105 protein-coding genes and 3 pseudogenes (2 of these 108 only partly in view) are annotated in these 115,343 nt (G+C 34.6%); 68 read left to right on the forward strand and 40 right to left on the reverse strand.

Features of this window, described 5'->3' with window-relative positions; genetic code table 11:
- The 9 genes and pseudogenes from OF897_RS16575 to OF897_RS16615 all read left to right on the forward strand — a co-directional run.
- Positions 1-128 (forward strand): annotated as a pseudogene (locus OF897_RS16575) (peptidoglycan-binding protein LysM); the annotation flags it as partial.
- Between the two features lie 131 nt (positions 129-259).
- On the forward strand, positions 260-589 hold the full coding sequence (locus OF897_RS16580) for a hypothetical protein (RefSeq protein ID WP_267266787.1): 330 nt from the start codon (positions 260-262) through the stop codon (positions 587-589).
- A gap of 257 nt (positions 590-846) precedes the next feature.
- On the forward strand, positions 847-1,392 hold the full coding sequence (locus tag OF897_RS16585) for a peptidoglycan-binding protein LysM (protein WP_267266788.1): 546 nt from the start codon (positions 847-849) through the stop codon (positions 1,390-1,392).
- Positions 1,393-1,471: 79 nt separating this feature from the next.
- Complete coding sequence (locus tag OF897_RS16590) at positions 1,472-2,272, forward strand: fimbrial biogenesis chaperone (RefSeq protein WP_267266789.1); 801 nt, start codon at positions 1,472-1,474, stop codon at positions 2,270-2,272.
- Between the two features lie 9 nt (positions 2,273-2,281).
- Positions 2,282-5,089, forward strand: a complete 2,808-nt coding sequence (locus tag OF897_RS16595; protein WP_267266790.1) for a hypothetical protein — start codon at positions 2,282-2,284, stop codon at positions 5,087-5,089.
- A 10-nt stretch (positions 5,090-5,099) separates the two neighbouring features.
- Positions 5,100-6,536: a hypothetical protein gene (locus OF897_RS16600; RefSeq protein ID WP_267266791.1), complete on the forward strand. Its 1,437-nt coding sequence runs from the start codon at positions 5,100-5,102 to the stop codon at positions 6,534-6,536.
- A 25-nt stretch (positions 6,537-6,561) separates the two neighbouring features.
- Positions 6,562-9,309, forward strand: coding sequence for a PAS domain-containing hybrid sensor histidine kinase/response regulator (locus OF897_RS16605; RefSeq protein WP_267266792.1), 2,748 nt, complete (start codon positions 6,562-6,564; stop codon positions 9,307-9,309).
- Between the two features lie 61 nt (positions 9,310-9,370).
- On the forward strand, positions 9,371-10,105 hold the full coding sequence (locus tag OF897_RS16610; protein WP_267266793.1) for a sensor histidine kinase: 735 nt from the start codon (positions 9,371-9,373) through the stop codon (positions 10,103-10,105).
- On the forward strand, positions 10,105-10,749 hold the full coding sequence (locus tag OF897_RS16615; protein ID WP_267266794.1) for a response regulator: 645 nt from the start codon (positions 10,105-10,107) through the stop codon (positions 10,747-10,749). Before OF897_RS16610 ends, OF897_RS16615 begins: the two co-directional genes overlap by 1 nt.
- Before the next feature lie 783 nt (positions 10,750-11,532).
- On the opposite strand, the gene OF897_RS16620 is transcribed toward OF897_RS16615, so the two are convergent.
- The 3 genes from OF897_RS16620 to OF897_RS16630 all read right to left on the reverse strand — a co-directional run bounded on the left by OF897_RS16620 (position 11,533) and on the right by OF897_RS16630 (position 13,374).
- On the reverse strand, positions 11,533-11,910 hold the full coding sequence (locus OF897_RS16620; RefSeq protein WP_267266795.1) for an RNA polymerase sigma factor: 378 nt from the start codon (positions 11,908-11,910) through the stop codon (positions 11,533-11,535).
- Positions 11,911-12,182: 272 nt separating this feature from the next.
- Entirely contained in the window at positions 12,183-12,467 is a 285-nt protein-coding gene (locus OF897_RS16625) for a hypothetical protein (protein WP_267266796.1), read from the reverse strand.
- A 364-nt stretch (positions 12,468-12,831) separates the two neighbouring features.
- Entirely contained in the window at positions 12,832-13,374 is a 543-nt protein-coding gene (locus OF897_RS16630; protein WP_267266797.1) for a hypothetical protein, read from the reverse strand.
- 500 nt (positions 13,375-13,874) lie between these two features.
- Between OF897_RS16630 and OF897_RS16635 the strand changes: the two are divergent.
- Positions 13,875-14,144: pseudogene (locus tag OF897_RS16635) on the forward strand (thiamine pyrophosphate-dependent enzyme); the annotation flags it as partial.
- A gap of 53 nt (positions 14,145-14,197) precedes the next feature.
- On the opposite strand, the gene OF897_RS16640 reads toward OF897_RS16635, so the two are convergent.
- From OF897_RS16640 to OF897_RS16665, 6 genes are all read right to left on the reverse strand, one after another.
- Positions 14,198-15,085: an AraC family transcriptional regulator gene (locus OF897_RS16640; RefSeq protein ID WP_267266799.1), complete on the reverse strand. Its 888-nt coding sequence runs from the start codon at positions 15,083-15,085 to the stop codon at positions 14,198-14,200.
- An 84-nt stretch (positions 15,086-15,169) separates the two neighbouring features.
- The gene (locus tag OF897_RS16645; protein WP_267266800.1) at positions 15,170-16,285 is read right to left on the reverse strand and encodes an alanine/ornithine racemase family PLP-dependent enzyme; all 1,116 of its coding nucleotides are present in this window, start codon (positions 16,283-16,285) and stop codon (positions 15,170-15,172) included.
- Position 16,286: 1 nt separating this feature from the next.
- Positions 16,287-16,733, reverse strand: a complete 447-nt coding sequence (locus OF897_RS16650) for a GNAT family N-acetyltransferase (RefSeq protein WP_267266801.1) — start codon at positions 16,731-16,733, stop codon at positions 16,287-16,289.
- Between the two features lie 9 nt (positions 16,734-16,742).
- Entirely contained in the window at positions 16,743-17,651 is a 909-nt protein-coding gene (locus OF897_RS16655) for a universal stress protein (protein WP_267266802.1), read from the reverse strand.
- A gap of 521 nt (positions 17,652-18,172) precedes the next feature.
- Positions 18,173-18,547, reverse strand: coding sequence for a response regulator (locus tag OF897_RS16660; RefSeq protein WP_267266803.1), 375 nt, complete (start codon positions 18,545-18,547; stop codon positions 18,173-18,175).
- 5 nt (positions 18,548-18,552) lie between these two features.
- Positions 18,553-20,079, reverse strand: coding sequence for a PAS domain-containing protein (locus tag OF897_RS16665; RefSeq protein ID WP_267266804.1), 1,527 nt, complete (start codon positions 20,077-20,079; stop codon positions 18,553-18,555).
- Positions 20,080-20,646: 567 nt separating this feature from the next.
- Between OF897_RS16665 and OF897_RS16670 the strand changes: the two genes are divergently transcribed.
- The 3 genes from OF897_RS16670 to OF897_RS16680 all read left to right on the forward strand — a co-directional run bounded on the left by OF897_RS16670 (position 20,647) and on the right by OF897_RS16680 (position 22,133).
- Positions 20,647-21,186, forward strand: a complete 540-nt coding sequence (locus tag OF897_RS16670; RefSeq protein WP_267266805.1) for a Crp/Fnr family transcriptional regulator — start codon at positions 20,647-20,649, stop codon at positions 21,184-21,186.
- A gap of 82 nt (positions 21,187-21,268) precedes the next feature.
- On the forward strand, positions 21,269-21,592 hold the full coding sequence (locus OF897_RS16675; protein ID WP_267266806.1) for a bleomycin resistance protein: 324 nt from the start codon (positions 21,269-21,271) through the stop codon (positions 21,590-21,592).
- Between the two features lie 19 nt (positions 21,593-21,611).
- Complete coding sequence (locus OF897_RS16680; protein ID WP_267266807.1) at positions 21,612-22,133, forward strand: AAA family ATPase; 522 nt, start codon at positions 21,612-21,614, stop codon at positions 22,131-22,133.
- A 788-nt stretch (positions 22,134-22,921) separates the two neighbouring features.
- Here OF897_RS16680 and OF897_RS16685 read toward each other — a convergent pair.
- The 5 genes from OF897_RS16685 to OF897_RS16705 all read right to left on the reverse strand — a co-directional run bounded on the left by OF897_RS16685 (position 22,922) and on the right by OF897_RS16705 (position 27,233).
- Complete coding sequence (locus OF897_RS16685) at positions 22,922-23,920, reverse strand: NADP-dependent oxidoreductase (RefSeq protein WP_267266808.1); 999 nt, start codon at positions 23,918-23,920, stop codon at positions 22,922-22,924.
- A 3-nt stretch (positions 23,921-23,923) separates the two neighbouring features.
- On the reverse strand, positions 23,924-24,691 hold the full coding sequence (locus OF897_RS16690) for an SDR family oxidoreductase (RefSeq protein ID WP_267266809.1): 768 nt from the start codon (positions 24,689-24,691) through the stop codon (positions 23,924-23,926).
- Between the two features lie 16 nt (positions 24,692-24,707).
- Positions 24,708-25,436: an SDR family oxidoreductase gene (locus OF897_RS16695; protein WP_267266810.1), complete on the reverse strand. Its 729-nt coding sequence runs from the start codon at positions 25,434-25,436 to the stop codon at positions 24,708-24,710.
- Between the two features lie 28 nt (positions 25,437-25,464).
- A complete protein-coding gene (locus OF897_RS16700; RefSeq protein ID WP_267266811.1) occupies positions 25,465-26,562 on the reverse strand; it encodes an alkene reductase in 1,098 nt (365 codons plus the stop codon).
- A gap of 80 nt (positions 26,563-26,642) precedes the next feature.
- The gene (locus OF897_RS16705) at positions 26,643-27,233 is read right to left on the reverse strand and encodes a TetR/AcrR family transcriptional regulator (protein ID WP_407648339.1); all 591 of its coding nucleotides are present in this window, start codon (positions 27,231-27,233) and stop codon (positions 26,643-26,645) included.
- 145 nt (positions 27,234-27,378) lie between these two features.
- On the opposite strand from OF897_RS16705, the gene OF897_RS16710 reads away from it, so the two are divergent.
- From OF897_RS16710 to OF897_RS16725, 4 genes are all read left to right on the forward strand, one after another.
- Entirely contained in the window at positions 27,379-27,843 is a 465-nt protein-coding gene (locus OF897_RS16710) for a DUF1905 domain-containing protein (RefSeq protein ID WP_267266813.1), read from the forward strand.
- Between the two features lie 80 nt (positions 27,844-27,923).
- Positions 27,924-28,736, forward strand: coding sequence for a hypothetical protein (locus OF897_RS16715; protein ID WP_267266814.1), 813 nt, complete (start codon positions 27,924-27,926; stop codon positions 28,734-28,736).
- Positions 28,737-28,792: 56 nt separating this feature from the next.
- Positions 28,793-29,464 (forward strand): DUF2461 domain-containing protein, encoded by a 672-nt coding sequence (locus tag OF897_RS16720; RefSeq protein WP_267266815.1) that lies wholly within the window; start codon positions 28,793-28,795, stop codon positions 29,462-29,464.
- Positions 29,461-30,174 carry a DUF429 domain-containing protein gene (locus OF897_RS16725; protein WP_267266816.1) on the forward strand — a complete coding sequence of 238 codons (714 nt, stop codon included), beginning with the start codon at positions 29,461-29,463 and terminating at the stop codon, positions 30,172-30,174. The genes OF897_RS16720 and OF897_RS16725 overlap by 4 nt, the downstream gene beginning before the upstream one ends.
- Before the next feature lie 580 nt (positions 30,175-30,754).
- Here OF897_RS16725 and OF897_RS16730 read toward each other — a convergent pair.
- The gene (locus OF897_RS16730) at positions 30,755-31,105 is read right to left on the reverse strand and encodes a winged helix-turn-helix transcriptional regulator (RefSeq protein WP_267266817.1); all 351 of its coding nucleotides are present in this window, start codon (positions 31,103-31,105) and stop codon (positions 30,755-30,757) included.
- 36 nt (positions 31,106-31,141) lie between these two features.
- Here OF897_RS16730 and OF897_RS16735 point away from each other — a divergent pair, with 36 nt between their 5' ends.
- From OF897_RS16735 to OF897_RS16770, 8 genes are all read left to right on the forward strand, one after another.
- Positions 31,142-32,098: an NmrA family NAD(P)-binding protein gene (locus OF897_RS16735; protein WP_267266818.1), complete on the forward strand. Its 957-nt coding sequence runs from the start codon at positions 31,142-31,144 to the stop codon at positions 32,096-32,098.
- A 438-nt stretch (positions 32,099-32,536) separates the two neighbouring features.
- Positions 32,537-33,436: a helix-turn-helix domain-containing protein gene (locus tag OF897_RS16740; RefSeq protein ID WP_267266819.1), complete on the forward strand. Its 900-nt coding sequence runs from the start codon at positions 32,537-32,539 to the stop codon at positions 33,434-33,436.
- Positions 33,437-33,579: 143 nt separating this feature from the next.
- Entirely contained in the window at positions 33,580-34,755 is a 1,176-nt protein-coding gene (locus OF897_RS16745; protein ID WP_267266820.1) for an efflux RND transporter periplasmic adaptor subunit, read from the forward strand.
- Between the two features lie 37 nt (positions 34,756-34,792).
- Complete coding sequence (locus tag OF897_RS16750) at positions 34,793-37,972, forward strand: efflux RND transporter permease subunit (protein ID WP_267266821.1); 3,180 nt, start codon at positions 34,793-34,795, stop codon at positions 37,970-37,972.
- 85 nt (positions 37,973-38,057) lie between these two features.
- Entirely contained in the window at positions 38,058-39,497 is a 1,440-nt protein-coding gene (locus tag OF897_RS16755) for a TolC family protein (protein ID WP_267266822.1), read from the forward strand.
- A gap of 100 nt (positions 39,498-39,597) precedes the next feature.
- Positions 39,598-40,188, forward strand: a complete 591-nt coding sequence (locus OF897_RS16760) for a TetR/AcrR family transcriptional regulator (RefSeq protein WP_267266823.1) — start codon at positions 39,598-39,600, stop codon at positions 40,186-40,188.
- A 290-nt stretch (positions 40,189-40,478) separates the two neighbouring features.
- The gene (locus OF897_RS16765; RefSeq protein WP_267266824.1) at positions 40,479-41,405 is read left to right on the forward strand and encodes a helix-turn-helix domain-containing protein; all 927 of its coding nucleotides are present in this window, start codon (positions 40,479-40,481) and stop codon (positions 41,403-41,405) included.
- Positions 41,406-41,506: 101 nt separating this feature from the next.
- Positions 41,507-42,634, forward strand: coding sequence for an NADH-dependent flavin oxidoreductase (locus OF897_RS16770; RefSeq protein ID WP_267266825.1), 1,128 nt, complete (start codon positions 41,507-41,509; stop codon positions 42,632-42,634).
- Between the two features lie 681 nt (positions 42,635-43,315).
- Here the strand turns inward: OF897_RS16770 and OF897_RS16775 are convergent.
- The 12 genes from OF897_RS16775 to OF897_RS16830 all read right to left on the reverse strand — a co-directional run bounded on the left by OF897_RS16775 (position 43,316) and on the right by OF897_RS16830 (position 56,959).
- Positions 43,316-43,552 (reverse strand): DUF2798 domain-containing protein, encoded by a 237-nt coding sequence (locus OF897_RS16775; RefSeq protein ID WP_267266826.1) that lies wholly within the window; start codon positions 43,550-43,552, stop codon positions 43,316-43,318.
- Positions 43,553-43,582: 30 nt separating this feature from the next.
- Positions 43,583-44,356: an SDR family NAD(P)-dependent oxidoreductase gene (locus OF897_RS16780; protein WP_267266827.1), complete on the reverse strand. Its 774-nt coding sequence runs from the start codon at positions 44,354-44,356 to the stop codon at positions 43,583-43,585.
- 30 nt (positions 44,357-44,386) lie between these two features.
- The gene (locus tag OF897_RS16785; RefSeq protein WP_267266828.1) at positions 44,387-47,440 is read right to left on the reverse strand and encodes an efflux RND transporter permease subunit; all 3,054 of its coding nucleotides are present in this window, start codon (positions 47,438-47,440) and stop codon (positions 44,387-44,389) included.
- A 2-nt stretch (positions 47,441-47,442) separates the two neighbouring features.
- A complete protein-coding gene (locus OF897_RS16790) occupies positions 47,443-48,489 on the reverse strand; it encodes an efflux RND transporter periplasmic adaptor subunit (RefSeq protein WP_267266829.1) in 1,047 nt (348 codons plus the stop codon).
- Positions 48,490-48,495: 6 nt separating this feature from the next.
- Positions 48,496-49,791 (reverse strand): TolC family protein, encoded by a 1,296-nt coding sequence (locus OF897_RS16795; protein ID WP_267266830.1) that lies wholly within the window; start codon positions 49,789-49,791, stop codon positions 48,496-48,498.
- A gap of 117 nt (positions 49,792-49,908) precedes the next feature.
- On the reverse strand, positions 49,909-50,520 hold the full coding sequence (locus tag OF897_RS16800; RefSeq protein ID WP_267266831.1) for a TetR/AcrR family transcriptional regulator: 612 nt from the start codon (positions 50,518-50,520) through the stop codon (positions 49,909-49,911).
- Between the two features lie 213 nt (positions 50,521-50,733).
- On the reverse strand, positions 50,734-52,002 hold the full coding sequence (locus OF897_RS16805; RefSeq protein WP_267266950.1) for an acetyl-CoA C-acetyltransferase: 1,269 nt from the start codon (positions 52,000-52,002) through the stop codon (positions 50,734-50,736).
- A gap of 19 nt (positions 52,003-52,021) precedes the next feature.
- A complete protein-coding gene (gene lpdA / locus OF897_RS16810; protein WP_267266832.1) occupies positions 52,022-53,425 on the reverse strand; it encodes a dihydrolipoyl dehydrogenase in 1,404 nt (467 codons plus the stop codon).
- A 13-nt stretch (positions 53,426-53,438) separates the two neighbouring features.
- The gene (locus tag OF897_RS16815) at positions 53,439-54,617 is read right to left on the reverse strand and encodes an acetyl-CoA C-acyltransferase (RefSeq protein WP_267266833.1); all 1,179 of its coding nucleotides are present in this window, start codon (positions 54,615-54,617) and stop codon (positions 53,439-53,441) included.
- 16 nt (positions 54,618-54,633) lie between these two features.
- Positions 54,634-55,872 (reverse strand): beta-ketoacyl-ACP synthase II, encoded by a 1,239-nt coding sequence (gene fabF / locus OF897_RS16820; protein WP_267266834.1) that lies wholly within the window; start codon positions 55,870-55,872, stop codon positions 54,634-54,636.
- Positions 55,869-56,306: a PaaI family thioesterase gene (locus OF897_RS16825; protein ID WP_267266835.1), complete on the reverse strand. Its 438-nt coding sequence runs from the start codon at positions 56,304-56,306 to the stop codon at positions 55,869-55,871. Before OF897_RS16825 ends, fabF begins: the two co-directional genes overlap by 4 nt.
- Before the next feature lie 59 nt (positions 56,307-56,365).
- On the reverse strand, positions 56,366-56,959 hold the full coding sequence (locus OF897_RS16830) for a TetR/AcrR family transcriptional regulator (protein ID WP_267266836.1): 594 nt from the start codon (positions 56,957-56,959) through the stop codon (positions 56,366-56,368).
- Between the two features lie 868 nt (positions 56,960-57,827).
- On the opposite strand from OF897_RS16830, the gene OF897_RS16835 reads away from it, so the two are divergent.
- The 8 genes from OF897_RS16835 to OF897_RS16870 all read left to right on the forward strand — a co-directional run bounded on the left by OF897_RS16835 (position 57,828) and on the right by OF897_RS16870 (position 65,338).
- On the forward strand, positions 57,828-58,766 hold the full coding sequence (locus OF897_RS16835) for an SDR family oxidoreductase (RefSeq protein WP_267266837.1): 939 nt from the start codon (positions 57,828-57,830) through the stop codon (positions 58,764-58,766).
- Between the two features lie 49 nt (positions 58,767-58,815).
- Positions 58,816-59,172 (forward strand): hypothetical protein, encoded by a 357-nt coding sequence (locus OF897_RS16840; protein ID WP_267266838.1) that lies wholly within the window; start codon positions 58,816-58,818, stop codon positions 59,170-59,172.
- A gap of 13 nt (positions 59,173-59,185) precedes the next feature.
- On the forward strand, positions 59,186-60,088 hold the full coding sequence (locus tag OF897_RS16845; RefSeq protein ID WP_267266839.1) for a helix-turn-helix domain-containing protein: 903 nt from the start codon (positions 59,186-59,188) through the stop codon (positions 60,086-60,088).
- Between the two features lie 124 nt (positions 60,089-60,212).
- Complete coding sequence (locus tag OF897_RS16850) at positions 60,213-60,971, forward strand: SDR family oxidoreductase (protein ID WP_267266840.1); 759 nt, start codon at positions 60,213-60,215, stop codon at positions 60,969-60,971.
- Between the two features lie 20 nt (positions 60,972-60,991).
- Positions 60,992-61,909, forward strand: a complete 918-nt coding sequence (locus OF897_RS16855) for a helix-turn-helix domain-containing protein (protein ID WP_267266841.1) — start codon at positions 60,992-60,994, stop codon at positions 61,907-61,909.
- 118 nt (positions 61,910-62,027) lie between these two features.
- The gene (locus OF897_RS16860; RefSeq protein WP_267266842.1) at positions 62,028-62,597 is read left to right on the forward strand and encodes a Crp/Fnr family transcriptional regulator; all 570 of its coding nucleotides are present in this window, start codon (positions 62,028-62,030) and stop codon (positions 62,595-62,597) included.
- 79 nt (positions 62,598-62,676) lie between these two features.
- Positions 62,677-63,540, forward strand: a complete 864-nt coding sequence (locus tag OF897_RS16865; protein WP_267266843.1) for an SDR family oxidoreductase — start codon at positions 62,677-62,679, stop codon at positions 63,538-63,540.
- Positions 63,541-63,760: 220 nt separating this feature from the next.
- Entirely contained in the window at positions 63,761-65,338 is a 1,578-nt protein-coding gene (locus OF897_RS16870; RefSeq protein ID WP_267266844.1) for a Na+/H+ antiporter, read from the forward strand.
- A gap of 491 nt (positions 65,339-65,829) precedes the next feature.
- Here the strand turns inward: OF897_RS16870 and OF897_RS16875 are convergent, their stop codons facing one another.
- Positions 65,830-67,815 carry a PAS domain-containing sensor histidine kinase gene (locus tag OF897_RS16875; protein ID WP_267266845.1) on the reverse strand — a complete coding sequence of 662 codons (1,986 nt, stop codon included), beginning with the start codon at positions 67,813-67,815 and terminating at the stop codon, positions 65,830-65,832.
- 302 nt (positions 67,816-68,117) lie between these two features.
- On the opposite strand from OF897_RS16875, the gene OF897_RS16880 reads away from it, so the two are divergent.
- The 27 genes from OF897_RS16880 to OF897_RS17005 all read left to right on the forward strand — a co-directional run bounded on the left by OF897_RS16880 (position 68,118) and on the right by OF897_RS17005 (position 91,013).
- Positions 68,118-69,101 carry an L-histidine N(alpha)-methyltransferase gene (locus OF897_RS16880; RefSeq protein ID WP_267266846.1) on the forward strand — a complete coding sequence of 328 codons (984 nt, stop codon included), beginning with the start codon at positions 68,118-68,120 and terminating at the stop codon, positions 69,099-69,101.
- 18 nt (positions 69,102-69,119) lie between these two features.
- On the forward strand, positions 69,120-70,313 hold the full coding sequence (egtB, locus tag OF897_RS16885) for an ergothioneine biosynthesis protein EgtB (RefSeq protein ID WP_267266847.1): 1,194 nt from the start codon (positions 69,120-69,122) through the stop codon (positions 70,311-70,313).
- Between the two features lie 6 nt (positions 70,314-70,319).
- On the forward strand, positions 70,320-71,228 hold the full coding sequence (locus tag OF897_RS16890; protein WP_267266848.1) for an ABC transporter ATP-binding protein: 909 nt from the start codon (positions 70,320-70,322) through the stop codon (positions 71,226-71,228).
- A complete protein-coding gene (locus OF897_RS16895) occupies positions 71,225-72,790 on the forward strand; it encodes an ABC transporter permease/substrate-binding protein (protein WP_267266849.1) in 1,566 nt (521 codons plus the stop codon). The genes OF897_RS16890 and OF897_RS16895 overlap by 4 nt, the downstream gene beginning before the upstream one ends.
- 192 nt (positions 72,791-72,982) lie before the next feature.
- Positions 72,983-74,722, forward strand: a complete 1,740-nt coding sequence (locus OF897_RS16900) for a thiamine pyrophosphate-dependent enzyme (RefSeq protein ID WP_267266850.1) — start codon at positions 72,983-72,985, stop codon at positions 74,720-74,722.
- A 651-nt stretch (positions 74,723-75,373) separates the two neighbouring features.
- Positions 75,374-75,490 carry a hypothetical protein gene (locus tag OF897_RS21610; protein ID WP_323809073.1) on the forward strand — a complete coding sequence of 39 codons (117 nt, stop codon included), beginning with the start codon at positions 75,374-75,376 and terminating at the stop codon, positions 75,488-75,490.
- Positions 75,491-75,868: 378 nt separating this feature from the next.
- Positions 75,869-76,588 (forward strand): hypothetical protein, encoded by a 720-nt coding sequence (locus OF897_RS16905; protein WP_267266851.1) that lies wholly within the window; start codon positions 75,869-75,871, stop codon positions 76,586-76,588.
- 149 nt (positions 76,589-76,737) lie between these two features.
- The gene (locus OF897_RS16910) at positions 76,738-76,965 is read left to right on the forward strand and encodes a hypothetical protein (protein ID WP_267266852.1); all 228 of its coding nucleotides are present in this window, start codon (positions 76,738-76,740) and stop codon (positions 76,963-76,965) included.
- A 3-nt stretch (positions 76,966-76,968) separates the two neighbouring features.
- Positions 76,969-78,267, forward strand: coding sequence for a hypothetical protein (locus OF897_RS16915; protein ID WP_267266853.1), 1,299 nt, complete (start codon positions 76,969-76,971; stop codon positions 78,265-78,267).
- 82 nt (positions 78,268-78,349) lie between these two features.
- Positions 78,350-78,658 (forward strand): hypothetical protein, encoded by a 309-nt coding sequence (locus OF897_RS16920; protein ID WP_267266854.1) that lies wholly within the window; start codon positions 78,350-78,352, stop codon positions 78,656-78,658.
- A gap of 12 nt (positions 78,659-78,670) precedes the next feature.
- The gene (locus OF897_RS16925) at positions 78,671-79,174 is read left to right on the forward strand and encodes a hypothetical protein (RefSeq protein WP_267266855.1); all 504 of its coding nucleotides are present in this window, start codon (positions 78,671-78,673) and stop codon (positions 79,172-79,174) included.
- 21 nt (positions 79,175-79,195) lie between these two features.
- Positions 79,196-80,692 carry a hypothetical protein gene (locus OF897_RS16930; protein ID WP_267266856.1) on the forward strand — a complete coding sequence of 499 codons (1,497 nt, stop codon included), beginning with the start codon at positions 79,196-79,198 and terminating at the stop codon, positions 80,690-80,692.
- A 78-nt stretch (positions 80,693-80,770) separates the two neighbouring features.
- Complete coding sequence (locus tag OF897_RS16935) at positions 80,771-81,355, forward strand: hypothetical protein (RefSeq protein WP_267266857.1); 585 nt, start codon at positions 80,771-80,773, stop codon at positions 81,353-81,355.
- An 11-nt stretch (positions 81,356-81,366) separates the two neighbouring features.
- The gene (locus OF897_RS16940; RefSeq protein ID WP_267266858.1) at positions 81,367-81,876 is read left to right on the forward strand and encodes an imm11 family protein; all 510 of its coding nucleotides are present in this window, start codon (positions 81,367-81,369) and stop codon (positions 81,874-81,876) included.
- A gap of 3 nt (positions 81,877-81,879) precedes the next feature.
- The gene (locus OF897_RS16945) at positions 81,880-82,428 is read left to right on the forward strand and encodes a hypothetical protein (protein ID WP_267266859.1); all 549 of its coding nucleotides are present in this window, start codon (positions 81,880-81,882) and stop codon (positions 82,426-82,428) included.
- 39 nt (positions 82,429-82,467) lie between these two features.
- Complete coding sequence (locus tag OF897_RS16950) at positions 82,468-83,250, forward strand: DUF4261 domain-containing protein (protein WP_267266860.1); 783 nt, start codon at positions 82,468-82,470, stop codon at positions 83,248-83,250.
- A 290-nt stretch (positions 83,251-83,540) separates the two neighbouring features.
- Positions 83,541-83,981, forward strand: coding sequence for a hypothetical protein (locus tag OF897_RS16955; RefSeq protein WP_267266861.1), 441 nt, complete (start codon positions 83,541-83,543; stop codon positions 83,979-83,981).
- 9 nt (positions 83,982-83,990) lie between these two features.
- Positions 83,991-84,554 carry a hypothetical protein gene (locus OF897_RS16960; RefSeq protein WP_267266862.1) on the forward strand — a complete coding sequence of 188 codons (564 nt, stop codon included), beginning with the start codon at positions 83,991-83,993 and terminating at the stop codon, positions 84,552-84,554.
- A 144-nt stretch (positions 84,555-84,698) separates the two neighbouring features.
- Positions 84,699-85,295 (forward strand): hypothetical protein, encoded by a 597-nt coding sequence (locus OF897_RS16965; protein ID WP_267266863.1) that lies wholly within the window; start codon positions 84,699-84,701, stop codon positions 85,293-85,295.
- A 16-nt stretch (positions 85,296-85,311) separates the two neighbouring features.
- Positions 85,312-86,322, forward strand: a complete 1,011-nt coding sequence (locus OF897_RS16970) for a hypothetical protein (protein WP_267266864.1) — start codon at positions 85,312-85,314, stop codon at positions 86,320-86,322.
- A gap of 242 nt (positions 86,323-86,564) precedes the next feature.
- The gene (locus OF897_RS16975) at positions 86,565-87,245 is read left to right on the forward strand and encodes a hypothetical protein (RefSeq protein ID WP_267266865.1); all 681 of its coding nucleotides are present in this window, start codon (positions 86,565-86,567) and stop codon (positions 87,243-87,245) included.
- 370 nt (positions 87,246-87,615) lie between these two features.
- Positions 87,616-88,254 (forward strand): hypothetical protein, encoded by a 639-nt coding sequence (locus OF897_RS16980; RefSeq protein WP_267266866.1) that lies wholly within the window; start codon positions 87,616-87,618, stop codon positions 88,252-88,254.
- A 21-nt stretch (positions 88,255-88,275) separates the two neighbouring features.
- The gene (locus tag OF897_RS16985; RefSeq protein WP_267266867.1) at positions 88,276-88,848 is read left to right on the forward strand and encodes a hypothetical protein; all 573 of its coding nucleotides are present in this window, start codon (positions 88,276-88,278) and stop codon (positions 88,846-88,848) included.
- Between the two features lie 49 nt (positions 88,849-88,897).
- A complete protein-coding gene (locus tag OF897_RS16990; RefSeq protein ID WP_267266868.1) occupies positions 88,898-89,410 on the forward strand; it encodes a hypothetical protein in 513 nt (170 codons plus the stop codon).
- A 7-nt stretch (positions 89,411-89,417) separates the two neighbouring features.
- Entirely contained in the window at positions 89,418-89,954 is a 537-nt protein-coding gene (locus OF897_RS16995) for a hypothetical protein (protein WP_267266869.1), read from the forward strand.
- A gap of 35 nt (positions 89,955-89,989) precedes the next feature.
- The gene (locus tag OF897_RS17000) at positions 89,990-90,457 is read left to right on the forward strand and encodes a hypothetical protein (RefSeq protein ID WP_267266870.1); all 468 of its coding nucleotides are present in this window, start codon (positions 89,990-89,992) and stop codon (positions 90,455-90,457) included.
- On the forward strand, positions 90,447-91,013 hold the full coding sequence (locus tag OF897_RS17005; protein ID WP_267266871.1) for an alpha-ketoglutarate-dependent dioxygenase AlkB: 567 nt from the start codon (positions 90,447-90,449) through the stop codon (positions 91,011-91,013). Before OF897_RS17000 ends, OF897_RS17005 begins: the two co-directional genes overlap by 11 nt.
- Positions 91,014-91,160: 147 nt before the next feature.
- Here OF897_RS17005 and OF897_RS17010 read toward each other — a convergent pair whose 3' ends face one another.
- From OF897_RS17010 to OF897_RS17035, 6 genes are all read right to left on the reverse strand, one after another.
- Positions 91,161-92,456, reverse strand: a complete 1,296-nt coding sequence (locus OF897_RS17010) for a TolC family protein (RefSeq protein WP_267266872.1) — start codon at positions 92,454-92,456, stop codon at positions 91,161-91,163.
- Between the two features lie 82 nt (positions 92,457-92,538).
- Positions 92,539-94,968: an ABC transporter permease gene (locus tag OF897_RS17015; protein ID WP_267266873.1), complete on the reverse strand. Its 2,430-nt coding sequence runs from the start codon at positions 94,966-94,968 to the stop codon at positions 92,539-92,541.
- Between the two features lie 171 nt (positions 94,969-95,139).
- On the reverse strand, positions 95,140-97,557 hold the full coding sequence (locus OF897_RS17020) for an ABC transporter permease (RefSeq protein WP_267266874.1): 2,418 nt from the start codon (positions 97,555-97,557) through the stop codon (positions 95,140-95,142).
- Between the two features lie 105 nt (positions 97,558-97,662).
- On the reverse strand, positions 97,663-98,385 hold the full coding sequence (locus OF897_RS17025; RefSeq protein ID WP_267266875.1) for an ABC transporter ATP-binding protein: 723 nt from the start codon (positions 98,383-98,385) through the stop codon (positions 97,663-97,665).
- Positions 98,386-98,429: 44 nt separating this feature from the next.
- A complete protein-coding gene (locus tag OF897_RS17030; RefSeq protein WP_267266876.1) occupies positions 98,430-99,203 on the reverse strand; it encodes a GIN domain-containing protein in 774 nt (257 codons plus the stop codon).
- A 50-nt stretch (positions 99,204-99,253) separates the two neighbouring features.
- Positions 99,254-100,495 (reverse strand): efflux RND transporter periplasmic adaptor subunit, encoded by a 1,242-nt coding sequence (locus OF897_RS17035; protein WP_267266877.1) that lies wholly within the window; start codon positions 100,493-100,495, stop codon positions 99,254-99,256.
- Positions 100,496-100,753: 258 nt separating this feature from the next.
- On the opposite strand from OF897_RS17035, the gene OF897_RS17040 reads away from it, so the two are divergent.
- Both OF897_RS17040 and OF897_RS17045 read left to right on the forward strand, forming a co-directional pair.
- Positions 100,754-102,097 carry a sigma-54-dependent transcriptional regulator gene (locus OF897_RS17040; protein WP_267266878.1) on the forward strand — a complete coding sequence of 448 codons (1,344 nt, stop codon included), beginning with the start codon at positions 100,754-100,756 and terminating at the stop codon, positions 102,095-102,097.
- 107 nt (positions 102,098-102,204) lie between these two features.
- Positions 102,205-103,521, forward strand: coding sequence for a sensor histidine kinase (locus tag OF897_RS17045; RefSeq protein WP_267266879.1), 1,317 nt, complete (start codon positions 102,205-102,207; stop codon positions 103,519-103,521).
- Positions 103,522-103,623: 102 nt separating this feature from the next.
- Here the strand turns inward: OF897_RS17045 and OF897_RS17050 are convergent, their stop codons facing one another.
- Positions 103,624-104,022, reverse strand: a complete 399-nt coding sequence (locus tag OF897_RS17050) for a hypothetical protein (protein ID WP_267266880.1) — start codon at positions 104,020-104,022, stop codon at positions 103,624-103,626.
- 361 nt (positions 104,023-104,383) lie between these two features.
- Here OF897_RS17050 and OF897_RS17055 point away from each other — a divergent pair, with 361 nt between their 5' ends.
- The 6 genes from OF897_RS17055 to OF897_RS17080 are packed head-to-tail and all read left to right on the forward strand — an operon-like array spanning position 104,384 to position 111,667.
- Entirely contained in the window at positions 104,384-105,859 is a 1,476-nt protein-coding gene (locus OF897_RS17055) for a hybrid sensor histidine kinase/response regulator (RefSeq protein ID WP_267266881.1), read from the forward strand.
- Between the two features lie 4 nt (positions 105,860-105,863).
- A complete protein-coding gene (locus OF897_RS17060; RefSeq protein WP_267266882.1) occupies positions 105,864-109,475 on the forward strand; it encodes a response regulator in 3,612 nt (1,203 codons plus the stop codon).
- Positions 109,476-109,490: 15 nt separating this feature from the next.
- Positions 109,491-109,856 carry a response regulator gene (locus OF897_RS17065; protein ID WP_267266883.1) on the forward strand — a complete coding sequence of 122 codons (366 nt, stop codon included), beginning with the start codon at positions 109,491-109,493 and terminating at the stop codon, positions 109,854-109,856.
- Positions 109,857-110,687 (forward strand): CheR family methyltransferase, encoded by an 831-nt coding sequence (locus OF897_RS17070; RefSeq protein WP_267266884.1) that lies wholly within the window; start codon positions 109,857-109,859, stop codon positions 110,685-110,687.
- 12 nt (positions 110,688-110,699) lie between these two features.
- On the forward strand, positions 110,700-111,272 hold the full coding sequence (locus OF897_RS17075) for a chemotaxis protein CheB (protein WP_267266885.1): 573 nt from the start codon (positions 110,700-110,702) through the stop codon (positions 111,270-111,272).
- Positions 111,273-111,301: 29 nt separating this feature from the next.
- Positions 111,302-111,667, forward strand: a complete 366-nt coding sequence (locus tag OF897_RS17080; RefSeq protein WP_267266886.1) for a response regulator — start codon at positions 111,302-111,304, stop codon at positions 111,665-111,667.
- Positions 111,668-111,722: 55 nt separating this feature from the next.
- Here OF897_RS17080 and OF897_RS17085 read toward each other — a convergent pair whose 3' ends face one another.
- Positions 111,723-112,001 (reverse strand): hypothetical protein, encoded by a 279-nt coding sequence (locus OF897_RS17085; RefSeq protein ID WP_267266887.1) that lies wholly within the window; start codon positions 111,999-112,001, stop codon positions 111,723-111,725.
- A gap of 146 nt (positions 112,002-112,147) precedes the next feature.
- Positions 112,148-114,301 carry an outer membrane beta-barrel protein gene (locus tag OF897_RS17090; protein WP_267266888.1) on the reverse strand — a complete coding sequence of 718 codons (2,154 nt, stop codon included), beginning with the start codon at positions 114,299-114,301 and terminating at the stop codon, positions 112,148-112,150.
- Between the two features lie 170 nt (positions 114,302-114,471).
- A pseudogene (locus OF897_RS17095) lies at positions 114,472-114,750 on the reverse strand (DUF4249 domain-containing protein); the annotation flags it as partial.
- A protein-coding gene (locus OF897_RS17100) for a DUF4249 family protein (RefSeq protein ID WP_407648342.1) crosses the window boundary here: on the reverse strand, positions 114,747-115,343 show its 3' portion. Its footprint extends 57 nt past the window's final position; 597 of the gene's 654 nt are visible here — the last part of the coding sequence; its start codon lies beyond the right edge, outside the window; it ends in the stop codon at positions 114,747-114,749. The pseudogene OF897_RS17095 and the gene OF897_RS17100, both read right to left, overlap by 4 nt.
- Positions 115,288-115,343 carry the final stretch of a TonB-dependent receptor gene (locus OF897_RS17105; protein WP_267266891.1) on the reverse strand. The gene runs 2,281 nt beyond the window's last position, so 56 of the gene's 2,337 nt are visible here — the last part of the coding sequence; the start codon falls outside the window, past its right edge; it ends in the stop codon at positions 115,288-115,290. Before OF897_RS17105 ends, OF897_RS17100 begins: the two co-directional genes overlap by 113 nt.

Here is a 115,343-nt window from a genome sequence, read left to right on the forward strand (position 1 = left end):
TGGGAAGTGCATTAACCCTGAATTTGGATTACATGATTCCTGCAGCGAAATCATCATCTTCAGATATCTTAGGTAAACCGGCGGGAACTTATACTCAAACCGTTACGTATACTGCGACTGCTTTATAATCAAATATTATTTTATATCATTAAAAAATTCGTTTGTACAAGTCTGAAATATCTTATCAACTAATGTTAAAATGGTCTGTGTTACTATGATAAGTTAATTTCAGGTAATAACTAAATAATTACAAGATAATATGCCGAATCTAATAAAAAAGCTATTGTTTTTACTTGAAATTGGTAATCATCAATTTGATAGCATCCTTTGGAAAACCCGTCCAGAAAAAAGAAAAACTCTTGTTAATGATATTTTCAAATTTAATGTTCCCATTGGAAAAAGCAAAAAAGAAATACTTGAACTTTTTGGATATGCGCCACATATTCATACTTCAATGACATGGTCTTATCCCGTAGAATCAGATAAATTTGGAAATACCCTTATGTTATTATCGTTATACTTTAAAGACGAAATTGTAACAAGTATTAAGATTGAAAACAAGGGGGGTATATTTAATTATTTGAATTAAATATAAGAGCCTAAAAAGTCAACAAACAGTAACTTATACTGCGACTGCTCTATAATAAAAAACACAGCAATTATAAACTGCCCTCAACACTTTCATAGTGTTGAGGTTTTTTCTTTTTAAACCAAATAATTAATCTGTGTAGTTATTTTACTACATCAACTTCCATTTTCCACTACAAAGAAACTTTTATGGCCGCTGTAAATTTGCAGTATACAAAAGAGAACAATTAAACAAAATTAAAATCAAATATTACTGCCATGAAAAAATTAATCGCAATCGCAGCCTTAACTATCGGAGCCATCATATTAGGAACTAATAATGTTCAAGCTCAAAATACAACCGCAACAACAACCGTAAACATTACCCTGAACGATGTGATCTCCATCGACGCAGGAAGTACCGCAATCGGTAATACGGTTGACTTTAACTATGCGACTGCAGCAGACTATAACTCTGATCAAACGATTACCAAAGCCAATTCTTTGAAAGTAACTTCAACAAAAAACTTTAATGTTAAAGTAAAAGCAGGGGGTGCTAATTTCATGAATGGAACCAACGTAATCCCTGTAAATGTTTTAACGATTAAAGCAGCTTCAGCTTCCGGAACAATGGGTGGAACAAAAAATGCTGTTGTTTTATCTGCAACGGATCAAAATTTAGTGACAAATGCTCCATTGGGAAGCGCATTAACCTTGAATTTGGATTACATGATTCCTGCAGTGAAATCATCATCTTCAGATATCTTAGGTAAACCAGCGGGAACGTATACTCAAACAGTTACGTATACTGCGACTGCTTTATAATAAATTTTTTAATCTATAAAGCTTTCTTTGTTACGTTTTCAGTAGTTTTGGGAATCTTTATTTTTAAACAATTTACACCATGCGCAAGTTTATTCATCTTTTCATTTTCTTTATTCTTACAGCGTCTTCATCAGTTCTGGCACAAAGTATTTCGATGTCGCCTACGCGCCTTTTTTTTACCGGTAATCCAGGAGAAAAAGTGACAAAAACGGTCACGCTGCAGAACAGCTCGGATAAGGATTATATTTTTAATCTCAACTATAAAGATTGGGCTAGGGAAGAAGACGGAAATAAAGTTTATCTTGAAGCAGGCAGTTCAAAAACATCTAATGCCGCTTGGGTGTCCACCTTAGAAAACGCAGTAACAGTTCCTGCGAGAAGTACTAAAGAGATTGTAGTAACCATGCAGATTCCGGCAAACGCATCAAAGTTTGCTGTTACAAACAGTATGTTATTTTTTACCCAACTTCCGCAGCAGGCAGATCAGGCTCGTATTCAGAACGGGATTGGTATTATTACCTTATTTGAAGTTGGACTTCACATCTTTTATACACCATCTGGAAACCAGACAAAAAGTTTGGATATTACCAATATATCAGAGGTGAATAATGAGAATGCAGTAAACAGAAAAGTCGCAGTAAGCATCCATAACGATGGAAATACCATCAATGATGCCACTGTTGAGTTTGAATTGACCAATACAGACAGTGGTAAGGAAATAAAACTATCTGCAATTGCAATTTCCATGCTTCCCAATACTGATCAGGTCGTTCAGTTTTCTTTACCAGAAAATATTTCAGGAAACTTTCTTGGTGTAGCTATTATTAAAATGGCCGGATCCAATGATTTACGCGTAGGCGAAAAAAACTTTAAATTTTAAAATTAAGTCTTGAAACCACAAAATGGAATGCCGACATCAATCCTAAGAAGATCAATATTATTTTTTGCATTTCTTCTTCTGCATTGTTCGTTTGCCTTTGCGCAGGAAAATAAGGATGTAGAGATCCATTTTGAAAATAACAGTGTAGCTGTTGAGAAAGGTTCTACTTTTACTAATTTCCTGGTCATTGAGAATAAAAGTTCTGAAGAAATTACCATTCAGAATGTCACACCTTATGAAAAGTATCCGGGTTTACTTTTCTATCCCAAAAATGAATTTACCTTAGGTGCCGGTCAGTCTAAAAATTTTCCTGTGAAATTGATCGCCAATGTGGATTTTATGAAACTGAAATCCAATGAGATTAAATTCCTGGTTTCGTACACGACATCGACGGTTAACAAAACTGAAAATGCCTCGTTCTTTGTTGAAAAAGAGGAGAACAAAAACATTGCAATTTATACGGCATCGTATGAAAATTTCATTAATCCCGCTTCTCCCGCTTCATCAATCCTTCTGATTGTAGAAAATCAGGGTTACGGTAAACGAACCGTTAAGATTGATTTGCAATCTATTCCTGATGGTTTGGAAATGATACCAAAACAGCAAACCGTATCGCTGGAAGGTTTAGAAAAGCAAACGGTTGAGATCAAAATTACAGTCAGAAAACAGAATACGATTTTCCCAGAATTTAATATTAATGCAACCGCCACTGACGTTCTTAATAATGAAATTGTGGGAAGCAATACGCTATACTTAATTATTTTATCAAACAACAGACAAATTGCCAGAGGAAACGAAGGGGTGAGCGGAAGTAATTATGCAGAAATTGCCTATAACGAAAACAGCTCAGGTTTCAATTTTCTTCAATTGAGAGGAAACACCATGTTTCGAGTGACTGAAAATTTGAAATCTCGTTTCAATATAGGTGCGGATTACTATCATGAAGACGGCCGTTATAACCTATATGATACTTGGCTGGAGCTGGAGAGAAAAAATACGGTATTACGGGTTGGGAATGTTAATAGTAACGATTATGATTATCCGGTTTTTGGAAGAGGTGGGAAAATGTCTACTCAATTCGATAAAAATAATCAGATTGAAGTTCTAGCGTTGGAAAATAATTACAACCTTTATGGTACCTATTTCCAGCAAACACAAGGATCTACCATAGTGGGTGGAAAATATGGTTTTGGGAATGCTAAATCTTTTACTGGGAAAGTGTCCTACATATTTGACCATGATCCGCGCTTTAACGTAGATACACAGGTGGCGAACGCAACAACATCATTGTTAATTAACGATAAACATACAATACGCACCGAGGTGGGATTCAGCCACGAAAAAGGTCTTTTGAACAAAGATGAAAACGCAGGCGCTTCAATGGGAGCGAATTATGAAGGGAAAATAGGGAAATGGGATATACAATCTGTGAATTCTCTTGCCACCAAAAGTTATGCAGGGATCAAAAGAGGATCTTTTTTCTCAAATCAACGGATCAGCCGCCAATTTTCTGCTACTCAGCGTGCCTTTATTCAATATCAGAATTCACAGGTAGACCCTGAGTTCCTAAGTTTCCAGAGCACGCCAATCCAGACTGTGAATACGGCTAATTTGCGTTATTACTTCAACAGCACAGAAGCTTTTGGATCAGGATATCAGTTTTCTGCAAAAAATTGGAATTTTCTGTTGTCTCCAAAAATTGAAAGGCAGAAAACAGCCAGTTTTTACACATCGCAGGAACTTTTCTCCTACCGAATGGAAGCCAACATAAGCACAACATTCGGCGCTCACGGATTGAACTGGACAGGGGAATATTCTTATTCAAAAGCAGACAATAATCCAGATTGGTTTAACAGTTTTAAAACATCTTTATCGTACAGATATAAATCATTCTCTCTTAACGGAACAGCCCAATGGAACGCAACTAATGTTTTTGATTTAAATTCTTATTACAACAACGTAGACCGCAATTTTGCCAATTACAATGTATACGCCTCGTATAATTTCCAGATGTTCAGTAGTAATCTGATCGGGTCTTTTTCAGCAGGAACTTTCTATTCGGAACTTTATAAAAATTTAAACAGCAATATCACCGGGAATCTGGAATATAAGATTTCGCCTTCTTGGTCCAGCACAGGTTATTTTAATCTTTCAGGATATAAATCTACGGCTGAGTATGCAAGCAGTGGTAGTTATTACCAGTTTAGAGTTGGAATTAAAAAATATTTTACCACAGCCACTGCTTTGGGAAATCATAAAGTGACGTTCCAGTTCTTTGAAGATAAAAATTTCAATGGACTTTTAGATTCAGGCGAAACAGTATTCGCTGATGAAATTGTAAAACTGCACAATTATGTCGCAATGACGGATAAGAATGGAAAGGTAATTTTTCAAAATGTGCCCGAAGGTATTTACACACTGAAAGTAAATGAAAGTGCGGGTGCACGATTGATGATGGATCCCGTTATGATGGTCAATAAAAATATCAACCGCAAAGTAGGCTTGGTGAAAAACATAAAGATTAGTGGAAAATTAACAGAAATCAAGCAAGCCTACGATGTTTTGGAGACTGATGTAACCGGTATTGTAGTGTATGCAAAAGGTGAAGATGGCGAGATCTATACCGCCATAGTCAACCAGAAAAATGAATTTGAGTTTTTCCTGAAAGATGGAAAATATGAACTCTATATTGAAAATGATAAATACATCTACACACAACCCACAAAAACGATTCAGGTGACAAAAGAAGGTTATCAGGAAATCGTGATTTTTGAATATAAGAAGAAAGACACCAACATTAAGGTGAAAAAGTTTTAAATTTAAAGGTATGAAGACGAAGAGTTTTTTTTTAGTGGGAATTTTTACTGTGTGCTTAGGGTCAACAGTTACAAAGGCTCAGGACGTATACCTGACTATCCCGGAAAATAATATTTTTAACAGGACTGAATTTACCTCAGTACCTACAAGAGTAATGACGAATACCAACAGAACAAACTGGGATTATGGCTTTTTGGGATTTGGGGCGATTGCTCCAACTTTTACTTCTACGTCCGGACCCACTTTTACTCAATCTTCTTCTTCACTATCCACTTTACCCAATTCTGTTCTTCTATGGCAGTTGGAAAGTATGGGAGGTCAGTTGCCATCTGTAGGACTTTCGGGTTCTTTACCAGGTTTTCAGGTTTTCAGTGCAAGTGCTGTAAAATGGTTTGAGCCGCCAACAACTGCATTTGGGGGAGGATTCAACCGGGGAAATATTAATTTTACATTTAAAATTCCTGCTGCACAATTTACGGCCAATACCTTCCGAGCCGGAAATTATTCTATGGATATCACTCAGAATTACAACGATTTCACACCACGTAATTTTAAAACAATTTTAGTCATCCCTTCATCGATACGATGGATTACAAACTCCTTAACAAAATATGTTGAAATATCTTCTTTGAATGACTATCGCAGTACCAGCACGAAAGTGTGGGATTTGGGGAATACGGAAATCGCACATACGGTCGATTTTAGTTTTTGGGCAAAAGCTGCTGCTACAAGTGTTCAGTTCATGTCATCTAAAGGTGTTTCAGGAACAAGAACTATAGCCAGTATTAAATTGGGGAGTAACGGATCTGCTCTCACGACCAAAGCTTTATCGGGCACTTTTCAGAATTTTTCTGCTGCTAATATTAGTGTTGGAGCGGGAAACAGAAACAGCTTCACCCCAGAGTTGTATGTCTCTGCAGACGATTTTAAGAATAATTTTTTCGAAGCTGGAACGTATACTTTTGAATTGAACCTTAATGCAAGAAGTACTGATAATTCAATTAACAGTTTGCAAAATACAGCTGTTCAGTTAAAGGTGCTTCCTCGGTCGGAGATCACCATCCCCAGCTCGGGACGAAATGTAAACTTCAATTTTAATACCGCTGCTCAATATACAAATGGTCAGTCACAAATGATTCCGAACCAAATTATATTATCCAATAATGAAAGTTTTGAACTGTATGTAAAATCGGACGAAAATTATTTCAAAAAAGGCGGTGTCCAGACAAATATCAATTCCAATATCTTACAAATTGGTGTGGAGGGAAGTTCTATAGATGCTCCTTTATCCAAAACACCACAAAAAATACTTTTTAACGGAACACCGGTTTTGGACCAGCAACTAGACGTAAGATATACTATACCACCTGCGGGTGCCCAAAGTTTGGTAGGGAAAGAAAATACTACGTACTCTATTAATGTCTATTATAGCTTTACGGCAATTTAACAATACTTTCTATAAAACTCTTTTTATGGACCATTTTAATAACAATAATAAATTGCCGAATCAGCACGATATTGATCAATTAAATGCATTCGAAAAAAAATATGACGATGTTTTTGATTTGTTAGTGTTTGCAGCTGCTAAAATGGCCAACATAGAGCTGTGTACCATCAGTATTACCTTGAAAGGGAAAGTATATGTTCTCGCCTCCAGTGATGGGTCCGTTAATCAAATCTATCCTCAGAATCCTCACTTTCTTTTGGATAATCACACTTCGATTTATGAGTTTAAGAACTTGGAATTTAAATTTCATAGAAGTTATCCCATCCCTGCTCTTGAGGACACTCTCATTGCTCATTTAAATTTATTTGGCAGGGAGGAGAAAAATTTAGGTAAACCAGAGGAAGAGCTAATCCATAAGATTCTGAACCAAGCGTCAAAATGGTTTTTGGTTAAAGAAAAAGAACAGCTATTACTTACTTATGATGCACTTTTTGAAACATCCACTGATTTGTTAGGCGTCTTGTCTTTAGAAGGGAAATTCGTAAAACTAAATCCAGCATTTACGAAAATATTTGGGTGGGACGATGAACAGTTCATTAGTAAAAGTTTTATTGAATATGTTCTTCCGGAAGACAAGCAATCAACTTTTCAGGCATTAGAAGCATCTGTGCTGGGGGAAACTTTATCTCATTTTACTAACAGATACATCATAAAATCCGGAGAGGTTAAATGGATTCAGTGGACCTTCACACCTGAACTTGAATCTGGAGTAGTATATGCCATCGGAAGAGATATTACAGAATTTACTACAAAAAAAAAATCACTCAAAAGAAGTGAGCAGAAGTATCGTGGTCTTTTTGAAAAAAATCAGGGAATAATAAGTATTCATGATACCGAAGGCAATTTTCTGGATGTCAATGAGGCCGGTTTAAAGGCTTCGGGTTTTTCCAGAGAAGAATTACTGAGCCTTAGTCTTTTTGATCTCATCATCCCGGAAAAGCATGAAAATGTAAAAGTGTACCTGAGCCAAATCAAAATAGCAAATCATGCTTCTGGTGAAATGACCATCCGCAAGAAAAATGGAGAAAAAGCAGTCTGGCATTTTATGAGTGCTATAGACGAAGATATCGATGGCAATTTGCAGGTAATGGCTAATGCAGTGGACATCACCGAAAGGATAAAGATGGAAAAGAAGATCTTGATAGCAAAAGAGCTGGCAGAAAAAGCCAATGTTTTAAAATCTGAGTTTGTAGCCAATATGAGCCATGAGATTAGAACCCCTTTGAATGGTATTATCGGTTTTACAGAGCTCCTTTTAGATACCAATCTGGACGAAACACAGAGGCAGTATTTAGAAATTATCAATCAATCCGGAGTTACCTTATACAGCATCATCAATGATATTTTAGACTTCTCAAAATTGGAAAAGCAAAAACTTAAGCTTAACCTTGACAAAGTAGAGATCGAAGAGATGATTTCAGAAGCCTTCAATATTGTTGCGTACAGTAGTACTACCAATAATCAGGTAGAAATGCTTTTTGATGTTGATGACACCATACCTAAATATATATGGACTGATGAGATGCGCTTAAAACAGGTTTTCGTCAATCTTTTGAGCAATGCTATAAAATTTACTGAAAAAGGTGAGATTGTTCTATATGTAAAAGTTTTAGATGATTTAGGAGAAGGAAAAAAACGAATCCGGTTTGGAGTTCGCGATACAGGAATTGGAATTAACAGCGAAAACCAGGCAGAAATTTTCAACGCATTTTCACAGGAAGATGGCGGTATTAGTAAAAGATATAGCGGGACTGGCCTTGGACTCACCATTTCAAACCAAATCTTGAACCTTGCCGGCAGTGCTTTACAGGTTGAAAGCGATCAGGGTAGGGGCAGTGACTTTTTCTTTGATATTCTGTTTGATACAGAGGAAGAGGAGTACGATTTAAGCTTAACTGATATTAAGAGAGTTTTGGTTGTGGATGATAATGAATACAATCGCAAAATCCTGAAAAGGATGTTGGAACGGAAAAATATTGAAGTTATTGAGTGTGATAGCGGGTTGAAAGCTTTGCTTTTAATCATGGATAAGTCCGATTTTGATGTAATTATTATGGATTATCATATGCCCGTTATGGATGGTATTGAAACCATCAGGAAAATAAAAAATATTATTACCGATACCACCAGTGTAGCACCGTATGTTGTTTTGTACAGCTCGTCAGATGACACAGATTTAAAAGATGCATGCGACGAATTAGAAATAGAAAATCGACTCGTAAAACCGATTCGCATGAAACAGATGTACCAGATTTTATCCAATTTAAAGAGTTCTGAAAAGAAAAAACCGGATCAAATAAAAACTGGTGGAAGTGAGACGAGCAGGGGCGAGATAAAAATTTTAATTGCTGAGGATAATGTCGTTAATTTGCTACTCACGAAAACTTATATAAAGGATATTATTCCTCAAGCTCTGATCATCGAGGCAAAAGATGGCACTGAAGCGGTTGAAAAATACGAAAAAGAAAATCCTGATCTTATTTTAATGGATATTCAGATGCCCCATCTTAATGGCATTGAAGCGACAAAAAAAATAAGGGTGTTGGAAAAAAACATAGAAATCCCTATTATTGCATTAACGGCGGGGAGTCTTCCTGGTGAGAAAGAAAAGTGTATGCAAGCAGGAATGTCAGACTTTTTAACCAAACCTTTATTAAAACAAACCCTGTCTGATATGATTAAAAAATGGTTTGGCAAAGAGATCGAAAAGTAAACCGCAAAATCAGCTTTAAAAGATATTGAAATGGCAATTTCTTTACATTGATACTTATATTATGGAGGAATTTATCAAGGAACTGCAGATAAAAATCGAAAAACTGGAAAACGAAATCAATTTCAAGAACGGACTGATCTCGTTATTGTCTCATGATTCAAAAGAACTGTTTGGAAATTTTCTATGGCTTCTGGAAGCAATGGAACAAAAGACCATAAGTGAGGAAGATTTTTTTAAGTTGTTACCGGAGATAAAAAGAGATGCTCAAAAGAATCTGCAAACCGCTCAGGACAGCACCGCCTGGCTAAAAACACAATATGGTGAATATAAGATTAAACCTGTGAAAATCATGGTGATGGATCTTTTTTACCATTTGGAAGAAAAATACGCTGCTGGATTAAAAGAAAAAAATATTAAATTTTATTTTAAAGGCGATCCCGAAGCATTTCTTACAACCGATTATTTGTTGCTCAAATATATTTTAGACAAGATTTTTAATAATGCGGTAAAATACTCTTTTCCGGGAAAAGATATTTATTTACAGGAAGTTACAGTAGATGATCAGATCATACTTTCTGTGATCGACTTCGGAACTGGAATAGATGAAAAGTATTTATCTGCCATCTACACCTATGAGAACCCCATATTCAAGGGAACTGCCGGCGAAAAAGGAGTTGGATTAAGTTTGAAAATTGTTAAAAATTTTATATCCTTGATGCATGGAAAAATCAACATCTTTTCGTCTGAAAATAATGGTACTACGGTTTCCCTTTTTTTACGTAAATTTATAGAATAATGGGTTTAAAAGTAAACGTGCATATTATCGTTGCAGACGATCATGGTATTGTCCGCATGGGTTTAATACAAACCATCAAACGGCTTCTACCTGATGCTGTAATCTCTGAAGTAGAGGATTTTAAAGCACTGTACAAAGTAATTTTGAATGAAAAACTTGATCTGGCCATTATGGATGTCAATATGCCTAATGGTTCTGTTCAGGAAGCGATTGATTATATAAAAATACATCAACCAGACTTAAAAGTTCTGATATTCTCTTCTCAAGATGAAGAATTGTACGCAATGCGTTATTTAAAGATGGGTGCAGGTGGTTATCTCAGCAAGCAAAGCTCCAATTCAGTAATTGAAACCGCTTTGACGGCGATGCTTAGTACTGGCCGATATGCAAGTGAAGAAGTAAAAGAAGCGATGTTTTTAGAATCATTAAATGGTCCAACAAAAAAAACGACTCTTGAATCTCTCTCAGACCGCGAATTGCAAATTGCTAATAAGCTTGCAGAAGGTATTCCCCTCAAAGAACTTTCAAATCAATTAAACCTCCACTCATCTACGGTTAGTACCTATAAGAACCGGCTGTTTGAAAAACTGAAAATACGATCGATCCCTGAATTGGTGGAAATACTAAGGTTGTATAATCATTAAACATGTTTATTGTTGGAGTTGCTGACTTTGTTGTGGCACAATTCTTATCCCGTACAACTTTTATATCAGTTTGTCAGCATAATGTAGATCTTTGATTGCTTGTATAAGCCGAAACACAGGAATGGATTTATTTTCCGATTTATTCCTTCAGTCATTTTTTCTTACTAAGAATTCAAATCTTTTCCATAAGATAATGGTATCTGCTTTACAATAAATCGTAGCAGTTATTTTGTGTGATGAATCATCATTACGCATGACCTCAATTATTTATGCTGTCTCGCTTTTTTTGTCATTATTACTAAATTTTAAGATTAAAACATTGCAAGTACTTCCTTAAATGGTTAGTGATTTTTAGCCTGTAAATCTTCCAAACCAATGCTAAATTTCAAAGCTTCAAGATAATTTTGAATAGTATTAAAAATATGGAAGCATTATGAGTTGATAAAAATTTTCCGAATTTAACCTTATTGTGGTTGAAATTTTACTTCAAACAAAAATTTAATATATGGTATGTTATTTGTAAAGTGATGTTTTGTTAAAATTAATCTTAATGAGATATATAAAAATTAAATATTTAGCCTTTAAAAAGTATATGAAGAGAAAAATTTTTATTGAGGATGTTGTATAGATTACTACTTACTGAAAATTGTATCATTGAATTATAATTTTTCTGGGGAATGTTGAAGGGATAATTTTTCTCAGTGACGAAGTTTTTTGAATTTCTTCTTTTGCTGTAGTTTTATTTTATACTGTCGGTCAGATTTTCTTATTAATTGGGTTATTTTACGCAATGGATTGATTAGTTAGAGCCGGTTCAATAACATCTGTAAATTTTATTGAAATTGCTGCACAATTTTTAACTTCAATCGTAAACTTTCTATGATTATTTTGTAAATAATCTCTGATGTTTTCAGTTGTGATTTGTAACATCCATATCAGGAAATTATTATGAGTAGGTAATTGTGAGGATTTATTCCAGATTTTAATGAAAACTTCTTGCAAAATGTCTGATGAATATTTTTCTGACAGACCTGAATTCAATAAAAAACCATATAAAATAGGACTGTAAAAATCATAGATATAAGTAAATTCTTTTATTTTTCTTGTTTTGAGTAACAGAAATAGTTCGGTATCGGAATATTGTAATTGTTTGATTTTCATGACTCAAAGAAGAATATTTTAAACTTATTAATTTTTTACAGACCCTTCTTCACAATCACTAAATTCTTTCTGTTATGTTTAACATATCAAATGTTGTGCTAAAATTTATTTAGCTAAATTTAAAACTCTGATAAATTTTGAAATTCTATGTACTGGAAAAGAGTCTATTGCTTTTATCATAAAATTTTTTACTCTCCTCAAATAGTAATTGGAAAATATTTCAGTTTTAGAAATTGGAATAAATATTACTGTATTTTTTGTTAAGGATGACTCTAAAAATTTAATATCTTATATTCCGAACTTTGATGTTCGAAATAGTAAATGCTTTTGACTTTAAACCAAAGAAAATATATAACCAATGCAATATCTACTACTTTATCTTCTTCAAAATTAAAGATGATTTCCTCATGAAAAATATTTAATTTATACATACGGAAAAACCAAATATAGTCATCAGATTTTCTTGAAGGTTGACCAAAAAATGAACTGATTTCATCTTTTGAATGATGAAGATGTTTCTCAACCATCTTTTTCAGTTTTACAATATTTTTATCCACAAATATTAATAATTTAATTTAATGAATCTTGTAGTTGTGCACAAGTAGGTAAAGGTACAAAATTGTGAATTTATTTTGCTTTTCTACTGAAGAAAATGGCGTTAAAAAATATTATCTAGAGATATTTGCCTGTAAGGTTTTAATTCTTTTTCTTAATTTTATATTTGGTGTAGTAAAAGGATTTTTTATAAATGAAATCTGTATTATGTTTTATTAATTAAGGAATTATACATACTATCACGAATTCCTTTATTTTTCATAAAAATTTAGCACTTCTCAATTATAGAAGAGTTATAAGAATTTGTACAAAGAGGTGTGTAATAGCCAAATTAAAAACTAAAATAGGGGATTATTGCATGAAAACTTATTGCGCATCATATTCTATATGAATTCCGGGATGATAGGCAGAAGCTTTTTCCATTAGATGTCTTCTTTGAATTGGGTTATTTTCAATTGCAAAAAAAAATGAACTGCCTTTTATTGTTTTGAAACTTACGATTTTATTTTGTCTTCCTCTTGCAAATACACTTGCTTTAATTTTGATCTCTTTAAGTTCAGTAAAGTGAAAATCGGGTTGTCTAAACCATGTAAATACTCTAATTTGACCTGAATAGATAATAAAAGACGGAAGAAACTTTTCCAGCCAAAATCGGGATTCATTAATTTGTTTTAAGGTTTTCAAATCATCATTACTCATCAAGATTAATACTTCTCTGTAACTTCTAAGAAAACGAATACTGAGAATAAGCACAATGATGAGTAATATTAATAGGATTGTAAATAAGGTTGAAACAAAACTCTCAGTAGGTAAATTCAATTGTTTATTGAAAAGTGTATAGATGACAACACCAGCCGCTGTAATAGTTATAAAGATTGCTAGGATAACAATGATAATTATTTTACTCATAAAGATCTTGCTAAGAAGCAGCTTTCGGTACTCGTCATTTTGCATAGGATTATATAAAACAATTATTAAATTCTATAATTGCAAGTTAAAAGCCAAAAAACAAGAGAAACGATATTTTTATCTTAAATAATTTGTAAGATTCAATACATTATTACTTCTTTAGTTATGAGACTTGCGAAATGTTAAGCAAATATTCTAATAAATAGAGCTTAATGTTGTATCGGATTCAGATACTACACGACTATTGTGAATAAATTACAAAGTTTAGGTATGTTAATTCTGATTTATCAAATAATCTCTATTCAATACTTATTGGTTAAGCTTTTGCCAATCAATCGGTAATATAAATGAGAAGGTAGTATCTTCGTTTTGAAACTTTCGACCTGTATCGTACTATGGTGAAGTTCAATAATTTCTTTAGAGAGATAAATTCGGGTTCCAAATGCTGATATAGTTTTACTATTAATATCTTTAGATATCATTCAAATATTCGATGCTGATCTTTGCCAATGGCAATAGGAGCTGTCGCCGCATCTCTAAATAGACAAGTTATTACGATGAGTGGGTGATGGAGGTTATCTATGCTTTTAGGGGATTTGGCGGTTGTTATGCAATACCAGTTTCCGATTAAGATTTTTATTTTTAATAATCATTCGTTAGGAATGGTTAAGCTTGAAATGGAAGTTGCAGGTTACGTTGACTGGAAGACTGACATGATAAATCCGCCTTTTGATAAAATTGCAGAATTAATGAATATAAAAGGCCTAGAATAAAAAGATCCAGAAAAAGCTGAATCTTTTTATTCTATAAATTAAAATTAATTTTATATTTCACTTTTAGTTTTCAACAATCGATATTGATTAGGAGAATATTTCATTGCAGACTTAAAATATTTTCCAAAATGAGAATTGTCATTAAATCCAAGCTCAGAAGAAATCTGTGTAACAGAAAGGGTAGTATGAAGAAGTAATCGCTCAGCCTCAAGAATAACTCTGTTTTTTATCAATTGACCTGCAGAAATATCCAGACTTTCTTTAATGAGCGCATTGAGATAGTTGGCTGTAAGATTTAGTTTTGAAGCATATTGTGAGGTCGTTTTTAAATCTTTAAAATGTTGGTTAACCAAATTGCTGAACTCATTTATGATTTGTTTTTTATGATCAACCGATCTATTAATATGATTTTTTTTATTTGAATTTCGAATATATTTTAATACAAAAACTTTAAGCAGGAGGCAGATAATTTCTTTTCGTAATAATCTACTTTTAAAGTATTCATTTTGAAGTTCATCATAGGTTTGTGCCAGGTCAGCTAAGTTTTCATCAGATAATTTTATAAAAGGTGCCACATCATTCAAAGCAGTATCACTCTTAATCATTTTATTTCCGGTGTAAACATAATTATAAAACGACTTTGTAAACATCAGTACGTTTCCATCGTTACACTGAATGTCTTTGAAATGATATACCTGATTGTAATTAATGAAAAAAAACTTTCCGGGTTTTACATTGAATTCCCGATCATCAATGACGATTGATCCTTCCGCATCTTTTAAAATTAAAACGGCGTAGAATTTATTTTTAAAATGAAAGCCGGAATCAGCCTGTATCTTCTCAGCCAACTCATGAAACGGCATCATCACAAACTCATTTCGTAAGAAAGAATGTTTATTTACTTGGCTTAAGGTGAGAGATTGAATTGTATGATTCAAGATTTTTAATTTTTCTACTCAAATATAAACATAAAAAATACCACAATTTTGGCGTGGTATTTTTTTGATATAATTATATCAATGTTAATTACTGTGTTCTAAAATTTTAAAGTGCTGCGGATTTAACTTGTTATCAATTACCTTATCCACATATTCAGAATTCATAGCACGTAAAACAGCCATGTAGTCCATGCTGAAATCAATCGTATCTCCCACGTGATAATCTTTGCTGTTATCTACAAGATCCAGGATCATCATATCGGAGCTGGCCCCGATAATTGCAATCCCTGAAGAAATAGGTTGTAAATGCTTTGGGTCAATATCTAAAATTCCAACATCGAGGATTGCTCGTACAGAAGTTTTACCTTTGTTTATATCATCATGAATGGGGGTTTCACCTGTAAGATTGGTTCCGGCATTTCCAGCCGGGATCATCGGCTTCTGTACAATCTCAATGATTTCAGCAGTCAGCTGAAAAACATCATGGTGCATACCTTTAATCATTGAATCGTTGTAAACATCAGTACCAAAAAACAAAGTTTCACCCACTCTGAAATGATTAATTCCTTCCGGTATTTTGTTTTTAAACAGTAAAGGGATGGTCACTGATGATCCTGCCGAAATAAAGGGAATCTTAGTCTGATGAATTTCTTCAATAATCTCTTTAAAGCGATGAAGTTTAATCAGCTTTTTCTCGTCAGGAAGTATTCCGTTGAGGCAGTTGAGATTAGTTCCTATTCCTACAATCTCTATGTTTGGTATCTGTGCAGCTTCACCATAAAACTGCGACAGGTTCTTCACCATAATGCCTTCTCTGAGTTCTCCCATTTCCACCATAATCACAATTTTGTGGGTTTTATTTTGTTGAATGGCTTCATCAGAAAGAGCTTTAATCGTATCCAGCTCTGTATTAAAGCTGACGTCTGCATATTTTACAATGCTTCGGGCTAATCGTTTCGCAGGTGGCTTTATGTAGACTGTCTTTGTTGTTGGAGATAGCTTTTTAATATGCTTTAAGTTGCTTAAACGGGAATCGCAGACTTCTTTGTCAGAGATTTCCAAAAGACATTTGAGAAACTTTTCATTTCCGCAAAGCAGTTTCGATACTACAGCCCATTCGATATGGTTTTCTTCGAAAAGTTGATCTAGATAATGATAGTTGTGAAGTAATTTATTTGTGTTTAAAGTAATATATGACATTTTATTTTTTTAATCGCATTTCAAGATATTTACTGGAAAATCCCAGTTTCCTGTATAGATGTATTGCCGGATTTTCCGGTTCACAGTGGAGTGCGATGTCCCCCTGTGAAGAATCAATAGCGTACTGCATGAGTTTTTTCCCAATTCCCTTACCACGTACATTTTTATCAGTAGCAATGTAGACGAGAATATTTTCAGGTATATAACCGCTCATTCCGGTTTTATTGACGACTACTGCACCAACTAACTGATCTGTGCTTTCATCTCGCGCCGTAATGATCAGTCCTCCCGTTTTATTTTCTAATCCTAGCGAATAGCTGACAGCGTCAGAAATATCTGCTTTCGGATCACCGTATTGTTCAAGATGTTCAAAAAGAAACTGAATGATTTCCTGTTGTTGGTTGGCGTTGGTTCTGTTTTCATCTGAATATTTTTGTAGTGTAATCATATCGTTGTGTTATCCCGGATGTGGCAATGTAATGTCAAAACCAACATTATCTTCCGAATAGTTTTTGGTCTTGACGCTTTTGTTTTTTAAAAAAAGCAAAGGCACATCCGTATAATTAATAATCTGTTTAAAGAAATTTTCAGAAAAAAATGATTTCCAACTGTCTTCATCCTGATAATTAAGAATAATGATATCAGCATCGTCCTCTTCTGAAAATTTTGAAATTTGCGTTGCCTTGTCGCGGGTCAGTAAAAACTGCGAATGATATTCCTGCGACTTTATGGCGATTGTCGTTCTGGCTCTTTGATAAGCATCTTTGATTTTTATCAAATCCTCATCTGTACTAATTCCCAGTAGGCTTATGACGCCGTTGTTTCTTTTAGCAATGGCAACCGAAAGATCAATTTTATTGGTTAGATCTTCCAAAACACGAATCGGAACGAGTATTTTGTCGAATGAATATTTTTTACAATCTTCGGGTACCAATAAGACAGAGCAGTTCGCCTCAGTTAATATCTGATAAGATAATGATCCTAAAATCAGTTGTGAAAAGTTTTGATGGCCAGAGCTCCCGCAGATTACGAGATCAACTGTCTCGAAATCAATAACCTCGTTAATTCCATGTATTAAACGATCATTTTTGATGACCGATTGTATTTCCAAAACAGGATATTGAGCTTTTAAAGAAATTTCAAGTTCCTTTAATGCACGTTGTGTCTTTAGAAAATTCTCATTGATTGTTTCTGCACCGATGATTTGCTTTCCTGTTCTGTCGATGATCGCATGATTGGTGATGTTGTGAAGTAAAATGATTTTTGCTTTATGACGTGCAGCAATGTGCACCGCCATTTTGACTGCATTATTTGATTTGTCTGAGAAATCGACTGCTACTAAGATTTTCCTGATTAAATTTTGCATTTTGGTTTGTGAATATTAATTCAAATTGAGAATACAAAACTAAGGTGCATAACTTTTAAATCATGTTAAGAATGAATACAGTTATGGTATATTTTATCTTTTTTAATTAAAAATAAAGAATGACTGATCGATCGAACAAGATTCTTCATCTAAGATAGATGCAAAATGAATGATGAATAATGTCTTAAAAGGTAATTAAAAAAAATATACACGAACTATCCGATATCAAAAGTGAAGATTTTAATGTACTATTTGATCAGGGGGAACACAGAATCCAGTGAAAGATATGGCTTCGCAGCAGCTTATTCTTGATTTTTATACGAATGAAGAACCGACAACATTGGTGTTTCACGCACAATTTTTTTTGAAAAATGTTAAAATAAACTGAGGAGCTATTTAAGTTAAGTAAAGATCCTATAAATATAAAATGCGGCACTAAGCCGCTCTTAATATTATAGCGTTATTAACTTTTCATAAAAATTGTTTTATGCTAAGCTAATTAAGATCAATGATCAGGTGTTTTACATTTGATATTGTGTCAATACCTTTCGTATCGTGTTTGCAACATTATCCATATCAAATGGTTTAGCGATGAAATCATCGGCACCAGCATCTTTTGCAATATGCTTTCCATCTACACTTACAGAAAATATGATTACCGGAAGTTTCTGAAATTCAGGAGTTATCCGTATCGTTTTCAATAACTGATCCCCGGATAACACAGGCATCCAAAGATCCATCAATAATAAATCGGGTCTTACATTAGCGACCTCTTTAAGTAGATTTGTGCTGTTATTTTCTGTAAAAACAGAAAAGCCTTCCATTTCAAGCATCATTTCCAAAACCTCCAAGATTCCGGCATCATCATCACAGATCATTATTTTTTGATTGTTCATTTAAATTAGTTTTTCATAATGGGTAAAGTGAAGTTAAACGTTGATCCTGAACCAATCTCACTTTCCACCCAAAGTGTTCCCTCATGACCTGCGATGATTTCGTGGCAGATGTACAGACCTATTCCCATACCCGGGAATTTTTTCTGAATATCTCTTGCCCTGAAAAATCTTTCGAATATCTTCAATTGATCCTGCTGGCTAACGCCCATTCCATAGTCGGTAACAGATATCTTAACAAAATTTCCTACACGAGTACAGTGAACATCGATTTTATTCTGTCCGGGAGAATATTTGATCGCATTGGATACCAAATTGCTAATTACCTGAGAAATCTGTAATTCATCACCAAGTACGGTTGAATTTGTATCAGCGCTGATCGATATAATATAAGATGGACTTGCAAACGTTAAATTTTCAACGGTATCTCTTACCAATCGGTCAATTTCAAATGGATCCTTATGAATTTCAATGTTTCCGGACTGTATCTTTGAGGTGTCAAGAAGCTCGGATATCAAGTTATTGAGACGATCGACATTGATCGATACCTTTTCCAATGTTGATATAAATTTCTCTGAAGATCCTTCTGGAATCATTCTCTCAAGAATCTGCACAAAACCTTTTATGGTTGTGAGCGGTGTCTTGAGCTCATGACTTGCAATTGACAGAAAATCATCTTTCCGCCTGTCAATCTCCTTTTTTTCTGTGATATCTTCAATGGCGATCAGGATCCGATCCTTATATTGACCTTCAAATTCTATCCTGTATGCATTTACCAACATAATCTTTCTTCCGATGTAAGGAAAATCGTGTTCAACCTCAAAATCAATAACCGGATTATTAGTGGGTAATATTTTGGTCAAAAGGTTCTTCAAAGCTTCGATATCCCATTGGTGGTTTCCCAATTCGAACAGTATTTTGCCTACCGTATCTTCCTGTGTTACTTTGAATGAGTTTAAAAAATGGTTGTTTGCACTGAGCACCTTATATTCTGCATCTAATACTAGAAGACTTTCCCTTACCGTCTGTATAATACTCGAAAGAAATGCCTGATTATCGTGCAGTTCCTGAGTGCGTTCAAGGATCTTCTTTTCCACGGAAGCTTTTTCTTCACGCAGCTCGATCTGTGACTTTTTGCGTTCCGTAATATCATTTTGTACCCCTATGAAATGAGTGACCTGTCCCTCATCATTTTTAACAGGAGAAATAATCAATTCATTCCAGAACAAGGTGCCATTCTTTCTATAGTTCCGAATCTCAACAGTACATTCTTTACCATTTTTCACTGCATCTTTAATAATCCTCCTTTCCTCTTGTGTTCGATCCTGAGCCTGCAAAAATCTACAATTATGACCAATGATCTCATTGTGTGTATAACCCGTAATGTTTTCAAAAGCCTTGTTGCAATAGATTATGGGATTGTCATGCTGTGTATTATCTGTAATGATAATTCCTGATTTCGCTGAATTTAGGGCCTGTAGATAAATATTATTAAGATAATCATTTTCAGTTCCCTGATTTGTATGTGGTCTCAATATTTTTTGATTTAAAATTAACTAAATAGATGTAACGCTTTCATCTATAATGTTATGTTTTATATTTGCTATTCAAAAGCCTTGTTGCAATAGATTATGGGATTGTCATGCTGTGTATTATCTGTAATGATAATTCCTGATTTCGCTGAATTTAGGGCCTGTAGATAAATATTATTAAGATAATCATTTTCAGTTCCCTGATTTGTATGTGGTCTCAATATTTTTTGATTTAAAATTAACTAAATAGATGTAACGCTTTCATCTATAATGTTATGTTTTATATTTGCTATTAAAATTTTGCCTGTAAATTTAATGATTAAAATTAAATTTCAACATGCTCATCTAGTGATTTCTTAGGTTGGTAAAAAAAAAGAAATAGGAGGTAATTAAATTTGCTCAAACCAAAATATATCAAGAATTTCAAAAAAATTCGGTAAATAAGTTTGTTCTTTTTCTATTATTTAATCTTTGATACTTGCAGATTTATTGTTGCACATCTTTCATAATATTACTGTAATATGTAAATTTGATAGTTAATCGTCAAGGTATCAGAAAAATTATTAGAGCATGTTAAATAGCTTGGGCTTTTTTTCAGATTTTGAGGTTCAATTATTCAATCAAAATACTGAAACTAAAACCGTTGAGAAAAATGAAGTTCTTCTTTCTGAAGGTGAAATTTCAAAATCGATTTTCTTTATTAAAACCGGTGCTCTTTTTCAACTTCAAAAGATTGATGATGAAGAGAAAATTATTGATTTGAATATTCAGAATGATTGGGTTTTCAATTTTGATAGTTTGACGAATCAAGTTCCTTCCAATACAATTATAAAGGCATTTGCTAAATCAGAAGTTGTGGAATTAAAACTTGAAAGTTTACACAAATTGATTTCAATTTCACAAAATTTCTTGCAACTCAACAAGATTTTTAATTCGCTGTCTATTAAAATTCATATTTATAATAATAATTTAAACCCAACTGAAAAATATGATTATCTTATTAAAAACAGACCTCAAATTATTAAAACTTTTCCTTTAAATATGATTGCCTCATATTTGAAAATACGCCAAGAAACTTTGAGTCGAGTAAGAGCTAATGTGATTTTTTGATTTCAATCAAGTGTTGTTTCAAACTTAATTATAGAAATTTGAAAGAAAAAAAACGATTACTGATATTATTGCAAAATTGCCAATGAGGCACAAACAACTTACTTTGGATTTTTATAAAAAATTAGGTTTTACAGTTTTTGGAAATGAGTTTGATAATTATTTAATGTTGGAAAGAGATAATCTGCAGTTGCACTTTTTTGAATTTAAAAACCTTGTTCCAGACGAAAATTACGGACAGATTTATATTCGTACAACATCCATTGAGGATTTGTATAATAAATTCATCGAAAATAAAGTTCCAATACATTCCAATGGACATTTAGAAGAAAAAATTTGGGGACAAAAAGAATTTTCTATTCTTGACCCAGATAGTAATTTGATAACTTTTGGAGAAACATTAAATTAAAAAATTCTAAAACATAATTATGCGAATAGCTTTTACAGGTTCACATAGAGTCGGAAAAACAACTTTGGCAGAAGAGATTGCTGAAAGTTTACCTGATTATGAATTTATAAATGAGCCTTACTTACAACTTGAGGAAGAAGGATATTTGTTTTCGGAAATACCGACATTGGAAGATTATATTGAACAATTCAATTTTTCAGCAAAACACCTACAAAATAGTGATGATAATGTGATTTTTGACCGTTGTCCATTAGACCTATTGGCATATATTTATGCAATAAGCAAAAGGAAAAATATATCCTCTCTCTACGAAGAGATGACCACGGCAATTGCTGAAATTGACCTTTTAGTTTTTGTTCCCATAGAAAAAGTAGATGTTATATCCTGTCAGGAATCAGATTTGCCCAATCTAAGACATGAAGTGAATGATATTCTAGAAGACTGGATTGGAGATTTTAGCAATGAAATTCTAGAAGTAAGTGGAACTTTAGAGAACAGGAAAAAGCAAGTATTGGATAAGATAGCTAATATGGAAAAATAAAATCTTTTTTTTCATTTTTTATTCTTTATTCATAACGGTTTTCTCTATAAATTATTGAATTTTGCCAAGAATTCCTTTGCAGTAATTATTTTTTTTATATTAATAATTTTCTTTCGGTTTCCGCATATGCGAAAAGATTTTCGATGACAAAATATCAGGTATTGCGAGAGAGAGGATTTTGTAACCTCCCTTAATCTCTTTATTGATAAACGTTTCGCTGTAGCATATTCTAATTGTCCCTAAATAGGTCACCTGCAAAAAAGCGGTATTACTTAGTAAAACTAAGAATTTTCGCTCGAATTTGCAATCTTTTTGACTGAAATTTAAACTGGTTTTTGAACTGCTCGGTTGTTGATTTGGATTTTATTTCCCTTTTTCGAATTAGGAAAAGATTTTACTAAATTATTATATTGAATTCTTATCTGGGAACAACACTAAGTCACACTTCTAGTGAATATTTATTATCATCAAAAATATCAAACTAGCAATTCTTGTTTTAAACTCTTTGGGATTCAGTTTTTGAAATTTAACAAATTCCAAAAGTTATTCAGTATATCAAGGCATCCTGTCACGTGAACTTAACAGGACTCTGCCAAAATCATTTATTTGAGGATATAGATAATATTTTCAAGATATTAAGTATAAATGATTTAATCAAATAAATTCAAAAATAATTCTAATTGTTGAATGTTTTAGATGATACGATTAATAAAATTTAGCTCAATTTTTTTTTATAAAAACATTTGAGCTAAATAAGATCTTTTGTTTTAAAGAAAATAAATCTGAGTTTACTTAATTTTTATAACAATTTTTCCTTTCGCATGTCCGCTTTCAACATATTCCAACGCTTCATTGGTTTGTTCAAAAGGGAAAATTTTGTCAATTACAGGTTTGATGATGTCCGCTTCAATGAGTTTTGTGATTTTCTCCAATTGATTTCCACTCGCTTTCATAAAGAGAAAAGAGTAGTCGATATTTCGTTTTTTGGCTTTTCCTCTAATGCTAAAACTTAACAATGACATCACAATCTTTAAATACCAAGGCAATCCAATTTCTTTGGCAAAATCCGGAGTTGGCGGACCTGAAATAGAAATCACCTGACCGTTTGGTTTGAGAATGTTGATTGATTTTTGTAATGTCTTATTGTCCTGACTGTTGAGTACAACATCATAATCTTTAAGCATCGTTTCGAAATCCTGCGTTTTGTAATCAATCAAAATATCTGCTCCCAGATTCTTCAAAAGTTTAAAACTTTTTTCACTCGCAGTTGTTGCAACAGTTGCTCCCAAATGTTTTGCAAACTGAATCGCTACAGTTCCCACGCCACCTGAACCGGCCTGGATAAAGACTTTTTGTCCCTTTTTCAAATTCGCTTTTTCAACCAATGCTTGCCACGCAGTCAATGCTACCAAAGGAATAGAAGCGGATTCTTCCATCGTTAGGTTTTTTGGTTTAAGGGCGACATCTTTTTCATTAATGGAAATAAATTCCGCAAAAGTTCCGATGTGAAAATCTGAAACCCTTGAATAAATCTCATCACCGATTTTGAATTTCTTGACATTCTTTCCAACTTGCGTGATGATTCCTGCAACATCGTGTCCTAATATCAATGGAAATTGGTAAGGTAAAAATAATTTGAATTCGCCCTTCTTGATTTTCGAATCTAAAAGATTGATGCTGGCGGAATTAACTTCTACCAAAACGTCATTGTCACCGACTTTTGGCGCAGGAACATCTGCAAGTTGAAGTCCATCTTTCGTGTAATTGTTGATGAGGAATGCTTTCATTTCTTAATTTTTTAAAAGTTGATGACTCTGTTTCGGATTGATGATGTTAAAGCCCATTTTCGGAAAGAATCTATTGATAAAGCTAAAGATTTTTGCGTCACCTACTCGGATGGTGTAATGGTCTTTTGACAAACCATTGATGAGACCTTCGATCATTTTTTCAGGCGTTATTTTTTTATCTTTTCTTTCTGCGGTCATTTCTGTTGCAACAAGTGGTGGAACCAATTCAAATATTTTCACTTTGCTTCCAATGATCTTTAAATGTTCCCGAAGCGAAATGGTGTAAAATGCCAATGCGGTTTTTGAGGAGGAGTAGGTCGCCTCGATCAAGGATGGTGTAATGCTTAAAATCGAAGTCGTATTGATGATTGCAGATTCATTTCTGGAATTTAGCATATCCAAAAAAAGATTATTCAGACGGATGACACCCAAATAATTAACTTCCATTTCGTACGTTGCACCTTCAAGATGTTTATCATTTGGAATACCGAGATTTGCAGGCGGCACAAGGACGCCTGCATTATTGTATAAAATATCAATTCCTCCTAATGCTTTTACTTGTTCAAAAAGAGATTGAGCATCAGCTTCTTTTCCGGCATCACTTTGTATAGTGATAATGGAGGGAAATGCTTTTTTCACCGCATCCAGTTTCGATTGGGTTCTTCCTGTAATGATCACCTTGGCGCCAATTGCTAAAAATTGCTTCGCCGCTTCGAGTCCAATTCCTGACGCGCCACCTGTGATCAAAATGGTTTTTCCTTTTAATTTCATAATAGAAAATTTAAAATTAATGAGGAATCTGCTCTGTGATCGGATTTACCAAATTATGGATTTTTTTCGTATCACCAACCGGAACTTCGAACTGATCTTTTTCTAAAGCTAAAAACAATTCATCTGCAACTTCAGAAGCAGGAATTCCATTAGCACCACCAATTTCTGCTGAAAATTCTGTATTGACCAATGGCGGATAAACTTCATAAACATTCAATTTATCATTGTCTGCAAAAGTATCCCGCAATCCTTGGGTGTAACTGTGGAGCGCGGCTTTGCTGGCAGAGTATGTGGGCAAAAATTTGTTTGATCTGAAAACAGCAATCGAAGAAATGTTGACGATTGCCGAATCTTCTTGTTCTAATAATTGTGGCAAGACCAACGAAGTGAAATGAATCACGCTGATGTAATTGGTGTTGATTTCCTGATATGCTTTTTCAGCAGCGTTGTTTTCGCTGTTGCTGAGGTCATTCATAAAAGCAGAACCGGCATTGTTGATGATGATATTCAGATTCGGATGATTGGTTTTGAGTTCGTCTGCTATTCGGATTCGGTCTGCTTCCAAAGATAGATCACCAGCGATTGAAACGGCATTATCCAATTCTTTTAAGGCATTTTGAAGACGCGCTTCATTTCTTCCATTAATGATGATTTGATTGCCGGCATCACTTAGTTTTTTGGCAATTGCCAATCCAATTCCGGCACTTCCGCCACTGATGAATATGGTGTTTCCTGTTGTTTTCATTTTAATATTTTTAAAATTTGGTTGAAAATTATTCTGACAAAAATGGATAATCTGTGTAGCCTTTTTCGCCAGGTGTGTAAAAGGTGCTTTGGTCGGGAGCATTGAGAGGAGCATCAGTTTTGAATCGCTCTACCAGATCCGGATTTGCCAGGAAAGGAACACCAAACGATACAAGGTCGGCATCGCCCTCATTCAGTACTTTGGTAGCTGTTTCTTTGTTGAATCCTCTGTTGATGATGATGGTGCCGTTGTAGATTTTGCGGAAATGTTTTGCAACTTCCTGTATCGCATTCGGATTTTTTGAAACATCCGTAAAAGGTTCGATGAGGTGGATGTAGGCTAAACCGTATTCATTCAATCTGCTGACAATGTAATTATAGAATTCAATGGTTTCGTCATCTACGGAGATTCCCATAATACCGTTTAAAGAAGGATTCAGGCGGATTCCTACACGGCTAAGATTTACCACATTTTTCAGTTCATCCAAAATCTCGAATAGGATTCTTGCACGATTTTCTATCGAACCACCATATTCATCCTCACGCAGATTGCTGTTCTTGCTGAAGAATTGCTGTAGCAGATAGCCATTCGCACCGTGTAATTCCACACCATCAAAACCAGCTTCGAAAGCATTGATTGCACCTTGTTTGAAATCTGACAACGTTTGTTTGATGTCATCAATGCTCATCGCTCTTGAACTTTCACTTTTTTTGAATCCGGTAGGAGTGAAGACTTCCACATTCGGGTTGTACGCAGATGGTGCTAAAGGAGCGTTGCCATTGTGATGGTCGGGATGTGAATTGGCGCCCGTATGCCAAAGTTGAGCAAAGATTTTACCTCCTTTCTCGTGAACAGCTGAGGTGGTGAGTTTCCAGCCTTCTGTTTGTGCTTGGCTGTAAATGCCCGGAACATTGATAACACCAACTGCTTCTTCACTGATGACAGTTCCTTCTGTAATAATAAGACCTGCTGATGCACGTTGGCTGTAATATTTTGCATTCAATTCTGTGGCGGTATGTTCTGGATTGTCGGAACGGCTACGGGTTAATGGCGCCATTACCATTCTGTTTTTTAGTTGTAAATCGTTGAGTTGAAAAGGCTCAAATAAGGATGTTGTATGACTCATAATTTTGTTGTTTTTAAATATGATATATAATAGAATATATTTTAAAATATACTTTTTAGTTTATTTTTAATTAAAAAAAATTAGATTGCGTATTGTTCTAATTCTGCTTTTAGATTTTTGATGAGTGATTGCATCGGTTTCATCGTGTCCATCGTTCGGCACATTACAATACCGCCTTCTACAGAAGCCACCAGTTTGAATGCAAAAACAACAGGATCGAGTTTGGTAGAATATTCGCCGTTCGCAATGCCTTCCCGCAAAATAGAGCTAAGTCCTTCTTGTCCGGCTCTGAACAATGTTGCAACCTTTTGCTTGATGACCGGGAAATTGTCATCTACTTCCACGGCTGTGTTGAAAATTGGACAACCTCCTGAAATGTAAGTGTTTATTGGGTCTTTGTAGAAATCCAAGAAGGCTGATATTTTCGCTTTGGTTGTTTTAGCATTTGAAACTGCCAAATGCATTTTGTCAGACACTTTCTTTAGCATCAATTCAATCACTTGCTCGGTAAGGTCATCTTTATTTTCGAAGTGGCCGTAGAGACAACCTTTGGTCAGTTTTGTTTCATCCAAAACGTTGTCAATGTTCACGCCAGAGATACCCTTCTTGTTATAGAGAGGTACAGCGGTTTCCAGAATAAATTGTTTTGTTTTTTCTGCTTTGGTCAACATTGGTCTTAAATTATGATGCAAATATACTAAAAAGTATATTATGTTGTAATTTTTTTTTATCTTTGAATGATTTTATTTTTAATCATTGTTTTTAACACGGATAAGGTGAAAAAAAACATTGACTTTATTATTCTATAAAAAATCTATGGATTATATCATAAAAAATGAAAAACTCAAGCTAATCTATGAGTCAGGCAAAGGCGCCTGGACTTATCACTTGCGTATTCCAAATTCAGAACATATCGAGGGAAAGTGGGGTGAGATAAAAGTGTCAGGTTCAATTGATGATTATAAATTAGAATCGAGAAATCTTGCGCCGACTAAAGAAGGAGACAAAATTCTTTCTATAAATAATGAGATAAGAACTGCCATCAATAAAGAAGGTGGAGATACAGTTAACGTTTCACTTTACCTCATTTCCAAAAAAGAGGAAATTACAGAAAAAGAAATTTTAGATACTTTTAAAGAATCAAATGTGCTAGATGTTTTCAAGAAACTCAGCGTATTGGAAAAAAAGGAGATTTTAGATAACATTATCTCACAAAAAATGGAAGAGAAACAAATCACGATAATTATCAAATATATAGACCACTTAAGTAAGACCGTTTAAAAAGAAAGAATTTTACAATTGCAAATGTAAGTGAACTTACTAAAAATGTTGGTTGCAAATCCTAAAGTAAATTATCAAAAATGAAAACATTATTATATTTAACAGACCTTTATTATGAAGCAAAGGGTAGAAAATATTATGAGGAAGATCTGTACATCACCTCAAAGCTAAAAGATCACTTTAATATTCTTATCGGTCATCCGCATCAGGCTATTTCAAATCTTGGAAATGCAGATCTGGTCATCTTCAGAAATACAGGTTCAGTTCTTGGTTATCAGGACTATTTTCAAAAGTTTTTGACAGCGGTCGAGCAGAAAAATATTTTGACATTCAATTCTTTCGACGGGAAAGCTGACATTTTAGGGAAACAATATTTGATAGACCTTACAGATCAGGATTATCCTGTAATTCCAACCATCGAAAACTTGACAGAAATAGATAAAATAGGTGTTCACGAAAAATATATCGTCAAATTAAAAAATGGTGCGGATTCCATCGGAATGGAAATGCTGAGCTATGATTTATTGATCAGTTCAAATCCTATCGGGAAATTGATCCAGCCGTTGATCGATTTTGATTACGAAGTCTCTTTTTATTATTTGAACGACAAATTTCAATATGCACTTTATGCTCCTGACAAAAACAAACGTTGGGAACTGGTTGAATATGAACCTACAGAAAGCGATCTGGAATTTTCGAAAAAATTTATTGAGTGGAATAATATAGAACGCGGAATTACAAGAGTTGATGCCTGCCGTCTGAAAGATAATAGTTTGTTGTTGGTTGAACTTGAAGATCTGAATCCTTTTCTTTCGATTGAATTATTGCCGAAAGTGAAGAGAGATCAATTTATAGGTAATTTAACTGAGGCACTGAAATCATCCTTAAACTGAAAGTTGAAGAGCTACAAAGAATTGAATTAATCAGTTAATTAGAAGAAATTCCCAGAATGATCGATCAAGAAACATTTTCATTTTTAAAAGACCTTAGCGTCAATAACAATAAAACCTGGATGACTGAAAACAAGGAACGTTATCAGAAAGTGAAAGAAGGTCTTGTAAACTACATTCAAACTTTAATTGACGAGTTTTCCGAAATAGATTCCACAATTTCAAGACTTGATGCAAGTAAGTGTATGACGAGGATCAATCGTGATATGAGATTTGCGAAGAATGCTCCGCCGTACAAAGATGATTTCTATTTGGTATTAAATAAAAAGAAACTTCACGGCGTAACGGCTGGATATTATCTCTACATCAAACCCGGAAATTGTTTTTTGGGCGGTGGCGTTTGGAACCCTCAGAAGCCGGAACTGGACCGCTACAGACAAGAGGTCGCTGATTATTATGATGATTTTAAGTCGATTATTGATGATGCTTCATTTAAGAAAAAATTTCCGACCGGAATACAGGGTGATGGAGCTCTAGTAAATGTTCCAAAGCAATTTGATGAGAACCATCCTGCAGGTGAATTTTTGAGAATGAAAGGTTTCTGTACGAAAGAAAAAATTACGCAAAAGGAATTGATGTCAAAAGATTCCATAAAAACTGTGATCTCATTTTTCGAAGCGTCCAAGCCATTGGTGGATTTTCTTAACAGGGGGATAGAATTTGAATATTGAAATTAGTAGGAATCGACGGCTGCAGATCTGGCTGGATAGCTATTTCGCTAAGTGACAATTGTGCTTTGCTTTTTAAAAGGCTAAGTGATATGGTTGCCCATTACGATGATGACACTCTTTTCCTCATCGATATGCCAATTGGTCTTCCATGTAAAATGATCGAGCGTGCTTGTGAAACAAGTGCTCGAAAAGAATTATCATCGCAAAGAAAATCAAGTATCTTTCCGATCCCTTGCCGCGAGGCCATCTATGCTGAAACTTATGAAATGGCAAACCGGATCAATCGCAATGTCCTTCAAAAAGGAATTTCCAAACAGACCCGGTTTATCTGTCCTAAGATCAAAGAACTGGATCACCTGCTGCTTCAGGATAAAAAACTTCAAATGAGATTCTTTGAATCTCATCCCGAATTAGCGTTCCATTATCTCAACCATAGGGTTTCAATGCAATTCAATAAGAAGACTGCGGAGGGTCAGCAGGAACGTTTGCTGCTTCTATCTCAATTTTCTCAAAATATCAATGTTATTTATAACAATGCCATTCAAAAATTCAAGCGTATGGATGTTGCTAAGGACGACATCATAGATGCCTTATGTCTGGCAGTGACTTTAGAGGAGATCATCAAAAACAATATCTCGTTAAAGAGCTCAAATAAGGATGATAAGGATCTTGATATGAAGATTCACGTTTTCGACATTTCAGCAATATAGAAAGGAAACATTTTTTACTTACATTGTTTTGCTCCAATCATAACTGCTTCATTTTCTAATTTGTGTTCATCGTTGCTATTTGCATCGACTATTGATTGTCAATATCGATGTTTTTGAGCAAAATATTCATTTCTAAAACCAAAAATCTTTTCGGTACTGCGAAAAGATAGTGATTTTATGTGATGTGCAATTTTCAACTTTACCTCAATAAAAGTTGATCAACTGTTCAAATCATTTAACATCAGAAAATCATACTATGGATATCGATAGAACAGAATTTATTGCAGGGATCGAAAAAATCATGGAAAGATAAGACTGCCATTAAATAGTTGTGCTAAATCACATTATTTAAAATAAGATGTCTTTGAAATCTTAATTGTTGAATCTTTTAACAATTTTCTACGGTTAAAAGATAAGGTCATTATTTAAATTGTACAGGTATAAAATTATTTGGATAATTTTCAAATTAACGCATTCAATATCAATTATGACATTTTTTAAACTTTACGCCGAGCTTTAGCCGGGCATATTTTCTCTTTTATCATTAATATTTAAAATAGTAGATGCGTTCAAAATCTAATCAATCTTCCCGAATTTTATCACGATGGTGTTTTCCCCAATCAATCAATTCTTTTACCACGTTATGTAATGAATCACAATAGTTAGAAACTGTATATTCTACGGAAGGAGGAGAGTCATCGTAAACTTTTCGTACAATAAGCTTATTCATTTCCAATTCTTTCAACTCTTTCGACAAGACCTTACTGGTAATCCCACCAACGGTTCTCTGTATATCACGAAAACGGCTTTTGCCTTGATGAACAGCTGTCAGTATGGGCAATTTCCACTTTCCACTTATTACATAAATTGAGTCCTGTAGGTATTTAATGTTTTGTGCAATCTCGGCATTGCTATCTTGTATATCTGGCATCCTTTAGGTAACTGGTATGTTTTGTAAACCAATTTGATGGTAAATTTACAAAATAATTTAAATGATATGAGTAATAACAAATTAATAGTAGTAGCAGGTGCTGCTGGAACCCAAGGAGGAGCAGTTGTTGATGCTTTATTAGCCAAAGGTATTGCAGTAAGAGCTATTGTAAGAAATAAAAATACTGACGCTGCGAAGGCTTTGGCTGCAAGAAATGTAGATGTGGTAGAAGCATCTTTTGATGATGTAGAAAGTTTAACTGAAGCTGTGCGGGGTGGAACCGGTATATTCTCAATGCAGATGGGTTCCCATCCGGGGAATAAGGGGGAAGAGTCACAACACGCAAAAAATCTGGTAACTGCAGCAAAGTCTGCCGGAGTGGAGCAGATCGTACATACCTCCGTTGCCCGTGCAGGTGATCACAAAAACTTTGTTGGTTGGAATGAAGGCAAATGGGAGCCTACATATTGGGAGGAAAAAGTAGCAGCAATTGACATTGTGAAAGAAGCTGGTTTTTCCTACTGGACGATCATCAAGCCACCATTAATTATGGAAAATTTACTTCCCTCTAAGAGTGCGACATTATTTCCTACGATTGCTCAAGGAAAACTGTTTTCCGCGCTTCAACCTGAAACAATATTGGATTGGATATCTCCACAGAACATTGGACAATTTGCTGCTGAAGCATTTGTACAGCCTGAGAAATTTAACAAAAAGGAATTTGCCATAGTTGGGGATAAATTAACACTGCCAGAAATAGCAGAAACACTTTCATCAGTTATCGGCAGAAAATTCGAAGTTAAAACCATAACGCAAGAAGAGGCTACAGAATTAGGCTTTCATGAACTGTCACATCAAAGTTTTTCGTGGATGAATGCTGAAGGCTATAAAGTTGACCAGCAAGAAGCAGCAGAATTTGGAATCGAAACAGAATCGCTGAAAACCTATTTGGAAAGAAATAAATCTATTCTTTTGGCAGAATACAGTGAATAAAATGTCGAGTTACACCTTTAGCTTAACGCAACATCCACATGGACTATAGATAAAACAGGATCGAAATTCGATGGTTATATCAATAAGGATGGTTTAGATAGGATTTTACATCTAGACCATCTCTTTTGTTCTTGGAATAAACAATGTGTTGAAACAGATAGCTATCACAAGAAAATTATCCGAAAATTGTGAAAAAGATTACCAAAATCTCTCGCAAATCACAACATTTAATAAGTAAAGTTTCCTAAAATAATATTTATTATAAATGTTTTTCGATAATTACAGGCTAAGAAAATGAAAATCATTTTTTTCAAGATGATGTTGCACGCCAGATAATAACCAAAATGCTATGAGGAGATATTAACCCCGTCAAAATAATGTCTAAATAAAAAAAAAGTTCTTTTTTTGCAAAAATATTTTGGTAATTTTGCTACGTCTATGAAGCCACTAATACCAATCTATACCCTCGAACAGTTTGCGGAGACCAATAACTATGCGCTTCTCAACAAAGATTTACTGTCTTGCACTGTCGGGCCTGATAATCTGGATAGTCTCGAACTGAATTTCCCGAGTAAGATCAACAGTTTTTCACTCTTGTTGGTGACGAATGGGATAGTGCGTTTAAGCATAGATTTTCAAGAGATTACATTACGGAAAAACCATATCATTTTCCTTTATCCGAGCAATGTTATTGAATTTTTGGAGGTTTCTGATGATACATCTTTTCAGGCACTTTTTATATCTTCAGACTACTTCACTAATCTGAATTTACAAATGAATTCAAATGAAGCACTGGATATTCTTTCCAATAATTTTTCAAAGGTAATTGTGCTCTGCCCGGTAAGTATGGACAATATCAGATTGAACTTCGACCGATTAAAACATCTTAATGAACCTGAAAACGAGACGATCTTTTACAGGGAATTACAGAAGGGCATCGTAAATTTAGTGATGTACGAACTCGCCGGATATGCGCACAAGAATCAGGCTCACATTTTGAAACCTTTCCGTAAAGAAGATATCGCGATAAAATTTGCGCATCTGGTCAATCAGCATTATCAAAAAAGGCGGGACGTTCAGTTCTACGCCGACCAGCTCTTTGTCACCAGAACCCATCTTACAAGGACGATAAAAGATGTTTATCTTAAAAACCCCAAGCAGATCATAGAAGACAAGATCATCTCTGAAGCCAAAATATTATTACTGAAAAGTGAATTCAGCATCAGTCAGGTTATGAGGGAGTTGAGGTTTGATGACCAGCCCACATTCACGAAGTTCTTCAAAAAGAAAACCGGTTTCAGTCCGAATGCTTACCGAAAATCACTGGCAACAGCATAATTTTTTTTCAAATTGATTCTATAGGAATCAATGAGGCTTAAAAATGTTCCTTTTTGACAATATTAAGAATCTTTCTAACATTGTTGTCTGACATTTTAGTCAATAATTTTGTCGGCACTTAATAAGAAAAATCTTGATCATTTATGAATAATTTAAGCAGAAAATTTATTTCGGGCTCTGCCATTGTCTGTGGCCTGTTTATACTGCAATCCTGTAACAAAAATGAGCAACCGCCACAGTTTCCGCCTATGGAACTGCCTGTCTCCAAAGTAGAGCAGGGCAACGGACTTGTTTCCAAAGAATATCCCGCCAGTATCGAAGGTGTCACCGATGTCGAGATCAGACCGCAGGTTTCCGGCTATCTCCACAAAGTATATGTAGATGAAGGCGCTTATGTAAGAGCCGGACAGCCGCTTTTCCAAATCGATTCCAGAATGTACGCCGAGCAATACAATACCGCAAAAGCCGGAGTTTCAGTTGCGAGAGCCAATCTGGCCAATCTAAAGATCGACCTTGACCGTAGAAAAGAACTGGTGAAGGAAAGCATCGTTTCCAACATACAGATCCAGCAGGCGCAGGCGGCCTACGATGGAGCAAAGGCCTCACTTTCTCAGGCTGAGGCAACAGCACAATCGGCAAGGATCAATCTTGAATTTTGTACCATCAAAGCACCGGTGAGCGGATATCTCAACAGGATCAACTACCGCTTGGGAAGTATGATAAGTCCGGCCGGCGTAGAACCGATCACGATTCTGTCTGATTCTCATCAGGTGAACGTTTATTTCAGTATGAGTGAAAATGATTTTCTCACTTTCCAAAATTCCCAGGTCGGAAGTACTATTCAAGAAAAGATAATGAAAGCTCCATTGGTAGGATTGCAGATCGCCGATGGTCATCTTTATGAAGAAAAAGGCAAGATTGATGCAGTGGAAGGGCAATTTAATTCCAATACGGGATCAGTAACTTTCAGAGCTAAGTTCAACAATCCGAAGAACATCATCCGTGGCGGAAATACAGGTAAAATTGTCATCGACCAGAACTTTGACAATGTAACGCTGTTTCCGATTGCCTCTACAGTCAATATTCAGGACAAGGTCTATGTATTTTCACTTGATAAAGATAACAAGGCTGTCCAGAAAGCCATCGAGGTCTCCGGGAAAAGCGGTACCAGTTATATGGTGACCAATGGCATAAAAGCAGGAGAAACCTATATCGTTTCAGGCTTTGAAAGATTACAGCCGGGAATGCCTGTAGTTCCAAAACCTTCTAATCAACAAGCCAGTAAAACTCAGACAAAAGCTGTGGCCGGAAAAGGCTAATAAGCGGATGGGATGTAATTTCAAATAATAAAATTCAATGTTAAAAACGATTATAAAAAGACCGGTTCTCGCGACCGTTATATCGGTGTTGCTTGTCATCTTGGGAATTGTCGGGATGAAAACGCTTCCGATAACCTCCTTCCCGGAGATTGCCCCACCGAGTGTTACGGTAATGGCGGTCTATCCCGGAGCAAGTTCTGAAGTGATTGCAAGATCTGTGGCACCACCTTTGGAAAATGCCATCAACGGTGTTGAGAATATGGACTATATCACATCGACTTCCAGTAATGGAAATCTGATGGTGAATGTCGTGTTCAAGCTTGGCACGGATCCCGATCAGGCGGCCGTAAACGTACAAAACAGAGTAGCACAGGCGACCAGCCAACTTCCTGCGGAGGTAAACCAGATCGGCGTGACCACGATGAAGCGTCAGAACAGTATTTTGGCGATGTTGACCATTTATTCTGAAGATCCTTCCGTAAATGATATATTCATCGAAAACTACGCAAAGATCAACCTTGTCCCAGAATTGAAACGTATCAAAGGAGTAGGAGATGCAATGGTTTTTGGTAATAAGGATTATTCTATGAGAGTCTGGCTTGATCCCCAGAAAATGGCTTCTTACAATCTGACACCACAGGAAGTGGCGGGTGCCATTCAGGTTCAGAATGTAGAGGCAGCGCCTGGAAGATTTGGAGAAAGAAGCCAAGAAGCTCTGGATTATGTCATCCGTTACAAAGGTAAAAATACCGAGCCTTCACAATATGAAAATATGCTGATCAAAGCGGGAACTGACGGAACTACCTTGAGACTGAAAGATATTGCAAAGGTGGAATTTGGATCTTACGACTATGGAGTTTCTTCACTATATGAGAAAAAACAAGGCGTTATGGTTGCGCTTTTCCAAACCGCCGGATCAAATGCCAATGAAATTGAGATTGCGGCACAACAAAGGGTGAAAGAGCTCTCGGCATCTTTTCCTGCTGGTGTAAAATATGAATTCGTGTACAGTTCCAAAGAATCTTTGGATCAATCGATCGATCAGGTGATCCATACCTTGATAGAAGCATTTATTTTGGTTTTCATCGTTGTGTTCATTTTCCTTCAGGATTTCAGATCGACCTTGATTCCCGCGATCGCAGTTCCAGTCTCTATTGTTGGAACGTTCTTCTTTATGAGTCTTTTCGGATTTTCGATCAACCTTTTGACCTTATTTGCCCTGGTATTGGCCATCGGAATCGTAGTAGATGATGCCATTGTTGTAGTAGAGGCCGTCCACGCCAAAATGGAACATCGGAAACTCAACGCCAGAGCGGCCACGATGTCAGCGATGAGTGAAATTACAGGAGCCATCTTTTCCATCACCTTGGTAATGGCAGCGGTTTTTGTACCGGTTGCTTTTATGGAAGGTCCGACAGGAATATTCTATCAGCAGTTTGCATTGACATTGGCAATGGCAATCGTGATCTCTGCAGTCAATGCATTGACATTAAGTCCTGCCTTGTGTGCTATCTTGTTGAAACAGCACCACTCTCCGGGTCACGGACACGAGCCGAAAAAATTATCATTTAAAGAAAAATTCTTTGCAGGATTCAACGCTTCATTTGACAAAATGACGTTCAGATACGGAAAGTCGGTCTTGTTCCTTTTAAAGAAAAAATGGGTTGCATTTACAGGTCTTGCCATTGTCATCGGTCTGACTGCGTGGATGTTTGTCATTACGCCAACAGGATTTATTCCCGATGAGGACCAGTCATTCCTGATGGCAACGGTAACGCTCCCACCGGGTTCTACACAAGCCCGTACAACAGATGTTGTCACCAGAGCTGAACAGATATTGAGAAAGAACCCAGCAGTCCACAGCATCGTTTCTGTGAATGGTCTCAATATGTTGAACTTCAGTACATCATCTTCAAGTGCGGTGTTTATGCTTAAGCTGAAAAATCCTAAAGACCGTGGTGAAGTACACGAACTAGGTCAGATAATCGGTCAGCTTCAGGTAGAGGTCAGCCAGATAAAAGAAGCATCTTTCTTTGTTTTGGGAATGCCGACCGTCCCTGGATTTGGTAACACGAGTGGTATGGAAATCGTTCTTCAGGACAAGACCGCAGGCTCTTTGGCTAAATTCAATGAAACTTCAAATGCCTTCATCGGTGCTTTGATGCAGCGACCAGAGATTGCAATGGCATTTACTACATTTAATGCATCCTTTCCACAGTATGAATTGGTGGTCGATGAAGTGAAAGCCAAACAACTGGGCGTGAATGTTTCAGATGTAATGTCTGTGATGCAGGGTTATTATGGAAGTATGCAGGCGTCAGATTTCAATAGGTTCGGAAAATATTACCGTGTCGTGATGCAGGCTCCACCAGAATTCCGTGCCGATCCTAATTCTTTGAATGGGATCAATATCAAGAATAACGTGGGACAAATGGTTCCCGTAAGCACGGTTGCTTCACTGAAGCAAACGGCAGGTCCGGAAGTTGTTGACCATCACAATCTATTCAATGCCATCAGTATTACTGCAATGCCAGCTCCGGGATACAGTACCGGCCAGGCAATGACCGCATTGAAAGAAGTGAGTGCAAAGAATTTACCGACAGGATTTTCTTATGACCTAAAAGGGATGGCGAGAGAAGAGCAGTCTTCAGGTGGCCAATCCGCGGTGATCTTCGGTCTGTGTTTCATCTTCGTCTACTTCATTCTTTCTGCACAGTATGAAAGTTATCTGGTCCCATTTGCAGTACTGCTTGGAATTCCGACCGGACTGTTAGGGGTATTCGTAGGAATCTCTATTGCAGATATTGCCAATAACATCTATGTGCAGGTAGCATTGATCATGCTTATCGGATTGCTGGCAAAAAATGCGATCCTGATTGTAGAATTTGCGATGCAGAGAAGGAAAGCGGGCAAAAGTCTGACGGCATCTGCCGTGGAAGCTGCAAAAGCGAGATTAAGACCAATTTTAATGACCTCTTTAGCGTTCATTGCTGGTTTGCTTCCACTATTATTTGCGACCGGGCCATCAGCGATTGGTAATAATTCCATCGGATATGCGGCCGTTTTCGGAATGTTGTTCGGAACTGTCCTTGGAGTATTTATTACGCCAGTGCTTTTCGTAGTATTCAAATACTTACAAGAATGGATCAGCGGTAAACCATTGGATGAAAGTATCTGGGACTATGAGCCTTCAAAACTCGCAAAACATAATCACTAATATAAATAGTTTGAGAGCCCAAAGATAATTTAGAGTAGGCAAGATCATTTTGCCTACTCGGTTATCGGCGGATAAATAAATTACAATGAAATCAAATATCAGATCATATACAAACCTTGGAGCATTTGCGGCGCTGTTGACTTTGGCTTCCTGCAACGTCCAGAAATATCAGGCGCCCGAAGCGGAATTGCCGGAAAATTTTAGAGATACGAATCAGCTTGATGTTGCGCAAGACAGTACGATCACCAGTATTGCAAAGATTCCGTACAGGGACTTCTTTACAGATCCTGTTTTATTGACCCTCATCGAAAGTGGTGTTAAAAACAACAATGACCTCAAAGTTTCCATCAAGCAGATCGAATCTGCTGCGCTAAGTTACAACCGTGCAAAATGGGGAAATGTTCCGAATGTCAACTTAAATATAGCAACGTCCTCTATTAACAGACCATCGGACAATAGTTTGAATGGGCTGACATTCGGACAGTTTTTGGGTCAGAGATATGTAGAGGATTATAATTCTAATGTCTCCATTTCTTGGGAAGCTGACATTTGGGGTAAAATAAAAGGTAGAAAAGAGTCTGCTTTGGCTTCTTATCTTCAGACACAGGAAGCGGCGAAGGCTGTTCAGACACAATTGATTGCCCAAATTGCTCAGGGATATTACAATCTTTTGATGCTGGATACTCAGTTGGATATTACCAATCAGAATTTAAAACTGGTCAACAATACATTGAGGATGATCCTCAAACAGCAGGAACTTGGGATTACCACTAGTCTTTCTGTACAGCAACAGGAAAACACACGCGATCAGATGCTGGTGACGATACCAGTGATCGAACAGTCGATAACGATCCAGGAAAATGCGTTGAGTATTCTTACAGGAAAAATGCCTGGCGAAATTAAGAGAACAATGAAACTGACGGATATGCTGACACCTGAATACAAATCGGTAGGAATTCCTGCTGAGCTTCTCAGTTACAGGCCTGATGTAAAAAGCAGCGAACTAAATGTAAGAATGGCATTTGCCAATGTAAAAGTGGCTAAAGCGAGTATGTATCCGGTTCTGAATATTACGGCTCAGGGAGGATTGAATACTTTTAATTTCAAAAACTGGCTTGATATTCCGGGATCTCTTTTCGGGGCTGCTGCAGGTTCGTTGGCAATGCCTTTGATCAATGGTAAACAATTGAAAACGCAGTATGAGCAGTCGAAGATTGCAATGGAACAGTCTGAGATTAATTTTAAGCAAACCGTTTTAGTAGCAGTTGGCGAGGTTTCAAACGCTTTAGCAAACATAGAATCAGCCGACAAGCAGGAGTTGATCACTGTAGGGCTGGTGGCAAGATCGGACAAGGCGGTGACGACTTCGACCAAATTGTTCCAACAGGATATGGCAACTTATCTCGATGTCATTACAGCTCAAAACAACAAGTTGCAGGCGGAATTGAGTTTGGCCAATATCAAACTTCAGAAGCTGAATGCTGTCGTTAATCTTTATCGCTCCCTTGGAGGTGGATGGCAGTAAATCCGGCTGAATGGATAGCAGGATCGAACAAAATTAAATTTTTTTCTTGTCATAGCAGCTTGTGGTTTTACTGCCGGCTGCTATTTTAAAATTATACATAATGAGCGATACAGAAAATAAGATCAAAAACGCAACAATCGACCTCTTGTTGAAAGAAGGTAATTTCGGATTTACACTGTATGATGTTGCGGAAAGATCCAAGGCGAACCGAACAGTTATTCACTATTATTTCAGATCGAGGGATAATCTTCAGGCCATTGTTACCAAAGAGATTCTCACCACTCTTGTGCAACCTCGATACGAAACATTAACCTGTGATGATGATTTGAAAAGTAAAATTCTTAAATTTTTAGAAGAATCAGACAAGATATGTAAATTGTATCCCTATATCGATGTTTTTCTGATGGTAAGGCATAATGTCAGCCAAGATTTGCAAAAATTTTTTCAAGATATGCTGGTAAGTTTTAAAGACCTGATTTCGGAAGTTCAGGAAGCAATTGACCGAAAAGAGATTAAATATCCTGACGCACAAATGTTTTTAAGCGATTTGTTTTCATTATCTTCCTTTTCTTACATCTTCGGCAATTTTTTTTGCACTTTGGACATACCTTTACGTCCCAAGTCCATTTTTAATGATGGTAAAGGTAAGAATGTAAGAATTTTGGATATTCTTTTTAGCAGGAATTTATAACTGAATCATCTTGATGTAGTTAAGACATATTGGTGGTCTTAAAGAAAGCATAAATAAAATAATCCCCAGTTTTGTGATCGATATAAATTGATTTTATAAAAATTTTGAGATTAAATTCTAATAGAATATAATTTGGTGCTTTTTTGTGCATCGTTATTTTGCTATTGTACAAATATAAATCTCAGCTATTGAATTATTTTACGGAAAGCAGTATTTTGGTAATGATTATCTGTAGCCGTAAAAATGTGCTATAAGTCAATACTTTTGTATCTGTGGCGCATCAGATAAAATTGGAAATTTGCAGAGTAAATAATTCGAGAACAATGAAACATTATAATGACCTTGGAACTTTTAGTAAAGACATCGGCATAGATGCGCCGGAGCATCCTTTGTTCAGCATAACCTTTGGACATAAAAGTAATGGAGGTATTGATGATATCGTTTTTACTGCGGGTTTCTATATTATCTCATTTCAAAAGTTTATTTCGGGAAGTATTACCTATGGCAAAAAAGATTTTGATCACGCACGAGGTAAATTGATCTTCTTCAAGCCGAATCAAACGGTGACTTTCAAAAATGTAAAATCTGAGGACGATTGCTTTTTGATTTTGATCAAAGAAGATTTTTTAGCAGGTACCAATCTTCACAAAGAGATCAGAGAATACGGATACTTTGATTATGAGACAAATGAAGCGCTATATCTTTCGCCAAGTGAAGAAGATACTATATGGATACTGGTCAATATAATGCATCAAGAATTACATAATAACACGGATGTTTACAGCAAATCCATTCATCTATCACATTTGCGAACTTTCCTTACGTACGCTCAGAGGTTTTACAAAAGACAATTTATTAATAGAATCGAAACCAGCGGTGCGTATGCCAACAGGTTTCAGCAACTGATTGAAGCATATTACAAAGAAAATGAATTTCTTGAAAAGGGCCTTCCCACCGTTGCTTACATGGCTGATAAATTAAATGTATCGCCAAGATACTTGAGTGATCTTCTCAAACAGGAAACCGGTAAAACTGCTATTGAACTGATCCACATCCATTTGATAAAAGAGGCTAAGAACCTTTTGACAGATGGAAAAATGAATATATCGGAAATTTCTTTTTCCCTTGGATTCGAAAATCCCAACTACTTCGCAAGATTATTTAAAAAGGAGGTCGGTATACCACCCAATATCTATCGGAACGAACAATTAAACTAATTTTTTTTTAAATACGGACACTCAAATAAAGCAGTGAGGGAGAGCTATGCCTTTTTGTGAAATCAGAATATCAATCACTCAAATTAAAATAACAATTTACAATGAATACAAAAACAGAACAATTGTTCGAGACCTTCAAATTTAAAAACGGAATCGAAACCAAAAACAGGATTGTAATGGCACCAATGACAACTTGGGCAAGCAATGATGACTATACTGTGGCAGACGACGAAATCAGACACTATGAGTCACGAAGTAAGCAAGTTGGTCTAGTAATTACTGGCTGTACTCGCGTAATGGCAAATGGAATCGGATTTCCTAACGAATATGCGTCATACGATGATTCCTTTCTTCCTGGTCTTAAGAAACTTGCTGATGCTGCAAAAAAGGGTGGAGCACCTGCAATCCTGCAGATCTATCACGCTGGTAACAAAGCAGTCTTGGATTTTATTCCAGATAGTATTCCGGTCAGTGCAAGTGAAGTCGCATTAGCACCATCGGCATTTTATGTAGGAGGAACAGTATCTCATGAACTTACCAATGATGAAATTCTTGATATTATTAAAGCTTTTGGAGAGACAACTCACAGAGCTATCAAAGCTGGTTTTGATGGCGTTGAATTACATGGCGCTCATGGATTTCTTTTGCAGAATTTCTTTTCACCGTTTTATAATACAAGAACTGACAATTGGGGCGGTTCTCCTGAAAAACGTATGAACTTTGCCTTGGCAGTTATTAATGAGGTTCAGGATGTGATTAAAAAATACGCAGAAAAACCTTTCCTTGTAGGCTTTAGGCTATCTCCGGAAGAGCCGGAAAGCTACAGGGTACGCGACACATTTCCTTTTATTTATAAGCTGATCGAATCTGGAATTGATTATCTGCATGTTTCATTGGGTAACCTAATATCTCAAAAGCCTCTAGACGAACAGGACGGAAATGATACAATTTTGAAACTGATTCTTGATCACGTCAATCAAAGAATTCCCGTGATATCGGCAGGAGGCATCAAACAGGCTGATGATGCGGTCGAAGCTATCAATTTAGGATTGTCACTCGTCGCTGTTGGTCATGGACTGATTATCAATCCTGATTGGGTTGAACGTATTTCCGAAAGTAAAAAGGCCGATGAAGTTTTAAGTTTGTCAAAGGCTGATGAACTTGCAGTACCAAAGAAGCTTCAGGCATTTATCAAGATCGCGACCGGATTTTTTCAAGTTGCTGATTAGCTATCCTTAATCATGTATTTTCTGACGTTATGGTTTCTTGTAAAGACTTCATTAGATGCTTATAAATGAATATAGGGACAGCACTTTTAAAGTGCTGTTCTTTTTATTTATTGCTTGAAAGTTAGAAATGATGCCATTACATGTAAAACGGTTTAATTACAATTTATATGTTCTATATATTACCTTCCCTATTTTATGAAGCTAAAATAATTTCCACCTACACTGGTTAATCGTTTTTGAGTGTTATTTAAAATATTGATAAATCAGTTAGTTTATGGCAGTAGCGTGACTAAATAAAAAAATCTGCTTTCCAATAGTATTGAACATTTTTTAGCTACTGAAATGAGAGCCTAAATAGTTTCAGATTTTATTATTGAAATACCAAAAAAAACGCTCTTCCAGACATTTCTTATACTAAACTGCGGAATTTTTTATCATAAAAGTATTTGTACTCTATCGTAACCTCTTTTGCTTAACAAGCAAAAAGGTTTTACGAAAAAAGCAGGATGTAAATCCTGCAAAATTATCATCGATAAATTTAAATGCATCCTCCTCTTGCTACAAAGTGATAGAGGTCAATATAGAAAATACCACTTTAACTCAAGATTTAGAGATTAAGTAGTCCGACGGTAATGAGAGTCCACCAATATTAATTCAAACAATCATACAATCACTAATTATTCAATTACTCTTTACCTCACTTTCATTTTGCTTAAATAAACGATCGACTAACCTTTGAATAAGCGGTGCAATAATTAGAATGGTAGGAACACCTACAACGTATGCCAAACCCCAAGACTTCAACCAAATTTGAAGAAACTTGGGCTTAAGTCCAATGTTTACCAAGATCACAGTAAAAGATATTATCCCCGTTGTTATCACTCCCATGATCAGAGCAAATGCTATTTTATTTTTCATTTTTTAGATATATTGTATCAATACTGACGATTATTTCTGACTTGCCAGATTTTTCTTAATCTTCATCATGATACTGTCAGGCACAAAGTTCGGGAGTTTAGTGTTGAACCAATTTTGAAAACCTACCACCTTTTTTCCATTTCCATCCAACAGGTGTTTGATCCCCTGTTCGGCGACGATCTCAGGATGCATCGGTTTAGTTTTATGAAGATTGGTTGACTGCATTTCCTCAGTTGTAAATCCAGTATCTGTCGTTCCTGAATAAAGAGAATTGACGATAACCCCCGTTCCTTCCAATTCAGCTGCAAGCGTATCGCTAAAGGCCATTACAAATGCTTTTGTGGCAGAATAAACCGCAAAGTAGGGGAAGGGAAGAAATGAGAGTACAGAGCCTATGTTCATAATTCTGCCATATTTACGTTTGACCATATCTTGTGCAAAAAGCTTGGTCAATACAACCAGACTGGAAATATTCAGTTGAATCATATTTAGTTCTTCATCCAACGAAGTTTCTGTAAAATGACCGTAGTTTCCTACTCCGGCATTGTTAACCAGATGACTTACTAACAAGTTTTCATCTTTGACTTGTTTGTACAATTCTTTGGCAATATTTGGATCTGAAAGATCAGCAACGAAGTAGTGGATCAGAATGCCATACTTCTTTGTTAAATCAGATTGCATTTGCTGCAATTTTTTTTCGGTTCGGGCAACCAATATCAGGTTGTGTGCCTTCTCTGCCAACTGATAAGCCATCTCGTAACCGATTCCGGATGATGCTCCGGTGATTAAAATATATTCTTTCATTTTTATAAAATTTGTAGTTTACTTAATAACTTATATCTTTTCATCCAGTTGCGGAGGTATCAATTTGTACATGACCGGCGTAACAATTCTGGACAATATTGTAGAGCTTATCAATCCTCCAATTAATACAATTGCCAACGGTGCAATTAGTGGATTAGGGTTCAATGCAATAGGAAGCAAACCACAGATCGCAGTAATCGAGGTTAAAACAACCGGAAGGAAACGTGTTTCACCAGCAATATGAATGGCTTCATCAATACTGTGTCCTTCAAGTCTGAGCTGATTAGTAAAGTCAACCAAAAGAAGGGAGTTTTTAACCTGAATTCCTGATAAGCCTATAAAACCGATGATGGAAACCAGTGACATAGGATTTCCGGTGAGAAGTAACAAGACAACACCACCCAAAATTCCCAATGGAATAATAGATAAAACAATGATGATCCCTTTAAATGTTTTGAACTGCAACAGTAAAACGGCTATAAAAAGAAAAGTACTGAGTATAATGACCGAAAGAAAATTTCCTCCCAATGCATCACCTTCTGACTCTGCTTCCCCGGACAGCTTGTAGGAATATCCTGGTGGAAGTTTTAGCTTGTCGAGTTCAGGAACAATATCTTTAAGGATGTCATTTGCCAGTACGCCGTCTTTTGTAAGTGAGGTTACTTTTGCAAAACGGGATTTGTTGAAATGATTGATGGCCGTTGGAGATTTCTCGAAACTGATAGAAGCAATTTGGTCAATCTGAACAGGTATACCCTGGATATTGTTGACATATAAATTTTTAAGTGTATTTAAGTTCGAAAACTTTTCTCTTGGAAGTGTGATCACAACATTTCTGGAATCGCCCCGATCGTCAATATAATCCCCTACGTTCAATCCTGCGACAGCCATACGGATGACTCTATCAACGTCACTTGTCATGACCCCTAAGGTTCTTGCTTTTTCTTTATCGATTTTTATCTTTACATCAGATTTATAGGCGTTCAGCTCATTGTTGATATAGAAGGTGCCGGGATGCTTCCTCAATAATTCTTCAACTTTGAATGAGAGGGAACGCAATGTATCCTGGTTTTCTCCGAATATTCTAACTACGATATTCGCTTCTATGGGTGTACCTTGTTCAAAATCTTTTATTTCAATCCTGGCATCAGGAAAATCTGCGAATTTTGTACGCAATTTTCTGATGAGATCGGTTTTTGATCCGGGGCTTGCTTCATCACCCATCTGCACGAAGATCTGTGCAAAATCAGGCTTGATATCCTGTTGGTGAACATTATAATAAATCTGAGGATTTCCTTTTCCAACGTTTGAGGTAAAATAGACAATTTCACTCTCTTTTTTTAATTCTTTTTCGATCAGTTTCGTTACTCGATCACTTTCAGGAATATCGGCCTGTAGAGGCATTTTAATATTGACCAGAAACATGGGTTTTTCTGAAGTAGGGAAGAGCTTGAATCCTGCTAACGGAAATAACATAAACGCCGCGATACTCAGTACAATCGATATTCCAATGGTCGCCTTTGGCCATTTCAGAGCGATAGGCATAATACGTTTGTACGAAACGCTTAAAAATTTTTGCAGATGTTTAAGGAAGAAATTTCCTTCCGCATGGGTGTGGGTCTTCAATATTTTACTTCCTAAAAAAGGGACTAAAGTAAGTGCCACGATCATTGATGCCAAAACACTGGTCATGACAGCCATAGGAAGGCTTCGGATGAACTCTCCGGCAATATCTGGCAGGAATGCCAGTGGAAGAAATGCAATGACCAAGGTTGCCGTACAACCCACAACTGCAATACCGATCTGCTTGGTTCCTTTTAAGATAGCATCTTTCCTAGAGTGACCCTCTCTGAGCCAACGCTCTATATTTTCAACGACTACGATACTGTCGTCAACTAAGAGCCCTAGTGCAACTACCAATCCTACGATACTCAACTGATTGAGGGAATATCCCAAAAGATTCATCGTGATCAGTCCCAAAGCAAGAGAAAGTGGTATGGAAATCATCACAATAATGGATGCTCTAAAACCCAAAGGTAGTAGTGTAATTACTACTAAAAGTATGGCCAAGCCAAAGTCAAAACCAAGGTGTCCAAGTCGTTTGGATACCATATCTGCCTGATCAAAATTTTTGACCATTTTGATGTTTTCAGGTAATGTTTTGTTGAATTTTTCCAGAATAGGTTCATACTCTTCTTTCGTATTTGTGATGTTAACATTGTCTTTCATTCCGGCGGTTACCAGGATACAACGATTGCCGTTAAGTCGGGTAATGTGATTCACGGTTCCATCTTTATAGGTGACATTGGCTACATCTTTAAGATAAATTATTTTACCACCGGCATTGTAAATTACCGTGTTGGCAACATCTGCAACATTCTTGAATTTACCACTGGTCTTGACGTTAAAAACCTTACTGTCCAAGTTGATGCTTCCTCCAGGAATATCGGCTGCCTCGCTTTGAATACTTCCCATGACAAGATTCAAAGGGATTTTCAACTGTGCTAATTTATCAAGTTGCAGGTCGATCCTTATTTCCTGCTCCGGGATGCCTGCATACTTTACTTCACGGAGATTGGTGATCTTTTCAAGCTGGGTCTTTAATTGATCTGCTTTATCTCTCAGTGTTTTTCCAGACACCGTATTTGAAACTAAAGCGACCTGAAGTATTTTAACATCAGAAGAGGATATTTTTTCAGTTTTAATCAGATAAATGTCCTTAGGAAGTTCACTGCTCTTTAGCGCATTGATCTCCGTTGAGATTTCCTGATACTTATTATCGACATCAACCCCGTATTTGAATTTGATTTGTATTGCAGCGACCCCATCTTCGACGGTGGTCAGGATTTTATCAATGTTTTCCAATCCATAGATCTTGTTTTCTATGGGTTTCACCACCTGCTCTTCCATGTCTTTTGGGCTGGTACCGGGATAAATGACGGTTACAAGATATTGAGGAGGGTGTGTAGTGGGGTCTTCTGATCTCGGCATTGTGAAAAGCGTCAAAATACCTACCACAGCCACCAGAACGAATATGATCAGCGTAAACTGATAATTTTTAACGGAGAAATTGGTAATCTTCATAATTACTGAATGATTTTAATAATAGATTGTTCGTTGAGGTAGGCACTGTTTGAAATGACGATCTGATCAATTCCGAAGGGTTTTTCTTTGAGATAAACCTTATTGTTGTCAAACTTTAAAATATGTACAGCGATCTTTTTCACTCTGTTTTTACCATTTAGAGCAAAGATATACCCTTGCTCTCCATCTGCTTCCACCAATGCATTATAAGGGATAACCACTGATTTTTCGATCTGGTTTGTTTTTATCTCGGCTTTTCCAAACATACCAACTGCTGGAATTACCTGGTCAAGTTTTAATTTCAATTCGATCTGAAACGACCCGAACTCTCTGTCAGCCGCCTGTAATTTTCTAAAAACTGTAGCTTCAAATTTGTGATCAGGATAACCATCTAATGTCACTTTAGCGGATTGTCCTATTTTGATCGCTGCCCATTCTCTGTCTGTCACACCGACTTTTAATAGATAGCTGTTGCTTTTTTGAGTGGAATTGGTCAGAAAGACAGGCATTCCTCCACCTACTATTTCTCCTTCATTCGCTACCTTTTTTGCAACGAATCCATCCGAGACAGCATAGATTTTAGCATAGCGTTCGTTAAAGGCGGTAGCTTGTCTTGATTTTTGGGCGACTTCTAATGAAGTTCTCGTGTTCTGTAATTGTTCCAGAGAGAAGACGCTATCTTTGTAAAGATTATTGGCTCTGTTAAAGTCACGCTGTGCTTTAGCAACATTCAGGTCTGCCTGAGCAACGCCTGCTGCGATTTCGGTAGCGTTCAATGTCGCAAGAAGTTGTCCTCTTCTAAAAAACTGTCCTTCATCTACATATATTTTGCTGATAACGCCTCCGATTTTAAACGAATAGTTTGCTTGATCTTCAGTACTGATCAGTCCTGTTGCTACGATGGAATTGGAAACATCTTCTGATGATAATGATGAAACTTTTACCGAGATGATATCCTGTCCGGATAATGGATTTTTTTCAGGTTTTTTTTCACTGCAGGACAATACGAGTAGAGTAAGAGCAATGAATGATGATTGAATTTTTTTCATGATAAATTATTGTATATTAAAGCTGGCATTTGCTCTTTCAATAGCTGTGTAAGCAATCCAGGTGTCAAATAGGGTAATGTTTGATTTTATTTGAGCATCGATCCATTGATTTTGGGCATCGAGAAGTTCGATGTAGATTTTTATGCCTTCTTTATATAGTTTAGACATATCGCTGTAGTAGGTCTGACTTGTTTTTAGCTGAGATTGCGCAGCCCGGTATTGTGCTATTGCACTTTCCATATTGGCCTGTCTGACTTTCAGTTCGGTTAAAAGCTCCTGCTGCACATAATCTGTTTGGGAGGTTATGGCCTGCTGTTCAGCTATGGACTGTTTGATGCGGTACGTATTTTTTCCAAAAGCGAAAAGATTCCATTCCAGAGAAATTCCAAACAAATAGTATCTTGTTTTTTGATTGAATTTCCAGTCAAAAGCTTGGGAACCCAAATCCAGGCTGGCTCCGATCTTCGGAATGAGGTAAGACTTTGCAAGTCCTGTCAGATCGTTATTGATGTCCCTGGAAATTTTAAGTTTAGACAATTCCTCACGATTGCTGATATTGTCATTCGGAAGCTGGGATTCTTCCGGCAAAGTTGTGATGTCATCAATTACAATGCTTTCTGTCAATGGCCGATTCAAAAGGAAATTAAAATAATATTGTGCAGATTCCTCTGTCTTCTGAGATGCGATAATAGAGGCATTGATCTTCGAAACTTCATTTTGACTTCTGATAACTGCTGTACGATTGATTTTTCCATTCTCAAACAATTTTTTATTTACTCTTTCCCCCTCGGTAACGAGCGTTAGATAAGATTGGTAGATCTTTGTCGCATTGGTAGCTTTAAGATAATTGTAGTAAGCCGTTTTTATTTCTTTTACCAGCTCTCTTTTGTAAAGTAGGATTTCTGTTTTTTGCAGATCGATCTGCTTTGACTTAATCTTTCTGTTGTATCCCAGCTCTGCATTTAAAATGGGCTGGTTAATGCGGAATTTGGCATCATAGAAGTTATCGGGATTCAGTAAAATGCTTTGATTTTGAAGTTGAGGGAAAGAGCTGCTTCCTGTTAACTGGTTCAAAGTAGAGTAGACGCCATTCAAAAGATCACCTGTCGGAAAATCAATCGTTCTCCCTCCGTCTGCCTTTGTATATGTTGTAGAAAAAGTAATGTTGGGTAAGAACATACTTTTTGCTTCCCCGAGAGCATAGACACTTTTTTCAAGAATAAATGACTGTTGCTTGATGCTTTGGTTGGATTCAATGCCCTGTTGAATGTAATTGTCAAGTGTACTTTGGGCATGAGTCATTTCTGTTGGAGAAAATAAAAAAATACTCAGGCAACAGAACAGGAGCAATCTTTTTTGATTTTTATTAATCATTGTATTAAATTTAAACAGTGTTCAATTATAGGTTAAAAAAAAGGATTATCCTTTTTCCAGTAGTGAAACAAAACAATCATAACCCTTTTGCATGAGTTGTTCATTTGTTTTATTTTCGAAACTAACGGTACGGTCTTTACAGAAAAGTGCACATATACCATGCATAGAAGACAGAATCATAAATGTGAAATACTCAATATCCATATCTTTAAATCGTCCTTCATTCTGACATTCTTTGATGATCCCGGAAAGATGATTGATCGCTTCTTTTGCAATTTGGAAACCTCCGTTTTCAGTTGAATTTGTCGTTGATTCCTCAACAAGAAACATCAGGTTGTAGTAATCTTTGTTATCCTGAGCGAATTTTATGAATACCCTTCCTACAGCTTTCAGTCTTTCAAAGGGTTGTGCCACACTATCTAATATTTTCATCTGAGAAAGCAACAAACTAAAACCTTCTTTATGAAGTTCGTGAAAAATCTCACTTTTATCCTTGAAGTGGAAATAGATTGTACCTGGACTATAATCTATTTCACTTGCAATATTTCGCATACTGGTGCTTTCATATCCTTTTTGAAGAAATATCTTTCTAGCCGCATCTAAAATACGTTTTCGCATTTCAAGCTTTTCTTTATTCTTTCTGTCTGTGATACTCATTCGATAATGAAATTAATTGTATAGAGTTATTGAAATTAATATTTTGCAAGATCAATTCCAAAACTGGAACGATGATTATATCAAATAATAATTACTTTGCAAATATACTGAACAGTGTTCAGTTAAAAAAATGTTTTTAAATTTATTTTTAAATTATAGTGTAGAATCATAAATGTCCGGATTGTATCAAGGACATCTATGATCCACCATTGACTATTTCTCAAGGATCATCGTCACGCCCTGACCTCTTGCAGCACATATGGAAATAAGACCTTTGCCACTTCCTTTTTCATTTAGCAACTTAGCAAGTGTTGCAATAATTCTACCACCGGTTGCTGCGAATGGATGTGCAGCTGCAAGGCTGCTTCCTTTTACGTTAAGTTTATTTCTGTCGATTGTTCCTAAAGCTTGATCTAAGCCAAACTCTTTTGAAAGCTGATCACTTTCCCATATCTTAAGTGTTGCCAATACCTGTGCAGCGAAAGCTTCATGAATTTCATAGTAATCAAACTCGCCTAATCTCATATTTGCTCTCTTTAGCATTCGGTCGGCGGCAACTACAGGGGCTAATAATAAATTATGCTGGTTTTTTACATATTCAATACCCGCAATTTCAGCTTGTGTAATATAGGCAAGGATAGGGAGATTGTTTTTTAAAGCCCAATCCTCACTTGCCAATAAGACTGCAGAGGCACCATCAGTAAAAGGAGTAGAATTTCCCGCAGTGAGTGTGCCGTTCTGTTTATCAAATGCCGGACGTAACTTGGATAATTTTTCAAAGGTGGTATCCCTTCTCAAATTATTGTCGACAGATATTCCTAAGTATGGGGTGATCATATCATTATAAAATCCTTCGTCGTACGCCTTTGCCATATTCAAGTGGCTTAATAATGCAAGTTGATCCTGATCTTCTCTTGTAATCCCATAATATTTTGCAGTGATCTCCGTGTGTTCTCCCATGACCAAACCCGTTTCAGGCTCTTTTCCTTTATAGGGAATTGGTATAAAGTCTTTTATTTTTGCTTTCAATAATTGTTTCAATTTACCAAACGTTGACTTTTCACCATTCGCTTTGAGTAAGATCTTCCTCAACCGGGCATTGGTTTCGAAAGGAATATTACTCATTGCTTCCACACCACAGGCAATACCACTCTCTATTTGTCCCAATGCAATTTTATTGGCAATATAGATTGCTGATTCAATTCCTGTATCACAAGCCTGTTGAATATCACAACCGGGCGTAGCAGGATCAAGTGAGGTTTTCATTACTGATTCCCGAACAAGATTACTTTCTGAAATATGTTTAATAACAGAGCCTCCTGCAACTTCACCCAATCTTTTATTATGTAGATTGTATTTGTCGATCAGCCCACTTAATGTGGCAACTAATAAATCCTGATTGGTAGCGTTGGCAAAAACTCCATTGTGTCTTACAAAGGGTGTTCGATTATATCCTACGATGGCGACTTTTTTTATTGACATCATTTTTTTTCTTTTTAATTTAAGTATTGATTGCAGGCTGTCCTGAGGCCAACATATAGGCTTCTTTCAAGACTTCCGAATAGGTTGGATGGGCATACGATATCATAAACATATCGCTGTCCGTTACTTCATATTCTAATCCGATCACGGCTTGGGCAATGAGATCTGCAGCTCGTGGACCTATAATGTGGACTCCAAGTACTTCACCATATTTTGGCTCAGACAATACTTTCGCAAAACCTTCTTTCTCCATCGCTGCTCTGGCTCTCGCACTTGCCGAAAACGGAAATTTACCTTTTCTGTACTCGATTCCTTTTGCTACTAACTCTTCTTCCGTATAACCAACCGATGCCACTTCAGGCCATGTATAAACCACGCCAGGAATTCTGTTATAATGAATGTGTGGCTTTTGTCCGTCGATGATCTCTGCAACAAAAAAACCTTCTTCCTCAGCTTTGTGAGCCAACATTGGTCCTGCGACCACATCTCCGATGGCATAAATTGATGGCACGGCAGTCTGGAGATTTTCGTTAGTTTTTATTATCCCTTTGTCATCAAGCTGTATATCTGTGTTTTCCAATCCCAAACCTTCAGTATAAGGTCTTCGACCTACAGCCATTAAAACATATTCAGCTTCTAAACTAAATTCTTTTTTATTTTCATCTCTGTAATAAACAACAGCCTTGTCGCCTTGGTTCTCTACACCGTAAACACTTTTGCTGAGCTGAATTTCAATTCCCTGTTTCTTTAAAATTTTTCTCAAGCTTGTACCCAATTCAAGATCCATTGTCGAGATGAGTTCCTTTGCATACTCTATGATAGTCACCTTCGTACCTATGCGACTATAAATGGAAGCCATTTCTACTCCAATAACTCCGCCACCGATGATGATCAAGCTTTTTGGTTTTTCACTTAAAGTTAAAGCTTCTGTTGATGTAATGATTCTTTTCTTATCAATTTTAATATTGGGTAGAGATGCCGGTTTCGAGCCTGTAGCAATAATAAAATGTTTAGATTTGATTTCTGTCGATTTGTTATCAGGACTTTTTACGGTAATTTCCGAATTGTTTTTAAATTGAGCAATACCCTCAAATACAGTAATTTTATTTTTATCCATTAAAAAATTCAATCCTTTAGTATTTTGAGTAACCACCTCATTTTTCCTCGTGATAAATTGCTGAAAATTCAGCTTGACTTCATCCACTTCAATACCGTGTTTATCAAAAGTTTCTATTGCCTGATGATAATGTTCTGAGCTGTCCAGCAAAGCTTTGGTAGGAATGCATCCTACGTTAGTACATGTTCCGCCTAAGGTCGGATATTTTTCTACAATGGCTGTTTTATAGCCTAACTGAGCACATCGTATTGCTGCGACGTATCCACCAGGTCCAGATCCAATTACTGTGATATCAAAAGTTTCCATGTTGATTCTATTTTTAGTTCATTAAATTTTCAATTACAATGGCGGTTGCGCCACCTCCGCCGTTGCAGATAGCTGCTACGCCATATTTACCTTTTTCATGCTGAAGTACAGAGACCAAAGTGCAAATTATTCTGGCTCCTGAAGCACCCAATGGATGTCCCAACGCCACAGCCCCACCATAGACATTGATCTTTTGAGGATCTATTCCTAATTCAATCTGGTTTGCCAGTGCTACATCCGCATATGCTTCATTAATTTCAAAAAAGTCGATATCCTCCAACTGAAGATTTGCTTTTTTTAAAGCTTTTGGGATGGCAATCGATGGGGCAGTGGTAAACCATTCCGGAGCCTGCGCCGCATCTGCATATCCGATAATTTTTGCCAGAGGTTTAAGATTGTACTGCTCAAGGGCTTCTTTTGATGCCAATAATATAGCCGCTGCGCCGTCATTCAGATTACTTGCATTAGCAGCAGTGATGGTACCGCCCTCAACAAAAGAAGGTTTTAATTTTGAAACTTTTTCGGGAATTATTTTGTAGATATCTTCGTCCTCAGTAATAACCGTTTCTCCCTGTTTTTGTTTTAGTGTAAAAGGAATGACTTCATTTTTAAATTTCCCTTCTTTTGTAGCTTTAGCAGCTTTTTCATAAGATTTCAAGGCATATCCATCCTGCTGTTCTCGGGTTAATTTATATTTTTCTACGCAAAGTTCAGCAGCATTTCCCATGTGGAAATCATTATAGACATCCGTTAATCCGTCTTTAAGTAAACCATCAATCAATATTTCATTACCCAGTTTGTTGATTTTTCTTTTATTGGTGTAATGTGGGACGTTGCTCATACTTTCCATTCCTCCGGTGATGACTATGTTTTCCAGTCCCAGCTGAATTTGCTGAGCTCCAAGAATGGTTGCTTTCATACCTGCAGCACAAACTTTATTAACGGTTGTGCAATCTGTCTCGTCAGGAATTCCTGCAAATTTTGATGCTTGTCGTGCAGGGGATTGCCCAAGATTTGCAGACAGTACATTTCCCATGTAAACACTATCAATATCCTTAGGATTGATGTTGACGTTTTCGATTGTCCCTTTGATGGCTGCTGCCCCAAGATCTGTCGCTGAAACTTCTGAAAAATTTCCCAAAAATCCACCAATAGGAGTTCGTTTAGCTGTTATTATAAATACTTCTTTCATTTTAATAGAATTAAATTTAAATTTCACGGAAAACAACAGTTGAGTTATGCCCTCCAAATCCAAAAGCATTACTCATTGCCGTTTTAATTGTTTTTTGTACCGGCTCATTCATTACGATTTGAATTCCTTCAGGAATATTTTCATCAAGGTTTTCGATGTTGATCGTTGGTGGAATAATATTTTCGTTAATGGATTTGATAGCGAGAATAGCTTCGATTGCTCCCGCAGCTCCCAATAAGTGACCGGTCATCGATTTTGATGAACTCACCCATAAGTTGCTTGAACCCTTGAAAGTTTTATGAACAGCATTGAGCTCAGCAATATCTCCTACAGGCGTAGAAGTTGCATGGAGGTTCAAATAATCTAAGTCAGATGGATTAAGTTTTGCCTCTTCTAATGCCAACTGCATTGCTTTTGAAGCACCTATTCCTTCCGGATGTGGTGATGTCATATGGTACGCGTCTGCAGTCATGGAAGCACCAACCAACTCTGCATAAATTTTAGCACCTCTTTTCTTAGCATATTCATATTCTTCTAAAATAAGTGCACCTGCACCTTCTCCCATTACAAAACCATCACGATCTCTGTCAAAAGGGCGACTCGCAGTAAGAGAATCCTGATTCCGAACCGACATTGCTTTCATTGAAGAAAAACCTCCAATCGAAGCAGCAGTGATAGGAGCCTCTGAACCACCGGTAACAAATATTTTTGCCTTACCCAAACGGATGTAATTAAAAGAATCCATAATTGCTGTGTTGGAAGTAGCACAAGCTGATACGGTTGTGTAATTGATTCCCTGCAAACCAAATTTCATTGATATCATTCCGGAAGCCATATTGACAATAAGTTTTGGAACAAAAAATGGACTGAACCTCGGAACGTAATCTCCTTTCACATAGTTTTCGACCTCGCTTTCAAATGTTTCCATGCCTCCCTGTCCAACTCTCCATATGACACCGATGTCAAAAGGATCAAGTTTTGATATTTCCAAACCGGAATCATGCAATGCCTGTGAAGCACTGTACAAAGCATATTGCGTAAATAAATCACTTCTCTTAATTTCGTTACGGTCAAGATATTTTTGAGGGTCAAAATCTTTAATTTCACATGCAATCTGTGTTCGGAATTTCGAGGCATCAAATCGGGTAATTTGATTTGCGCTGCTAAATCCATTTATAGAATTTTCCCAAAAAGCATTGATGTCATTTCCCATAGGATTGACTGTACCTAAACCGGTTACTACAACTCTTTTCATTGGTGTTTTTTTATTTCTGTTTTAAATAGATTAGATGTACCCTTTGCTATTAATCGGCTTTTGTCTCCGTTCCAGATTTCACATTCGGCATTGATGAATTGTTTTCCTTTTTTAATAATCGTTGTTTTTGCAACAATACTTTCGTTGCCGGTTACAGAAGAAAAATAATCAATGACGTTATTGATGGTGGTATAAAAATGTGCTTCATTTAATGAAAACATTGTTGCACCAATGATATCGTCAACAATAGCAGCTGTAACTCCGCCATGTAAATTGCCTACAGGGTTTAGCCATTCTGGACGAATTTGATATTTGAATTCCAGCGTTCCTGGCTCAGCCGCAACGATAATGGGATTTAGCCACCGCATAAAGGGGGACGGTGATTCTGTGAATTCTTTTCCTATGGAAGACTGAATTTTTTCTAACGGTGTCATATATTTTTATTTACTGATTACTTAAATATACCGATCGGTATCTGTATGGGTAAAAAATTTTATTTTACAATTTCCTCATCAATGATTTTCTTAATTCTGTCCAGCATTAAATGAAGATTTTCTGGCTCATCTGAAATTTTTGCGAGCAGAATTCCACCCTCAAGCATCATTATAAATGACTTAGAGTATTCAACAACATTAATGTCATTTTTAAAAAGTCCTTTATTTCTGCCATCATCTATTATCGCAGAAATATTGTCTTCCCAATTTTCAAAAGTTGATCTCACCAATACTTTCATCGCAGGCATTACGTCGTCTGATTCTGTTGCTGAGTTAAGATATGGACAACCTCCATTATCAGAAACATATTTCCAGTTCTTTCGATAAAAATCCAGAAATGCTATCAGTTTTTCATACGCATTATCCTTTTTGGAGATCCAGGCTTTGGTTTTTTTTGAAAGTTCTTTAGTGTTATATGTAAAGACGGCAAGTCCTACTTCTTCCTTATTTAAAAAATTACCATAGATACTCCCTTTAGTTAAGCCTGTAGCATTCGTTATATCTGACAAAGAAGTACCTGCGTAACCTTTTTTATTAAAGATAGGAGCTGTTTTTTCAATAATGAATTGCCGTGTTTGTTCTGACTTTGTCATTTATATACTAATTATAAAACAAAGATACAAAATAATACCGAAAGGTATATTTTATTTTTGATAATTTCGAAGTTCTGCGTAATCAGTTATTATGCGCATAATAAAGCTGAAAATGTCGAAAGTCATCTAAAAGAAATATTTTCACTAATTAAGTATTTACACATATGAAGTTAATAAATTTTAAAAGTACAATCAAACTGATGGCTGTAACCATAGCCATCAGTTTAAATTTCCTGAATGTACCATATGCATAATCCCTAAAACAGACTATTTAAATGGTTCCGTCTAATGATTGGGTGTTGGTGATCACGTTGGTGCGTTATACAGCACTAAATATGCTGAAAAACTATATAAAAAAACGTACACTAACGACTCAGAACTGTACTATTTTATACTGGATGGTTCAGATGTGGAGTTATTACATTGGTAAAACCACTAATAAACGTCGGAATCAATGATTCACTAATGTATCAAGGTAGGAATAACATCGCAAAATAGGTAGTGCTGTCAATGCAAATAATTAAAAAAAAGTTCATTGGGAACTATTCCTACAAGACTTATTACACAAGCATTAATCATAATGTTAAGAAACTGATAAAAGAGGGAGTTGGTATTAATAGCATTAGCAGATGTAAAACGACCGTACCTAAAAATCTTGAAAATCCCCTCGGGCATAGTTAAGCCACCTATATTCCGAAGAGTTTTACAATCGAAAAACAGATGAAATAAAAAGAAACCAAAGTCTATCTTCCGACCTACTATTTGACATAACTAAGTCGCTGTTCACTTTTGGCTACATCAACAGTCGTTTTGGATAAATCCAACGTTTAAAGTTGTGCCAACTTTGCATTAACAAACAACGTTAATCATGAAAAAAGAAACTAAAAATTGGACATCTTCAAATATTCCTCAAAGAAATAATGGTTTAGCTGTCATCACAGGTAGTACAGAAGGTATTGGATTTGAAGATGCTTTGGCATTATCTTCTGCCGGTTGGGACGTGATTGTAATGGGACGAAATACTCAAAAAGGAGCTGATGCAATTGCTAAAATCCAACAAATTAATCCGAAGGCAAAAGTGAGTTTTGAAAAAATGGACCTTGCAGATCTATCCTCAATAAAAGCATTTTCTTCGAGAATGATTGAAAGAGGCGAAGCCATCGATCTGCTCATCAACAATGCTGGCGTAATGACACCACCCAATAGGCTCGAAACTGCCGATGGTTTTGAGTTACAATTCGGGACAAATCATATTGGTCATTTTGCATTGACAGCCCAATTGCTTCCTTTGTTTCGTAAAGCACCTAACGCTCGTGTGGTTACCGTTTCAAGCATAGCCAATCGAAGCGGGCAAATTAATTTTGATGACCTGCAGTCAACAGCTTCGTATGTTCCGGGGAAAGCATACAGCCAGGCAAAAATTGCGAACTTAATGTTTGCTTTAGAACTTCAGCGACGAAGTGAAAAGCACAGTTGGGGCATTACAAGTATTGCTTCTCACCCGGGTGTTTCCCGAACCAATCTATTGATAACTGGTGCAGGCAAATGGAGTACTCCGGGAATTATGCGAAGATTTTTTCCGTTTTTATTTCAGCCACAGTCACAAGGAGCATTACCCACTTTATTTGCAGCCACGTCGCCGGAGGCTCAAGGCGGTCTGTATTATGGACCTAACCAAATGAGTGAAACCCGTGGCTTTCCATCTCTCGCAAAAATCCCTGAACAAGCAAATGATTTAGAAGTTGCTCAAAAATTATGGGAAGTATCGCAAAAGTTAGCAAAGGTTGAGTTTAGTATTTCGATATAATTTAAAAGAATTCAATAAATTAGTAACGTAAGTTTTTAAAAACAAAACGATGGTAAAAAGTATAATTTCTTTGGTATTGTTATTAGTGTCGGTTTTTCTGGCATTCAAACACGGTTGGGACACATTTAATTACAAAAAAAATCCCGAAGCGATGAAAATGATGAGTGAATTAGGCATTACCGAAACAATGATACCCATTTTCGGTGGGGTTACATTATTGGTAGGTGTATTGTTGCTTATCCCCAAAACATTTTTCTTGGGCAATGTGCTCAATGCTATTTCTATAGTAATCATTATGGCGTTGGCAATGAGGATCGGAAATTTTAAAATGGTACTGATGGAAATTCCGTTTTTAATGATGCCTTTGGTTTTGATTTGGCTGAAATATCCGTTTTTAAAAAATTAATCAAATCTGTCTTATGGAAAAGCCAATCCGAATAAAAACCATTTCTGAGTTGCACAAATTAATGGGTTTGCCTAAACCGCATCATCCATTGATTGAACTCATTGATCTATCCAAACAAAAAAAGGATACAGGAATTTTTGCTGTACTATTTGATTTGTATGTGATTACTTTAAAAAGAGGTTGCGACAAACTGTTTTACGGACAGCAACAATATGATTTTGATGAGGGCGTAATGGCATTTTTATCGCCCGGACAAATTTTACGCGGAGAAAGTGATAACATTCCGGAAAATATAGACGGCTGGATGTTGTTTATCCATCCCGATTTTTTATGGAATACTTCTTTGGCTAAAAAAATAAAACAATACGATTTTTTTGGTTACACCATCAATGAGGCCTTATTTTTATCGGATAAGGAAGAAACAATGATAAATGGTATTGTTGAAAACATCAAAAACGAATATCAAACAAACATCGACCAGTTTAGCCAGGACATCATCATTTCACATTTAGAAACTTTGTTGAATTATTCGGAGCGGTTTTACCAACGACAATTCATTACCCGTAAAAAAACGAACCATCAAATCCTCGACCGGTTGGAAGTATTACTTTCAGCTTATTTCAACAGTGATGATTTGGTTTTAAAGGGATTACCAACCGTTCAATACATTTCGGACCACTTAAATGTATCGCCAACCTATCTGCGTAGTTTACTCAAAACATTGACAGGCTTGAATACCCAACAGCATATTCACGAAAAACTGATTGAAAAAGCAAAGGAAAAATTGTCAACTACGGATTTAACGGTAAGTGAAATTGCTTATGAATTAGGCTTTGAGCATATGCAATCGTTCAGCAAATTGTTTAAAGAAAAGACCAGCCAAAGTCCGTTGGCGTTTAGGGCTGGTTTTAATTAAAAAACGGCATCCATTTTTAAACTATAAACATCCCACGATTTTGTTATAATAAACCTCAATTGGGTTACAAACAACATTTTAGATAGAATGACCTTTGTTTTTCAAACATTTAAAATTAAAAGAAATGAAAAAGGCATTAATTACAGGAGCGAACAAAGGCATTGGTTTAGAGGTAGCAAAACAATTGTTACAAAAAGGGTATTATGTTTATCTGGGTAGCAGAGATTTAAAAAATGGTAAAGAAGCCGTCGAAAAATTAAAAAAAGAAGGGCTCGAAAATGTTGAATTGTTAGAAATAGACGTTACGAATCAGCATTCGGTAAACACTGCCCGGATTGAATTGGGTAGGAAAATACAGGTACTGGATGTGCTGATCAATAATGCTGGTATAAATGGAATAGAATTTAACGATGGCAAACCTTTAATGCATACCGCAACAGAAACGGATGTAGATGTTTACAAGAAAGTATATGAGGTAAATGTTTACGGTGTGATAAGAGTTACGCAAGCGTTCCTAGATTTATTGCGAAATTCATCAGCACCGAGAATTGTCAATGTAAGTTCAAGCCAGGGCTCGCTCACTTTACACAGCGATCCAAATTTTATTCATTACAACTTTAAAGGCTCGGTATATCAATCTTCAAAATCAGCCCTAAATATGTACACCGTTGTACTGGCGTATGAATTGAAGGACTTGCCTTTTAAGGTAAATGCAGTTAGCCCAGGTTCTACAAAGACAGATTTTAACCATAATTTGGGGCAAGGTTCTGTCGTAGATGCCGGTAACAGAATAGTAAAATATGCCATCATTGGCGAGGACGGGCCGACAGGTAAATTTTTCTCTGAAGATATGAATACGGTTACCGGCGAAATTCCGTGGTAGAAAATCACTAAATTTATGAGATGAAAAAGGACAAAAACATTCCTTACCATTACAATTCACTTACAGAGTTGCATCGGATGCTCGGGTTACCTAAACCCTTGCACCCGTTGATTAGTTTTTTCGACAATACCAATAAAAAGATAGATTACAGCAACATCGCAGACGTGCGAACTTCAGCATTTTACAAGATCTCTTATAAGTCGAATCTTAGCGGGCAGTTAAAATACGGGCAACATTATTATGACTTTGATGAAGGCGGATTATTTTTTGTATCGCCTAATCAGGTTACTGCAAACAGCGATAATAACGGCGATCAATCTGGTTATACTTTACTGATTCATCCCGACTTTTTATTGACTTATCCTTTAGCAAATAAGATAAAGCAATATGGCTTTTTCGGCTATTCTGCCGATGAAGCATTGCATCTTTCAGATAAAGAAAAAGATACTATTATTTCAATTTTCAAAAATATTGATGAAGAATTACAAAGCAGAATCGATGATTTCAGTCAAGATGTAATGATCTCACAAATAGAAACTTTACTCAATTACAGCAATCGATTTTACAAGAGACAATTCATCACCCGAAAACAGGTAAATAACGACCTTTTACAAAAAATGGAGAAAATTTTGGATGAACTATTTAAAGATGAAAATCTGGCAATCCAAGGTATTCCTACAGTCCAGTATCTTTCCGAAGGCCTCCATCTTTCGCCAAGCTATTTGAGTGATATGTTACGTTCTTTAACAGGGCAAAATGTACAGCAACACATTCAAAACAAGATTATTGAAAAAGCAAAAGAAAAATTATCTACTTCTGATTTATCAATTTCAGAAATAGCCTATGAATTAGGATTTGAATATTCGCAATCTTTCAGTCGCTTATTTAAAGCTAAAACCAATCAAAGCCCGCTTGAGTTTAGGTCTAGTTTTAATTAGAAACATCATCTACTTTTAATAACTAAAAACCATCCGAGATTTTGTTATAAAACCAACCTGAGTCACTTTTTACCAAATGGTAATTCTTTAATTAAAATCGCTTCCTAACTTTACAACAATGGAAAAATTAATTGAATATATACTGCATTTTGGCAATTTGAACCAACAGCAAATCGACTTTATCAAAAGCAAGGCAACGGAATTGGAACTGAAGAAAGATGATTATTTTTCCGAAGCAGGAAAAATTCCCAAATACATTGGTTTCGTTTTGGAGGGCGTTTTTCGTTTTTGCTATTACAATAATAAGGGCGAAGAAATAACCTATTATTTTATCAGCGAAAACAGTTTTGTTTCGGACCAGCAAAAATTTGATGCACAGGCAGCAGCAACTGATTACATACAGGCTGTTACCGATTGTAAAATGCTGGTGTTCTCTAAAAAAGATTGGGACGAAATTTTAAATACAATTCTGGATTGGGATAAGATTGCTGCTAAAATAACACACAAATGTTTAACCGAAGCGATGGACAGAAGAAGTCCGTTGGTTTCGGAAGATGGGACTACCCGTTACCTGTCATTCCTCGAAAAATATCCAATGCTTATCAACCGTGTTCCGCTTTCATTTGTCGCTTCGTACTTGGGCGTTACCCAACAATCGTTGAGTAGAATCAGAAAAAACATCCGCTAAAAATCTCTTTTTACCAAATGGTAAATGTTTTCATTTTTGAAGTTCGGAAATTTGTATCATTAATTTAAAACAAAAGATTATGAGCAAAAAAGTTGTATTAATAACAGGAACAAATAGTGGATTTGGATGGCTTACCGCAAAAAGTGTTGCAGCATTGGGACACCAGGTTTACGCAACAATGAGAGATACAAAAGGTAAAAATTCAGATAAAGCAAAAGCCCTTTCAGAGATAGAAAACATTACCGTTCTGGATGTTGCTCTTACAGACGAAAATAGTGTGCAGAACGCCATAGATACCATCATCGCAAAAGAAGGAACAATAGATGTTTTGGTAAACAATGCGGGTTTTAGCAGAAACGGTGTGGCCGAAAGTTTTACCACCGCCGATGTGCAGGAAATACTCGATATCAATGTCATCGCACCTTGGCGATTGATGAAATTGGTGTTGCCATTTATGCGTAAACAATCCGAAGGTCTGATCATTAATGTCACCAGCGGATTTGGTACCGTTTCATTTCCTTTTGCCACAATGTACAGTGCTTCAAAATTTGGTTTGGAAGGCATTAGTGAAGGTTTGCATTACGAAGTAAGACCTTTGGGTATTGACGTTGCCATCCTGCAGCCGGGTGCTTTCCCGACAGAGATGTCACAAAAATTCAACCCTGGTTCTGATGCTTCGGTTAACGATGCTTATCAAGCGATAGCAGATTATCCTAATAAAATGGGGGCTGCTATTGGTAAGGCATTCGAAACTTTAAATCCTAATCCACAAGATGTTGCAGACGCCGTGGTAAATTTAATCAGCTTACCCAAAGGTCAGCGCCCGATAAGAACTAATGTTGACCCTTTCACAGGACAATACCTCCAAGCTGCAAATGATGCTGTTCAAGTGCAATATGAGAAAGCGTTAACTGCCTTTGGAATGGGAGATTTATTGAAGTAAAATATTGGAACCTCAAATTTTACTGCAGTCTACCGTCCTAAAAATCCGATGCAGATTACAGGTCAAAAATAATTTATTATACCAAAGCAAAACGTTTTTGCTTTGGTATTTTGTTTAATAAGTAAAGAATAAAAAAGTAACAGCTTTTTTGATGATCAATACTATTAAAATGTCAAATTTTTAAAAATTTGATATATATTTAAGTATATAAATTTTCCATATGCTTAAAGATTTTGAATTTTATCTTTTCCTGGTTTTCTTGATTACGATGCTTATCATGCTGGCCAATAAAATTAAAGTTGCATATCCTGTTTTACTGGTATTGGCGGGACTTGCCATAAGCTTTATTCCTGGTGTGCCACCCATTAAAATAGAGCCCGAATTACTGTTCATCATTTTTCTACCACCTTTACTATACGAAGCTGCCTGGTCAACCTCATGGAAAGAGCTTTGGCGATGGCGCAGGATTATTTTCAGTTTTGCTTTTGTCGTTGTTTTTTTCACCGCATTGTCAGTTGCCGTTTTCGCCAATTATTTTATTCCCGGATTTTCTCTGGCTCTTGGGTTTTTATTGGGAGGTATTGTTTCTCCACCGGATGCCGTTAGCGCCGGAGCAATTTTAAAATTCGTAAAAGTTCCCAAAAGACTGGCTTCAATTCTGGAAGGTGAAAGTTTGCTGAATGATGCTTCTTCTCTGATTATTTTCAGATTTGCAATGATAGCTGCTGCCACAGGACAGTTTGTTTGGCATGAAGCGGCTGGAAGTTTTGTGTGGATGTGCTTCGGAGGCGTAGGAATCGGGCTTGCTATTGCGTACTTCTTTCTGAAGATGCACAAAATTTTACCTACCGATTCAAATATAGATATTTTGCTGACTTTTATTGCGCCGTTTTCTATGTATCTTGCTGCTGAACAGCTTCATGCATCGGGAGTATTGGCGGTAGTAACAGGTGGGTTGTTTCTTTCATATCGAAGTCATGATTTTTTAAGCAGTGCGTCACGAATACGTACGGTAACAGTCTGGGAGAGTTTTTGCTTTCTGTTAAACGGAATTGTTTTTATGCTGATCGGTTTAGATCTACCGGAAATTGTTTCCGGCCTTGGAAATACAGATATTTATACAGCGATAGGGTATGGAATTGCAGTTACCGTTGTACTCGTTGTAGTAAGAATTTTTGCAGGTTATGGTGCATTGATTACAACTTTAGTTATGAGAAATTTTATTACTGTTGCCGATCCGCAGTCACCAGGCTGGCAAACTCCTTTAATTATTGGATGGACCGGAATGCGTGGCGTAGTTTCCCTAGCAGCAGCGTTATCCATTCCCATGACGTTAGATGATGGCTCTCCGTTTCCACAAAGAAATATGATTCTTTTTATTACATTTATTGTCATTCTGTTAACGCTACTATTACAGGGACTTACCCTTCCTTTTTTACTTAAAAGATTTCCGCCGGTAGACCGGGATTTTATAAGAAGCGCCAAAGAGATAGATTACGACATTCAGAACAGTCTGGCAAAAGTAGCGATTGATAAAATCAGGAGCGACTATGCTGATAAAATAGAAAGTTTTCCGACGTTGAAAGATCAGTTACAGAAATATGAAAATCAGTTTAACAGTTCTGAAATTATTTTAAATTATGAGGAATATAGAAATATTTATATTGATATTCTCGACACTCAAAGAAGCTGGCTTATCAATAAAAACCGTCAAGAACTGTTACTTGATGAAAATATTATTAGAAAACATCTGAGACTTTTGGATCTGCAGGAGGAAAGATTGAATATGAAAAGTTAACACTTTTTCAGATGAAAAATTTAAGCTGTTATTAGCTAGTGTTAAAAAGAACACTATTGAAAAATGTTTTGATTATTTAAAATTAAATGAAATAGATCCTATAATTATCATAGCTCCTTCAAAATATAGTTATAGTGATGAAAATTTTCTTAATGATCCTGATTTTAGAAGGAAATTTGAATTTCCCGATAGAAGTGAAGATAAATATTTTCTAGGTACTTATAAAGATGTTGAAATATACATAACTCACAGTGATTATATTAATAACAAAATTGTCTTGGCAAATTTTTAAAAAGCGTTATGAGATTGTTTCAAGCGGTGAAATTTGAGATTAAAATATTACAATTATCCTAATATATCTATGTCTAAAGACTTACCCCTTATTTCTATCATCATTTTTTGATTGTAGGCGGCGGAAACTAATAAATATTTAAGTTTTAATTAAATTAATACTAATCGGATCAAATAATCTCTATCCCAATACTCACAAGTTAAGCATTCCCATCGATTGGTAATAAAAACGAGAAGGTAGTACCTTTGTTTTGAGAACTTTCGACCTGTATAGTACCATTGTGAAGTTCTATAATTTCTTTACAGAGATAAAGTCCGATTCCAAATCCTGATATAGTTCTACTGTTACTATCTTTAACTCTATAATATCGTTCAAATATTCGATGCTGATCTTCGACGGATATACCTATTCCATCATCATGAACATTAACCCTTATACTATGATCATCAATATTTAAATATTCTACAATGATCGACGTGTTAACGGCAGAGTATTTAACCGCATTGCCAATGAGATTGTGAAGTACCTGCGATATTTTGTCACGGTCTGCAAATATTGATATTGATCCGGGTGATTTAAAAATAAAAGTACGGGTATGATTGGTTGAAAGAAGTTCTTGCTCAATTTCTGAGAATAAAGTATTGAAATCAAAGTTTACTTTATCCATATGCAATTGTCCTGAATCAAGTCTTGATACATTGAGAAAACCATTGATCATATTGTTCATATAGTCCACCTGCTTTACAGATTTTTCGAGCATATTTTGCTGTCGGGAGTTTTCTGCATTTATTTCGTTCCGTTGTAATAACTGAAGATATGCTTTTAAGGAGGTAAGGGGTGTTTTAAGTTCATGACTTACCATTCCCATAAAATCATCTTTTCGCTGTTCTTCTTTTTTTTGTTCGGTGATATCCCTAAGAGTACCGTTCAGACTTAGCGGATGACCTTGCTGGTTGTAAAAAACCCTTCCATTCGCCTGCAACAATCTTACCTTTTTATCAGTATTGTTTTGGATTCGATATTCTATGAAATAATGACCGTCAGAGTTCTCGCTTAAAGAATGGATAATCGCATCAATCACACGATTCCGATCTTCATCCAAGATGACCGCCAATGCAAGAGAGAGGTCTAAATTTTCTTCAGAGGATAGACCAAACCAATTTTTAAGCAAAGAATTCCCGGAAAAAAGATTTGTTGCCGGTTGATAATAGAATGTAGCAAGTTCTCCTGCATCGATAGCTAAAGCCAACATTTGCTGGTCATTCTCATTTTTCCTTTGCTGTAATACACGCTGAGTAATTTCTTCTAGAATGACAAGAACACCTGAAATACTTCCATCTTCAGATAATATGGGTTGATATATGGAATTCACAATAGCTTCTCGTAATCCATCCTTATGAAGCAATCTGACTGTAAATTCAGTATTTATTTTTGGTTTTCCGGTATTATAAACTTCTTTAAGCCAATTGTTTACAGGTTGGTCCTGCAATTCGGGGCGTGCCTTTTCATGTGGACGGCCAATTACTTCTGATTCTGTTCGCCCCCAAATGTTGAGAATAGCCGGATTGGCGATTTCAATAATATGCTCAGGTCCTTTCAGCATGGCAATTCCAACCGGAGCCTGTTCAATGATGGTTCGGATATATTCCCTGCTGTGTGCAAGTTCCTTCATAGAAATGTTGAGCTCTTCGTTGGTGGAAGTAAGCTCTTCAAGTGTTGCAGCCATCTCCTCATTGAGTGCGTGCTCCCTTTCTTCTTTCTCTCGTATTTGCTGTACAAATTCTCTGCGCGCAGTTACGTTAAGTGCCGTATTAAGGATACACCAGGTTTTATCATGATGATCTTTAATTGCTTTATATTCGTAATCAAAATAATCCAGAACTTCTTCTCCGTTAATGATCAGTTTAGCAGGCGCTTCGGAAATGGAATATGTTTTACCTGAACGCCAGACTTCCTGCAAAAGTTCTAAAAAAGGTTGCCCTTCCAATTCCGGAATTGCTTCCATTAACGGTTTACCAATTACAGATGAGTCTTTACCCCAAAGAGCCAACATTCCCTCATTCGCAAAACGAATGATCATATCTTCACCTGAATATATAGATGTCGGTGCAGGAGATGAAGATAATGCCTGAAGAATTAAATCAAGAGCAAAACTATTATCGGACAAATTTTCTTGGGTTATCATAACTGCAACAAAGATAGGCAAAAGTCCCAATGTCGATAACAATTAGTGGTATGTTAAATACCCGAAAAGTTTATAAAATATCAATTCGTTTGTGAAAAAGCACTGCGATTTCTGCCATATGTGAAGGATATTTTATTTAACAATTGATAATAAATATCTTTAGGGATAAAAAAAAATAAAATTATAGAAATCTTTTCCACAATTCAACATATTTCTAAATTAGATAAATCTCACATTTTTTGTAAAGCAACTGCTATGGCGGCAAGATAGTTGTAGTTCCATAAAAACCCAAAAACAATATTATGAATTCACAGGTCGAAACAGAAACTCAGATAAAAAACGGTTCAAAGGAAACATTTCTTTCAGATGTTTTAGATGGTTTAAAGAGCAGTCCAAAACAGTTACATTCAAAATATTTTTATGATAAAGCAGGTGACCGACTTTTCCAGCAGATCATGGACATGCCGGAATACTATCTCACCAACTGCGAGCTTGATATTTTTAAAAATAAAACCAAGAAATTAGCAGAAAGTATCTTGAGCAGCGACACTTCTTTTGACCTGATTGAATTAGGAGCCGGAGATGCCATGAAATCATCTTATCTTTTGAAGCATTTGGTTGAGAAAGGTGTCGATTTTACTTATATGCCGATTGATATTTCCGGGCATATTTTATCGGAACTTAATGAAAAACTCAATAACGAAATTCCTGACCTTGAAATCGCATCTTTAGAAGGCGAATATTTTGATATGCTTGATAAAGCTACCTCAATTTCCACCAGAAAGAAAGTTGTCCTTTTTTTGGGAGGTAACATAGGAAATATGGATTTCGAAGAATCCTACCATTTTTGCAGGGAACTCAGAAGAAAGCTCAACCATGGCGATATTCTTATCATCGGTTTTGATTTAAAAAAGAATCCGCATACGATATTGAATGCATATAATGATGCTGCCGGAATCACTTCATCATTCAATTTAAATCTTTTAGTGAGGATGAATCGTGAACTAGATGCTGATTTCGATGTTTTAAATTTTCAGCATTACCAAACTTACGATCCGATTTCCGGTGCTTGTAAAAGTTATCTGGTAAGTCTCGCAGAACAAAATGTACATATCGGAAATGATGTGTTTCGTTTTGAAGAAAATGAACTGATTGATATGGAGATTTCTCAAAAATTTTCTCAGGACGATATCAGCAAACTTGCCAAAGATTCGAAATTTCATATTATTGATCATATTTACGATTCCAAAAACTGGTTTGTAGATTCTATTTGGCAGGTTGTCTAATTTTTAAATTTAATTCCAATGGAAACAAATCCAACTTTTAATACCGAACAAATAACCCTTACAAATTGGGCAAAACGCTACGTTGAAATTCGTCAACATTCAGTCGATATTTGTGAACCTTTGGAAATTGAGGATTATGTGGTTCAGCCAATCGTAGATGTAAGTCCGCCGAAATGGCATTTGGGACACACGACCTGGTTTTTTGAAACTTTTATTCTGATGCCGAATGTTGCGGACTATCAAGTTTTTGATGCACAGTATAATTTTGTATTCAACAGTTATTACGAAACAGTAGGAGCGAGGGTAATCCGTACGGATAGAGGGAATTTGAGCCGCCCGTCCGTTTCAGATATTTATAAATACAGAAAATATGTTGACGAAAAAATGCAGTATTTTCTTCAAAGTAATTTGATGAACGAAAGCATTGAATCATTATTAGAATTAGGTCTTAATCACGAACAACAGCATCAGGAACTATTGATGACTGACATCAAATATATTTTAGGTCATAATCCGCTTTTTCCGGTTTATAAAAAGGAAATGATCCAACAAAATGAAGTCGAAAGTCAATCAGAAATGGTTAGCTTTTCAGAAGGTGTTTATGAAATTGGTTTTGAAGGCAAAGGTTTCTGTTTCGATAACGAATTGGGAAGACATAAGGTCTATTTAAATGATTTTGAAATCTCAAATCAACTTGTAACCAACGGAGAATATTTAGAATTTATGGAAACTGAAGGTTATTCAGATTTCAGACACTGGCACGCCGAAGGTTGGGACTGGGTTAAACAGAATCAGGCAAAATCACCTTTGTACTGGCATTTTATCGATGGAAAATGGATGCACTACACCTTAAATGGTTTACAGGAAATCAATCTCAATGAACCCCTTTGCCATATTAATTTCTTCGAAGCTTCAGCTTTTGCATCCTGGAAAGAAATGCGTTTGCCAACCGAAGCAGAATGGGAAGTTGCCTCCAACCATTTCGATTGGGGAAAACGTTGGGAATGGACAAATTCTGCCTATTTACCTTATCCGGGTTTTAAAAAAGAAGCAGGCGCAGTCGGCGAATACAATGGGAAATTTATGGTTAATCAGACTGTTCTTCGTGGCGCTTCGGAAGCAACGCCTGCCGGTCACAGCAGAAATACCTACCGTAATTTTTTCCCGACCAGTCTGCAATGGCAGTTCACAGGAATCCGTTTGGCTAAATAATTTTCTATGATAAAAGTTGAATCGGTTTCTAAACATTTTGGCGGAAGACCGGCAGTCGATGATATTTCCTTTCAGGCAAATGATAAGGAAATTTTGGTTCTTTTGGGAACCAGCGGTTGCGGAAAGACTACAACTTTGAAAATGATTAACCGATTGATAGAAGCTGATTCCGGAAATATTTTGATTGATGGAAAAAATATCCGTGATCAAAAAGTTGAAAATCTGAGGATGGGAATTGGTTTTGTAATGCAGAATTCGGGACTGTTTCCGCATTATACAATTAAAGAAAATATTGCAACTGTTCCAAATCTTTTGAAATGGGACAAAAAGAAAACCGAAAACAGAACACAAGAACTTTTAGACAAACTTAATCTTTCGACAGATATTCTTTCCCGTTTTCCTAATGAATTAAGTGGTGGGCAACAGCAAAGGGTAGGAATTGCAAGAGCTTTAATCGCAAATTCACCGATTTTGTTAATGGATGAACCTTTCGGAGCCTTAGATAATATTACGAAGGCCGATATTCATTCGGAATTTAAATCTTTGGAAGAATTAAAAAATAAAACGATTATCCTCGTCACGCACGATGTTCAGGAAGCTTTTGAATTGGGACACAGAATTTGCTTAATGGACAAAGGAAAAATTATCCAAACGGGAACTCCAAAAGAAATGCTTTATTATCCGGAAAATGATTTTGTTAAAGAATTTTTTACAACAAATAGACTTTTGCTAGAATATAAAGTTACAGTTTTAAAAGATTTAATTCCTTTTCTTTCTGATTTTCAAAACGACTTTCCTGAAGATTCTAATATTTGGAATGTCTTGCAAAAGTTAAGTTCAGACCAGCAAAATACAGCGCATTATGAAACAATAATGAAGGCATTCAACGATTACCGAAAATTACAGATTGTATGACGCAGCAAAGTCTTTGGCAGTTTGTTTCAGAACAGCACGAAAAATTATTGACCCAGATCACACAACATCTGGGACTGACGTTTTTGTCATTACTTTTAGCAATAATTGTCGGTTTACCGTTGGGAATTCTCATCGCAAGAAAAAGGAAATTATCAGGTTCGGTTTTAGGTGTTGCAGGAATTTTGCAGACGATTCCGAGCATTGCTTTGTTAGGTTTTATGATTCCGGCTTTTGGAATCGGCGCAACTCCGGCAATTGTCGCCTTGTTGATCTACGCACTTTTACCAATTATCAGAAATACTTATACGGGAATTACAGGCGTAAATCCTTCAGTAATCGAAGCAGCAAAAGCAATGGGAATGAACCGAAAACAGTTGCTATTCAAGGTCGAACTTCCGTTGGCGATGCCTGTCATTATTGCTGGAATCAGAACTGCTGCGGTAATTAATGTTGGCGTTGCGACTTTAGCTTCATTCGTTGCAGCAGGAGGTTTGGGCGAATTTATTTTTGGTGGAATTTCATTAAACAATACTAATATGATTCTCGCCGGAGCAATTCCCGCAGCATTATTGGCTGTTTTGTTGGATAAGCTGATTGCTGTTTTTCAAAAGATTAAATATCAAAACCTTCGTAAACTATGGTATATTTTTCCAGTGATATTGTTGATTATTGGCGCAGGTTATTTATTTAATTCTAAATATGATACCAAACTCAAAGCAGGTTTCACGCCTGAATTTATGGGGAGACAGGATGGAGATTTGGGTTTGCGTTCTCTTTATGGATTAAACGTCAATCCGAAAGTTGTAAACGATGCAATAATGTACAAAGCTGCTTATGAAGGTGAATTGGATTTAATTAGCGGATATTCCACAGACGGAAGAATTAAAGCTTTTGATTTATATGTTTTGGAAGATGATAAAAAAATATTTCCGCCGTATTTTGCTGCACCGATTATTAAAACAAAAACGTTGCAGAAATTTCCTGAGCTTGAAAAGACGCTGGATTTATTAGAAGGGAAATTTAATGATTCGATAATGACGGATCTTAATTATCAATCAGATTATCTCAACCAGACGCCTGAAAAAATAGCGAAGGATTTTTTGATTAAAAATAAATTATACAAAAATCCACAAAACGAAAACTCTGGAACAGTTAGAATTGGCTCGAAGATTTTCGGAGAACAATATATCTTGACTGAGATTTATAAAATGCTAATCGAAGGCTACACTAATTATAAAGTGGAAACGAAAACAGGATTGGGCGGAACGAAAATCTGCTTTGACGCCCTGATGAACGACGCCATTGATTTTTATCCTGAATATACCGGAACCGGACTTTTGGTTCTTTTAAAACCTGACGAAAAAATACTTTCTACGGTTACCAAAAGTGCAGAAAGTACATACGATTATGTCAATTCAGAATTTCAGAAACAATACGGAATTCAATGGCTGAAACCACTTGGTTTTAATAATTCTTATGCGTTGATGATGCGCAGAAAACAATCTGAAGAATTGAAAATAAAAACAATTTCACATCTTAAGAATTATCTGGATCAAAACTAAAACAAGTATTCAATTTTTTAGATTTCTATAATTTAAATAAATTCAATAACCATTAATTGATTGTATACAAATGCAAAAAGTTTTAACCGAATTTCTTTTGAGGCACTAAGCAAAGTTGCAACATTGGTATTCCTTTTGAAACCAATCATACCATAAATTCAAATGATATTCAACAACTAGATAAAGAATACTATGGCAAAAAATGTATCAGACCATTTGGTCGAAATGTTAAAAAGTGCAGGCGTTAAAAGAGTATATGCGATAACCGGTGACAGCCTGAATCCTGTTAATGATGCTATCAGAAGAGATGGTTCAATCGAGTGGATTCATGTTAGGCATGAAGAGACTGCAGCATATGCGGCGTCTATGGATGCAGAACTTAATGGGATTGGTTGCTGTATGGGAAGCTCAGGACCGGGACATGTTCATTTGGTAAATGGTCTTTATGATGCAAATCGATCAGGAAACCCTGTCATTGCAATTGCGAGCACTTGTGCAACAGATAAATTCGGAACAGAATATTTTCAGGAGACCAATCCTGAGCTGTTGTTTAAAGACTGCAGTAAAAAGATTTTTATGGCGAATACCCCCAAACAGTTTTCCACCATGATTCAACGTACAATTCAGACAGCATTGAATGAAAAAGGGGTTGCAGTCTTAGGTTTGCCCGGTGATGTTGCATCTGCAGATTTTGAAGATGTTACAACAGGGTATAAGAATTTTAAAAACAATCCGATATTCAGGCCTTCCGAAAGCGAAATGTCACAGCTGATACAATTGCTGAATTCAGATAAAAAGATAGCTTTTTTCTGTGGACATGGTTGTAAAGATGCAGTTAAAGAAGTGGAAGAGCTAGCTGGCAAATTAAATGCTCCCATTGTTTATTCTTTCAGAGGTAAAATATTTTTTGACAGAGAAAATAGTGCTTATTCTGTGGGAATGAATGGTCTTCTAGGAAATAAATCAGGGTATGAGACCTGTAATGAAGCAGAAATCCTACTTCTTTTAGGAACAGATTTTCCTTATTCAGAATTTTTACCTGCAGATAAAGTTATTATACAGATCGATGAAAAACCGGAAAGAATTGGGCGACGCGCTCATGTCGATTATGGTTTTGCCGGTGACATTAAGGATACTGTTCTGGCGCTTCTTCCTTACATCAAATCAAGGTCAGACGATTCTTTTCTAAAAAAAATGAAAAAAATATATCTTGATGATGAAAAAAGATTTACTGATTATGCTGAGAAAAAAGGAACATTATCAAAAATTAATCCTGAATATATTGCAACTCTTATAGACCATTATTCTTCAGAAAACGCTATATACACAGTAGATACTGGAATGACGGCAGTTTGGGCAGCACGTTTTATCCGGGCAAAAGGTAATCGTTATTTAACGGGTTCTTTTAATCATGGATCAATGGCGAATGCTTTGCCGATGGCGATAGGAGCTGCCGCTGCATCTCCGGATAGACAGGTTATTGCGATGAGTGGTGATGGAGGATTATCTATGCTTTTAGGGGATTTGGCGGTTGTCATGCAATACCAGTTTCCGATTAAGATTTTTGTTTTTAATAATCATTCATTAGGAATGGTTAAGCTTGAAATGGAAGTTGCCGGATACGTTGACTGGCAGACTGACATGATAAATCCGCCTTTTGATAAAATTGCAGAATTAATGAATATAAAAGGCCTGGAACTCAAAGATCCAGAAAAAGCTGAATCAGTTATTAGAGAAGCATTTACTCATGAAGGACCGGTTTTGGTCAATATCTATACTGATCCGGATACTTTGGCTATGCCGCCCCATATAACATTTGAGCAAATGAAGGGATTTGCAACCTCTCTGGCGAAGAAAATTGGAATGGGAAAATTTGAAGATGTGAAAAATTCAGTAAAAGCAGGAATAAATCAGATTGGTGAGGTTTTATAATACATACAGTCATTAAATAAAGTTGTCTTTTTATAGCCACTTGGCAATACAAGTGTAGTCAAATACTCTTGTTTAATTGAGTTCGATTGAGTCAAATTAAACAGGAGTTACAAAGCTCATTTTCGACAAATAATTTCTTTCAGTTAGCATTTATTGCAAATTAGCTTTAAAAATAAATAATACGAGGCATTGGAATAGTAATTCTTTGGCTAACTTATTATTTAATAGTTCAATGCTTAAAATTATATAAATATTATACATTTTAACTGTAATATTCAATAACATTAAAAAATATAGAATTTATTTGCCAAATTCTATTAGCAGATTAAACTTTAAGTAAATCTGCTAATAAATGATAAAAGATGGATTAAATGTTCGATTGTAGTCCCTCTCATTCCGCAAGTTGAGAAACTAAAATAAGCTAAAATGCTGTAAATATTGATGTTTACAGCGTTTTTTGTTTTGCGCTCGTATCAAAGAAAATCAAAAAAGGCCATATTAAAAGTGACCTATTTAGTGACCTATCGTAAAAATTTGAAAATAGGTCACTGAAATCTCTGTAAAACCCGACCAATAAGCAGTCTAACGATTGTACATCTTACAAAAGTGGTAACAAAAAGTAAATTATTAAACAATTAAAGTTATCACACAATGAACAAAACATTCAACCTGCTATTCTTTATAAAAAAGAATAAGATCCGAACAAGCGGAACTGCTCCAATCTACTTACGAATTACGGTAGACGATAAGGCTGCAGAGGTTTCTTAAAAAGCTGAATTTTTTTTATTCCTATACTTGCTGAGATACCTCTTTTACTGAAACTGAAATGTACAACCCGTACAATTTTAATTTTTTCTATACGATTATCAGACCATAATATTGATTAGAGTTTTAATAAAAAGAATGCAAATCTCAATATTCTTTTTATTTTAACTAGATATTTCTCATATATATATGAGAAAATATTTATATTTAAACAAAAATTTATTTCTAAGCTTAATTCTAATTTATGTAATGTATTCCTGTATTCATGATGAATTCGAATTTTTATAATGAAGAAAAATAAAGACAATATAAATTCTTTATTAATTAAAGAAAATACTCTTCTTAATATCTATAAAGTTCAAGATTAAACTAATAAAAACCATGAAAGTCAAATCATACTTATACCTCTTATTGGTATTAATAAGTTCTATTACAATATCTGCACAAAAAATCAGCACGACAGATCAATTTTTAAGCTATTTCAACAACTATCAGAAAAAAGAATTAGAAGGCATTATAACATCCGATTTTAAATTCAAAAGAGAATTTTCAAAAGTAATTACAGATCGAAAAGAATTTTTAAACAAGTATTTAGAAGATTCCCAAACACTAATTGCCAAGTTTAAAGTGATTAAGAAACCGGATGGGAAAAATCAAAACTACTATGTCGTAGAAGACCAGTCACAATATCTGAAATTGCTTGATGTAAAATTTCCGAGATGGAATATGACCATCACCACAACGGCAGGAAAAGTAAGTCAGGCGATGCTTTCTCCTACAAATGATTATGATAATTATGTTACGGAATTGACTTCCAAAACAGAAAAATTTAACTCCTGGATGGAAGAAAATCACCCGGAAATAGATTTGGAAAAACTAAAAGATCTGTCCCAGGTTCTGGAATATTTAAACGAATATGTTAAGTCCAAAGGGATCCTTTTATCTGACCTGCAGCAATATGACGAATCTGCCAAACCAGCAGTAACCGTATCAGATAGTGATTCACTATTTGACAACATGACCTGCCTGCATCGTAATAAATTTACAGAAGTTAAAGGGCTTCTTTTTATCCTTTTAATAAATCTAAAAAAGTACTGTTAGTTTCTTTTAATGATAAAGACTGGAAACTAAATTATTATTCTAAGTCACCTAAAATAACCGATATTTCAAAAGCTATATCGTCTAAACAGCTTAACAAAGCCGACCTTAACAGATTAACTGATTTATTTTATAATTACGGGTATAAAAAAATGGAATTGGTAAAAACGATCAGTCAGGAGTTTGATTGCTCTGGATTAAAAAATGCATTAGTATTTCTTCATGAAAAGGGTAACCCTTTTGAATATATAGCATTCGCTTTTGATTGCGATAAAATCGAGTTCAGTTCCCAAAAAATCAGTTGTGGTGATGAATGCACTACAAAAAGAGAATTGCTGGAGCAGTTTTTTATTTCTAACGGAATTGAAACCGGTCAATAAACTATGAAAAGATATATTATTCTTGCCACATTTTTGGCAGGATTGCCAGTATTGGCTCAACACAAAACAACTCCTAAAACAAAAATTATTTCCTCACGTATCAACATCAGAGAACCAAAACCCCGAATTCTGGATGCGGCGATTAAAGAATATACTATTTATTTTAAAGGATTCTCGTTGGTAATACAGGATGAAGCAACTGATGAACTGGGCAATCATATGCTTGTCGGACGAATCAAAGCATTGGAAAAAGACGAAAAGAAAAGAGATCCGCTCATCAATAAAGCAATAAATTTTTCAGTCGGATTTTATGATTATCGTGATTTTATGATTTCAACCGATCAAAATTATAAAATTTTAAAGGTCAGACCCACCTATCGGCCACAGACAATCAGCTATAATACAAAGCTTAAAAATTTCATCATTGGAGGTAATGATTACGGTTACGGAGATTCAAATGGGAAGTGGCAGCCCATGATTACAGTTGTGGATCTGGAACAGTATGGCACTGCGTATGCTATTAAAAACGACTATTCATGTTACCTGAAAGATTTAATTATTGAAGAAGATAAAATTCATGTTTTAGCTGCTTCTGAAGAAATCAAATATAATGAGAAGCTTGAAATGATTACTGTTGATCTGAATAAATTTCATGCTGATAAAGAAGCTTATTTACCTGAAATCTTAGACCCGATCTCACACATAATCTTTGTAAATCAGGATAATGGCAGAATAGATATTTCAGGAATTTCAAAGGTGGGCTCAGACTATTATTTTTCTACTTCTAACCTAGATCAGACTAATATTAAATACAAAACATATATTTTTAAGTTTGATGGCAGAACCCTTGAAGATCAGACGAAGTTTAAATATTTTAACGATCATATTTATTCCAATCCGGATTTGGTAAAGCTTAGCGGATTCTATACTGACCCTTCAAACGGTCCTGTTTTTTTAACCCAGAGAATTGGCTTTAACGAAATGAATCTGACGAAAACAAATACTAATTATGATATTAAAAAAAATATTAAAATTAAATTATTTGATTATATCGAATGGGCAGAAGTAGTAGCATTTACCAATGGTAATATCGTAGTGCTTTCACAGAATGAAAATAAAATTTGGGAATATTCTGTTTATAATTCAGATTTAATACTCACTAAAAAAATCAATTCCGGTTTCTCAGGAAATTATTATCCGGGAAAATTAAAAATAGCGAATGAACATATAGTGGAATGCCTTTTTTATGATACACGAAAAATAAAGAATGATGCTGTGGTACAATATGCTACAGTAAATTAACCAAATGATTTTTTATGAAATAAGGAAATCGGAGAAAAAAGATAAATTTTAAACAAACTCTAATAAGAACATAAAATAAAACATGGAAAAAGCAGAAAAATTATCAGGCGATCAGCTTAAGGAAGTAAAAGAAATTCTTGCCAATACTGCAGTATTGGAACTGGAAGAAGGGGAAGATTTTGTTGAATTGGCGCGCACAAAAGTAGAATTCGGATATATTTATTTGAGAGAAGATAAGTACGAATCATTATTCAAAGTCATAACAGACAAGAAAATAGTTTTTTTTGCTGCACAACGAGGAAGTCTTATGCGTTTACAGGATACATTTACAGAAGAACAGTTTCAGGGTACGGTTGAGCAGATGAAAGCATTTCATGGTGACTGGATATAAAACACTCAAAAAATGAAGAAAAAATTTGAAAAAGATACAAGTGGTGTTTTACTCATTTGTTCTAAAAAAGGCTTGAAAAAATACTTTTCAAATAATACGTTTGATTACAATTATCCAGACGGAATTCTTCCACTCATTAATAATGGTTTGGTCATCGCGTTAACAACGGAAAGCAGCGAAGATATAAAGGGAGAACTGATTGATCTTTCCATGAATGATTATAAAGGATACAAATTATATGGAGAACAAAATTTCTTCATTGAAGAGGAAGATGAAATTTACATACTGTCTCATTCCGAGTTTACACAAATATGTAGCAATCACAACGGAGACATCGATGCTTTTAGTTTTTGGGACAAAAAAATCATGGTCGATAATCTGAGAGCAGGCTGGACAATTGCTTTCACACATTGCAAGATGCGCAGTGATAGCATGTATTTAACAACAATTATTCAACTGATTTATACGAAAGAACGTTTTCCCTATCCGGAGGTATCAACTATTCCAAGATTTTAACAAAACTAATATTAAAAAAACATGAAAAACAATTATCTAAATTCAGAAGAAGCACAAAAAATGATTGCAGAACTTTCTGAACAAATGGCCGAATTACCGGTTGAAGGACGTAACTATCATTACGAGTCTTTCAAAAATGAATATGGAAGCTCTTCTACCAGCGGCATTTATTTTTACGAAAATGGAGTATATCACAATGACTTTCATGTAGGCAAATACGATAAGGAAGAAATTAGCGAACATCTTGATAAATTTCGGGACTACGAATTTTCGGATCTGTTAGACTTTTTTCCGGTACATTCAAAAATAAAATTCACGTTTAAAAAAGGTGAAGCTATTAATGCTGAAAGATACAGCGTTCCTATGTTGCTTGAAGACATTAAAAAGGAAATTGAAGACAGATACCCGAAGTATAGCGAGAATGATAATGTTTTTATAAAATCGGAAGCTTTAATTCATTTTAAAAAAGAAGCAGACGAAATCGGAATCTTTATAGATTCAACATATCATTATAATGATAAAATGAGATCTTTTGGGCATTTTGTTGGTCGTGATGAGATGCTTTCTATGTATCATCAGTTAGACGGAAAAATAGAAAGTTTATATCTTATCTATGAAAATGGTACGATAAAAGTACAGTCGTATCCTGTATTTGAGGAATATGGATTTGAACCTTTAACGGTGTCTCAAATTGAATTAAGTCCAGAGTATAAAAGAGAAAAAGAAACTTCGGCAGAATGCAAAAAACTGAGACATGATTTTTTCAGTTCTTTAGGAAAATTAGATGAGCGCATTATCTATTTAAGAGTGGGCGGATTTAGAAACCATTCATGGCCGCAAGGTAGATCAGGACACAATCCATGTAAAATGAGGGTTATCCATGCTCCTGAATCAACTATTTTAATTACAGATGGACTTTCAGATACTTACAAAGATTTTTATTATGGTAAAAATTCTGAATATAATGGAATTGGAGCAGAATTTTATATGGAATTTCATGGCAATATTCCGTATGAAATTATTCATGAACATTTTGCTGTTGCACTTGTCAATAGTGTTTCTCAGATTGCAATAGGGCATGGTGATTTTAAGGTATTAATGGAAAACCATGGCGAAACCACTGTAGAATTTACCGAAGAAAATATAGAGCTTTGGATAAATAGGGAAAATAAAGCCAATCACAATGTATCAAGCTTTTTGACCGCAAAAGATTTTATGAAAAATGAAAGCTTTGGAGTTTTGTTGGGTGCGGAATCAATGACTGTTCCTCAAAAGCTGAAACTGAATTTAGAAGAGATTTTGTTGATTTCAATCAAACCTATTGAAAGTAAGTGGTTAAAAACTACAAAAATTAGAAGTAAAAACGAAGCAGTTGCAAAAGCGGCAAGAGAAGAAATTATGCATGAATGGAAAGAAAGCGGGGAAATGAATTTGGTTCCATTGACTTATCAAAAAGAATATACTGAAACTTCTCCGGAATCAGGAGGAATGAAGCTTGTTCCTATATTTCCTTTTTAATAACAATTAATCATTGTAAGCCCATTCTGATTTTTTGGAATGGGCTTCATTGTGAATTCAAATTCAATACAAAAAATCATGAATATAGAAAATCAAATTAACGAAGAACTGGAAAGAAAAATTGATGAGGTTTTAATCTCGTTGGAAGAACAGGAAGAGCGGAAATTTTATGATAGCTTAGACTTTCTTGGTGATTTAAAATACGAAAGAAAATTGTCTCCAAAAACCATCAATCAAATTATTGAAGCTATAAAGTATGGTTTAAACCGAGACTATAAAATATTTAAGCCTTATCGAGCAATCTATATTTTGATTAGAGAATTGGCTCCTTTACATGCAAAAGAAATTGCTTCCATTCAGGAAGAAATCACAAATTATCTGAATGATGATATTGTGGAGTACGAAGATTTTACATCGGCTTTGTACTTTTTCAGTCAAGCATGGGAAGATTTAAAATCGGATTGGAGCGCAGAAAATAAAGCCGCCATTATCAAAAATCTTATTGAAATTATTGAAGACGAATACGAATCGGATGGACGTTTTGATGCATTTGTTGCAGATGATGTTTTGCGTGCCCTCATCATTATAGGAAAAGATGATCCTAAAGCACAGGAAACAATAAAATGGGTTGAAAAAGTCTTGGAAGAAGATGAATGGGAATAAATAATAAAACAATGCAATTCTATTTTATAAAACACTCGATTAACCCAGGAGATAAATATGTAAGCTTTGAAGCTGATAGTAATTTAGAATTAGTGTTAAAAGGAGAATCTTTTAGAAAAATTTATTATCAGGGTGAATTTGAGACGGATTTTATTTCAGGTTATTATGGATTTTCAAGCAAAGCCAAAGATTTTTTCCTGTCTTTACATATTCAGCATTTGGAATTTGTACCTGTAACAGTGCACCACATCAAATGGGAAGAATCAATGGAAATTTACCTGATGAAAGTAAATAAAGAGATTGATGCAGTAGATTATGAACAGTCAGACTTATTTCAATTAAGTGACAAACATATTCGTGGAATAGATAAGTTGGTATTTGTAAAAGATATTAATGAATCTGTTTTTAAATTGAAAAACCTTCATCACAGTATAACAGTCAGCGAAACTATTAAAAACAAAATAACAGAACAGGGATTAAAAGGATTTGAATTTATTCCCGTTGAAAAATACAGATTTTAAAATATGGAACAAATAAAAGAGCTTCAAGAGTTGAATGTATTCTTGAAGACAACATTAGAGCCATTAAGTACCAAAATTACCGGAGAACTTTTGCAGATCCTAAACGGAACAACAATTAAAATGCTATCTAGTTATGAGAAAAGTGATATTGCAACTTTCAATTTTGAATATCGTAACGAATGGTTGTCAATTGTGTTTTTCGGTTCTAACGCCCGTGGTGTAACAATTACGGAAGATATTAGCCTTTTGTTCCGCGAAATTAATGAATACACTGCAAAATTGCAGGATATTATGGATGAGGTGGATGAAATGGAAGAAGATTTTGAAGGCGATACAGAAGAGTGGGAAGATATGATGGAAGAATACCGAGAGGAACAATTAAGTATTTATGATGATTGGTTCATCAACTGCTGGAAAGAAGCAAAAAACCTGACGCAAAACATTACTCCGACTTATTGGTCTGATGAAGTGGATTTAGGTCTGGAGCTCCACACTTTCGAAATCGTAGAAATCAACAAGAATCAGTCGAATATCCGATATTATTCACACTAAAAAACTAAACAAATAACAATCATAAACACTACTAAAAAAATGGGATTATTTAAAAAGAAAGCAAAAAAGGAAGAAACACCTAAAAGCAATTTGCTGTTGGCAATGCCGATGTTTAATAACGGAGAAACATTTGACACAGATAAAGTTATAGAATATCTTTTAGCTGATTGGGGAATTGAAGCTACGGATATCAATGGCTCTTCAGGAACTGTAACTTTTTTTATTGAGGGAGAAATGGTTATACTGGCAACAGTGTCTGCACATATTCCGTGGGGAGATATTGAGGGAGCGGCACAATATGCTTACAATTGGTCAACCGCAATGGCAGATTTAGAAAATCACAATTCACACGCTATTGTAACAATAATGTCGAGTAATAATAGTACTAAAGAACGTTTTGCAACTTTAACGAAAGTTTTAACGGCCATTCTTGCGACAAGCAATTGTATTGGGATATATCAGGGTACTCAATCTTTGCTGATTCCAAAAGACCAATACCTCGACATTGCAGAAGCATTAAAATCAGATTTGGTTCCGCTGGATTTGTGGGTTTACATTGGTATCCGAAGAGGAGAAGAGAGCAATAGTGCTTATTCGTACGGATTAAAGGCTTTTGATAAACTTGAAATGGAGTTTGTAAACACTCCGCTTGATTTGAGAGAGTTGCACACTTTTTTAAGTCAGATTTGCGGTTATGTTGTCAAAAGTAATGTAACCTTTAAAAATGGCGAAACCTTAGGTTTTACTGCTGATCAGAAAATTAAGATTATACAATCAAAAGGGATATTTGTAGAAGGAGAATCATTTAAATTAGAGTTGTAAGTTTTTAATAATATTTTTTTAAACTAATTAAAATTTAACCGCAAAAGATTCAAAAGCAATTATTGATTCAGAAATTCATGCGATTTAGAGAACAAAGTTTAGCAAAAGAATAAAAATCAAAGATTAAAAAAAACTTAGGTGTTCTTATTAGCAGATTGTTAATGAACTTAAAATTCTAATCTGTTAATCTTTTGTCACTTTTATGGTTAAAAAAATTAAAAAAGTTCAATTTAAAGAAAAGTGTAATGCATTGAAATAACTACTAATCAAGAAACTTAAAACTAAAAAAAATGACAATCCTGAAAAAAATAATATGTTACAATATGTTTGACCTTGAAATAAGAGGAAAGGATGTACAGCTTGCCAAAAAAGGAAGTTCTATAGTACTTGCAGCAACGATTCTAATATTTATTATAGATTATATTTTATGGAATTTAAAATTTATAAGCAGGAGTTTTTCTGATGATGCGTTCGAAACAATGAATTTTTTTGGAGCAAATTTCTTAGGTAAACTACTAGGACTTTTATCGATCGGATTATTTTACCTTTTTATTTTTGTAATGATGGGCAGAAAAAGTTTTTTTGAACAAACACTGCAGGAATACGAAGAAATGTCCATGATACAAAAAGACGAAGTCGCAAAGAAGGGAAAATATCTGATTGTACTACCCATGTTATTATCTATATTATTGCTAATCTATATTATTGCTAATCTATATCATCTTTTTTAAACTAAAATAATGGAAAAAGCAAAAGAATTTATTTTAAAATTTTTAGATAAAGAAGCTGAATGTTGGATAAGATTAAATTCAAATGAGCTTGATGCTTTCAATCAGGCGGTAAGAGAATTTCGCAGCATGGCAATAGAAGGAGTTGAAAAAGGTTTAGGAATTTCTGAAAGAACTGATTTTGGAATTTTTAAAAGAACTGAAAAAGAAATAGCAGAAAATCCTTTAATCAATAAACCTCGTCATTTATACAAGCTCAGTGCTTACAAAAATAAAATGTATGATGAGATTTGGGTAGCGTATGTTTCTACTAAAAACCCTATTGGTGAGCCAAATAAAAGTGTTTTTTCTAATGGCTTCATTATGAGTGAAATTGATAATGAATTTAAAATTATCGGAATAATGGGTGTGAAATTGAATAATTTAACAATGAATGTGACAGGCTGGAAAGGAAATATTTATAATCATTCAGATTTAGATATCAAAAAACTTGGGAAATTTTTTGAGACAGAGAGTTATTTTGAGCCGAGTAACCATGATGATTTTTCATTGAATGAATATTTGAAAGATAAGTAATTTCTAATACCTCATTTCATAAGACACAAAAAGAAATGATAACCAATACTTATTGTTTTGGCAAAAGTAAAAATTAAATAAAACCTATAAGCTAAGTTTACAGAATGCAGAAACTTAGTTTTTTAGAATAAAAAATAAAAAATCATGAATTACACCTTAGAAGACATTAAGAATTTTATTTTAGAGTTTACGGAATTGGAATATCAGTTTGGATTAGGTCAATTTGATAACTCAATAACAGACGAAGAATGGTATGTCTTAGTTGCAAAATTGGAAAATTGTTACAGTGAAGAATTTGTCTATTACGCAATTATAACTGCATATAGAGATGAATCTTTAATGACTAAAAAATTCTATGATAATAATAAAAAAAATCTTAAAAAAAGAAGATTATTCTTAATTAGAAAATATGAAAAAGCAAAATTCGGCAAAGGAATATATAATGCAGATTCTAATGTGGTTTTTTCTTGTTTCATAGGTTCTGATGTTGAAATGGGAGCAGAAGTATACCCAACAAATGTAAGTGTTGGTATTGTTAATGGGAGATTAAAAATTATATCATCAAGAGAACTTGACTTTGAAAAAAGAAGAAATAAAGAAGTTATCGAATGGATTTATAATAAAAGATCCAATGTTTATACAGAAGGCATCACAATAAAAAAAGACGGTACATTAATAGAAACACTAAGAATTGTCGAACCGGAACATCCAACTTGGATAGCAGATTACAATCAAGGATAATTTATATAATTGTTTAATGGGAATATATTACGGACTTACAGCAAAAACAAAAGAAGAATTCAACACCAACCTTGAAAATCTGGTGAATGTAATACAAAAACGAAAACACACGCTATCTGAAATTACGGATTTTGAAGGCTTTTTTAATTTCCTGCGTACTTTTATAACGGATGCAGATTATAGAAATCCTTTCTGGATTGACAATGAAACTACCGTTACCTCTGCAGAAATAGATATTCTCAGAAAGCATAATTACCCTGAAGAGTATATTGAGTGGTGCGAAAAATACGGGCAATACAGTATAGGATTAGATATAACATTGTCTTCTGTATCGGATGTTCTGAAGAATATTGCCAATGAATATTATGGTCTACAAGTAAAAAACAATTATCTATATTTTGCAACAGATGGATCCGGGAATGATTTTGCATTTGATGTCAATGAAGGAATAAGCCCAATACGAATCTTTGACCATAATGGATATATTACCCCGGACTGGATTTCAAATATTTACAGTGACGTTTTTAATTTTTACTTTGATGATGAAACAAACGAATATGTAAATCCTGAAAACCTTGACATTTCCATTATTTTTGATGAAAATGGTGAATATAGAGCTGATGCAATTTATATAAAAAACTATTGTTTTGATATCGAAAAATTGGCTCTTTCCTATCAGGAAAAAGGTGAGCTAGAGGAAGCTTTTTTATTATATGATGCCATTTTAGAATCTCATACGCAAAAAGCATTGGCTTATAATAATCGGGCATATGAATTACGTACAGCAGGCATTCTGGATAAAAGCCTTGAATATATCGATAAAGCTTTAGTCCTTGAACCCGAAAACGGTTTGTATAATGGCACAAAAGCGGAAATACTTTTCGACATGGGTTATGAAGATCTCTTTTTTCAAAGCCTGGAGCTTGCCCTTAAATTTGGAATGGAAGCAAACCTTATAGATGATGCCATGAAAGTAAAATACAAAAACGACAGCAGGTTTACGACAATCTTATCTCAATACGAATAATAATATGTTGTTTTTAACAAATATTCTATTACGGATAATGGGGTTAAAGAAAATAAAAGTTATACAAAAACTAAATTACATTAAACCCAGAGGCGAAAGTTATCTGGTTTTTTATTGTAAATAATTTTAAAGATACTAGGGTTAAAATTATAATCATTATAAAGACAAAGTCTAACGGAACTTAGAAACATATTTAAAAAACATTTGAAAATTATTATAAAACAACAATATAAAATAAACCAATGGAATTCAAAATCACAGAATTATTTAAAAATTTAGAAACGGAAACCCAATCAGATTATTTTGAAGATGTACAGATTACTTCTAAAGTCTCTATTCCGGATAATGAGATGCTTACATTTAGAAATAAAAAGTTCACTAAACTTGGCTATGAAATGGTAGCTGAGAGATTTGTAGATGTGTTAAATATAGACAAATTTCATTTTCATGCTTGGTTTGAAATAGATGATTTTGCCTCTCAGGTAGAATTTTATATAGAAAATCTTTATTCGGGATTATCTCTATTAGATTATGACGAAAAACTTTGGTTTAAAGGTCAAACTCCGGAAGAAATAGCACTTTGGAAGACCTTTCGTGTTTTAGATGCCCGTCCGGAGATTGGTGATGGCAAATTAGCCGTTTACAGTATTCAAAATGGTATTGCTCCTCCTAATGAACCCGCTATTTATTATATTAACAGAGCATTAGTTTATAAAATCAATCTTACTTTTAATGGATATTTTGAAGCCGTTGCAGATATGCTGGGTATTGCAGATTGGCAATATCTTTTTACGAAAGTTTCATTAGAAGATTTAAAGGCAGATGGCATCTATAAGAACTTAAAAGAGTCATTGGAAGCACTGCAAAAAGCTTTTCCGGATAAAGACTACAACCGTTATTTTAAGCTTTTAGAAGAAAGGTAAATAAATCTGTGTTTCGTTTGCACAAACAATTCATTTAGATCATAATTGGTAAATAAAAAATGAAATGACAATTAAAGAGTATTGCTTACAAATAAATAAGTTACTTGAAGTAATTGACAACAAGCAAAAAAGCGATTTATTTTTACGCTTGGGAAACCAATATGTTACCGATAAAAAAGAGGCTTTGTCAAATATAAAAAGTTTGTATTGAGGCATGGGCTCATTCAATGATATGGTTTTATATACGGACGGAAAATTTGATATTGAGGCAAATGAAAAACTCGACGTATTAAAAGAAATTTTGTGTCATGCAGTACTATCAGAAATTATTGAATCTAGGATTTAAAAGTATAACAAAAATTAAGAAATCATGCAACATCAATTCAATCTTTATTTAGTACATTATGTTCTGCAGTCTAAAAAAAATAAAAGAGTAGCAGGAACTAATCTTAAAGCTCCAGCAAATTTAAAAACCAATTTACTAGAGCTCAGTCAATTGAATGCTGTACATAAAGGAATAGAAGACTTTTACAAAAATGAATCAGATGGTTATAGTTTTGAATGGTGGAGTGATGAAGAAAATGGTATTGGAGGAAAATTGCGATTTTCTTCAAGTAAATATTTGTTTGAGGATTCAGGTTTGTATGATGGTGAAGGAGATGAGGAACTTCAGTATTTTCATCCACTGGATTACCCAACCCCAGAAAGTTATGTAGGATTTATCATAAAACCCGGCACCATATACGAATCATTGTATTATATGAGTATCGGCGATTATGAGCTGAACAATTTAGACTTGGATTACGGAGGTTACACTCAAATGGCTGTTGAATCTCGCGTATTCAATCATTGGCAACGAGTTATATTATACTATATGGATGGGGTAGGTATCGGTTCAGTAGAAACAGAAGTTTTTAAAACAGAAATGCCAAAAATATTCCCGGATTGGGCTTGGGAAAATTTCATTGCTAAGTTTGAGAGTTTGAGGCTTTCTAATAAAAAGAAGTAAAGTTTAAACAAAATAAAATATATGGAAGAGATTAAAAGTTTTATAGAATCATTTATTCAGGACGAGTACACTTGCAATAAAGCAAATTATGATTTTTCTATTTCTGATGATGGTTACGAAGAAGTTAGATTAAAAGTAGAAGCTTATTTTCACACTGTAAATAGCAATGAATGTTGGAGGGCATTAGAGGAAGAAGACGTACAGGAATTGGATATTGAACAGAAAGAGTTGTACTTCCAAAATGTAGGGAGAGCAATCTCACGTACCTTATTTCAAATCAAACAATACAAGAACCCAAAACTAGGAGAAGGTTTAGCAAGGTGGCTGGTGAATAATGAACTTTTTGCTTGTTATACAAGTTATACAGAAAATACAGGAAGAGAATTAGGATTTAATAAATTATTTTATGTAGCTGAAACAGATCAGGGAATAAAAATAATATATGATTTAACTTATGGAGTTCAAAAACCCGAGTGGCGTCATTCGCATGATTTAAAAATTAATCAGGTAAAAAATCCGGGTCAGCTTGTAGCTGTGGAAAAATACCAAGCTCCGGAAGAATCCAACAGTTTAGCAGATTATAATAGCGCATAATAATTTCTAATTGATAACAAAAAAAGGAAAATCAATTTTTTAATAACTTATGTTTAAAATAGAATTTACAGCAACAAAAAAATTAGGGGTAATAGATACAGAAGATACATCCGTAAGTGAGGCAATCTATTCTATATATCTTGGAGATGATGACGATAAGCATGTTACTATGACTTTTGGGAATTACCTTATTTATTTAACCAGAAGATGGGATATAAGTGATATTTACAATGATATTATTTATATGCTTAAAGATTTAAATGAAAATAAGAGTGAATTTCGAACAAGTTTTTTATGCGTTGGTTTTACTTTATATTGGAATTTCGTAAGAAAAGAAAATTCAATTACAATTACTCCTCAATGGATTGAGGTCGGACTAGAAGATAGAGAAACAAATTTATTTGTAGAAAACGTTAGAGAAGCCAATTTTCCCATAACTGTTGACGCGGAAGTTTTTATATCAGAATGGAATAAGCTTTTAAAAAGTATAAAAGACGATTTGTTAAAAGTAGGCTATACTGAAGATCTGGAAAATTTTGAATACCTAAAAGAATTGAAATAATAAACAAATGGAAGAAATAAAAAAAATTATTAGTGAATTTTTAAAGGCAGAAGCAGAAGCTTCAGACGCCTCCGTTAAACCAAATTTAGAGGATTACAATAAGAAACTAAATTTTATGAATAGTTTTTGTGTAGAAGAATTGCACAATAAATTCGGATTGGTATCACAGAATAAGTTAAAAAATGATGAGTTTTATGAAAGATGGAAAGATAAAAATTCTGCTCGTACAAGACATATTTATAAAATAAGTCAATATAAAGATGATAAGTATGGAGATGTTTATGTAGCTTATGTTTCAGAGAGAAATCCTGATGATGAAATTTTTCTTTACGGAGAATGTTTATTCGTGACAAGTATAGATAGTGAGCTGAAAATTATAAAAAACTATACTTTTGGAGAGGATAGGGGAAAAGATAAATTTGTAGCTAATCAAGGTTTAAAAGACATTTCTTTTAAAACACTAAAAAAGCCAATAAACATAGAACGTTATCTGGAACCGGTAGATGATGAAGATGGTATGGAGCATTATTCAAAAGATATTTAATTCTACAACGATTATCAAAAACAAATAAGACATTTATGATCAAAAAAATCATCGAAGTTGATTATCTCATGCAGGATATTGCTGCAAAATACAGAGTTAAAACTTTAAATGAGAAAAAGATAGAAAATCTTTGGGAAGAAGAAACGCTGGGTATCATGAAAGATGCTACCTTTATAAAAGATGATGCTTATTTTTACTTTTTAAGCGAATATGGAGGATGCAATATTTATGGTGATGGCTTTGATGTAAGTATTTGCAGTTTTGACGACTGGCTCAATCCAAGTCTTCTTACAACTCCGTTATTGAATAATGCAGAAATTTATTTGTTAGCGGATCAATATTATGATAACAGTGATAAAGTTATTTTTTACGGGTATCATGCCACACAGGAAAATGAAAATTCAATTTGGGTTTCTAATGAATTGGAAGCCGGATATCAACCTGTTTACAAAAATTTCATAGATTTTTTACAATATATTTTAACGATAGAAAATGGAGAATAGCATCATCAGCGGTCTTCTTTATCAGGATGATTTTCTGAGTATTGAAGAAGAAAAAGTCATGATTTCAGAGATAGACAATGCGGTATGGGATACCAATTTAAAGCGGAGAGTTCAGCATTACGGATATATGTATGATTATAAGAAAAAAAATATCGATCAGGATCTGAAAATAAACAAATTACCCGATTGGCTTCTTGCATTGGAAAGGAAGATCAGAACAACATTTAATCTTGAAAACTCTTTTGATCAGGTGATTATTAATGAATATGAACCGGGGCAGGGTATATCAAACCATATAGATTGCGTACCTTGTTTTGAAGATGTTATTATTTCCATCAGCCTGTTGTCTTCCTGTGTTATGCAATTTTCAAAAGATGTAGAAAAGCATGAGATACTCTTACAGCCCCGAAGTATTTTGTTATTAAGTGGAGAAGCAAGATATCATTGGAAACATGGGATAAAATCCGTAAAAAATGATAAATTTCAGAATACCGCAATTCCCCGAACAAGACGAATATCGATTACTTTTAGAAAGATAAAAACAATCCCAAACTAAATATATCCGGATTTTGAACAATAATGAGAATACAAATAAGATGAAATATTATATTTTTAAATTTGATTGGGGGTTTAGATTATTAGAAAGTGAAAGTCCATTTGAACCGTACACTTGCCTCTTTTGTTATAAACAGCTTAAAAAAAATTAATTCTCATTTCTCAAAACCTTCAACAATTCCATCTGCTGCATCACATCATTTTTACTGTTAATAAGATTGTAATTTGCCTGAAGCCAGTTATTTCTCACCACAAAAAAAGTATAAGCATCCATCAAACCTTCTTTGTATTTTTCTTCAGATTTTTGGAATGACAATCTTTGGTTTTCAAAATTTAATTCCAAAAGATTGTATTTTTCCTGAGCATTCAGATATTGAGCTTTTATAGAATTGATTGATTTTGTAAGGTCATTAATAATCAAATCTTTATCGTAATTGGAATTGATGACATTCAGTTTTGCAATTTCTACATTATTTTTAATCTGAAACTTGTTGAAAATCGGAATATTTATGCCAAAATAAATCGATTGGTTTTTATTTTGAGTAAACTGATCCGAAAAACTGGTGCTTGAAAGGTTATTATTTCCTAAGAATTTATTGTAAAAAGTAGACCAACTGTAATTTCCGTTAAGTGTAGGTAGATAAGCAGATTTTTCTAACTGTATATTTTTTTCCTGAGCTTGAATTTCTGCAATCACCGTTTTGTAAGCAGGATTATTTTCGATTAAATTATTGGTGAAATTTGAATCTGAAAAATCTTCAGCAAGCAAACCTTCCTCCGTCATTACAAAATCGATTGAATCTTCTTTCATATTTAAAGCATTGATGAGGTTTATTTTTGCTAAATCTCGTTGGTTTTTTGCTGAAACCCATTGTTCCTGTAAAGTCCCAAGGTTCGCTTTAATATCGTAAATATCGCTTTTAGGGCGGTTTCCGATCTCAACTTCTTTTTCAGTTCGTTTAATTTGTTCTTCAATTCCTTCAATCTGAGTTTTTAAAACTTCCAGCCAACTTTTGCTGTTTTGATAAGCAAAAAAAGTCTGAATAACATTCAGTTTGATTTCATTCTGAGCTTGTTTTAGTTTATAGGTATTTGTCGTTTTGTTGAGTTTTGATAAAGAAATATTTAAATAATTTCTCCAGTTGAATAATTCAACATTTGCCTGAGCAAAAACTTGGTCATACTGTGTATTGAGAGCCTCTCTCTGATTATTTGACTGATTTATTGACGAGCCAAAACTGTAACTGTGGTTTGCACCTGCATTTACAGATGGCAGTAACATTCCTTTTGATGCAGCAATCTGTCGGTCATTTTTCTGAATATTTACGGTTGCCTGTTTTATCAAAGGATGATTTGTCGAGGCATAGTCTAAACATTCTTTCAAAGTCCAGCTTTGTTGTGCAGAAAAAAGGTTGATGATGAATATAAAGAATAGTTTTTTCATAATAAGTTTTTGGTTGATCGTTGATGGTTGATGGTTTTGCGATGAATATTCGATCAACTAACAACCAGCAACAGTCAACAAATTATTCGTATTTCAAGTGTTTTACAAGATTAATTTTTGTAGCACGATAAGCTTTAAAACTCACTACAATAAATGTCAAAAGAAGAAGTGAAATCATGCTTAAAACATACGGCCAAACCGGCATGTCAATTCGGTATGCAAAATCTTTCAGCCATTCATTCATTGCATAATATCCAAACGGAATACTGATGAATACAGCAATTATACAAATCAGTAAAAATCTTTTCGTTAAATCCCAGACAATTGTTCTTTCGTCTGCGCCTAAAGTTTTTTTGATGGCTACATCCTTTAATTTTTGTTCAATTAATAGTGATGACAAAGCGAATAATCCTAACAATGCAATAACGAGCACAACAACATTTAAGATAGTAAATAAGGTCTGTTGCTTCTGGAATTTTACAAAAGTTTTGGCAAACTGCTTATCTACAAATTCATAATTGATAGGATAACCTGGCTCAACTTTGGTCAACCAGAATTCTTTGATTTGCTCTAATGTTCCGTTGATATCGTTTCCTGAAAGTTTGATCTGCAGATTTTGCATATTGTTTTTTGCCCAGTTTCTTTCATAGTTGAAAAACAGCATCGGTTCTACAGGTTTATCGACACCATTGATATAAAAATCTTTCAAAACACCGATAATTTTATATTTCTTTTTCTGTTCCCAACCCGGAAAAACTTCTTTTCCGAGAGCCTGATCTTTATTCCAACCCATTTTTTTGATGAAAGATTCGTTGGCAATGGTTCCTGAAATTGTGTCGGAAGCATAACGAAGATCCATATCTCTTCCAGAAACCAATTTCATCTCATAGAATTTAAAATAATTATGATCAATAGCTCCTACAAGAACATTTTCCACCGCTTTTGTAGTATCTAAAGCATTTTTAACAAGCGATGCATTTGCCATTCCTAAACCGATAGAGTTTACCGAACCGGTAATATCTTCTACTCCAGGAATTTTTGAGACCTCATTTTTCAGACGTACATACTTTTTATAGTTATAATCATTTTCCCAATCTGTTTTATTAAACTGAATATTCACGACCTGATCTCCCTTAAATCCTAAATCTTTATTCATCATATATTTTACCTGAGAATGAATAATCAGAGAGCAAATAATAAAAAATGAAGAGATAATAAGCTGTAAAGTCAGAATAGAATTGCGTAACCAAACGCCGTGTCTGCTTCGTGAGAAATTTCCTTTCAGCGTATTAATCGGTTTAAAATTTGCCAAATATAAAGCCGGAATTAATCCTGAAATAAGCGAAAAGACAATTAAAAGCAATCCACTGTAGATGAATAGATTGGTATCATTGAGCTTTATTTCTTTTCCTAAAAACTTGTTGTATGAAGGTAAAACAAGCTCAACCATTGCAAAGGCAATAATATATGCAACAAAACAAATCATAAAAGTTTCCAATAGAAATTGAAAAATCAGTTTCGAATTTGAACTTCCCACCACTTTTCTTACCCCGACTTCTTTTGCTCTTTGTGAAGCCTGCGCTGTTTTAAGATTGATTAAATTGATTCCTGATAAAACCAATATTAATGCAGATAATCCCAAAAGAATCATGATCGATTTTTTGTCGCCTTTATCAATTCCTTCACTTTTAGCATCCAGTTTCATCTTGCTAAGCGGAGTGAGATAAACTTTTGCGGCGTTCTTTTCATCATATTTTTCGCCCCATTTTTCGGAACTTATTTTTTCCTGTTGAGACTGCTGATCTGAAAGTTTCTTTTCTAAAGCGGCAATATCTGTTCCCGGTTTTATTTTAAAATAACCTACATAGCTGTAATTGGTCCATTCTAAATCTTTTCTGTCTATGTTGGGATGTCTCATTATAAAACCCGGATGAAAAACCGTATTTTCAGCAGGAATTTTATAAACAGCAGTGATAACGTAAGATTTGTCTTCAGAATCATCAAGCTTCAATGTTTTGCCGATGCAGTCTTTGTATTCATCTCCAAATAAAGTTTTTGCCGTCTCTTCAGAAATAGCTATTTTTTGGTAATCACTGATTGCATTTTTAAAACTTCCTGCAACTTTTTCCATTGGAAAAAAATCGAAATAAGCATCTGTTGCTCTTGCACTGGTTGTGTAAGCCGATTTATTTCCATACATCAAACGTACTTTATAGCCATTCCACGAGTTTGCAATGGCAAAATCTTCAATCTCAGAAAATTTTTCTTTTGAAACCGCTAAAGAAGGATAGCTTGAAACGACCATCGTTCCGAATGAAGAGTTTCCGTTTTCTACTAAATAAATATTGTCCTTATTCGGATTCCAGTCTTCATAGGATTTTTCATCCTGCCAATGGATGAATATCAATAAGAAAACACACAGACCGACACTCAATCCTAAAACATCGATAATTGTGGAAAGCCAGTTTTTTCTGTAATTGATAAATGCTATTTTGAGCCAATTTTTTAGCATAGTTGTTTTGTTTTTGGTTGTTAGTTGATCGTTGTTAGTTAATAATTTTGAGAATAACCTCTATCAACTATTAACCAACAACTATCAACAAATTTTACTCGTATTTCAGATACTTCACAAGATTCCATAGGTTTCACCTACGGCTATTCATATTGAATCCTTCGGGTTCTTTTATTCGTATTTCAAGTATTTCACTAAATTCACTTTTGTGGCTTGATACGCTTTAATGCTTACAACAACGAATGTTAAAATCAACAGCAAAATCATACTTAAAATGAATGGAAAAATTGGCATATCAATTCGGTAAGCGAAATCTTTCAGCCATTCGTTCATTAGATAATAACTGATGGGAATGCTAATTAAAACTGCAACAAAAGTGATCCAAAGAAATTGTTTTGTTAAACCGACAATCAAAGTTTTGTCTGATGCTCCCAAAGTTTTTCTAATGGCAACGTCTTTCAGTTTTTGCTCAATCATTAATGAAGACAGGGCAAATAATCCCAATAATGCTACCATCAAAACCATTGCATTCAGAATGGTGAAAAGTGTCTTTTGTTTCTGATAAGTTTCAAAAGTTTTTGCAAATTGTTTATCAATAAAATAAGAATCGAATGGGTAACCTGGTTCTACTTTATTTTGCCAATAGGTTTTCAGTCTTTTTACGGTTCCATCAATATCATCTGATTTTAATTTCAACTGAATATTTCCTACACCAAATCTTTTCCAGGAAGTTTCTCTGTAATGGAAGAATATCATCGGTTCCACATCACTTTTTAGACTTCTGATATTGAAATCTTTTACAATACCTACAATGTGATATGGTTTATTATCAAATCCTGGTCTGATTTCCCTTTTCATTGCCTGATCATTTGTCCAGCCAAATTTTCTGACAAAAGCTTCATTTACCATCGCATTATTAATGGTATCTGAAGATAATTTAGGATTCAACCATCGACCTTCAAGGAGTTTAACACCAATAAACTGAAGATAATTGTAATCCATAGAACCATGTCGACCTTGAATACTGGTATTCATATAATCCATATTCGAAGTGCTCTGATTACCTGTTCCCGGAGGCGCCTCCGAAAACGAAATACTTTCTACACCGGGAATTTTTGCCATTTCAGTTTTAAGCCTTTCATATTTCAGCCAGGGTTTTCCATTACCGTTATCATTAAAATTAATTTGAAAAATCTGATTTCCACTGAAACCTAAATCTTTATTCATCATATATTTTACCTGCTGATTAATGATCAATCCACCGATAATGAAAAATGAAGAAATAATCAATTGTATGGTTAAAATTCCGTTTCTCAGCCAGACGCCGTGTCTGCTTCTTGCGAAATTCCCTTTAAGTGTTTCTATTGCTTTGAAATTAGCAAGATAAGTTGCCGGAATAAATCCTGAAACCAATGTAACTACAGCAACCATCAAGAACGAATAGAAGTAAACATGCCAATCATTCATCACAATTTCCTTATTGTAGAACTTGTTGAAGCTTGGCAAAAGAATTTCGGTTAATGCTAATGATAAAATGTATGAAGCAAAACAAATCAGGAATGTTTCTAATAAAAACTGAACGACTAAGTTAGATTTTGTACTTCCAATTGCTTTTCTTACCCCGATTTCTTTTGCTCTTTGAGAAGCTTGGGCGGTTTTAAGATTAATAAAATTAATGGCTGATAAAATTACAATCAAAACAGAAAGCGTAAATAAGATAATGATAGATTTAAAATCTGGTTTACCAAACCAAGTTGATTCGGCGTGGAGCTTTATTTTATCAATAGGCGTAAATAAACTTCCTGTCGGGCCATATAGTTCTAAGTATTTTTCGATGGTAACACCTGAAGGCTCAGCATTTATTTTTGCTCTGTACTCAAAAATATCTTTTAAAAACCTTTGCTGTAAAGTTTTTTGGTCTGTTCCTGTTTTCAGCATAAAGAAACATCCGTAATTGAAGTTCCCCCACATTTCCTTATCATTCTTCATCTGTTCGTAAGGCAAAATGATAAATTCAGGTTTTATCTGGCTGTTTTCTTTTGGTAATTCATAGACTGCTGTTACTACAAAATTTTTGTTGTCAAATTTGATGTTTTCTCCGGCTACATTAGTTTTGCCAAATAAATTCTTAGCGGTAGTTGTTGAGATTGCAATTGTATTGTCTCCTTTCAATGCATTTTTATAATTTCCGGAAACCAATTTAAAAGGAAAAAAATTGAAAAAGTTTTCAGAAACAGTCATCCCATCCTGCTGATAGACTGTTTTTTTCTTCGTCGTCATTTTATATCCTAATCCCGAACCGTTGATTAAAACATAATCCTGAACTTCTGGAATTAATTTTAAAGCACGGTCTGCAAAAGGAATTGAGATCGCACCTCCGTAAATATTTTCTTTTTTATTATGGGTCTGAAAATAGAAGATATTATCCTTTTTGGGATTCCACTTTTCATAAGATTCTTCGTCATTCCAATGCATGAGAATGAGCATAAATCCTGTCAAACCGATGGTCAATCCAAACAAATTAATGATGGTGGAAAGCCAGTTCTTTTTATAATTGATGAAGGCAATTTTAAGCCAGTTGTTAAGCATAATTGTAGTTTTTGGGTGATGGTTGAAAGTTGTCGGTTGATGGTTTAAAATCTTGAGCTTTGGCTGATTTCCATCAACTAACAACCGAAAACCATCAACAAATTTTTATTCAAAGTTTTTAGAATCTGCTTTTTCAAAAACATCTTTTCTTTGGGAAGAATGCTCTTCTGAGAAAATCTCACCGTCTTTCATATTCACAATTCTGGAAGCGTAACCTGCGTCGTAAGAAGAGTGCGTTACCATCGCAATGGTAGAGCCTTCTCTGTGAAGTTCTGCGAGAAGATTCATCACTTCGTTTCCGTTAGAACTATCTAGGTTTCCGGTTGGCTCATCGGCAAGAATTAATTTTGGTCTCGTAACTAAAGCTCTTGCAACCGCTGCTCTTTGTTGCTGACCTCCGGAAAGTTGTTGCGGATAATGTTTTGCTCTGTGAGAAATGTTGATTTTTTCCATAATTTCTTCCACTCTTCTTTTTCTTTCTGAAGAAGAAACACCGTTATAAATCAATGGTAGTTCAATGTTTTCATAAACCGTCAATTCATCAATCAAATTAAAATTCTGAAAAATGAAACCGATGTTTTTCTTTCTGATGTCTGATTTTTTCTTTTCAGAAGTACCGATTGTTTCCGTCGATTCAAACTGATAAGAACCAGAAGAAGCGCTGTCTAATAATCCAAGAATATTAAGAAAAGTCGATTTTCCGCAGCCTGAAGGTCCCATTATCGCAACAAATTCGCCTTCTTTAATGTGTAGACTTACGTTGTTAAGCGCATTCGTTTGAACGTCTTCGGTTTTATATATTTTTGAAAGGTTTTGAATATTAATCATCGTATTATTTATTAAAATTGATCGTTTATTTATTTTGAATTTAGTTAAAATGAATCGATTGTTCCGCCTGAACTTCTGTTTGCAGAGAATTTGATTCCGGATAAAGTTTTGTATCTGATTTTTGATAATGAACTTGCTGAAGCCGTCAATTCTTTAGAAACACTCAAACTTATGTTTGAAGTAGATGCCGCATTTGCTTTCACTGTTTTAATACTCATGTTTTTTGCATCCAGTGAACTTGCGCTTTTCACGTTGAATTCTGCATTATCGGCAGAACCGCTTAATTTTATATTGCTTGCAGAATTAGCATCGACATTCAAATTTTTTGTAACGATTTTCCCTGAAAATTGCCCTGCATTTGTAATCTCAATATTAACGATAGCTGATTTAGAATCTGCAAAAATTTTTCCGGCAGTTCGGCTTTCAAATGTTTGTTCTGCATTATTAAAGATGCTTTTCACTTTTATAGTTGATGCATTTTCGGCTTCGGCTTTTACTAAATCTTTTGCGTACACAATTACTTTCGTATCTACATTCTGAAGAGAAATATTGGGTTTGTATTGAATGTATAATATTTTATTTTTCACCTCAATATTGAGTTCAGATAAATGAGTACTCGTTGCCACTGCTTTTTCTTCATCAGATTTTACAATTTCAACTTCAATCGCCTGTGATGTTTTCACGGAGTTGAATGAACCCAAATTAAAAGTCTTCGTTTCTGTTTTCTCTTTTGTATTTGCAATATCTTTTCCTTTCAAAATTACTGCAGATGCGGCAAGACTGATGGTAAGAATCAATAATAATAGTAATTTTTTCATTGTATTATAATTTTTTATTTAAATTAAAATTTATTTAAAGTCTTGAAGTTTTATTTTTGAATATCCAGAATTTCATATTTCTTCAATTCAGAATAATCTGAAGTGATCACGGTTTCTCCTTGTTTTAATCCGGAAACCACTTCGTAATAAAGAGGATTTTCTCTTCCCAGACTGATATTTCGTTTTTCAGCTTTGTTGCCTTTCACTACGAAAATCCATTTTCCGTTCGTGTCCTTGTAGAAATTTCCTTTTGGAATCATCATACTTTGCGTATCGGCTGATAATTTCAGTTTCACTCCGAACGTCATCCCGATTTTTAGGTTTTCAATTTTTGCATCAATGAAATTCAGTTCCACAGAAAACTGTCCGTCTTTCACTTCCGGAAGAATTTTTGTAATAATCACTTCATATTCTTTTCCGTTGTTGTCGAGTGTTCCTTTGATTCCGTTCGTTAATTTATTGATATAATATTCATCGACTTTTGCAACAAGTTTATAACCGCCCATCAAATCGATTTTTCCAATACTTTCTCCACTTGTCAAATTCTGCCCAAGAGAAATATTGAATGATGATAATCTTCCCGAAGCAGGCGACATGATCAGGAAATTATTTTTGTTGGAACGAAGGATATTCAAACTTTTTTCCATTTGATTAATGGAATTGTTGATTGCCGAAAACTGAGAATTTCTCGAAATTTTCTCATTGGAAGCTCCTTTTTCCACGATTTGCTTTCTGTCTTTTTGATAATTCAAATTCTGAAGCGCAATATCATAATCGGTTTTCTTTCCGATTTCCGCATCGTACAATCTTTTCTGAAGATTAAAAGTCTGCAACGCCGTATTATAATCATTTTGAGACTGCAACAATTCTTTATCCTGATTGAATTCCTGATTTTTCAGTTCCAAAAGTGAGCTTCTCATCTGACTTATTTGTTGCATAATTCCCGTTTCCTGATTCAGATAATTGAATTCAGTATTAGGATTGTAAACTCTTGCGATTGGTTGTTCTTTTGTCAGCATTTGTCCGTCTTCCGCAAAAATTTCTTTTACAGCACCACCTTCCAAAACATTCACAAGAGAAGAATTAAGAGATTGCGTCTGTGCAGTTACCATCAACATATCTTCGAATTTTCCACTGGTCACTTCTTCAATAGTGATATCTTCCGACTTTATATTATAAGTTTTTTTCTGATTGAGAAAATACCATCCAAAAACCGAAACCGCCAATGCAGAAACAATGATAATTGATATTAATTTTAATTTAGATTTCTTTTTTACTATTTTCGTATCCATATTTAGATAACTGTTTTACTTACAGGTAATTACACAATATAAATACCACGAATTTATAATCTTGTAACTCTCTGTAAACGTGATTAAATATAATTTTATTAATTTTAAAACTGTTCATTATCGGACACTTTTTGTGCGAAAGCGGACAATTTTAGTTGATAGTTGTCGGTGGTTAGTTGATTGTTTTTAAAATTTGTTCTAAATATTTAGCAATATATAACCACTGAAAACTATCAACCGACAACCAAATAAAAAGAAATGCGAAAAAAAGAAGCTCATATTTTAATTGTTGATGATGACGAGGACATTTTGTTTTCGGCAAGAGTCTGGCTCAAGAAGTTTTTTACGGAAGTCAGTTGTCTCAGTCAGCCAAAAAATATTCTGAAATTTTTATCAGAACAGCAAGTTGACACGGTTCTTCTCGATATGAATTTTCGAAAAGGTTTTGAAAACGGACAAGACGGATTGTATTGGATGCAGGAAATCAAAACGCTGGAACCTCAACTTCCGATAATTCTGATGACCGCGTACGGCGAAGTAGAATTGGCTGTCGAAGCCTTAAAAAATGGTGCTTCCGATTTTATTCTAAAACCTTGGAATAACGAAAAACTATACGCTTCCGTGAATATCGCTGTCGATATTTCCCGAAAAAACAAAAAACTGAATCAATGGGAAAATGTCAGCGTAAAAACCAATCAATATCAATTGGCAACAAAATCTCCGGCAATGCAGGAAGTGATGAGCCAAATTGAAAGAGTTGCTCCAACAGATGCTAACGTTTTACTTTTAGGAGAAAACGGAACGGGAAAATATGTTTTGGCAGAACACATTCACGAGCTTTCAGAAAGAAAAAACCAGCCTTTGGTTCATATAGATTTGGGAAGTCTTTCTGAGAATCTTTTTGAATCTGAATTATTTGGTTACAAAAAAGGAGCATTTACGGATGCGCATCAGGATTACGCCGGAAAAATTGAAAATGCGCAAAATGGAACGGTATTTTTGGATGAAATCGGGAATCTTCCGCTTCATCTTCAAACCAAATTACTTAGTTTGATCCAAAATCGAAAATTGACAAGAATCGGAGAAAACAAGGAACGAACTTTAGACGTCAGATTTATATTTGCGACCAATGAAAACCTAAAAAAAGCAGTTTCCGAAAATCGTTTCCGAAAAGATTTGTATTACAGAATCAATACCGTCGAATTAAATATCCCAAGTTTAAGAGATCGGATTGAAGATATTTCAAATTTAACTGATTATTTTTTAGAAAAATATAAACAGAAATATCATAAACCAGATTTGGTTTTAAACGAAACTTTAACTTTGGAATTAATGCATTATTCGTGGCCAGGAAATATCCGCGAACTTGACCATTGCGTCGAAAGAAGCGTGATTCTTTCCAACGAAAAAAATCTTAAATTGCTGATGCCTCAAGATGAAGAATCCGAAAGCACAATTATAAACCTTAATATCGAAGAAATGGAAGAAATCCTTATCAAAAAAGCGTTGAAAAAGCATCGAGGGAATATTTCTTTGGCGGCAGAAGATTTGGGGTTGTCGAGAGCGGCATTGTACAGAAGAATGGAAAAATTTAGCTTATAAAGCTGGATGTTTGATGTTTGGTGATGGATGGGTTTTAATATTATGCTTAAAAATAATTTCTGAATTGCAAGACATCAAACTTCCTTCATCCAGCACCAACAAAAAAAATGAATAAACAAAAAATATTCTGGATTATATTTATTCTGCTTGCAATTGTCTGCGGAATTTTTGCATTTGATTTTTATTCTAAAAACAAATGGATTAATTGCACTTTGTTTTCATTGCTAAGTTTGGTTTGTATTGTTTTGGCACAAACTTCGGCTTTGTCTTACATTCAGAAAACGGAAAAACTGCTTTTAGCAATTCAGAAAAAAGATTTTTCATTATTTCCAAAAACTGAAGAAAATAGTTTTGTCAATAATGCTGTGAAACTCTATTACCAAAGCAAAGAAGAACATCTTTCGCTGTCTTCTTATAAACTTTTATATCAAGAAATTCTGAATCAGCTGGAAATTGGACTGATGATTTTGACCGAAAAAAATAATCATTGGGAAGTTTTTTACGTGAATCCGATTTTCTTGGAAATTTTGCAAATTCCAAAGTATAATTCTTGGAATCTTTATGAAAACAAAATTCCTAATTTTTATAAAATCATCGAACAAACTAACTACGAAAATTCTCAGGAATTTTTCGACATTTCAATTAATGAAAATGCGAAACAATCGTTTTCTCTAAGGACTAAAAAAGTTCAGAATGCTAAACATCGTTTTTGTATCATCAGTTTAGAATCGGTTCAGAAAATTATCGAACAAAAAGAAAAACTCGCTTGGAATAATTTAATGAAAGTGATTTCCCACGAACTTTTGAATACTTTGACGCCTGTTAATAGCTTGATTCAAAATCTTGAATACATTGCCAATCAGGAAATTATTGAAAAAGAAGATCAACAGGATATGAAGGAAAGTTTGATGATTATCAATTCGAAATCAAAACAACTATTGAATTTTGTGGATGATTACAGACAAGTTGCAGAGTTACCGAAACCAGTTTTCAAAACGATTTCGTTAACAAATATTGTAGAATCAGCACTTAATTTCTTGAAACCTGAATTTGAAAAGAACCACATTAAGATTATCAATTCATTGGAAAATCACACAATTTTGGCTGATGAAAAAATGATTGAACGTTGTCTAATTAATCTTTATCTCAACGCCATTTATGCTGTTTCCGACAATGTTGAAAGAACGATTAAAACCGAAATCAAAACTCAGAACAAACGTATTATTCTAAGTGTAGAAGATAACGGAATCGGGATTCAAAAGGAAATTCAGGATAAGATTTTTCTTCCGTTTTTTACCACGAGAAGTGGTGGTTCCGGAATTGGTTTAACGCTCAGTAAAAGCATCATCGAAGCACATAAAGGTTATCTCAATTATAAACCTTTGGAACAGGGAAGTAGATTTGAGATTTGGTTTGTAGAATAGAGAGTCTCAAGAATAGTTTTATGTAAATTAGGTAAATCGTATTTTTTGTATAGTTAGGTTAGAAATATATTCTTCAATTTGATTTTCTATCCTCATAAAGTTTTAATTTCTTCCAATATATTTCATTTTTAAATCTTTATAATTTGGATATTTGTTTTTATTGATAACAAAATCAACGATAATTCCAGAAGTGCCAAATTTCCGCTCGCAATCATCATTCTTTTTAATTCCGAAATTAAAAATTAAAGTATCATTTACAATTTCCATATTCATTGATTTAGATTGTGGAATATCACAAGACGCTCCTTTAAAATAAGAACTGTAAACTACGGTGTCATTTTTTAATTCTCGCCATTTATCTTTCAGCTCCTTCATATTGCCAAAATTAACAGCAGTTGATTCTCTTACGAAATAGTCAAAACTGTTGTTCTTAGATTGTGAATGTAAATGATAACTTCCAAACGTGATGCAAATTATTATCGATAGAAAGAATTTCTTCATTTTTATTTTATATGGAAAAATTTTAATGAAAATATAAAAAAAAATAGAATAGTAAATAAAAAAACATCTTGCTATAAATAATTAGATTTTTAAATGGCATCATTGTTGCGAGCATAGAAAAAATTTCAAAATAAAAGTCTTATGAAAACTACCCATTTTTTTAATATTTAAGATGAATTTCAATTTGATATCGATTTTTGAGTAAGTTTTGCGATTATTTTAAAATTTACCTGAAATTTTTCAAATTAATTACTAATCATTTACATTATGGTAAATATGATTCAAGTATAACTGTTTATCGAATTTTTGTGAGTATTTTTGAGGCTAAGTAAATTATAACAAATTATTTATTTTCGTTGATATGATTTTAATAGTTGATGATAACCAAAACAATCTTTTTTCATTAAAAAAACTTTTAGAATCTAAAGATTTTCAGGTAGATACCGCTGATTCTGGTCAGGAAGCATTGGGGAAAGCATTAAAAAATGATTATGCTTTAATTATTTTAGATGTTCAGATGCCCGAAATGGACGGCTTCGAAGTTGCCGAAACTCTAGCTGGATACAGTAGAACTAAAGAAATTCCTATTATATTTTTGTCGGCTGTAAATACCGAAAAACGATTTATTACAAAAGGTTACGCTTCCGGAGGGAAAGATTATGTCACAAAACCTGTAGATCCTGAAATTCTTTTATTGAAAGTGAAAACTTTTTATAACATTCAGGAACAGAGCGTTGCAATGAAAAAAACGCAACAAAGCCTTGAACTTGAAGTGAAAGGCAGACGTGAATCTCAGGTTACTATGAAATCTCAGATTGATCATTTTCATCTGATGCTTGAATCTTTACCGCAAATTGCATTTACTTTAAATGAAGAAGGAATTGTAGATTTCGTTAACGGAAAATGGTATGAATATTCAATTTCCGACACCAGTTTTCCTGAAGTTCATCCCGATGATTTAGATATAAAAGATGAATTTTCCCGTTGTAAAAAGAAAGGAAAGGCTTTAGAGCTCGAAATTCGTATTAAAAATAGAAAAACTGGAGATTTCAGATATCATTTGCTTCGAGTAACACCAGTTCATGAAGAAAATGTAATTAAAAATTGGGTAGGAACTTTCACAGACATCGATGATCAGAAGAAAGTTGAGAAAGAAAAAGACGAGTTTTTGAGTATTGCAAGTCACGAATTGAAAACGCCTTTGACGAGTATTAAAGCTTATGTTCAGCTTTTAGATCGAAAATTAAAACTTGGTAAAGAAAGTGCAGAAGCGAGTTTTATGGTTAAAGTTCATGATCAAATTGAAAAACTCAATACCTTGATTACCGATTTATTAGATGTTTCAAAAATTGAAAACGGTAAACTGAAAATTAATAAAAAACCAACGAATCTTGATCAGCTTATTCAAAATTCTATCGATACCATTCTTCAGACTCATGAAAATAAGCAAGTGAAAATTGATCGTCACGGTTTTATTCCGGATATTTTAATCCCTTTGGATGCGATTCGTATTGAACAGGTTTTAATTAATTTTTTAACAAATGCCATTAAATATTCTCCTGAAAATCATCAGGTTATTGTGACTACTTTTGTTGATAAAGAAGAACAGGAAGTAAAAGTAAATGTCACCGATTTCGGAATTGGTATTCCTGATTTTAAACAAGAAGCAGTTTTCCATAAATTTTATAGAGTTGAAGAATCTTCGCTGCAGTTTCAAGGAATGGGAATCGGGCTTTACATCTGTTCGGAAATTATCAAACAACATCATGGAAACATAGGAGTTTCCAGTATTATCGATGAAGGTTCCACGTTCTATTTCACATTACCATTAAATTAATTTTATGCCGAAAAAAATACTAAGAAACCTACAATTTGGTGTCGGTTTATCATTGTTGATACTCATTGCAAGTTCGGTTGCATCGTATTTAAGTATTCAAAATCAAATGAAACACCGTGAAAGCGTTGGCGTAAGCAGACGTTCCGTTACCGCTGTAAAAGATGTTTTAGTGGCGCTTTTGGATGCCGAAACAGGAAATCGTGGTTATCAATTGACAGGAAAAGAAAGCTTTTTAGAGCCTTACAATAGAAGTTTGAATGAATATTCACAGGCAATTGAAAGAGCAAAAAGTTTAAATATAAAAGACACACATCAACAAAAACTTTTAGAGAATTTAGAACAAAATGTTGAAGGTAATATTGCTAACCTTAAGCTGTTTGTAGAGAACCGCAGAAAAGGAATGGTTATGACGCAGGAGCAAATCATGCTGAGCAAATCTTACATGGATAAATGCAGAAAGATTGTCAAAGAATTTGCCCAGTTTGAAGAATCTCAACTTGAAATTAAAAATAAAGATCTTAATAACTCTTCAAATACGACGGTTTTATTTATTGTTTTTTCGGCACTTTCAGCGATTGTTGTGACTGTCTTTTTTTATTTAAAATTAAGATCTGATCTTGTTCGAAGAGAAAAACTGGAAAAAGATTTAAGAGATAAAGACCTTGAAATTAGCAGACGTGTAAGTGCAATTCAAAAGATTGCAAACCGTGTTGCAAACGGAGATTACACGCAAACTTTAGCAGATGATGCACAAGATGATTTGGGTGATCTGGTAGATTCTCTAAATCACATGAAAGATTCTCTTAAAAAATCTTTTGATAAAATAAATAAAAGTGACTGGAGGCAAAAAGGTCTCGCTTTGCTGAATGAATCTTTGATGGGAAACAAATCGGTAAAAGAAGTTTCAGAAAGGTCTTTAAATCAGTTAATTGAATATGGGAAATGCATCAACGGATCGATGTATCTTTTTGATGAAGGAACTTTGAAGTTGTGCTCAGCTTTCGGCCTGGAAACGAGTATGAAAAAAAGTTTTGAACCTGGAGAAGGAATGATTGGTCAGACTTTCATCAATGCAAAACATAAAGTTTACGATGATCTTAAAGAAGAAAATTTTGTAGTAAGTTTTTCAAGCAGTAAACTGAAATTAAATAGTTTATTATTAATTCCTATTTTTTCAGATGGTCATAGTATAGGTGTTTTAGAATTGGCGGCAATCACCAATTTTGATCAGGATAGAATTGATTATTTTGTAGAATCAGCCAGAAATATTGGTATAGCTTTAAATGCAGCAAAAGGCCGTGAGAAAGAGCAGCAGTTATTGGAAGAAACTCAGGCTCAATCAGAAGAATTGCAGGTTCAGCATTCTGAATTGGAGAACTTGAATACCGAATTGGAAGCTCAAACTCAAAAACTTCAGGCTTCTGAAGAAGAGTTGAGAGTGCAGCAGGAAGAATTAATGCAGGCAAATGCTGAATTGGAGGAACGTTCAAGATTACTGGAAGACAAAAACCATTTGATTGCAGAACGAAATAATGAAATTCAGAAAAAGGTCGAAGAACTAGCTTTAAGTACAAAATATAAGTCGGAGTTTTTGGCAAATATGTCGCACGAATTACGAACTCCTTTAAATTCAATTCTTCTTCTTTCACGATTAATGGCTGAAAATCCTGAAGAGAACTTAAATGAAGATCAGGTAGAATCTGCGAAAGTTATTCAAAGTTCGGGAAGCAGTTTGTTAACGCTGATTGATGAGATTTTAGATTTAGCAAAGATAGAGTCTGGGAAAATGACTTTAGAATATCAAGATGTAGAAATCATTGAAGTTGTAAAAGATTTAAAAAGCCTTTTCAATCCGATATTTTTAGAGAAAAAACTTCAGTTCAACATAAATATTGATAAAGAAGTTGAACCAATGATCGAAACTGATCGCTTACGTGTAGATCAGGTTTTACGTAATTTACTTTCCAATTCATTGAAATTTACAAAAGAGGGAAGTATTGATTTAAATATTAAAAAAGATTCTAAAAATAAAGATTTCATCATTTTCTCTGTAAAAGACACCGGAATCGGAATTGCAGAAGACAAGCAGAAAATTATTTTTGAAGCTTTCCAACAAGCCGATGGTTCCACAAGAAGGAAATTTGGCGGAACAGGTTTAGGTCTGTCAATCAGCCGTGAAATTGCAAGATTATTGGGCGGAGAATTGAGTTTAATAAGTGAAGTCAATAAAGGAAGTGAATTTAGCTTGATCATTCCAATCAAGCCTGTTTCTGAAATTGTAAAGCACGAAACCGATGTTCAGTTGGTTGATATCATCCGTGAAGACGTTGAAGAAATTCAAAATATTTTAGATGATGGTGAAACAGAATATTATGACAATATCAGTGTTCTTGAAATTCCTGAAGATGTTGATGACGACAGAGATCAGATCAATAAAGACGATAAAGTAATTTTGATTATTGAAGATGATACCAATTTTGCTAAAGCTTTGTTGAAATACGCAAGAATGCAGAATTATAAAGGAGTTGTGGTGGTAAGAGGTGATCACGCTTTATCTGCGGCTCAGAAATATCATCCGCAAGCGATTTTATTGGATGTTCAGCTTCCTGTAAAAGACGGCTGGAAAGTGATGGACGAATTAAAATCTACTCCAGAAACTAAACATATTCCGGTTCACATGATGTCTGCCCTTCATGTGAAAAAAGAAAGTCTGATGAAAGGAGCAGTTGATTTTATCAATAAACCTGTTGCCTTGGACCAGATGACTGATGTTTTCAGAAAAATTGAAGAAGCTTTACAGCAAGGTCCTAAAAAGGTATTAATCGTAGAAGAAAATGCAAAACACGCAAGTGCATTGTCTTATTTCCTGAGCAATTTTAATATTTCCTTGTCGGTAGAAAATAATGTTGAAGACGTTGTGAATGCTTTAAGCTCAAAACAAAATGAATGTGTCATTCTTGATATTGGTGATTCCAGAGGAAATGAATATCAGATTATTGAGTCGATAAAAAGTTACGAAGGTCTTGAAAATCTACCGATCATTATTTTTACCGAAAGAAATCTATCTCAATCTGAAGAACTGAAAATCAAGCAATATGCTGATTCTATCGTAGTGAAAACGGCTCATTCTTACCAAAGAATTTTAGATGAAGTCGGTTTGTTCTTACATTTGGTTGAAGAAAAAAATAATTCTCTAGAAAATGTGAGAAGCAAAACTTTAGGTTCTTTAACAGAGGTTTTAAGCGGTAAAAAAATATTGATAACAGATGACGATGCCCGTAATATTTTCTCTTTGACTAAATCTTTAGAAAAATATAAAGTGGAAGCTATTGTTGCGATGGATGGAAAACACGCATTGGAGCAAATAAAGCAAAATCCTGATATTGATGTGATTTTAATGGATATGATGATGCCGGAAATGGACGGCTACGAAAGCATCCGTGAAATCAGAAAGATGCCGAAATTGGCGAGACTTCCAATTATTGCGATTACAGCAAAAGCGATGATTGGCGATCGCCAGAAATGTATTGATGCAGGAGCTTCAGATTATATTTCAAAACCTGTAGATATCGATCAGTTATTGTCCTTACTTAGAGTTTGGTTATATGAAAGTTAAAAAGCTAAGATTCTGATGAATAAAAAAGTTTTAATTGTGGACGATGATCCACGAAATATATTTGCTTTAAGATTAACTTTAAAAGCAAAAGGTTATCAGATTGAAAGCTCAACAATGGCTTTGGAAGCAATTGATATGCTAAAAAATGACCAAAATTTTTCAGCTGTTTTAATGGATATGATGATGCCTGAAATGGATGGCTATGAAGCTATAAAAATTATTAGAAATACTCCTTTAATCAATAAAATTCCGATCATTGCGGTCACAGCACAGGCAATGCCGGAAGATCGTCAGAAATGTCTTGATGCGGGAGCGCAGGATTATGTTTCGAAACCGATTAACGTAGATATATTATTAACTGCTTTAGAAAATCTGTCTTAAATGCTGGAACCAAGTATCGTAAAAGATGAAGAAATAGAATATCTTATTAAAGATGTTTACGATCTGTACGGATACGATTTTTCCGAGTACAGCAGAGCTTCTTTTAAGCGAAGGGTAAATCGTATCTGTTTGATTGATAGGTTTACAAGCTTCGCTGAGTTACGTTATACTTTAATCAACGATCCTGAATATTTGAAGCGATTTGTAGAAGAGGTTACTGTGAATGTCACAGAAATGTTTCGTGATCCTTATTTTTTTAAAGCATTAAGAGAGAAAATTTTACCGCAATTGGGGACTTATCCTTTAATCAGAATTTGGGTTGCAGGTTGTTCTACAGGTGAAGAGGCATATTCGATGGCGATTTTGTTGAAAGAAGCCAATTTGTATCATAAATGTTTGATTTACGGAACAGATCTGAATCCATCAGTTTTAGAAACTGCAAGATCAGGAGTTTTCCCGTTACAGCAAATGAAACTGTATTCTGAAAATTATATGCTTTCCGGTGGAAAAAAAGATTTTTCAGATTATTATACAGCTAATTATGACAGCGCAAAATTTGATAAAAGTCTTCAGGAAAAACTGATTTTATCGACACATAATTTGGTTTCAGATAGTTCATTCAACAGTTTTCAATTGATTATTTGCCGAAATGTTTTAATTTACTTTGACCGTGGTTTGCAGGAAAGGGTTTTTAAACTTTTCGATAACAGTTTAGAAAATTTAGGATTTTTGGCTTTAGGAGCAAAAGAAACCATTAGATTTTCTAAATTAGATAAAAATTTTCACCAGATTGAAGATCAGCGAATTTGGAAAAAAGTAGATCATAACTAATGTTTTTTAATCATGCAAACTGAAAACTCAAATACTGAATTGATAGTAATTGGAGGATCTGCAGGAAGTCTGCAGGTTATTTTGGAGATGATTAAAAATTTAGACGAAAAATTAGACTTTTCAATTGTACTTGTTCTTCATAGAAAAGCACATTCAACCAATATTTTACAGACTTTACTTCAACAGTTTATTGCAACTGAAGTCGTAGAGATTGATGATAAAAGTGAGATTGAAAAAAATAAAATTTATATCGTTCCCGCTGATTATCATTTGTTGTTTGAGGATAAAAAAACGATGTCTTTAGACAGTTCTGAGAAAATGAATTATTCGCGGCCGTCTATTGATGTAACTTTTAAATCTGCAGCAGAAGTTTTCGGAAAAACTTTGGTAGGAATTTTGCTTTCAGGAGCAAATGCAGATGGAGTGGAAGGTTTATCATACATAAAGAAAAATAATGGGAAAGTCTGGATTCAGGATCCGGAAACTGCTGAGGTTAATTATATGCCGAAACACGCTGTGAAAGAAGTGAAATATGATCTGCTTATTAAACCACATAATTTGGCAGATTTTATCAATAAATTATAAAAAATTAAAACCTAAATTAAGTTAATTATATGAGTAAGAAGAAAATTTTGATTTTCGATGATGATAAAGCTATTCTTGAAGTGATTACGATCATTTTTGAAGAAAACGGTTATCAGGTTGAAATTTCAGAAACATCTCATGATATCATCGAAAAAGTTTCGAATTTTCGCCCGGATGTAATTCTTATGGACAACTGGATCCCGAGAATTGGTGGAGTAGAGGCAACGCAACTTTTAAAAAATCATGAAGAATTTAATAAAATTCCGGTGATTTATGTTACAGCAAACAATGATATTGTTGCTTTGGCAAAAGAAGCTCAAGCCGATGATTTTGTTGCAAAGCCTTTTAATCTTGATGATTTAGAAGATAAAGTAGCAAAATATCTTAGTAATTAAAAATCCATTAAATAATAATCCCTTTCATTTTTTCAGAGAGGGATTTTACTTTTTTTTAAATAACATCTCTTATTTGTTCAGACTCTGAAATTCTCCTAATTCTAGGTTGCTCTTCATTATTGATGTCGCTTATTAAAGCCGATAAAAATTCTTTAATATCATGTTGCAACAAAATTTTATCTGAAAAAGTCGGTGCAATAATTGTGTTTTTTGAAACTAGATTTTCTGTAAAAATAAATTCGTCTTTCAGATCGAGATCGATATTAAACTGTTGTTTTACGTTTAATGATAAATAATATTCCAGTAAATCTTTATTTTGGGTCATGTTTTCCATCCTGTGTAGTTTTCTATATTTAATGTAATAATTTCTATGCCATAAATAGAATTTCGCCAACATTTTTATGATTTAATTTAAATCTCACAAAAAAACGGATAATGAATTGCTCATTATCCGTCTCAATTATAAAAAAACACTGCATTTTATTTTCCGCCGCCGCTGTTTTTCTCAACATCTGTTTTGGTATTTTCTCTTACTTTCTGGTTTCCGAATCTTTTTACAAAAGTTAGTGCAAATCCGTGCCAGTCGGATCTGGTCGAGCTTCTTCTGCTGCTTGTTTCACTGAATCTTGTAGAATCAAAATTTGGTCTTCCGAAAATATTCATCAACTGTAAGCTGAATTCCATTTGTGTTTTAGGGAAAATCTTTGTTGCCGAAATATTGTGGAAGATGTTGGTTCTGTTTGCTACCGAATTTCCGTTGTTTTGGTTAGAAACTTCTACCCATGCACTTACATTGATGTTTTTGTTAAAAAGATTGGTGTACGATAAGTTGGTTGAACCTGACCAAAAACTGATATAGTTAGGAGCAAATTCAAGATCATTTCGCTCGTTGAAATCACTATTATCAATGTAATTCCATCCGAAGCTCAAATTCACATTCAGTTTATTTTTCAGAAAAGACTGATTGGTGTTCGCAAAGAGATTATATTTATGAACTTTCCCAATATAATTAGTAGATTCGGTAATGATTTTGTCTCCTTCTGTTACATCAGTAGACCAGTAATCCTGATTGGTGTACTGATATCTTGCAGAAAGAAAATATTTCTTCATAAATCCAAATTTCATATATAATCTGTCGCTCGGGTTAGGAAGAAGATCAAGATTTCCTCTGGTGTAGAAGCCGTCGCTTGTAGGCTGCAGGAAAGGATTAAACTCGGCGTACCAAGGTCTCCAAAAATTTTTATTGTAGGTTAAGCTTATATCATATTTGTCGGAGAAAGAATATTTAACCAAAATACTTGGGAAAAGCTTTCCATAAGATTCATTTCTTGAATTTCCGGTGATATCCTGTCGGATTTTATAGTCGATATATTCGTAACGAAGACCGACTCTTGTTTCTAGTTTTTCGAAAAATGTTTTGGAATAATTGGCGTAAGCAGAACCAATCATATCTTCGTAATGGAATGTATCTTTTCTACTCAGACCATCTGAAAGAGAACCGTAAATTTCATTTGGTATAACATTGTTATTAAAATCTATTTTTCCTCCAATTTCAAAATTTCCTCCTGATTTTCCAAAGGGTTGTGTATAATCAAGCTTGACGTAATAATTTCGGCTTTCAGTGTCTGAAAGTACACCAAGTTCCTGAATATCTGTATTTGTACTTGTAACGGTATTTCTTTGGAAAAAGCTGTTCTCAGATTCTCCGTTATAGTTTGTACCTAAATTTACATCTAAAATTCTGTTCTTTTCTTTATCATAGTATTTGTAAAAAAAGTTGGTTCCTAAAGTACTGTTTACAGCAGATGATTTCTGGGATTGGTTTCTTACAAAATCAAATTCATTATTTTTAGTTTGTGAAGATTCAGAATCTGATGTATTATTGGATGTCCCACGATAAAGCTCGAGAATTACCCCAATTGTATTTTTATCGTTAAGTTCATATTCAGAAGTAGATGAAATTGATGGGTTTTTAGCTTTCCAGATATTGTTTGTAGATCCTTCTGTTACAATATTGTCTTTATAAATGTTGTATAGAAAAGTGTTGCTCTGCACCCAAGTATTGTCGCTGTAACTTCCGACGAATGTCTGAGTAAATTTCTTCTTATGATAATTAAGGTTAAGATTGGTGTACTGTGAGTTTTGGGTATTTTGTCTGTTGTTTAGCGTAATGCTACCTTTCATTCCTTCATCATCACGTTTTTTTAAGACAATATTAATGACAGAACCTGAAGCCTCATATCGGGAAGACGGACTTGTAATCACTTCAATTTTCATCAAATTATCTGCAGGAATTGTCTGCAGATATTCTTTTAATTCTTTTCCGGTAAAAACAGATTTTCTGTCGTTGATATAAACGGTTACAGATTCTCCTTCGGCTTTTAGGGCATCGTTATTGTCAATGCTTACCAAAGGAGTCATTCTTAAGACATCCCAAGTTGTATTTCCTGCAAGAATAGAAGAATTGGCAACATTAAATACAGTTCTGTCAACCTTAGCTTCAACTGTTGGTTTTCTGTAAGTCATGGTTACCGCTTCAATCTTTTCTTCTTTAGAGTTTAAAGTATCTTTACTTTGCTGCGCAAAAGCCAGAGTTCCTATTAATAAAGCGATTGGTGCTAAAATCTTTTTCATTAAGGTTATTAATTGTAACTATAAGACACATGAATGGGAATATTTGTTACATCAGATAACTGTTAAATTCTGTTAATTTGCAATTAATTTTTGAAACACCTTTAAAATCAGGGTAATAAAAAAGCTATTCCGTTGTAATGAAATAGCTTTTACTAAAATTATAATTTTTTTTATTGAATAACAATACTTTTCTTTCTCACGGTATGTGCTGAAAAATATCCTAAAGCTCCGTTACTGATATTACTTGGCGGATTTGCCGGAGTAATTCCTCCTCCTGGACCGCCTCCCGAAAGTTGAAGAAGAGCAGAGTAGAAGGTGTAGACATTTTGGTCAATACATTGCATTTCTACATGAATGGTATCTCCTACAACAACTTTGATGTCATCAGGATCTTCACCGTCATCGTTTGGTAAAATTAAAGGTCTCTGATTGGGCATTCCATTATTTACATTGTCTGAAAATTCCGAAAAATATTGCTTAGGATTATTGTTAACCGTATAACTGAAAAGATAACGGTTCCTAAAGCTTGGGGATCTGCAAAAACGGGTAAAAGTGTATAACTTGTTTCTCCACCGACTATGAAAGAATCCTGATCTAAACCTTCGAAAACAACGGCTTCAGGCATTGTACTTGTCGAAATATATTCTTTTCCTTCTGCCTGAATTTTCAAAGTATACGTTCTTCCGGATTGTCCAACAAAAGTTGAAGTTTGATATCTTCCGTTTCCTACGTATAGTAAAGTTTCGGTTTGACCTGTGTTGTCGCTTAAAACAACCTTTGCATTTTCGATTGCTGGATATTGATTAGCCTGAGTAAAAGCTACCGATTTTGTGATTTTCACATAATACGGACCTGCTTGATCGGTTACGTTTCCTTCAATCACGATTTGTCCACTTTGGTCTTCTAAATCTAAATCTATCTCTTTTTCACAAGAAGTGACTAAAAAGAGTGATAATATAATTAAAAATATATTTTTCATAATAAAATTAGAATTTGAAGTTATAAGTAATGTTCGGAACCCATTTGAAAAGTGAAGTCTGCA

The organism is Chryseobacterium formosum, assembly GCF_026460885.1.
GTDB classification, from domain to species: domain Bacteria; phylum Bacteroidota; class Bacteroidia; order Flavobacteriales; family Weeksellaceae; genus Chryseobacterium; species Chryseobacterium formosus.

What these genes read in the sequence shown, in the direction of transcription:
- OF897_RS16580 (WP_267266787.1), top strand. Translation starts at nt 260, where the DNA reads ATGCCGAATCTAATAAAAAAGCTATTGTTTTTACTTGAAATTGGTAAT.
- OF897_RS16585 (WP_267266788.1), top strand. Translation starts at nt 847, where the DNA reads ATGAAAAAATTAATCGCAATCGCAGCCTTAACTATCGGAGCCATCATA.
- OF897_RS16590 (WP_267266789.1), top strand. Translation starts at nt 1,472, where the DNA reads ATGCGCAAGTTTATTCATCTTTTCATTTTCTTTATTCTTACAGCGTCT.
- OF897_RS16600 (WP_267266791.1), top strand. Translation starts at nt 5,100, where the DNA reads ATGAAGACGAAGAGTTTTTTTTTAGTGGGAATTTTTACTGTGTGCTTA.
- OF897_RS16605 (WP_267266792.1), top strand. Translation starts at nt 6,562, where the DNA reads ATGGACCATTTTAATAACAATAATAAATTGCCGAATCAGCACGATATT.
- OF897_RS16610 (WP_267266793.1), top strand. Translation starts at nt 9,371, where the DNA reads ATGGAGGAATTTATCAAGGAACTGCAGATAAAAATCGAAAAACTGGAA.
- OF897_RS16615 (WP_267266794.1), top strand. Translation starts at nt 10,105, where the DNA reads ATGGGTTTAAAAGTAAACGTGCATATTATCGTTGCAGACGATCATGGT.
- OF897_RS16620 (WP_267266795.1), bottom strand. Translation starts at nt 11,910, where the DNA reads ATGAAAATCAAACAATTACAATATTCCGATACCGAACTATTTCTGTTA.
- OF897_RS16630 (WP_267266797.1), bottom strand. Translation starts at nt 13,374, where the DNA reads ATGAGTAAAATAATTATCATTGTTATCCTAGCAATCTTTATAACTATT.
- OF897_RS16645 (WP_267266800.1), bottom strand. Translation starts at nt 16,285, where the DNA reads ATGTCATATATTACTTTAAACACAAATAAATTACTTCACAACTATCAT.
- OF897_RS16650 (WP_267266801.1), bottom strand. Translation starts at nt 16,733, where the DNA reads ATGATTACACTACAAAAATATTCAGATGAAAACAGAACCAACGCCAAC.
- OF897_RS16655 (WP_267266802.1), bottom strand. Translation starts at nt 17,651, where the DNA reads ATGCAAAATTTAATCAGGAAAATCTTAGTAGCAGTCGATTTCTCAGAC.
- OF897_RS16660 (WP_267266803.1), bottom strand. Translation starts at nt 18,547, where the DNA reads ATGAACAATCAAAAAATAATGATCTGTGATGATGATGCCGGAATCTTG.
- OF897_RS16670 (WP_267266805.1), top strand. Translation starts at nt 20,647, where the DNA reads ATGTTAAATAGCTTGGGCTTTTTTTCAGATTTTGAGGTTCAATTATTC.
- OF897_RS16675 (WP_267266806.1), top strand. Translation starts at nt 21,269, where the DNA reads ATGAGGCACAAACAACTTACTTTGGATTTTTATAAAAAATTAGGTTTT.
- OF897_RS16680 (WP_267266807.1), top strand. Translation starts at nt 21,612, where the DNA reads ATGCGAATAGCTTTTACAGGTTCACATAGAGTCGGAAAAACAACTTTG.
- OF897_RS16685 (WP_267266808.1), bottom strand. Translation starts at nt 23,920, where the DNA reads ATGAAAGCATTCCTCATCAACAATTACACGAAAGATGGACTTCAACTT.
- OF897_RS16690 (WP_267266809.1), bottom strand. Translation starts at nt 24,691, where the DNA reads ATGAAATTAAAAGGAAAAACCATTTTGATCACAGGTGGCGCGTCAGGA.
- OF897_RS16695 (WP_267266810.1), bottom strand. Translation starts at nt 25,436, where the DNA reads ATGAAAACAACAGGAAACACCATATTCATCAGTGGCGGAAGTGCCGGA.
- OF897_RS16700 (WP_267266811.1), bottom strand. Translation starts at nt 26,562, where the DNA reads ATGAGTCATACAACATCCTTATTTGAGCCTTTTCAACTCAACGATTTA.
- OF897_RS16705 (WP_407648339.1), bottom strand. Translation starts at nt 27,233, where the DNA reads ATGTTGACCAAAGCAGAAAAAACAAAACAATTTATTCTGGAAACCGCT.
- OF897_RS16710 (WP_267266813.1), top strand. Translation starts at nt 27,379, where the DNA reads ATGGATTATATCATAAAAAATGAAAAACTCAAGCTAATCTATGAGTCA.
- OF897_RS16715 (WP_267266814.1), top strand. Translation starts at nt 27,924, where the DNA reads ATGAAAACATTATTATATTTAACAGACCTTTATTATGAAGCAAAGGGT.
- OF897_RS16720 (WP_267266815.1), top strand. Translation starts at nt 28,793, where the DNA reads ATGATCGATCAAGAAACATTTTCATTTTTAAAAGACCTTAGCGTCAAT.
- OF897_RS16730 (WP_267266817.1), bottom strand. Translation starts at nt 31,105, where the DNA reads ATGCCAGATATACAAGATAGCAATGCCGAGATTGCACAAAACATTAAA.
- OF897_RS16735 (WP_267266818.1), top strand. Translation starts at nt 31,142, where the DNA reads ATGGTAAATTTACAAAATAATTTAAATGATATGAGTAATAACAAATTA.
- OF897_RS16740 (WP_267266819.1), top strand. Translation starts at nt 32,537, where the DNA reads ATGAAGCCACTAATACCAATCTATACCCTCGAACAGTTTGCGGAGACC.
- OF897_RS16745 (WP_267266820.1), top strand. Translation starts at nt 33,580, where the DNA reads ATGAATAATTTAAGCAGAAAATTTATTTCGGGCTCTGCCATTGTCTGT.
- OF897_RS16750 (WP_267266821.1), top strand. Translation starts at nt 34,793, where the DNA reads ATGTTAAAAACGATTATAAAAAGACCGGTTCTCGCGACCGTTATATCG.
- OF897_RS16755 (WP_267266822.1), top strand. Translation starts at nt 38,058, where the DNA reads ATGAAATCAAATATCAGATCATATACAAACCTTGGAGCATTTGCGGCG.
- OF897_RS16760 (WP_267266823.1), top strand. Translation starts at nt 39,598, where the DNA reads ATGAGCGATACAGAAAATAAGATCAAAAACGCAACAATCGACCTCTTG.
- OF897_RS16770 (WP_267266825.1), top strand. Translation starts at nt 41,507, where the DNA reads ATGAATACAAAAACAGAACAATTGTTCGAGACCTTCAAATTTAAAAAC.
- OF897_RS16775 (WP_267266826.1), bottom strand. Translation starts at nt 43,552, where the DNA reads ATGAAAAATAAAATAGCATTTGCTCTGATCATGGGAGTGATAACAACG.
- OF897_RS16780 (WP_267266827.1), bottom strand. Translation starts at nt 44,356, where the DNA reads ATGAAAGAATATATTTTAATCACCGGAGCATCATCCGGAATCGGTTAC.
- OF897_RS16785 (WP_267266828.1), bottom strand. Translation starts at nt 47,440, where the DNA reads ATGAAGATTACCAATTTCTCCGTTAAAAATTATCAGTTTACGCTGATC.
- OF897_RS16790 (WP_267266829.1), bottom strand. Translation starts at nt 48,489, where the DNA reads ATGAAAAAAATTCAATCATCATTCATTGCTCTTACTCTACTCGTATTG.
- OF897_RS16795 (WP_267266830.1), bottom strand. Translation starts at nt 49,791, where the DNA reads ATGACTCATGCCCAAAGTACACTTGACAATTACATTCAACAGGGCATT.
- OF897_RS16800 (WP_267266831.1), bottom strand. Translation starts at nt 50,520, where the DNA reads ATGAGTATCACAGACAGAAAGAATAAAGAAAAGCTTGAAATGCGAAAA.
- OF897_RS16805 (WP_267266950.1), bottom strand. Translation starts at nt 52,002, where the DNA reads ATGTCAATAAAAAAAGTCGCCATCGTAGGATATAATCGAACACCCTTT.
- lpdA (WP_267266832.1), bottom strand. Translation starts at nt 53,425, where the DNA reads ATGGAAACTTTTGATATCACAGTAATTGGATCTGGACCTGGTGGATAC.
- OF897_RS16815 (WP_267266833.1), bottom strand. Translation starts at nt 54,617, where the DNA reads ATGAAAGAAGTATTTATAATAACAGCTAAACGAACTCCTATTGGTGGA.
- fabF (WP_267266834.1), bottom strand. Translation starts at nt 55,872, where the DNA reads ATGAAAAGAGTTGTAGTAACCGGTTTAGGTACAGTCAATCCTATGGGA.
- OF897_RS16825 (WP_267266835.1), bottom strand. Translation starts at nt 56,306, where the DNA reads ATGACACCGTTAGAAAAAATTCAGTCTTCCATAGGAAAAGAATTCACA.
- OF897_RS16830 (WP_267266836.1), bottom strand. Translation starts at nt 56,959, where the DNA reads ATGACAAAGTCAGAACAAACACGGCAATTCATTATTGAAAAAACAGCT.
- OF897_RS16835 (WP_267266837.1), top strand. Translation starts at nt 57,828, where the DNA reads ATGAAAAAAGAAACTAAAAATTGGACATCTTCAAATATTCCTCAAAGA.
- OF897_RS16840 (WP_267266838.1), top strand. Translation starts at nt 58,816, where the DNA reads ATGGTAAAAAGTATAATTTCTTTGGTATTGTTATTAGTGTCGGTTTTT.
- OF897_RS16845 (WP_267266839.1), top strand. Translation starts at nt 59,186, where the DNA reads ATGGAAAAGCCAATCCGAATAAAAACCATTTCTGAGTTGCACAAATTA.
- OF897_RS16850 (WP_267266840.1), top strand. Translation starts at nt 60,213, where the DNA reads ATGAAAAAGGCATTAATTACAGGAGCGAACAAAGGCATTGGTTTAGAG.
- OF897_RS16855 (WP_267266841.1), top strand. Translation starts at nt 60,992, where the DNA reads ATGAAAAAGGACAAAAACATTCCTTACCATTACAATTCACTTACAGAG.
- OF897_RS16860 (WP_267266842.1), top strand. Translation starts at nt 62,028, where the DNA reads ATGGAAAAATTAATTGAATATATACTGCATTTTGGCAATTTGAACCAA.
- OF897_RS16865 (WP_267266843.1), top strand. Translation starts at nt 62,677, where the DNA reads ATGAGCAAAAAAGTTGTATTAATAACAGGAACAAATAGTGGATTTGGA.
- OF897_RS16870 (WP_267266844.1), top strand. Translation starts at nt 63,761, where the DNA reads ATGCTTAAAGATTTTGAATTTTATCTTTTCCTGGTTTTCTTGATTACG.
- OF897_RS16875 (WP_267266845.1), bottom strand. Translation starts at nt 67,815, where the DNA reads ATGATAACCCAAGAAAATTTGTCCGATAATAGTTTTGCTCTTGATTTA.
- OF897_RS16880 (WP_267266846.1), top strand. Translation starts at nt 68,118, where the DNA reads ATGAATTCACAGGTCGAAACAGAAACTCAGATAAAAAACGGTTCAAAG.
- egtB (WP_267266847.1), top strand. Translation starts at nt 69,120, where the DNA reads ATGGAAACAAATCCAACTTTTAATACCGAACAAATAACCCTTACAAAT.
- OF897_RS16890 (WP_267266848.1), top strand. Translation starts at nt 70,320, where the DNA reads ATGATAAAAGTTGAATCGGTTTCTAAACATTTTGGCGGAAGACCGGCA.
- OF897_RS16895 (WP_267266849.1), top strand. Translation starts at nt 71,225, where the DNA reads ATGACGCAGCAAAGTCTTTGGCAGTTTGTTTCAGAACAGCACGAAAAA.
- OF897_RS16900 (WP_267266850.1), top strand. Translation starts at nt 72,983, where the DNA reads ATGGCAAAAAATGTATCAGACCATTTGGTCGAAATGTTAAAAAGTGCA.
- OF897_RS21610 (WP_323809073.1), top strand. Translation starts at nt 75,374, where the DNA reads ATGAACAAAACATTCAACCTGCTATTCTTTATAAAAAAGAATAAGATC.
- OF897_RS16905 (WP_267266851.1), top strand. Translation starts at nt 75,869, where the DNA reads ATGAAAGTCAAATCATACTTATACCTCTTATTGGTATTAATAAGTTCT.
- OF897_RS16910 (WP_267266852.1), top strand. Translation starts at nt 76,738, where the DNA reads ATGGAATTGGTAAAAACGATCAGTCAGGAGTTTGATTGCTCTGGATTA.
- OF897_RS16915 (WP_267266853.1), top strand. Translation starts at nt 76,969, where the DNA reads ATGAAAAGATATATTATTCTTGCCACATTTTTGGCAGGATTGCCAGTA.
- OF897_RS16920 (WP_267266854.1), top strand. Translation starts at nt 78,350, where the DNA reads ATGGAAAAAGCAGAAAAATTATCAGGCGATCAGCTTAAGGAAGTAAAA.
- OF897_RS16925 (WP_267266855.1), top strand. Translation starts at nt 78,671, where the DNA reads ATGAAGAAAAAATTTGAAAAAGATACAAGTGGTGTTTTACTCATTTGT.
- OF897_RS16930 (WP_267266856.1), top strand. Translation starts at nt 79,196, where the DNA reads ATGAAAAACAATTATCTAAATTCAGAAGAAGCACAAAAAATGATTGCA.
- OF897_RS16935 (WP_267266857.1), top strand. Translation starts at nt 80,771, where the DNA reads ATGAATATAGAAAATCAAATTAACGAAGAACTGGAAAGAAAAATTGAT.
- OF897_RS16940 (WP_267266858.1), top strand. Translation starts at nt 81,367, where the DNA reads ATGCAATTCTATTTTATAAAACACTCGATTAACCCAGGAGATAAATAT.
- OF897_RS16945 (WP_267266859.1), top strand. Translation starts at nt 81,880, where the DNA reads ATGGAACAAATAAAAGAGCTTCAAGAGTTGAATGTATTCTTGAAGACA.
- OF897_RS16950 (WP_267266860.1), top strand. Translation starts at nt 82,468, where the DNA reads ATGGGATTATTTAAAAAGAAAGCAAAAAAGGAAGAAACACCTAAAAGC.
- OF897_RS16955 (WP_267266861.1), top strand. Translation starts at nt 83,541, where the DNA reads ATGACAATCCTGAAAAAAATAATATGTTACAATATGTTTGACCTTGAA.
- OF897_RS16960 (WP_267266862.1), top strand. Translation starts at nt 83,991, where the DNA reads ATGGAAAAAGCAAAAGAATTTATTTTAAAATTTTTAGATAAAGAAGCT.
- OF897_RS16965 (WP_267266863.1), top strand. Translation starts at nt 84,699, where the DNA reads ATGAATTACACCTTAGAAGACATTAAGAATTTTATTTTAGAGTTTACG.
- OF897_RS16970 (WP_267266864.1), top strand. Translation starts at nt 85,312, where the DNA reads ATGGGAATATATTACGGACTTACAGCAAAAACAAAAGAAGAATTCAAC.
- OF897_RS16975 (WP_267266865.1), top strand. Translation starts at nt 86,565, where the DNA reads ATGGAATTCAAAATCACAGAATTATTTAAAAATTTAGAAACGGAAACC.
- OF897_RS16980 (WP_267266866.1), top strand. Translation starts at nt 87,616, where the DNA reads ATGCAACATCAATTCAATCTTTATTTAGTACATTATGTTCTGCAGTCT.
- OF897_RS16985 (WP_267266867.1), top strand. Translation starts at nt 88,276, where the DNA reads ATGGAAGAGATTAAAAGTTTTATAGAATCATTTATTCAGGACGAGTAC.
- OF897_RS16990 (WP_267266868.1), top strand. Translation starts at nt 88,898, where the DNA reads ATGTTTAAAATAGAATTTACAGCAACAAAAAAATTAGGGGTAATAGAT.
- OF897_RS16995 (WP_267266869.1), top strand. Translation starts at nt 89,418, where the DNA reads ATGGAAGAAATAAAAAAAATTATTAGTGAATTTTTAAAGGCAGAAGCA.
- OF897_RS17000 (WP_267266870.1), top strand. Translation starts at nt 89,990, where the DNA reads ATGATCAAAAAAATCATCGAAGTTGATTATCTCATGCAGGATATTGCT.
- OF897_RS17005 (WP_267266871.1), top strand. Translation starts at nt 90,447, where the DNA reads ATGGAGAATAGCATCATCAGCGGTCTTCTTTATCAGGATGATTTTCTG.
- OF897_RS17010 (WP_267266872.1), bottom strand. Translation starts at nt 92,456, where the DNA reads ATGAAAAAACTATTCTTTATATTCATCATCAACCTTTTTTCTGCACAA.
- OF897_RS17015 (WP_267266873.1), bottom strand. Translation starts at nt 94,968, where the DNA reads ATGCTAAAAAATTGGCTCAAAATAGCATTTATCAATTACAGAAAAAAC.
- OF897_RS17020 (WP_267266874.1), bottom strand. Translation starts at nt 97,557, where the DNA reads ATGCTTAACAACTGGCTTAAAATTGCCTTCATCAATTATAAAAAGAAC.
- OF897_RS17025 (WP_267266875.1), bottom strand. Translation starts at nt 98,385, where the DNA reads ATGATTAATATTCAAAACCTTTCAAAAATATATAAAACCGAAGACGTT.
- OF897_RS17030 (WP_267266876.1), bottom strand. Translation starts at nt 99,203, where the DNA reads ATGAAAAAATTACTATTATTATTGATTCTTACCATCAGTCTTGCCGCA.
- OF897_RS17035 (WP_267266877.1), bottom strand. Translation starts at nt 100,495, where the DNA reads ATGGATACGAAAATAGTAAAAAAGAAATCTAAATTAAAATTAATATCA.
- OF897_RS17040 (WP_267266878.1), top strand. Translation starts at nt 100,754, where the DNA reads ATGCGAAAAAAAGAAGCTCATATTTTAATTGTTGATGATGACGAGGAC.
- OF897_RS17045 (WP_267266879.1), top strand. Translation starts at nt 102,205, where the DNA reads ATGAATAAACAAAAAATATTCTGGATTATATTTATTCTGCTTGCAATT.
- OF897_RS17050 (WP_267266880.1), bottom strand. Translation starts at nt 104,022, where the DNA reads ATGAAGAAATTCTTTCTATCGATAATAATTTGCATCACGTTTGGAAGT.
- OF897_RS17055 (WP_267266881.1), top strand. Translation starts at nt 104,384, where the DNA reads ATGATTTTAATAGTTGATGATAACCAAAACAATCTTTTTTCATTAAAA.
- OF897_RS17060 (WP_267266882.1), top strand. Translation starts at nt 105,864, where the DNA reads ATGCCGAAAAAAATACTAAGAAACCTACAATTTGGTGTCGGTTTATCA.
- OF897_RS17065 (WP_267266883.1), top strand. Translation starts at nt 109,491, where the DNA reads ATGAATAAAAAAGTTTTAATTGTGGACGATGATCCACGAAATATATTT.
- OF897_RS17070 (WP_267266884.1), top strand. Translation starts at nt 109,857, where the DNA reads ATGCTGGAACCAAGTATCGTAAAAGATGAAGAAATAGAATATCTTATT.
- OF897_RS17075 (WP_267266885.1), top strand. Translation starts at nt 110,700, where the DNA reads ATGCAAACTGAAAACTCAAATACTGAATTGATAGTAATTGGAGGATCT.
- OF897_RS17080 (WP_267266886.1), top strand. Translation starts at nt 111,302, where the DNA reads ATGAGTAAGAAGAAAATTTTGATTTTCGATGATGATAAAGCTATTCTT.
- OF897_RS17085 (WP_267266887.1), bottom strand. Translation starts at nt 112,001, where the DNA reads ATGGAAAACATGACCCAAAATAAAGATTTACTGGAATATTATTTATCA.
- OF897_RS17090 (WP_267266888.1), bottom strand. Translation starts at nt 114,301, where the DNA reads ATGAAAAAGATTTTAGCACCAATCGCTTTATTAATAGGAACTCTGGCT.